The sequence below is a fragment of the Chryseobacterium artocarpi genome, assembly GCF_001684975.1.
In the GTDB taxonomy this organism is placed as follows: Bacteria; Bacteroidota; Bacteroidia; order Flavobacteriales; family Weeksellaceae; genus Chryseobacterium; species Chryseobacterium artocarpi.
The window spans coordinates 57672-173014 of sequence record NZ_MAYH01000045.1; the positions used below are offsets into that span (position 1 = coordinate 57672).

The 115343-nt window shown below is 34.4% G+C and carries 103 protein-coding genes and 5 tRNA genes (2 of these 108 cut by a window edge); 35 read left to right on the forward strand and 73 right to left on the reverse strand.

Going from position 1 to position 115343, the window contains the following annotated elements; genetic code table 11:
- Both BBI01_RS15030 and BBI01_RS15035 read right to left on the reverse strand, forming a co-directional pair.
- Positions 1–918: the 5' portion of a sensor histidine kinase gene (locus BBI01_RS15030; RefSeq protein WP_065395476.1), read on the reverse strand. Its footprint begins 486 nt before the window's first position; only the first 918 of its 1404 coding nucleotides appear in the window; its start codon is at positions 916–918; the stop codon falls past the left edge of the window.
- A 3-nt stretch (positions 919–921) separates the two neighbouring features.
- Positions 922–1629 carry a response regulator transcription factor gene (locus BBI01_RS15035; RefSeq protein WP_065395477.1) on the reverse strand — a complete coding sequence of 236 codons (708 nt, stop codon included), beginning with the start codon at positions 1627–1629 and terminating at the stop codon, positions 922–924.
- A gap of 395 nt (positions 1630–2024) precedes the next feature.
- Between BBI01_RS15035 and BBI01_RS15040 the strand changes: the two genes are divergently transcribed.
- From BBI01_RS15040 to BBI01_RS15065, 6 genes are all read left to right on the forward strand, one after another.
- Positions 2025–2594, forward strand: a complete 570-nt coding sequence (locus tag BBI01_RS15040; RefSeq protein ID WP_065395478.1) for a helix-turn-helix domain-containing protein — start codon at positions 2025–2027, stop codon at positions 2592–2594.
- A gap of 481 nt (positions 2595–3075) precedes the next feature.
- Positions 3076–5901, forward strand: coding sequence for a TonB-dependent receptor (locus tag BBI01_RS15045; RefSeq protein ID WP_065395479.1), 2826 nt, complete (start codon positions 3076–3078; stop codon positions 5899–5901).
- A gap of 9 nt (positions 5902–5910) precedes the next feature.
- Positions 5911–7209 (forward strand): DUF5690 family protein, encoded by a 1299-nt coding sequence (locus tag BBI01_RS15050; protein ID WP_065395480.1) that lies wholly within the window; start codon positions 5911–5913, stop codon positions 7207–7209.
- Positions 7210–7220: 11 nt separating this feature from the next.
- A complete protein-coding gene (locus BBI01_RS15055; protein ID WP_065395481.1) occupies positions 7221–8375 on the forward strand; it encodes a TIGR03364 family FAD-dependent oxidoreductase in 1155 nt (384 codons plus the stop codon).
- Positions 8376–8382: 7 nt separating this feature from the next.
- Positions 8383–9051, forward strand: a complete 669-nt coding sequence (locus BBI01_RS15060; RefSeq protein WP_065395482.1) for an HAD-IA family hydrolase — start codon at positions 8383–8385, stop codon at positions 9049–9051.
- Between the two features lie 467 nt (positions 9052–9518).
- A complete protein-coding gene (locus BBI01_RS15065) occupies positions 9519–11372 on the forward strand; it encodes an alkaline phosphatase family protein (protein ID WP_065395483.1) in 1854 nt (617 codons plus the stop codon).
- 74 nt (positions 11373–11446) lie between these two features.
- Here BBI01_RS15065 and BBI01_RS15070 read toward each other — a convergent pair whose 3' ends face one another.
- From BBI01_RS15070 to BBI01_RS15105, 8 genes are all read right to left on the reverse strand, one after another.
- The gene (locus tag BBI01_RS15070) at positions 11447–11932 is read right to left on the reverse strand and encodes a GNAT family N-acetyltransferase (RefSeq protein ID WP_065395484.1); all 486 of its coding nucleotides are present in this window, start codon (positions 11930–11932) and stop codon (positions 11447–11449) included.
- Positions 11933–11943: 11 nt separating this feature from the next.
- Positions 11944–13359 carry an aminotransferase-like domain-containing protein gene (locus BBI01_RS15075; RefSeq protein WP_065395485.1) on the reverse strand — a complete coding sequence of 472 codons (1416 nt, stop codon included), beginning with the start codon at positions 13357–13359 and terminating at the stop codon, positions 11944–11946.
- A gap of 43 nt (positions 13360–13402) precedes the next feature.
- Complete coding sequence (locus BBI01_RS15080) at positions 13403–13768, reverse strand: hypothetical protein (RefSeq protein ID WP_065395486.1); 366 nt, start codon at positions 13766–13768, stop codon at positions 13403–13405.
- Positions 13769–13917: 149 nt separating this feature from the next.
- Positions 13918–18720 carry a DNA repair ATPase gene (locus BBI01_RS15085; RefSeq protein WP_065395487.1) on the reverse strand — a complete coding sequence of 1601 codons (4803 nt, stop codon included), beginning with the start codon at positions 18718–18720 and terminating at the stop codon, positions 13918–13920.
- Positions 18721–18852: 132 nt separating this feature from the next.
- Positions 18853–20874 (reverse strand): flotillin family protein, encoded by a 2022-nt coding sequence (locus tag BBI01_RS15090; RefSeq protein WP_065395488.1) that lies wholly within the window; start codon positions 20872–20874, stop codon positions 18853–18855.
- A gap of 120 nt (positions 20875–20994) precedes the next feature.
- Positions 20995–21651 (reverse strand): hypothetical protein, encoded by a 657-nt coding sequence (locus tag BBI01_RS15095; RefSeq protein ID WP_065395489.1) that lies wholly within the window; start codon positions 21649–21651, stop codon positions 20995–20997.
- Between the two features lie 2 nt (positions 21652–21653).
- On the reverse strand, positions 21654–22355 hold the full coding sequence (locus tag BBI01_RS15100; RefSeq protein WP_065395490.1) for a PspA/IM30 family protein: 702 nt from the start codon (positions 22353–22355) through the stop codon (positions 21654–21656).
- 19 nt (positions 22356–22374) lie between these two features.
- Positions 22375–22770: a YbjN domain-containing protein gene (locus BBI01_RS15105; RefSeq protein WP_065395491.1), complete on the reverse strand. Its 396-nt coding sequence runs from the start codon at positions 22768–22770 to the stop codon at positions 22375–22377.
- A gap of 126 nt (positions 22771–22896) precedes the next feature.
- Here BBI01_RS15105 and BBI01_RS15110 point away from each other — a divergent pair, with 126 nt between their 5' ends.
- The gene (locus tag BBI01_RS15110; RefSeq protein WP_065395492.1) at positions 22897–23511 is read left to right on the forward strand and encodes a helix-turn-helix domain-containing protein; all 615 of its coding nucleotides are present in this window, start codon (positions 22897–22899) and stop codon (positions 23509–23511) included.
- Position 23512: 1 nt separating this feature from the next.
- Here the strand turns inward: BBI01_RS15110 and BBI01_RS15115 are convergent, their stop codons facing one another.
- Positions 23513–24682, reverse strand: coding sequence for a PepSY-associated TM helix domain-containing protein (locus BBI01_RS15115; RefSeq protein ID WP_065395493.1), 1170 nt, complete (start codon positions 24680–24682; stop codon positions 23513–23515).
- Complete coding sequence (locus BBI01_RS15120; RefSeq protein ID WP_065395494.1) at positions 24683–27067, reverse strand: TonB-dependent receptor; 2385 nt, start codon at positions 27065–27067, stop codon at positions 24683–24685.
- 98 nt (positions 27068–27165) lie between these two features.
- Between BBI01_RS15120 and BBI01_RS15125 the strand changes: the two genes are divergently transcribed.
- Positions 27166–28152 (forward strand): helix-turn-helix domain-containing protein, encoded by a 987-nt coding sequence (locus BBI01_RS15125; RefSeq protein WP_065395495.1) that lies wholly within the window; start codon positions 27166–27168, stop codon positions 28150–28152.
- Between the two features lie 92 nt (positions 28153–28244).
- Here the strand turns inward: BBI01_RS15125 and BBI01_RS15130 are convergent.
- The 5 genes from BBI01_RS15130 to BBI01_RS15150 all read right to left on the reverse strand — a co-directional run bounded on the left by BBI01_RS15130 (position 28245) and on the right by BBI01_RS15150 (position 28853).
- Positions 28245–28328 (reverse strand) — tRNA-Leu (locus BBI01_RS15130).
- A gap of 68 nt (positions 28329–28396) precedes the next feature.
- Positions 28397–28478: transfer RNA gene (locus BBI01_RS15135), tRNA-Leu, on the reverse strand.
- Between the two features lie 123 nt (positions 28479–28601).
- Positions 28602–28685: transfer RNA gene (locus BBI01_RS15140), tRNA-Leu, on the reverse strand.
- Positions 28686–28691: 6 nt separating this feature from the next.
- Positions 28692–28767: transfer RNA gene (locus BBI01_RS15145), tRNA-Gly, on the reverse strand.
- 4 nt (positions 28768–28771) lie between these two features.
- Positions 28772–28853: transfer RNA gene (locus BBI01_RS15150), tRNA-Leu, on the reverse strand.
- A 179-nt stretch (positions 28854–29032) separates the two neighbouring features.
- Between BBI01_RS15150 and BBI01_RS15155 the strand changes: the two genes are divergently transcribed.
- The 4 genes from BBI01_RS15155 to BBI01_RS15170 all read left to right on the forward strand — a co-directional run bounded on the left by BBI01_RS15155 (position 29033) and on the right by BBI01_RS15170 (position 31904).
- The gene (locus BBI01_RS15155; protein ID WP_065395975.1) at positions 29033–29410 is read left to right on the forward strand and encodes a DUF3127 domain-containing protein; all 378 of its coding nucleotides are present in this window, start codon (positions 29033–29035) and stop codon (positions 29408–29410) included.
- A gap of 61 nt (positions 29411–29471) precedes the next feature.
- Complete coding sequence (aat, locus tag BBI01_RS15160; protein WP_065395496.1) at positions 29472–30125, forward strand: leucyl/phenylalanyl-tRNA--protein transferase; 654 nt, start codon at positions 29472–29474, stop codon at positions 30123–30125.
- The gene (locus BBI01_RS15165) at positions 30112–30990 is read left to right on the forward strand and encodes a DMT family transporter (RefSeq protein WP_065395497.1); all 879 of its coding nucleotides are present in this window, start codon (positions 30112–30114) and stop codon (positions 30988–30990) included. The genes aat and BBI01_RS15165 overlap by 14 nt, the downstream gene beginning before the upstream one ends.
- Before the next feature lie 47 nt (positions 30991–31037).
- Entirely contained in the window at positions 31038–31904 is an 867-nt protein-coding gene (locus BBI01_RS15170) for a hypothetical protein (protein WP_065395498.1), read from the forward strand.
- 50 nt (positions 31905–31954) lie between these two features.
- Here the strand turns inward: BBI01_RS15170 and BBI01_RS15175 are convergent, their stop codons facing one another.
- From BBI01_RS15175 to BBI01_RS15210, 8 genes are all read right to left on the reverse strand, one after another.
- Positions 31955–33337, reverse strand: coding sequence for a tetratricopeptide repeat protein (locus BBI01_RS15175; protein ID WP_065395499.1), 1383 nt, complete (start codon positions 33335–33337; stop codon positions 31955–31957).
- Between the two features lie 208 nt (positions 33338–33545).
- Positions 33546–34517 carry a quinone oxidoreductase family protein gene (locus BBI01_RS15180; RefSeq protein ID WP_065395500.1) on the reverse strand — a complete coding sequence of 324 codons (972 nt, stop codon included), beginning with the start codon at positions 34515–34517 and terminating at the stop codon, positions 33546–33548.
- Between the two features lie 279 nt (positions 34518–34796).
- Positions 34797–35378 carry a Crp/Fnr family transcriptional regulator gene (locus BBI01_RS15185; protein WP_065395501.1) on the reverse strand — a complete coding sequence of 194 codons (582 nt, stop codon included), beginning with the start codon at positions 35376–35378 and terminating at the stop codon, positions 34797–34799.
- 46 nt (positions 35379–35424) lie between these two features.
- Entirely contained in the window at positions 35425–36807 is a 1383-nt protein-coding gene (gene glmM / locus BBI01_RS15190) for a phosphoglucosamine mutase (protein WP_065395502.1), read from the reverse strand.
- 67 nt (positions 36808–36874) lie between these two features.
- Entirely contained in the window at positions 36875–37891 is a 1017-nt protein-coding gene (locus BBI01_RS15195) for a DUF4421 family protein (RefSeq protein ID WP_065395503.1), read from the reverse strand.
- Between the two features lie 218 nt (positions 37892–38109).
- On the reverse strand, positions 38110–40143 hold the full coding sequence (gene feoB / locus BBI01_RS15200) for a ferrous iron transport protein B (protein WP_065395504.1): 2034 nt from the start codon (positions 40141–40143) through the stop codon (positions 38110–38112).
- The gene (locus BBI01_RS15205) at positions 40143–40397 is read right to left on the reverse strand and encodes a FeoA family protein (protein WP_083190124.1); all 255 of its coding nucleotides are present in this window, start codon (positions 40395–40397) and stop codon (positions 40143–40145) included. The genes feoB and BBI01_RS15205 overlap by 1 nt, the downstream gene beginning before the upstream one ends.
- A 137-nt stretch (positions 40398–40534) precedes the next feature.
- Positions 40535–41434 (reverse strand): GLPGLI family protein, encoded by a 900-nt coding sequence (locus BBI01_RS15210; protein WP_065395505.1) that lies wholly within the window; start codon positions 41432–41434, stop codon positions 40535–40537.
- A gap of 226 nt (positions 41435–41660) precedes the next feature.
- On the opposite strand from BBI01_RS15210, the gene BBI01_RS15215 reads away from it, so the two are divergent.
- Positions 41661–42158, forward strand: a complete 498-nt coding sequence (locus BBI01_RS15215; RefSeq protein WP_065395506.1) for a DinB family protein — start codon at positions 41661–41663, stop codon at positions 42156–42158.
- 50 nt (positions 42159–42208) lie between these two features.
- Here BBI01_RS15215 and BBI01_RS15220 read toward each other — a convergent pair whose 3' ends face one another.
- Complete coding sequence (locus BBI01_RS15220) at positions 42209–44908, reverse strand: carboxypeptidase regulatory-like domain-containing protein (protein ID WP_065395507.1); 2700 nt, start codon at positions 44906–44908, stop codon at positions 42209–42211.
- 628 nt (positions 44909–45536) lie between these two features.
- Here BBI01_RS15220 and BBI01_RS15225 point away from each other — a divergent pair.
- Positions 45537–46418, forward strand: a complete 882-nt coding sequence (locus tag BBI01_RS15225) for a cupin-like domain-containing protein (protein WP_065395508.1) — start codon at positions 45537–45539, stop codon at positions 46416–46418.
- A 58-nt stretch (positions 46419–46476) separates the two neighbouring features.
- On the opposite strand, the gene BBI01_RS15230 is transcribed toward BBI01_RS15225, so the two are convergent.
- The 16 genes from BBI01_RS15230 to BBI01_RS15305 all read right to left on the reverse strand — a co-directional run bounded on the left by BBI01_RS15230 (position 46477) and on the right by BBI01_RS15305 (position 58592).
- Positions 46477–48201, reverse strand: coding sequence for a M14 family metallopeptidase (locus tag BBI01_RS15230; RefSeq protein WP_065395509.1), 1725 nt, complete (start codon positions 48199–48201; stop codon positions 46477–46479).
- Positions 48202–48368: 167 nt separating this feature from the next.
- Complete coding sequence (locus BBI01_RS15235; protein ID WP_065395510.1) at positions 48369–49100, reverse strand: metallophosphoesterase; 732 nt, start codon at positions 49098–49100, stop codon at positions 48369–48371.
- On the reverse strand, positions 49100–49309 hold the full coding sequence (locus BBI01_RS15240) for a hypothetical protein (RefSeq protein ID WP_065395511.1): 210 nt from the start codon (positions 49307–49309) through the stop codon (positions 49100–49102). Before BBI01_RS15240 ends, BBI01_RS15235 begins: the two co-directional genes overlap by 1 nt.
- Entirely contained in the window at positions 49306–49848 is a 543-nt protein-coding gene (locus BBI01_RS15245; RefSeq protein WP_065395512.1) for an RNA 2'-phosphotransferase, read from the reverse strand. The genes BBI01_RS15240 and BBI01_RS15245 overlap by 4 nt, the downstream gene beginning before the upstream one ends.
- An 11-nt stretch (positions 49849–49859) precedes the next feature.
- Positions 49860–50342: an ATP-grasp domain-containing protein gene (locus tag BBI01_RS15250; protein WP_065395513.1), complete on the reverse strand. Its 483-nt coding sequence runs from the start codon at positions 50340–50342 to the stop codon at positions 49860–49862.
- Positions 50326–51285 (reverse strand): ADP-ribosylglycohydrolase family protein, encoded by a 960-nt coding sequence (locus BBI01_RS15255; protein WP_065395514.1) that lies wholly within the window; start codon positions 51283–51285, stop codon positions 50326–50328. The genes BBI01_RS15250 and BBI01_RS15255 overlap by 17 nt, the downstream gene beginning before the upstream one ends.
- Positions 51285–51971: an SIR2 family NAD-dependent protein deacylase gene (locus tag BBI01_RS15260; protein ID WP_065395515.1), complete on the reverse strand. Its 687-nt coding sequence runs from the start codon at positions 51969–51971 to the stop codon at positions 51285–51287. Before BBI01_RS15260 ends, BBI01_RS15255 begins: the two co-directional genes overlap by 1 nt.
- Positions 51972–52026: 55 nt before the next feature.
- Complete coding sequence (locus BBI01_RS15265; RefSeq protein ID WP_065395516.1) at positions 52027–52551, reverse strand: O-acetyl-ADP-ribose deacetylase; 525 nt, start codon at positions 52549–52551, stop codon at positions 52027–52029.
- Positions 52548–53363 (reverse strand): TIGR02452 family protein, encoded by an 816-nt coding sequence (locus tag BBI01_RS15270; protein ID WP_065395517.1) that lies wholly within the window; start codon positions 53361–53363, stop codon positions 52548–52550. The genes BBI01_RS15265 and BBI01_RS15270 overlap by 4 nt, the downstream gene beginning before the upstream one ends.
- A gap of 128 nt (positions 53364–53491) precedes the next feature.
- Positions 53492–53917 (reverse strand): ADP-ribosylation/crystallin J1, encoded by a 426-nt coding sequence (locus BBI01_RS15275; RefSeq protein ID WP_065395518.1) that lies wholly within the window; start codon positions 53915–53917, stop codon positions 53492–53494.
- Positions 53918–53993: 76 nt separating this feature from the next.
- Positions 53994–54470 carry a macro domain-containing protein gene (locus tag BBI01_RS15280; RefSeq protein ID WP_065395519.1) on the reverse strand — a complete coding sequence of 159 codons (477 nt, stop codon included), beginning with the start codon at positions 54468–54470 and terminating at the stop codon, positions 53994–53996.
- 57 nt (positions 54471–54527) lie between these two features.
- Positions 54528–55598: an adenylosuccinate synthetase gene (locus BBI01_RS15285; RefSeq protein WP_065395520.1), complete on the reverse strand. Its 1071-nt coding sequence runs from the start codon at positions 55596–55598 to the stop codon at positions 54528–54530.
- A 5-nt stretch (positions 55599–55603) separates the two neighbouring features.
- Positions 55604–56458 (reverse strand): hypothetical protein, encoded by an 855-nt coding sequence (locus tag BBI01_RS15290; protein WP_065395521.1) that lies wholly within the window; start codon positions 56456–56458, stop codon positions 55604–55606.
- 2 nt (positions 56459–56460) lie between these two features.
- Positions 56461–56796, reverse strand: coding sequence for a hypothetical protein (locus BBI01_RS15295; RefSeq protein ID WP_065395522.1), 336 nt, complete (start codon positions 56794–56796; stop codon positions 56461–56463).
- A 229-nt stretch (positions 56797–57025) separates the two neighbouring features.
- Positions 57026–57568: a riboflavin biosynthesis intermediates N-glycosidase gene (gene ybiA, locus BBI01_RS15300; RefSeq protein ID WP_065395523.1), complete on the reverse strand. Its 543-nt coding sequence runs from the start codon at positions 57566–57568 to the stop codon at positions 57026–57028.
- A 328-nt stretch (positions 57569–57896) separates the two neighbouring features.
- Positions 57897–58592, reverse strand: a complete 696-nt coding sequence (locus tag BBI01_RS15305) for an NUDIX hydrolase (RefSeq protein ID WP_065395524.1) — start codon at positions 58590–58592, stop codon at positions 57897–57899.
- Positions 58593–58714: 122 nt separating this feature from the next.
- Here BBI01_RS15305 and BBI01_RS15310 point away from each other — a divergent pair, with 122 nt between their 5' ends.
- A complete protein-coding gene (locus BBI01_RS15310) occupies positions 58715–59353 on the forward strand; it encodes a DUF1579 domain-containing protein (protein ID WP_065395525.1) in 639 nt (212 codons plus the stop codon).
- 46 nt (positions 59354–59399) lie between these two features.
- Here the strand turns inward: BBI01_RS15310 and lepA are convergent, their stop codons facing one another.
- The 6 genes from lepA to BBI01_RS15340 all read right to left on the reverse strand — a co-directional run bounded on the left by lepA (position 59400) and on the right by BBI01_RS15340 (position 65229).
- Positions 59400–61196 (reverse strand): translation elongation factor 4, encoded by a 1797-nt coding sequence (gene lepA / locus BBI01_RS15315; RefSeq protein ID WP_065395526.1) that lies wholly within the window; start codon positions 61194–61196, stop codon positions 59400–59402.
- 126 nt (positions 61197–61322) lie between these two features.
- Positions 61323–62345, reverse strand: a complete 1023-nt coding sequence (locus tag BBI01_RS15320) for a glycine zipper 2TM domain-containing protein (RefSeq protein ID WP_065395527.1) — start codon at positions 62343–62345, stop codon at positions 61323–61325.
- 127 nt (positions 62346–62472) lie between these two features.
- Complete coding sequence (locus BBI01_RS15325; RefSeq protein WP_065395528.1) at positions 62473–63498, reverse strand: hypothetical protein; 1026 nt, start codon at positions 63496–63498, stop codon at positions 62473–62475.
- 95 nt (positions 63499–63593) lie between these two features.
- Positions 63594–64103, reverse strand: a complete 510-nt coding sequence (locus BBI01_RS15330) for a hypothetical protein (RefSeq protein ID WP_065395529.1) — start codon at positions 64101–64103, stop codon at positions 63594–63596.
- A 9-nt stretch (positions 64104–64112) separates the two neighbouring features.
- Positions 64113–64661, reverse strand: coding sequence for a hypothetical protein (locus BBI01_RS15335; protein ID WP_065395530.1), 549 nt, complete (start codon positions 64659–64661; stop codon positions 64113–64115).
- A 16-nt stretch (positions 64662–64677) separates the two neighbouring features.
- Entirely contained in the window at positions 64678–65229 is a 552-nt protein-coding gene (locus BBI01_RS15340) for an RNA polymerase sigma factor (protein WP_065395531.1), read from the reverse strand.
- A 182-nt stretch (positions 65230–65411) separates the two neighbouring features.
- Here BBI01_RS15340 and BBI01_RS15345 point away from each other — a divergent pair, with 182 nt between their 5' ends.
- From BBI01_RS15345 to porW, 4 genes are all read left to right on the forward strand, one after another.
- Entirely contained in the window at positions 65412–66164 is a 753-nt protein-coding gene (locus tag BBI01_RS15345) for a Rossmann-like and DUF2520 domain-containing protein (RefSeq protein ID WP_065395532.1), read from the forward strand.
- A complete protein-coding gene (locus BBI01_RS15350) occupies positions 66154–66672 on the forward strand; it encodes a KdsC family phosphatase (RefSeq protein WP_065395533.1) in 519 nt (172 codons plus the stop codon). Before BBI01_RS15345 ends, BBI01_RS15350 begins: the two co-directional genes overlap by 11 nt.
- A 10-nt stretch (positions 66673–66682) precedes the next feature.
- Positions 66683–67246, forward strand: coding sequence for a Maf family protein (locus tag BBI01_RS15355; RefSeq protein WP_065395534.1), 564 nt, complete (start codon positions 66683–66685; stop codon positions 67244–67246).
- Positions 67247–67395: 149 nt separating this feature from the next.
- A complete protein-coding gene (gene porW, locus BBI01_RS15360; RefSeq protein ID WP_123862155.1) occupies positions 67396–69987 on the forward strand; it encodes a type IX secretion system periplasmic lipoprotein PorW/SprE in 2592 nt (863 codons plus the stop codon).
- A gap of 59 nt (positions 69988–70046) precedes the next feature.
- Here the strand turns inward: porW and tsaB are convergent, their stop codons facing one another.
- The 9 genes from tsaB to rpiB form a co-directional block, all read right to left on the reverse strand.
- Positions 70047–70721, reverse strand: a complete 675-nt coding sequence (gene tsaB / locus BBI01_RS15365) for a tRNA (adenosine(37)-N6)-threonylcarbamoyltransferase complex dimerization subunit type 1 TsaB (RefSeq protein WP_065395535.1) — start codon at positions 70719–70721, stop codon at positions 70047–70049.
- Positions 70722–70804: 83 nt separating this feature from the next.
- Positions 70805–71554: an SDR family NAD(P)-dependent oxidoreductase gene (locus tag BBI01_RS15370; protein WP_065395536.1), complete on the reverse strand. Its 750-nt coding sequence runs from the start codon at positions 71552–71554 to the stop codon at positions 70805–70807.
- 120 nt (positions 71555–71674) lie between these two features.
- The gene (locus BBI01_RS15375) at positions 71675–72046 is read right to left on the reverse strand and encodes a YraN family protein (protein WP_065395537.1); all 372 of its coding nucleotides are present in this window, start codon (positions 72044–72046) and stop codon (positions 71675–71677) included.
- Positions 72047–72086: 40 nt separating this feature from the next.
- Positions 72087–73016, reverse strand: coding sequence for a S66 peptidase family protein (locus tag BBI01_RS15380; RefSeq protein WP_065395538.1), 930 nt, complete (start codon positions 73014–73016; stop codon positions 72087–72089).
- The gene (locus tag BBI01_RS15385; RefSeq protein WP_065395539.1) at positions 73013–73699 is read right to left on the reverse strand and encodes a LysE family translocator; all 687 of its coding nucleotides are present in this window, start codon (positions 73697–73699) and stop codon (positions 73013–73015) included. Before BBI01_RS15385 ends, BBI01_RS15380 begins: the two co-directional genes overlap by 4 nt.
- A gap of 207 nt (positions 73700–73906) precedes the next feature.
- The gene (locus BBI01_RS15390) at positions 73907–74278 is read right to left on the reverse strand and encodes a hypothetical protein (RefSeq protein WP_065395540.1); all 372 of its coding nucleotides are present in this window, start codon (positions 74276–74278) and stop codon (positions 73907–73909) included.
- A gap of 167 nt (positions 74279–74445) precedes the next feature.
- Positions 74446–74745: a hypothetical protein gene (locus BBI01_RS15395; RefSeq protein WP_065395541.1), complete on the reverse strand. Its 300-nt coding sequence runs from the start codon at positions 74743–74745 to the stop codon at positions 74446–74448.
- Positions 74746–74782: 37 nt separating this feature from the next.
- A complete protein-coding gene (gene rnr / locus BBI01_RS15400) occupies positions 74783–76936 on the reverse strand; it encodes a ribonuclease R (protein WP_065395542.1) in 2154 nt (717 codons plus the stop codon).
- Positions 76937–77621: 685 nt separating this feature from the next.
- Complete coding sequence (rpiB, locus tag BBI01_RS15405) at positions 77622–78056, reverse strand: ribose 5-phosphate isomerase B (RefSeq protein WP_065395543.1); 435 nt, start codon at positions 78054–78056, stop codon at positions 77622–77624.
- A 648-nt stretch (positions 78057–78704) separates the two neighbouring features.
- Here rpiB and BBI01_RS15410 point away from each other — a divergent pair.
- Positions 78705–79895 (forward strand): phosphoglycerate kinase, encoded by a 1191-nt coding sequence (locus tag BBI01_RS15410; protein WP_065395977.1) that lies wholly within the window; start codon positions 78705–78707, stop codon positions 79893–79895.
- 1487 nt (positions 79896–81382) lie between these two features.
- Here the strand turns inward: BBI01_RS15410 and BBI01_RS15420 are convergent.
- From BBI01_RS15420 to BBI01_RS15445, 6 genes are all read right to left on the reverse strand, one after another.
- Entirely contained in the window at positions 81383–82204 is an 822-nt protein-coding gene (locus tag BBI01_RS15420) for a class I SAM-dependent methyltransferase (RefSeq protein ID WP_065395545.1), read from the reverse strand.
- 119 nt (positions 82205–82323) lie between these two features.
- Positions 82324–84186, reverse strand: a complete 1863-nt coding sequence (gene mnmG / locus BBI01_RS15425; RefSeq protein WP_065395546.1) for a tRNA uridine-5-carboxymethylaminomethyl(34) synthesis enzyme MnmG — start codon at positions 84184–84186, stop codon at positions 82324–82326.
- 146 nt (positions 84187–84332) lie between these two features.
- Positions 84333–84752, reverse strand: a complete 420-nt coding sequence (gene ybeY, locus BBI01_RS15430) for an rRNA maturation RNase YbeY (RefSeq protein ID WP_065395547.1) — start codon at positions 84750–84752, stop codon at positions 84333–84335.
- 4 nt (positions 84753–84756) lie between these two features.
- Positions 84757–86913 (reverse strand): patatin-like phospholipase family protein, encoded by a 2157-nt coding sequence (locus tag BBI01_RS15435; protein WP_065395548.1) that lies wholly within the window; start codon positions 86911–86913, stop codon positions 84757–84759.
- A gap of 2 nt (positions 86914–86915) precedes the next feature.
- A complete protein-coding gene (locus BBI01_RS15440) occupies positions 86916–89360 on the reverse strand; it encodes a bifunctional UDP-N-acetylmuramoyl-tripeptide:D-alanyl-D-alanine ligase/alanine racemase (RefSeq protein WP_065395549.1) in 2445 nt (814 codons plus the stop codon).
- A gap of 211 nt (positions 89361–89571) precedes the next feature.
- Positions 89572–90159, reverse strand: a complete 588-nt coding sequence (locus BBI01_RS15445; RefSeq protein WP_065395550.1) for a thymidine kinase — start codon at positions 90157–90159, stop codon at positions 89572–89574.
- A 61-nt stretch (positions 90160–90220) separates the two neighbouring features.
- Between BBI01_RS15445 and BBI01_RS15450 the strand changes: the two genes are divergently transcribed.
- The 4 genes from BBI01_RS15450 (at position 90221) to fabG (ending at position 94813) form a co-directional block, all read left to right on the forward strand.
- On the forward strand, positions 90221–91702 hold the full coding sequence (locus BBI01_RS15450) for a DUF8457 domain-containing protein (protein ID WP_065395551.1): 1482 nt from the start codon (positions 90221–90223) through the stop codon (positions 91700–91702).
- Between the two features lie 2 nt (positions 91703–91704).
- Positions 91705–92379: a 16S rRNA (cytidine(1402)-2'-O)-methyltransferase gene (gene rsmI, locus BBI01_RS15455; protein ID WP_065395552.1), complete on the forward strand. Its 675-nt coding sequence runs from the start codon at positions 91705–91707 to the stop codon at positions 92377–92379.
- Positions 92380–92386: 7 nt separating this feature from the next.
- Positions 92387–93898, forward strand: a complete 1512-nt coding sequence (locus BBI01_RS15460; RefSeq protein ID WP_165602260.1) for a WG repeat-containing protein — start codon at positions 92387–92389, stop codon at positions 93896–93898.
- A 171-nt stretch (positions 93899–94069) separates the two neighbouring features.
- On the forward strand, positions 94070–94813 hold the full coding sequence (fabG, locus tag BBI01_RS15465) for a 3-oxoacyl-[acyl-carrier-protein] reductase (protein WP_065395554.1): 744 nt from the start codon (positions 94070–94072) through the stop codon (positions 94811–94813).
- Between the two features lie 62 nt (positions 94814–94875).
- Here the strand turns inward: fabG and BBI01_RS15470 are convergent, their stop codons facing one another.
- From BBI01_RS15470 to BBI01_RS22570, 3 genes are all read right to left on the reverse strand, one after another.
- A complete protein-coding gene (locus tag BBI01_RS15470) occupies positions 94876–95913 on the reverse strand; it encodes a GMP reductase (protein WP_065395555.1) in 1038 nt (345 codons plus the stop codon).
- Positions 95914–96215: 302 nt separating this feature from the next.
- Complete coding sequence (gene surE, locus BBI01_RS15475; RefSeq protein WP_065395556.1) at positions 96216–97004, reverse strand: 5'/3'-nucleotidase SurE; 789 nt, start codon at positions 97002–97004, stop codon at positions 96216–96218.
- A gap of 156 nt (positions 97005–97160) precedes the next feature.
- Entirely contained in the window at positions 97161–97331 is a 171-nt protein-coding gene (locus BBI01_RS22570; RefSeq protein WP_123862156.1) for a lmo0937 family membrane protein, read from the reverse strand.
- Positions 97332–97667: 336 nt separating this feature from the next.
- Between BBI01_RS22570 and BBI01_RS15480 the strand changes: the two genes are divergently transcribed.
- Positions 97668–99797, forward strand: a complete 2130-nt coding sequence (locus BBI01_RS15480; RefSeq protein WP_065395557.1) for a carboxy terminal-processing peptidase — start codon at positions 97668–97670, stop codon at positions 99795–99797.
- 52 nt (positions 99798–99849) lie between these two features.
- On the opposite strand, the gene BBI01_RS15485 is transcribed toward BBI01_RS15480, so the two are convergent.
- Positions 99850–100353, reverse strand: coding sequence for a superoxide dismutase family protein (locus BBI01_RS15485; RefSeq protein ID WP_065395558.1), 504 nt, complete (start codon positions 100351–100353; stop codon positions 99850–99852).
- Between the two features lie 322 nt (positions 100354–100675).
- Between BBI01_RS15485 and BBI01_RS15490 the strand changes: the two genes are divergently transcribed.
- Together BBI01_RS15490 and BBI01_RS15495 are read left to right on the forward strand one after the other, a co-directional pair.
- On the forward strand, positions 100676–102925 hold the full coding sequence (locus tag BBI01_RS15490) for a TonB-dependent receptor (RefSeq protein ID WP_065395559.1): 2250 nt from the start codon (positions 100676–100678) through the stop codon (positions 102923–102925).
- 51 nt (positions 102926–102976) lie between these two features.
- Positions 102977–103636: a hypothetical protein gene (locus BBI01_RS15495; RefSeq protein WP_065395560.1), complete on the forward strand. Its 660-nt coding sequence runs from the start codon at positions 102977–102979 to the stop codon at positions 103634–103636.
- 104 nt (positions 103637–103740) lie between these two features.
- On the opposite strand, the gene BBI01_RS22855 is transcribed toward BBI01_RS15495, so the two are convergent.
- Entirely contained in the window at positions 103741–103914 is a 174-nt protein-coding gene (locus BBI01_RS22855; RefSeq protein WP_165602261.1) for a hypothetical protein, read from the reverse strand.
- A 297-nt stretch (positions 103915–104211) separates the two neighbouring features.
- Here BBI01_RS22855 and BBI01_RS15500 point away from each other — a divergent pair, with 297 nt between their 5' ends.
- From BBI01_RS15500 to BBI01_RS15525, 6 genes are all read left to right on the forward strand, one after another.
- Positions 104212–105543: a 2TM domain-containing protein gene (locus BBI01_RS15500; protein ID WP_065395561.1), complete on the forward strand. Its 1332-nt coding sequence runs from the start codon at positions 104212–104214 to the stop codon at positions 105541–105543.
- Positions 105527–105841, forward strand: coding sequence for a 2TM domain-containing protein (locus tag BBI01_RS15505; RefSeq protein ID WP_228394017.1), 315 nt, complete (start codon positions 105527–105529; stop codon positions 105839–105841). The genes BBI01_RS15500 and BBI01_RS15505 overlap by 17 nt, the downstream gene beginning before the upstream one ends.
- A gap of 38 nt (positions 105842–105879) precedes the next feature.
- The gene (locus tag BBI01_RS15510) at positions 105880–106449 is read left to right on the forward strand and encodes a methyltransferase family protein (RefSeq protein WP_065395562.1); all 570 of its coding nucleotides are present in this window, start codon (positions 105880–105882) and stop codon (positions 106447–106449) included.
- A gap of 310 nt (positions 106450–106759) precedes the next feature.
- On the forward strand, positions 106760–107050 hold the full coding sequence (locus BBI01_RS15515; protein WP_065395563.1) for a 2TM domain-containing protein: 291 nt from the start codon (positions 106760–106762) through the stop codon (positions 107048–107050).
- Between the two features lie 29 nt (positions 107051–107079).
- On the forward strand, positions 107080–107352 hold the full coding sequence (locus BBI01_RS15520) for a 2TM domain-containing protein (RefSeq protein ID WP_065395564.1): 273 nt from the start codon (positions 107080–107082) through the stop codon (positions 107350–107352).
- Between the two features lie 63 nt (positions 107353–107415).
- Positions 107416–108159 carry a LytR/AlgR family response regulator transcription factor gene (locus BBI01_RS15525; RefSeq protein ID WP_083190125.1) on the forward strand — a complete coding sequence of 248 codons (744 nt, stop codon included), beginning with the start codon at positions 107416–107418 and terminating at the stop codon, positions 108157–108159.
- A gap of 85 nt (positions 108160–108244) precedes the next feature.
- Here the strand turns inward: BBI01_RS15525 and BBI01_RS15530 are convergent, their stop codons facing one another.
- The 4 genes from BBI01_RS15530 to mnmA form a co-directional block, all read right to left on the reverse strand.
- Entirely contained in the window at positions 108245–109471 is a 1227-nt protein-coding gene (locus tag BBI01_RS15530; protein ID WP_065395565.1) for a DUF6051 family protein, read from the reverse strand.
- Positions 109472–109634: 163 nt separating this feature from the next.
- Positions 109635–109841 carry a hypothetical protein gene (locus tag BBI01_RS15535; protein WP_065395566.1) on the reverse strand — a complete coding sequence of 69 codons (207 nt, stop codon included), beginning with the start codon at positions 109839–109841 and terminating at the stop codon, positions 109635–109637.
- 174 nt (positions 109842–110015) lie between these two features.
- Positions 110016–110225: a hypothetical protein gene (locus BBI01_RS15540; protein WP_065395567.1), complete on the reverse strand. Its 210-nt coding sequence runs from the start codon at positions 110223–110225 to the stop codon at positions 110016–110018.
- A gap of 238 nt (positions 110226–110463) precedes the next feature.
- Positions 110464–111651 carry a tRNA 2-thiouridine(34) synthase MnmA gene (gene mnmA, locus BBI01_RS15545; RefSeq protein WP_065395568.1) on the reverse strand — a complete coding sequence of 396 codons (1188 nt, stop codon included), beginning with the start codon at positions 111649–111651 and terminating at the stop codon, positions 110464–110466.
- A 169-nt stretch (positions 111652–111820) separates the two neighbouring features.
- Here mnmA and BBI01_RS15550 point away from each other — a divergent pair, with 169 nt between their 5' ends.
- Positions 111821–112348 carry a hypothetical protein gene (locus tag BBI01_RS15550; protein ID WP_083190126.1) on the forward strand — a complete coding sequence of 176 codons (528 nt, stop codon included), beginning with the start codon at positions 111821–111823 and terminating at the stop codon, positions 112346–112348.
- Between the two features lie 271 nt (positions 112349–112619).
- Here the strand turns inward: BBI01_RS15550 and BBI01_RS15555 are convergent, their stop codons facing one another.
- Positions 112620–115154, reverse strand: a complete 2535-nt coding sequence (locus BBI01_RS15555; RefSeq protein ID WP_065395980.1) for an ATP-dependent Clp protease ATP-binding subunit — start codon at positions 115152–115154, stop codon at positions 112620–112622.
- A gap of 151 nt (positions 115155–115305) precedes the next feature.
- On the opposite strand from BBI01_RS15555, the gene BBI01_RS15560 reads away from it, so the two are divergent.
- Positions 115306–115343, forward strand: the 5' end (the start) of a protein-coding gene (locus BBI01_RS15560) for a uroporphyrinogen decarboxylase (RefSeq protein ID WP_065395570.1). Its footprint extends 187 nt past the window's final position; the window shows 38 of its 225 coding nt (coding positions 1–38); it begins with the start codon at positions 115306–115308; its stop codon lies beyond the right edge, outside the window.

Below are 115343 nucleotides of genomic sequence, written 5' to 3' on the forward strand. Positions count from 1 at the left end.
CTGGATTTTCCCATCGAATCCGGTTTGCGCAATCATGAGAAGAGCCTTGATTTTTTTATCAAGTTTTTCTGCTTCATCCAGAATAATTTCCAGCGTTTCTTTATACTCGTCGGGTGTCCTGCTGATAGAAAGGGCAACATCAGCTTCTCCCATGATAGACGTCAAAGGGGTTCTCAGTTCGTGAGAAACATTTCCGATCAGGTGATTTTGGGTTTCAAAAGAGGTTTCAATCCTGTTGAGCATATCATTGAAGGTGTCTACCAGCTCATTCAGTTCTTTGTTATCAGGTTGAGATTCCAGTCGAAGGTGAAGATTTTCAGAACTGATTTCTTTTACCTTTCCTGTAATTTTAAGAATAGGTCTGAAAAGTGTTTTCGACAGATAAAATGAAAATATCATACTGAAGAACAACGACAATACAATACAGGTAAGCAAGGTTCTTTTCAGGAATCCAAGATAATAGATTACATAATGGTTTTTGGCAGAAGCAATGGCAATATAATCTTTATCGTCATATTTGAAACTCTGACCAATATAATAGAATTCTTTATCGTTGAAGTTATCTTCTCCTTTTTTGAGAATATTTTTAAAAAAATAATCCGGAATATGAACTTCTTTTGAAATTTTTTTGAAATTAGAATCTGAAGGAACGGCAAAAACATAGTCTTTTTCCATTGGAAGTTCCTCATCATTCAGGCTGCTGAGAATATAATTTTCTGGGAGATCCAGATGATCTTTACTTTTTTCGATCTGAACAATGGTTGCTGTACGGATCTTTAGAAGTTCATAGAACCTCTGATGGGAAAAATTAACGATTGAAAAGTAAACCAAACCACTGAACAACAGAATAATGGCAGTAAAAACCAACATTAAAAGCACCATCGTTTTGGTCTGATTTGTAATGACTTTATTAAACATTCATTAATTTTTTTTCAAAACGTAACCCATACCTATCACCGTATGAATCAGTTTATTATCATCCTGACTATCTAGTTTTTTCCTTAAATAGTTTACATAAACGTCCACTACGTTAGTTCCCAGTTCATAGTTTACCCCCCATACAGCATCTAATATTTCAGCTCTGGAGATTACCTTTTCAGGGTTATTGAGGAAATAAAGCAAGAGTTTATACTCTGTTGAAGTAAGGGTTATTTCTTCTCCCCCGCGGGTTACCTTTTTTGTGTAATCATTTACAACAAGATCAGAAAACTGAAATACGTGTTCATTATCCGGTTCAGGTTCTACAGTTTCTTGTGGTCCGTTATTGTTACTCCTTCTCAAAAGAGATTTTACACGTGCTACCAGTTCGATAAACTTGAAAGGCTTTACCAGATAATCGTCTCCTCCGCTTTCCAGACCAAGTACAATATTTTCAGAAGTTCCCAGGGCTGTCAAGAACAAAATCGGAACACTTTGATTCGTTTTTCTAATCTCCTTACAGACATCCAAACCGTTCATTTCCGGAAGCATAATATCTAAAATCACCAAATCAAAGTCGTTTGCATGTACCAGCTGTACACCCGTACGTCCGTCAAAAGCTACAGAAATTTCGTATCCGTTTTCCTGAAGTCCTTTTTTAATAAAAGATACGACGCTTGTTTCGTCTTCGATAAGAATAATTTTTTTCATAAATGAAATAAGGAGTTTTACAAAAATAGGGAAATTTTATTGGGATAGGCAAACCTGAAATATATTGAAAGGAAAAAGGGAGATTTAAAGATTAGAACCTCTTGCAGACGAGCTATGACCTTAGTTTAAATGGATTAGATTTTAACGCAAAACGCGCAAAGGATTTTCAATATATAGATATAAATGAGCGCAATGGCGTTTCACTCAGCGATGATCGCATTCTTAGATGAACGAAGTGCTTCTGAGATCAAAAAATAAAGCAGTATACTTAATAAACTTGCGAACCTCGCGCTTTTACTTTTTACACTTCTTATCATTTTACCTTTTTGTGAATTCCTCGTTCTACCATACAACCTATATAGAATAATATTACCTTTGTCTTTCATTGAATACACATGAATGATTTTTTAATAGGCATCGGAAAGAGATTAAAGGATATCAGAAAGAAGAACAATCTTACCATTAATGAATTGGCTTTCAGAGCTAATGTCAGTAATGGTCTTGTTTCCCGCATTGAAAATGGAAGAACAATTCCTTCTCTTCCTGTTTTATTAGATCTGATTCAGTCTTTGGATATTGATGCCAGCTATTTCTTTGAAGGCGTAGAGAAAAAATCCAATGCAAAATTCATTTATGTTCCTAAGGAAAGCCAGCAGGCTATAGAGAAAGAAGTTGAGGCTGAAGGCTTTAAATATATGCATATCTTCAGTAAAAGTCTTCATTCCTTAGGTTTTGAAGCCGTATTGCTTACTCTTGAGCCTAATTCTAAAAGAGAAAAAGTAATTACCGATGCCTGGGAGTTCAAATATATTCTGAAAGGCGAAGTAAAATACATCATTGATAATGAAGAGGTTATTATGAAAGAAGGTGACTCTTTATATTTTAATGGAAAATTTCCGCACGTTCCCGTAAGCATCAGTAACGAAAGCTGTGTGATGCTTGTTCTTTATTTTTATACTGCGTAGAATCAAGTTTTGCCACGAATACACGAATTTATTTAAAAACTTTTTATATTCTATGTTCCTATGTGGTTAAATCATTATAGATACATAGCTTAAAAGTTTTGTATCTATTATTACATTGGTGCATTCGTGGCAAAAAAAATATTACATCAGTAACTGAGCAACTATACCTAACAAAAAAGTTTACTATTTGTAAACTTTTACTTTTCTCATTTTTGATTAAAATGAACGGTATGTTAATCAAAAATTCCTTTTTAATAGAAAACTCAGATTCCAAAAAGCAGAACACAAATCATCTATAAGCATTTATAAATAAGCAATTTATTAAATAAAACAAATAATTATCTCTTCTTTTCACAAAGGTTGAGAAAGTAAACTTTGGGTAATAAACCGCCTTGATTTGTTAAACAATACTTAATACGAAATATTTATATATATTAAAATTATTAGCGTGATTTGCATAAAAAATTTAATATATGTAAAAATGAAAACAAAATTAGAGAAATTACTTACCCTTGTTTTTGTCTGTTTCATCGTTTTTGTTTCAGCACAAAAGCAGTTAATTATAGGAACTGTTTTGGACGACAGCCAGCCACTTCCCGGCGCAACAGTCAAAATAAAAGGTATATCCAGAAATATAACTACCGATATCGACGGAAAATTTACCATCAATGATATTAAAGAAGGAGAATACACTTTACAAATCAGCTATATCGGTTATACAGCGTCTGATATTACGGTTAATTTAAAATCTGACGAAACTATAGATCTTGGAACGATAAACCTTTCTCAACCTAGAAAGAATATTGATGAAGTTGTAGTAAAGGGAACATTAAGAAACTCTGAGGCAAAAGCCTTAAACCTCCAAAAAAATGCAATAAACATCACGAATGTCATTGCTTCTGACGGAATCGGAAAACTACCGGACCGAAATGCCGCAGAAACCGTACAGCGTGTACAAGGTGTTTCTATTGAAAGAGACCAAGGTGAAGGAAGATTTGTTTCTTTAAGAGGGCTTCCACCGTTCTGGGCATCCACAACTATCAATGGAAACAGATTGCCAACTGCGGAAGAGGAAACTACTTCCAGAGCTACAGCCTTCGACTTTTTCCCAACGGAATTGATCTCTTACGTTCATGTCAACAAATCCTTTACGCCCGATCTGGAAGCAGACGGAATTGGTGGCGGGGTCAACTTTATTACTAAAACTCCCCCGATGAAAACCGAGTTTAAAGCCACATTAGGAAGCGGTTACAATGCTAAGGCTGATAAAGGCGTGTACAACTTGGGGTTATTGTATGGTGGAAGAACAAAGGATAAAAAATTTGGGTATTTATTCAATTTCGCACATTTCATCAGAAACTGGTCGACGGATAATTTTGAGGCGAGAAGAAGCGGTGATGAAGGCGTTTTCAGGATGGAACTTCGTGATTATAACGGGGTAAGAAAAACTACCGGAATCAATGCCGCATTTGAATATGTGCTTTCTCCCAAAAACACCTTGTACCTAAAAGCAATGTACGGAACGTTATCCGATGATGAAACGCATTATAAACACAGAGTAAGGTTTGATAAATTCAGTTCGGCTAATAATACGGCGAGAGTAGAACTTCAGAATATTCATAATTTATTGATTACAGAACTTACTTCGGTTTCATTGGGCGGAGTTCACAATTTAAATAAAGGGAAAATCGACTGGGATTTATCGTATTACGACAATCAGTTTAAGTACGGAAACATCCCTGATAAACAGAACAATTCTTATTATGTCATCAAATATACTCAATCGGGAGTAGGCATTAATCCGGATTATATGTCTGATCGTGGAAATGGTCCGAGAGCTTACTGGAAAGCAGATGGCGGAAAGTTAGATTATAAAAATCCAGACGCTTTATTTGGCTTTTACAGCAATCCCGATTTTAAAATGGATGCTTCCCAAATGAGATTTACCGATCTTGAATTTTACAAAGTTTTTGTACAGGAAAAGGATAAAATTGTAGCGGGTTTCAACCACGAAATCAATGCTTCGGAAAAGCTTACTTTAAAATATGGTTTCAAGTATAGAGATAAAGAGCGTAATGCCAAGTTCTCTGATATTTTCTACAATTGGAGCAACGGAACGGCACCTCTTCTTTCAAATTATTCTCAATTTATTACCACGCAACCTAATGGAAGCAAGTATTTAAGCGAAATGAGCGCTCGTATCGGAAATACATTCGGACCTGTGCTTTCTACCGGAGGAATGAATCAGTTTTGGTATGACAATCAAGGAAATTTAAAAATAAATACTGCTGATTCTGAAGCATTAGAGTACAATAAAGCATTAGGAAGAAATTTTGACGTTTTTGAAAAACATGCAGACGCCTACGGAATGGGAACTTATAAACTGAATGATAAGATCACTATTTTAGGAGGAATCAGATTATCAAATACCAATACAAAAGTAAAAGGATATAATGTAATTGATGATGTTTTAACTCCTGTTGAACATACCAAAAATTACCTTGCTGTTCTTCCAATGCTTCATGTGAAGTATACTTTAAATGATAAAACTAATCTTCGTTTCGCTGCAACAAGAACTTTTTCAAGACCTAATTTCGGAGATCTGACACCTGGTGGAACTTATATTGAAGCGGATAATGAATTCAAAGGCGGAAACCCTGATCTTAATCCAACTTATTCATTGAATTTTGACCTGATGGGTGAATATTATTTCTCCAATGTCGGAATCCTAAGTGGTGGTATTTTCTACAAATCCATTACCGATCCCATTTTCCAGGATTCTTTTATCGGGAATTATAACGGAATGAACGGCGTACAGTTCTCTGCTCCTAATAACGGAAGCGCAGCATGGCTTGGAGGGATTGAATTGGGAATTACCAAGAGATTTGACTTCTTACCAGGTTTCTTACAATATTTCGGGGCTCAGGTGAATGCAACTTTCATGACCTCTGAAATGGAAAAACCAAGCGGAAGAAAAGTAGCCCTTCCCTATCAGGCTAAAGAATTGTACAACGCGCAGCTATTCTTCGAGAAAAAAGGCTTCAATGCCAGAATTGCTTACAACCACAAAGGAAAATATGCTGTAGAATACGCGGAAACCGATATTAACGATTCTTATTACGGAAAATATAGCAGCTTAGATTTCGGAGGTTCTTATCAGTTTACCAAAAATTTGGGACTATATATGGATATCAACAACATTCTGAACAAGCCTCTAATCTACCACTTCGGGAAAAACGAAGACCGTCCTGAGCAGGTAGAATATTACGGAGTAAGATTTAATCTGGGAATAAAACTGAATTTCTAAACCATCATAATGGACAGAACCATCAATAAAAAAACATTAGTAACACTAAAGGCTGCCTTTGCTGCCTTTGGTGTCTATTTCTGCATGTACGGCTTCAGAAAACCCTTTACCGTTGCTTCTTTTGAAGGGCTTTCTTATTTCGGGGTCGATTATAAAATACTGATTATAATTGCACAGGCTATAGGATATTTTATTTCAAAGTTTATCGGAATTAAATTTATTTCTGAACTAAAACCAGCAAAAAGACTGACTTATCTTTTCTCATTCATTGCAATTGCAGAACTTTCTCTATTAGGATTTGCATTGGTTCCGGCTCCTTACAACATTCTCTTTATGTTTCTGAATGGAATTCCGTTGGGAATGATCTGGGGAATTGTCTTTTCCTACATTGAAGGAAGAAAAACAACAGAAATCATCGGGCTTTTTCTTTGCTCAAGCTTTGTAGTTTCTTCAGGATTCACCAAGTCTGTAGGAAAATTTTTGATGGATAATTTTGCTGTTTCAGAATTCTGGATGCCTTTTTCTGCGGGATTAATTTTTATTATTCCATTACTTCTATTCGGACTTCTTTTGGAAAGAATTCCCAAGCCTAGTGAAGAAGATGTGATGCTTAAAAATAAAAGGCAACCGTTGAATGGTAAAGAAAGAAAAGCACTTGTTCAGCAGTTCTTTGTCCCTATTGTCTGCATTATTTTTCTGTATATCTGCTTGACAGTTTTAAGGGATTTCAGGGATAATTTCAATCGTGAAATCTGGGACGGACTTCATTTTAATTTTGACAGTTCTGTTTTTACCCTTACTGAAATTCCAATTGCCATTATGGTGCTTCTGATTCTAAGCTTTATGGTGAAAGTAAAAAATAATAAAAAGGCATTTGCTTACTATCACTATATTCTTTTTGCAGGAATCCTGACCGTAGGATTTTCTACTTATTTATTTCAGCAGAATGCATTATCTCCTTTTTTATGGATGACCATTTCCGGTTTTGGGATGTACATCTGCTATATTCCGTTTAATGGAATTTACTTTGACAGGATGATTGCTGCCTTTGATATTAAAGGAAATGTAGGTTTTCTGATTTATATTGTAGATTCATTCGGATATCTGGGAAGTGTTTTAATTCTGCTTTATAAAAACTTCGGTTCGGCTCAGACTTCATGGCTTAATTTTTATATCAGTCTGAATTATATTATTACCATCAGTGTTTTAATCCTTTCTATCATTGCTTTTTTAGCCTTCAGAAAGAAGGCAAAACCAAATTCAAATTCTAATCAATACATCAATTTCGATACGTCGAAAATTTTATAAATTATAGTACAATGACAACAAAATTTGATTTACTCGTAGTAGGCGGCGGAATTTTAGGAACATTCCATGCATATCACGCGCTGAAGAAAAATCTGAAGGTAGCTTTACTGGAAAGAAACTCTATTCCTCAGGGCGCTACTGTAAGAAATTTCGGGCAGGTAGTTCCTTCCGGGATGGATCTTAAATGGCAGAATTTCGGTAGAGAAAGTCTCGCAATATATAATGAACTACACGCTCAGGCAGATCTTACTATCAGGCAAAACGGCTCTGTTTACATCGCGTCCAATGATGAGGAACTTCAGTTGATTGAAGAATTGTATGAAATCAACAGAAATAATGATTATGAATCTGTTTTATTATCCAAAAACGACTGCATCAAGAAATATGATGGTCTTCGCTCCGATTATTGTAAAGGCGGATTATTCTTTCCTCAGGAGCTTTCTGTAGATTCTGCGGATATGATTGTAAAACTTCACAAGCTTTTGCAGGAAAAAATGGGCTTACAGATCATTTATAATACCACCGTTGTGGAAACCAATGAAGATGATCAGAAATGTACGGCAATCACTGCAGACGGAGAAGAATATACTGCTTCAAAGATTATTATCTGTGGCGGACATGAGTTCAAAACTTTATACCCTAACGTATTCAATGAAAGTGACTTGGATGTGAGCAAACTTCAGATGTTACAAACCAAACCTCAGGGAATCTATTCTCTTCAGGGAAACATTCTGACAGGGCTTTCTATCAGAAGATATGAATCATTCAGTGAATGTCCTTCCTTCCAGAAAATCAAATCGTTAGAAGATCCTAATTCGTTTGAGAAGAAATTTGGCGTTCATATATTGTTCAAACAGGCATTGGACGGTTCCATTATTCTTGGAGACTCCCATGAATATTCAGATGCTAAAAATGCGGATGATCTTGGTTTTGATTTAAATATGGAAATTGATGAATTTATGATTCATGAAGCGAAGAAAATCATTGATCTTCCAACTTATGAAATCCAGAGAAGATGGTTCGGGGTATACTCACAGTGCAAAACGAAAGATATTTTTGAACATAACCCATCACCGAATATTCACATTGTAACGGGTATCGGTGGAAAAGGAATGACAGGAAGCGGGGGCTTCTCAAAGTTTAATATAGACAAAATTTACGCATAAATTTCAAATGAAAAATATAGAATTATTGGTTCTGGATATGGCTGGAACTACAGTGGATGAAGATAATGTGGTGTATAAAACGGTAACCGAAGCAGTGAATGAACATGGCTATCAGGTCGGTCTTGAACAGGTTCTTATCACTTGTGCCGGGATGGAAAAGCTGGAGGCAATTACCAGTTTATTAAAGGAAATTGGTGGAAATGAAGAAGATGCTCTGCCTATTTTTGAAAAATTTTCTGTCAAATTAAAAGATGCATATCAGAATCTTGAGGTAAAACCAATAAACGGAACTGAAGATTTTCTTCTTAAAATGAAGGCTCAGGATAAAAAAGTGGTGCTTAATACCGGGTATACTTCTGAAATTGCCCAACAACTTTTGGATAAGCTGCAATGGAAGGAAAATATACATTTTGATGCATTGATTACCGCGGATGATGTTTCAGAGAGCAGACCAAGCCCGGAAATGATTCTTTTAGCCATGAAAAAATTCAACATCAATAATCCTGAATTAGTTTTAAAAGCTGGAGATTCTGTAATTGATATTGAAGAGGGCAAAAATGCAGGCTGCGGATTGACGATTGCCGTACTTTCAGGTGCCCAAAACAGATCAGAACTGGAAAAAGCTGAACCTGATTATATTCTTAATACTATTTCTGAGGCTGAAAATATTCTTTAAATACTTGCTTTTATACTTTGACACAAATGTTTTTACTTGGCATTTGTGTCTTTTTTTACCCCCCCTAACCACCCCGTCAAATCTTCGATTTGCCTCCCAATTATCACTCTCTCGACTGGATCTTTGCCTTCGTTGAAAACTTTGCTCACTGTCATTCTGAATGGAGTGAAACGTAATGAAGAATCTCAGAATCAAAAATGTCATTTTTTTAATATTAGTTAACTTTTAAATTTTCAGCAATCCCTAGTGGCACTGTAACACAGACTGTTTTCAAAATTAATTAAAACATTAATATTATTATAGTTACGAAACTAATCATGTTTCTAACACTTCATTCTCAAAGCACTTTTTAATTATCAATTAATTAATTTTCAGTTTACATATGTTTACAAATAGTAAATTAATTTTACAATAGTTAAAAAATAAATTACTATTTGTAAACTTTTACCTTTAAAACCCTTTATCCCATGAAAACAAAACTATTCTCAATGGCTGTTGTAATGAGCTGTTTCCTTGGAGCTCAGACCAAAAAAGTACTTTTTATTGGAATCGACGGTTGTCGTGCAGATGTGATGATGTCTACGAATACCCCTAATATTCAAAACCTCATCAACCAATCTATCTATTCTCTTGACGGATTATGTGCTGCTACCACCTGGAGCGGAAATGGCTGGAGCACCATGCTTACAGGTGTATGGCATACCAAACACAATGTTCAGGACAATAATTTTACCAATCCGAATTATGTTAATTATCCTGATTTTTTAACTAGAGCAGAAAGCTATAATCCTAATCTGAGAACGATTTCTCTAGCTCACTGGGCTCCGGTGAATGATAAAATTATACAGAATGCGGATGTAAAAACCAATCTTTCAACCGATCTTGCCGTGAAAAATGCAGCTGTAAACGCTTTACAGAATGATAATCCGGATATTCTGTTTGTAGATTTTGATGATGTGGATCATGCAGGACATTCGTATGGATTTTCGTCAGCGGTTCCTCAATATGTTTCTTCTATTCAGACTGCGGATACTTATATTGGCGAAATCGTGAATGCCATGAAAAACAGAGCCACTTACAATAATGAGGATTGGATGGTAGTCTTAACAACCGATCATGGAGCTGTAGACAGTTCTCATGGTGGTGGAAATCTTTCTGAACGAAATATTTTTACAATCTATTCCAATCCAGGGTTTACTCTACAGCAGATCAGTAAAACGGTTCTTGAATCCAATAAAACATTTAACCAATTGAGTCTTCCTGCAACAGCTTTTGCAAAGCCTGTGAACCAAAACTCTTTCAATTTTGGAGCAAGTCAGGATTTTACGATAGAATTTTGGGTAAAACCAAATGCCGCATATTCAAGCGATCCTGTATTTATAGGAAATAAAAACTGGGCGAACGGAAAAAATAAAGGAATTATATTCTCAGGATACTCAGGACAAACCTTTAAAATGAATATTGCAGATGGCACCAACCGAATTGATCTTGTAGGCGGAAAGCTGGAAACAAACAAGTGGAAGCATATTGCGGCAAGCTTTGACAGAGACGGTCTTGTAACTTTATATGAGGACGGAGTTCCGGTTACTTTTGCAAAAATGAATACCATCGGAAATATTGACTCTGTACTGCCTTTAACATTGAATCAGGATGGAACGAATACCTATAACGTTACGCTTGCTGCTTCTTATAAAGATGTCAGAATCTGGAAATCAGCTCTTCCAAATAATGTTATTGTCAACTGGGCAAACCAAGACATTACCGCTTCACACCCATATTATTCTCAGTTATTGGCAAACTGGAAATGCAATGAAACGGCTGGAAATACTTTATCTGATTCAAGCCCTAATGCGAATCATATGAATATTACAGGTTCTCCAACCTATACTGCAAACACATCAAGTATCTTCAAAATCTATGATTATAGCTCAACGACAAGAGAAACAGATCATTTCCCGACTGTATTGAACTGGCTTTGTATTCCCGTACAGTCTTCATGGGGTATTGATGGTGTCAACAGAATTCCGGTTTGTTCAAATGGCGTATTGGCAACCAAAGAGATGAAAACAATTAATGAAGATTTTAAGGTATATCCCAATCCTGCTTCCACACAGATTGGTTTCAGTTTTCAATCAGGAGATAAAGAGATAAAGGCTGAAATTATAGATAGTAAAGGATCATTTGTCTTTTCAAAAAATTTAAGATCATCCAATGGTCAATATGAAGAGAAGATCAATATTGAAAATCTTCCGGCTGGAATGTATTTTATTAAGCTGAACGGAAGTAAAAAGTCTCAGACAAAGGCTTTTATAAAGAAATAAAACAGTAAAACAATTAGATTTAAATTTGATATTGGAACAAGGATATGATCATCCGAGTTCCAATATTTTTTTTATTAAGAGGTAAGATCCAGCTCCATTTGTACATCTACACGGTCATAACCCGGATTGGTAATCGGAGTGTGTTTAAATCCTAGTTTTTCATATAACTTTATCGCAGGAACTAATATAGAATTCGTTTCCAGAAATACTTTCTCTGCCTTCAATTCTCTGGCTTTTTCAATAAGAGCATTACCGAGCAGGTATCCTATTTTCTTTCCTTGTGCTTTAGGGCTTACAGCCATTTTTGACAATTCAAAGGCAAGAGGATCTTCATTAGCTTTTACTAATGCACATGTTCCTACGGGCTCACCATTCAATAATGCAAAGGCAATATGACCCCCTTTATTCAAAATGTGCTCTTCGGGATTATCCAATAGTTTATAATCACTGGCTTCCATCACAAAGAACGTTTTGATCCATTCTTCGTTTAAAGTCTTGAAAGCTTCTTTATATTGTGGTTCGTAGGCTATAATTTTTACTTCATTATTAATATCACTCATCGCTTTAGATTTTATATTCTGTTTTTTATCATTTTCCCTAGTTTCTCGAGATCGCTTTCTACACGGTCTGTCCATTCTAAGGCATAGTTTAATCGCATACAGTTTTGATACTGATTGTATTGTGAAAACATTCTTCCCGGCGCAAAGTTTACTTTCTGGCTGACAGCTTCGTCATATAAATCTTCGGTACATATTCTTTTATCAAGTTCCAGCCAAAGCATAAATCCTCCTTTAGGTTCTGAAATTTTAGTGTTATCAGGGAAATACTCTGTCACCGACTTCTGAATCTGAAGATAATTGGCGTAAAGTTTCTTTCTGAACATTCTCAAATGATGATCATAACGCCCATGTTCAAGGAAATCTGCAATTACATCTGAAAATAAAGACGGGCTGGAAACGGTCTGCACCAACTTTTGCCTGATAATTTTCTCTTTAAATTTCCCTGGAGCTACCCAACCCACACGATAACCAGGAGCTAAAGTCTTGGATACTGAGCCTACCCACATCACGATTCCTGCTTCATCATAGAACTTACAAGGTTTTGGTCTTCCTGCTCCAAAATAAATGTTTCCATAAACGTCATCTTCCACCAAAGGAACATTATGTTCAGTAAGCATTTTTACGAGTTCTTTTTTATTCTCATCCGGCATCTGAAAGCCCAACGGATTGTTATAATTCACAACAAAACAACATGCGGAAAGCTTGGGAAGTACTTTTTTCAAAGCATCCAGATCAACTCCCGTAATTGGATGTGTCGGGATTTCTACCGCTTTTAATCCTAATAATTGAATCGCCTGAAGAATTCCGAAGTAAACAGGACTTTCTACCGCTACACAGTCACCAGGTTTAGTGACAGCCATAAGGCAATTGTAGACTCCGTTCATAGCACCAGAAGTAATCACCAGATCATCTTCTGTAATTTTTCCTTCCATTACTATAGACCATTTGGCTATTTCACGACGGAGTTTTTCACTTCCCTGTACAGGTTCATAATTGGTTCCGCTGTCATGTTTGGCTTTTATTACATTAATCATGCACTTCTTCATCTGAGCAACGGGAAGAAGGCTTTTTCCGGGAATTCCCAATGCAAATTGAGTAACATCTGTTCCTGCAATGGTTCCAAACACTTTACCTATGAGGTCTTCAGGGGTATTTTCTCCTTCCGAAACCTTCATTTTTGCCACGGAAGGTAAGGCAAGCTTTCGTTGAGAGGTCTGGCTTACATAGTACCCGTATTTAGGACGTGATTCTACAAGCGAGCGGCTCTCAAGCTCCATATACGCTTGCTTTACAGTATTTAAGCTCACATTATACAGCTTTTGTGCACTCCTTAGAGAAGGCAGCCTGTCTCCAAATTGTAATGTTTCACTTTTGATCTGCTCCGTGACAGCATTGGCTATTTTAAGGTAAAGTACATCTTTCGACATGGATCACTGTTTTAAGTAAAAGTACAATTTTATCCCTGGTTTATTATTGATTAAGCCAATTAACCATCTTTTGAACACTACTTTTCAGCTGCTCAGAATTTCGGAAATTGGGAGATGTATTTTTTTTAAAATAACTTTCCACCCGAGACATAAAATTTTTCTTTTCTACTTCAGACATTCCAGGCTTTTCGTAAATTTTAAAAGCAATCTTATCTCTTTCCTGAATAATAAGGCTTGCAAATCCTGACACTTCATTTTTCTTTTTTACTAAAAGGAAAGGAACTCCAAACTCCAAATTAACCTTTTTGACATTCTTTGTCTGTAAAAATATATTTTTGAGTGCTGACATATCTGAAATATAGACTTCTGCATACTGAAGCTGTTCCTGATGTTGAATGTTGGTTTCCATAGTATTCTGCTTAACAAAACAAAATTATGGAGTCTCTAAGCTTGGATACAGATACAGAAGTACAGAATATTACGGGTACAGATTTTTGTAATGAAAGAAACGACTGCTTCAAAGAAACAATCGTTTTATTTTTAATATGATCAGCAGCGTTACTCTACTTTTCTCAAAGCTTCTTTTATCCCTTCCAATCCGTCTCCGAACTGGGCAAGTAATGCTACAATCTGAGACATTCTATCATTTTCACCCAATCCTTTGAGTGTTTTATTCTTGACAAAAGTCTTCTTGATTTCATCCCAACGTTCGGTTTCTTCTATTGAGATTGTTTCAATCAGTTCTTTTAGCTTCAGCATATTGGCTTCAGCACCTGTTGTCAATGTTTGAGATTCGTTCTGATAATGATCCAAAACAATCTGTACAACTTCATTTTCCTTTAAAATAGGCTGAATCTGTGTAATAAGCTTATTCATATTACGATAAGATCCCTGAAGTTTGAATGGTGGTTCATTTCTGTAATCATCAGACATTGCAGCAGAAGCGATATATTCTTTATTGACTTTTAGAATCATATTTCTGACCATAATTGTATTTTTCAAAACAGATCTGAAGTCTGATATTTCATTGGAACTGAAGTTTCCTTTCAGGTTATCTGCAGGATTATCGGTTACTACACAATCATACAATTCGTAGAGGTTTTCCATTCCCGGTTGAGTCAGTCTGGTCAGATATTCATTGGACATCAGAGCGTTTTCGATAAGACTCAGATCAAAAAGGTCTGTTTTTGATCCTGATATTTCTCCAAGGTTATACGTATCTGAACGATTGGCAAGCATATCCGGAATTTTGAATTTCTCACCGCTTTCCGTGTATGGATTTCCAGCCATTACCAGGCAGAATCTTTTTGAACGAAGGTCATAGGTTTTACTTTCTTCATTATAAATTCCTTCAATCTTTCTCTGTCCATCAGCAAGGGAAATGAATTTCTGTAAGAATTCTGGGTTACAATGCTGAATATCATCAAGGTAAAGCATCACATTATCTCCCATTTCCAAGGCAAGGTTCAGTTTTTCAAGCTCCTGTCTTGCTCCTGCATTTTTAGCTTCATGCGGGTCTGTAGAAACAATATCATACCCCAGAGAAGGTCCGTTGATCTTCATAAATACGAGTCCCATGCGTTCTGCCATATATTCCATCAGAGTTGTTTTTCCGTACCCTGGAGGTGATACCAGAAGAAGCATTCCCATTCTGTCTGTTCTCTTATCTGAACCCACTGTTCCCAACTGTTTGGCAAGGTTGGCTCCTATTAAAGGAAAATAGACATCATTGATTAGCTTGTTTCTTACGAATGAGCTTAATATCTGAGGTTGAAAAGTATCTAGTTTAAGTGATTTTTTCTTCTCGTCTACCCAATTGTATTTCAATTCCTGAAGTCGCTTGTATTTTGGAACGGTAACCGTATTAAAATGACTCAGTCGGGATACAAACTCAAAGTAATTAAGATCGTATTCTGTATCTTTTTCAAGTGATTTCAGTTCTTTTATGGCGATTTCATAGGAAACATGTCTGATATTTTTCGGATCAAACTTTTGAGTAATGATGAATGCGATTACTTCCTGGATAATATCATTCTCAGCGTTTGCATCAAAAGCCTTTAACGCACCCTCCGCAATATAATAACATGCTGAAGGATACTGATACATAGCCTGTAACTGATTTATAAATTCAAGATCTTTACCTTTTTCTTTAAGCTCTTTTAAAAATAAACTGTATAAGGCTCCTCCTTTTTCAGAGATCAAAAAGTTTTCTTTATCCTCCTGTTTCAAATATATGGCAGCATTGATACAGTCTGTTTCTGTAAAGATATTATTTATAGATGCAAAAGATCTCATCTCTTCAGCAAGTTCCCTGCTTAGGTATTCAAATCCTTGTTTTACTGGGAAAGACTGGGAAATGATAGCTGTAGCTTCAAACTGCTTGGTATAATATTCTTTTCTCCCGGAATCTAACAAGAACCAGAAAAGCTGAGCTAATGCTCTTTCCTGAGTTGTAAACCTCATCAGTCCCAGTTCATTATACATTTGCTGAAGTTTACCAACGATGATCTGAGCATCTTTATCATGAATTCCTTTTACCAATCCTTCTCCGAAATGATCTGCCGTAAATTGCTGAACAACCAGTTCATTTTGTTCCTCAGTGGCAATTTCTTTATGGTTTGAAAATACGTTCCAGGCTAAGTATTCAAATCTTTTAACCTTTGTATTTTCTGAAATGAATTCCTGATTCCAAACTTCTTTGAATTCATCAGCTGTATTGAAATTTAAAGGTTCATAAAAGCTTGTTCCGGTAAGGTGATAGTAATATTGTGCATTTTTCAGAACCAGTGTAAGATCAAGTTTCTGCTGATTGACTGCAAATTTATAATCACCAAGCGCTATAACGCTTTCACCATCTACATAGATTTCTTTTTTATCTTTAAGTTTTCTTACTGATTCCTGCTGACATGTCTTTAAAAGGGTTTGAATTTCTTCGGATTTTGCAGAATCCTCCAAATCAGCAAGTTGTCTAGCAAAATCTCTCACCTTTTCCACCATCAGATCGGAAGCAAAGTAACCATTGATTTCATTTTCAGCATCAAAAGATTCGGCTTTGGTCTGAACAGATTTCAGAATTCTTTGTGCTGCATCAAAGAGACTTTGAGTTCTTTTGTTTCTTGATTCTGTAAGCTGTACTCTTTTGTTTTGGAAATGTCCGTAAACTTCTTCTCTTTTGGTTCCTATCTGCTGGATAAATTCGTCAAAATCAATGAATTTTGTTTCCATTTCTTCCAGGTGGATAGAAAGTTTGGTCAGATATTCATCACATTTCTCAGGAGTTTGTGAAAGTTCCAGAAAATTAATCACCGACTGATCAAATAAAGTAATCTGAGCCTGGAAATCTGAAGCGAGTTCTTTTCCTGAAATTTCTCTTTTTCTTTTGCTGAGTTCAAGCCTTTCCTGATTCAATCGGGCAAAGATCAATGATATGTTTTCAATGATCTGGGTAGACTGAGAAGTATCTTCAATCTTCAGATTATTGACAATATCTACAAGAAGCTCCAATTGTCCGGATAAGGTATTTATATTCTCATCGATGGTTTTAGCATCAATTGCTTTTTGTAATGATACAATATCCTCTGAAATTTTCTGAGCTTTTTCTTCATAAGGCAATAAGGCTCCTTCCTGCAGTAAAAATTCAACACAGGCATTAGAAAGTTCGTTATATCTTTCTGAAAGGGCTTTTTCAAGAGAATCCAAAAGGCTGGAGTCTGCATATTTCAGTTCTCTTGCTCCTGTTACTTCTCCTCTTAACGCTCTTATCTGGGAAAGTGCATCAATGTATTCCGTAAGTTGTGAGTAGTGAAGTCTTTTGGTATCGTCAAGGATCCTGTCGCAGGATTGTTTTATTTTTTCTAACGCTTCTTCTGTATTTTTCCTTTGCTCAACTACTTTTTCGTATTCATTAATGGCAGAATGGGCTATTCCCCTGATTTCTTTCAGCGGTTGATCCAGTTTCTGAACTTCTTCTTCTCCCAGGAAGTAGTAAGTATCCAGAATAAAGGTGGAGAGCTTTACAATGTCGTTATAAAGTCCGCTATAAGAGTCTTTTTTATTTAAAAGGGTAATCAATTCCTGGCTTTCTGCCATTACTCTTACGATGTCCTTATTCCCGATCTTGTACAATAGACTGTCTGCTTTTTCAGCATTAGGTAACAATTCTTTGGAAAACGGACTCTGCCAGATCTGAGCAAGGTGATTTTTTGTGGTTTCAATACTTTCTCTCAGATAGATCAGTCTTCCGTCACTTAAGAACGTGAATCCACTGCAACGGATCGGTGTTTCAATCGTTTGGGTGATGATATTATAGGAAATCAGCTGGTAGTTGTTCGTTTTATCATCATAAAAAACGTACAGAAAGTTTTCTCCATTGGGTTCCAGAACCGTTTTCAGATAATAGAGTCTGTTTTGATCCTGAGAAATAACTTTTAATCCCCCTGTTTGCAGCGCATATCCATTGGAAAATAATACTCCTTGATTTTCAGGAAGTAAAAGACCTGAATATTTAAGCGCATCCGCCCTTGAAACAGTCTTTTCTTTATGATTGTAAATAAAATAGCGCTCTGTTTCCTGGTAAGGTTTTATTTTAAACAATACAAGGTTATCCAGATCACAGAAATGAATTTCAGCATCGTCCAGATTCTGATCTTTATGGATAACATCTTCGGAATAAATACCTTTTCCTGTATCTGTATTATCTTCAACTTTAATGGTAATATCACCTCCGATACTTTCTACAAAAACCTTATCAGCAAGTGAAATATGCGGATGTTTTCCTGATCGCTGCATATCTCTTGTTGCCTTGATCCATGCAAAGCCATGCTGTTGCGGATATGCTGTTTCTGAAGCACTTCTTGAGTCTACATAAATAAGCTGATTTTCTTTAATCAACCATTTAAATGCTTTAATATCCGTGGTACTTTCCGAAAGTTGGAAAACCATATAGAGATAATTCTCCGTAAAGGTAAATCTGGCGAAGAATGTATTTCTGTAATATTTGTATAAATTTTTAAATTCATCAATAAAAATTTCATCATTGATCAGGGCATAATCCTGAGGTTCAAATCTGTCATTATTGATGGTATATATTGAGAAAACATCCGAAATATTAATTTCTGTCTGTAATCCTAAATGAGCATTGGAACCGAATATCAAATGATTACCCAAAGAATAAATATCCTTGGCAATACAGCTATGCTCCGTGGAAATTCTCTCATTGGCAATCAGTGAGAAATCTATTCCGCCGAAGATATTTTTGCGCTCATCATTAAGCTGATGAAGTCTTTGGATAAGATCATTCTTCTGCTCGTTCAGACGGTTCTGAATAATTTCGTAGGTTCCGGAATTAAGTTGTTCTGACATAGTATTGGGTTAAGTTGTCCTGACTGCTTTTTATGGCAGGTCTTTGTGTAGAACTTATGATACTTTATTTTCATCTAAACCTTATAGGTTTTTGAAACCTATAAGGTTGGTAAAGGTTGTTAATATCAAATATTATATATGGTTACCGTTCACTGGTTTATTGTCTACCCCCATATGTTTTGCCATGTCAAGGGCTCTTTCCAGAATACCTCTTTCCTGCTGGTTTGCTACTCCGTTCAGTTTAAAGATCAGGGAAGCAATGCTCATGTTTTTGATATCGTCTGAAGAAATATTGTATTTATCTACCATTCCCATTACTTTAGCAATGATATTTTCACCATCTCCTAACAGGTTTTCTCTTACCATTTGGGCATTTTCACTGTGGCTGACAAATTTATCCAGTCCTTTTCCTGCAGACACCTGGCGGATCACATTATCAAAGAATGTATTATCACCTCCAACAATGTCTATTTTTGCAGTTTTGAATGCTTCTGCCAATACTAATGACTGTGCGTCTGCAATATCTTTCTGGATTGCGATTTCAGCTAATTCCACTTCTTTTTCTTTATTCAGCCTCAGACGGAATTCTTCGTGATCTTTTCCTGCTTCATTCAGTTTCTTCATTGCTTCTGCTTTTTCGGTAATACCTGCTGCTTCTGCCAATGCTTTTTCTTTGATCACTTCTGCCTGTGCAATTCCTTCTTTCTTCACGGCATCTGCTTTTTTCTCGATAACTATAGCTTCTACAATACCTTGTCTTTCTGCGGCATCTGCTTTCGCATGCAGCACCTGAGCTTCAGATAACCCTACCGTTGCTTCTTCTTTTGCTTTAGCATCTGCAATAATCTTGCGTGCTTCTGCTTCTTTTTCTGCTGCATCTCTCTTCGCCTGTGCCTCGATTACGTATTTCTGAGCATCTTTTTCTGCCGCCAGCTTACGAGCTTCTGCTGCTCTAGTTTCTTCAATTAACTTTTTCTCAGCTTCCTGAGTCGCTACGGTAATTTCTACCTGCTTGTTTCTTTCTGCTGTTTTGAATGCTTCAAGATCTTTAATTCCCTGTTGCTCTTCTACAACGGTTTTCTCCATAGTCAATCGCTCACGGATGGCATCTTGAATACTTTTCTTCTCAAGTTCTATTGCTTTGTCTTTTTCGATCTGTGCAAGGGAAACAATTCTTTCTCTCTCTGTAGCTTCTAAAGCCTTGTCTTTCATCACTCTTTCTGTTTCTACTAGATCTGCACGTTCTTTATTTTTAGCAGCAATAACTACCTGGCGAAGTTTATTTTCTTCTGCAATCTGTAGTTTTTCTTCTGTTGCAATACGTACCGTTTCATATCTAAGACGTTCTTCTTCTTCTACTTTTAATATTTCAGCATTTTCGCGAGCCTTGATATTTGCTACTTCTCTTTTCTGAGATTCCTCTTTCTCTGCCAGTTGTTTTTCAAGCTCAAGAATTGCTTCTCTCGCTTCTACGTTTTGCTTCGTAATTGTTTTTTCTTCATCACGACGTACTTGGTTTGCTTTAATGTTTTGAGTAGCTGTAAGTTCTGTAATCTTTTTAATTCCCTCAGAATCAAGGATATTATCTTTATCTAACTTATCGATGGAAGTCTGCTCAAGATAATCGATGGCACAGTCATCCAAAACATAACCATTAAGGTCTGTACCGATGATATCAAGGATTTCCTGGCGGAATTCACTTCTGGCTTCATATAGTTCTGTAAAGTCGAACTTCTTTCCTACAGTTTTTAATGCTTCTGAAAATTTTGCTTCGAAAAGCTCTCTTAAAGTCTGCGCATCGGAAGCTCTCTGACATCCAATCGTCTGTCCGACATTCACAATATCGTCTACTGATTTATTGACACGGATAAAGAATGCCACCTGAATATCAGCTCTCATATTGTCTTTACAGATCAATCCGGCTTTTCCTTCTCTTGAGATTTCCAGTTTTTTTACAGAAATATCCATAGATTCCATACGATGGATAATTGGAATTACGATACCTGCGTTAAAGAAGACTTTTGTACCTCCATAACCTGTTCTTAAAATAACGATTCCCTGTACGGTTTTTTTATACATCGATAAAATCCAGAAAATCAATCCGATTGATGCCACTGCAACAATAATAATTCCAGCAATTAAAGGTAAGTTCATAGTTTTATAAGTTTATAGTTTATATATAAATGTGTTTTTTTATTTTAAAAATAATGAGAAAGAATCTCTAAAATATAGTTCAGCATAATTAAAAATAGATTGAACATGGTTATTAGTTTTTTAATATCTCATCGATTTCTGAACATAATAAAGGCGTTTTTCCGGGTCTTCGTCTACAATCATTACGTAGGTTCCGTGTTCCAGTTTTACTCCATCCTGACTTCTCACCATCAGAGTCATAGGGTCACTTCCGATAAATACTTCCATCATTCCTATCTTATCATCCTGAATAGTTGATTTTAATCTTCCTTCTCTTCCAAGAAATGCATAAGATGCTTCTCCTTTATGATTGATTTCCTTAAAAAAGGGATTTAAAGGTTTCAAAATGAATTTAGTAAGCAGCATTCCTATAATCATTAATGGAAACAGGATTAATAAACCAAGCCATGTTGGCATCGGAACGAAATAATTCAGATAAAATGACCCCAACCACGTGATTAGCAATGACAAAGTAAGAAAATACGTTATCGGAACAATGTCGAGATTAAGAAACTTCAGGAAGTGCATCCAAGCAGAAGCGTCGTGATCAGGAGCATGAATATGACCGTCCGGAACATGGGTATCTGTACCTACATCAAGATCGGAATGTATTCCTACATCAATATCCAGTCCGGTAATGATGGTAAATAACCAATACACAACTGACAACCCCAGTAAAACACTCAATATGGTGTTTACCGGCGAAAATGCTATGTTTAAAAATTCCTGAAAGGTCATATTTAGCCTTTTTTAAGTGTTTCTTTTAATCTGTTTAAAGCTTCTTCAGCTTCCCTATCGTTGTTGTTTACAATAGCATCTATTTCCTCATCAATTGTTTTTCCTGATTTCGAAATATCAGAATATGCCTCTGCAAGTGTTTCCTGCTGCACTACTCTGTCTTTCAGCTTTTCAAGCATACTTACCGTACTTCCGGTATCCATCTGAGTCATTTTCTGGTTGATATCTTTTGTTGCTTCACTTACCTGAACTCTTGCTTTAAGGGTTTTCAATTCATTTTCCCATTTAGCAATACTTGATTTCAGATGATTGATCGTTGCCTGCATCTTTTCACAGTCGAAATGAAGTTTTTGATGTTCTTCCTGTAGCTTGTCTGCGTTTTCCTGATAAGATGCCTGTTTTTTTAAAGCTTCTTTGGCAAGGCGGTCTGCTTCTGAGGTTTCTACTTCTCCTTTTTCAGCTTTCTGAATAATTACAATTGCTTTGTTGTAATAATCACTGGCGGTTTGCTCTTCTTTTTCAGCTTCGTTCTTTTTACGGATTGCCAAAGCTTTCAGCTGTGCGAGTGCTTCTATGCTTTTCCCAAGCTGTTCTTTCATATCACGAATTCCCTCTTCTGTCATATTTATAGGGTCTTCAAAATTTTCAATCACAGAATGAATTTCTGCTTTTCCTATTGTCAATAGTCTTTTAAAAATGTTCATTTTAAATATCTTTTGTGAATTACTTACTCATTTCAAGCATCTCATTGGTAAATTCTCCTACCAGAATCCCCAACGAATTGATAGAAGCCATTACTTCATTTTGTGCCATATGATCTGTAGGAAGGGTATCCCTGAAGATGACGCGTTTTCCTGTGCTGTCTAAAACAAAAGCTCCATGTACAATATCTCTGTTTTTTTGGAGAAGTTTTCTAAAGGTTTGCTCGGAAGGGTTTTTAATTTCAAAAAGAAACTGTTCCATGATCAGAATAGAATCTGATATAATAAGGATCATATTTTTTATCCCATTGGATTCTTTTTCTATGATTAAGATTCTTTGCGCTTCGTCTTCCAGGGTAATATTAAACTCATAATCTAACAACCACTCTTTGACTGTTCTAAATATTTGATTTTTCATGATTCCTGGTTTAGTGTTTTCTATTTCGTTACTACACAAATATAGCATATTTTTTTCAAAATGCAAATATTATTAGCAAATATTTATTTGAGATTCTCTATCTTTGCAAAAAAGATTAGACAAACAATGAGCTTCTTTGGAACTAATATTAAGAAAATAAGACAGGTTAAAGGATTGAGCCAAAAGGCTTTTGCCGATTTATTTGACTTAAACAGAGGAGTAATCAGTTCTTATGAAGAAGGACGTGCAGAACCAAAAATAGAGACAATATTAAAGGTTGCTAACCATTTTAACCTTAATATTGATAAATTATTAACTGAAACATTGCAGGTAAATCAATTGGTAAGTGTCTCAGATATAGACCAACTGATGCTTTTTCCAGAACTGGCAATCAGTGAAAGGAACGAAAAAGCCGCTTTAAAGGAATCTGATTCTCAAAACAGCTCCATCCTGCAAAAAATATTAGCATCTGTAGATTTAGTCTATGAGTTTACTTTAGAAAAACCATTGCTTTCTCCTTATCAATATGGTGATATTTTATTCCTGAATAAAGCTGACCTTAAAAAAGATCCCCGCCATCATTTATTAGTGCACACTAATGAAGCTTTAAAGTATGCCGCAACTACTGACAACGAGAATCTTTATAAAATTGTAGGGAATGTTTCCACATCAGAGAAAAACATTTTTACTGATATTTTTGAAAGGCTGGAAAGATTGGAAAATAAAACAGAAAACAGGTAATTTATACACCTTTCTTCTTTTTCTTAAACCACCATACTAAAAAACCTGTGATAGGAAGCGAGCCTCCGATAATTGTAATAAAAAAGTAAAGGACTCTTCCCCAAATCCCTCCCAATGCAGACCCTACATGAAGGTCATAATTCAATTTTTGAACTTTGGTAGCAAAATCAGCCTGTTCAAATGAATTTGCATGAGCAGAATTTACAGATAATCTCACTCCCGTATTTCGATCATAATTAAATCCCCGCAGATTATAAAACTGTCGATGGGAAGGATATAAAAATAAACTTATTGTTTCTGTAGAGTCTTTTGGAACAGACAAGTAGTATCCTTTTGCATCTACCTTATCAATGGCATCTTCCCATGCCATAAGCATTGATTCTGATAGTTTTTCCGGCTGATACGAGGTGATGTTCTTCACTTCCTGGCGTTCTGTTTTAGGTGATTTTCCAAGTGAAGTTGTAAAATACAGAAACTTATTGAACCAAGGCAAACCGTAATACATTCCCGTCATTGCTATCACCAAAAGAATGATCATGCTATAAAAGCCAAAAACATTGTGCAGATCATAATTCAGACGTTTTATTTTAGCATCCCACTTTACAGAAAAACTTTGTTTACGCATGGCTTTGGTCCATTTTTTAGGCCACCAAAGGACTAATCCGGTGAGTAGAGTAATGAAAAATATAAATGTAGAATAATTGATGATAGGACGCCCAATTTCAGAAGGAAGCCATAAGAAACGATGCCCTTTTAAGGTCCAGTCAAAAAAATCAAATTCTTCTTTAAAAGTAGGTTTACGAAGTACTTCACCGGTATAAGGGTCAAGATGCAGAACAAAACCTGAATTTCTTTTTCCAAAACCTATCATTGAAGCTTTGCCCGTAGGTCTCCAGACAAAAGAAACTTCCTGATCCGGATAAAGATCCTTAGCCTTTTCATAAAGGATAACCGGATTAAGCATTTCTTTTCCCGGAATAGATTCTACTCTAAGTTCAGGATTTAGCCAATCTTTGATCTCATCTCTAAAAGACCAGGTAATTCCTGTAATACAAATTATAACAACAATAATACCCGAAACAAGACCCAGCCACAAATGTAGCCAGGCTGAGATTCTATAGAATAAACTTCTGTTATTTTTCTTTTTAGATTTAGGTTTTATGTTATTCATTTAAAAACTATAAGAAAGATTCAGTCGGAAATTGACAGGATTCGTTGCTCTCCATCCATAATGAGTATATGCCCATGCTCCAGGATAAAAACCGACGTAATTGTAACGATCCGTAAGGTTATTGACAAGGAAAGAAAGCTGATAATTATCTCTCTTATAAGAAACTCCCACGTCTAAAGTAAAATAATCATCAGGCAGATACGGATGATCTAAAACCACAGGCCAAGCTGCTCTTTTCGCCTGATATTCATACCCGAAAGAGAATCCCAGACCTTCAAGATCACCTTTAGCAATAGTATATTTAATCCATGCGTTGCTGATATGCTTTGCTGTTCCATATAGCATTCCGCCTATTTTTTTAGGATCATTATCTTCTGTTACCTTAGCATCAGTATAGGCATAGTTAAAAAGAATGCTCCAGTTTTTGCTGATATTTCCGTTTAAATCAAACTCAATTCCTTTGGATACACTTTTCCCAGACTGCTCAAAAAGCCCCGGAAAATCAATACCGGCAGAAGTCAGCATATTTGTTTTAGTAAGATGATAAAAGGTAAGGTTCGTCATCAACTGTCCATTAAACCAAGTTTTCTTTACACCAACTTCTGTATTTTTTCCGAAAGAAGGGTCCGCAGAACTACCATTGATAAGTTTTCCGGTCTGCTCCTGAAAAGTTTCATCATACAGCCCATAAACCGTGAAAGTTGGCGTTAAAAGCCCTGTGATACTTACTCTTGGAGTCACCGCTGTATTTTTAATTTCTGCACCTTTGTCCGCAGCACTTGTTTTTGAAGTAGAAGTATAGCGAAATCCAGCTGCTACTCTTAATTTGTCTTCAAGAAAACGGGCTTCATCCTGTAAATGGAATGATGTATAAGAATAATCGGTAAGGTAATTTGCTCCACGTTCTCTGAGTGATTTGGAACGGTCATATTCAGGAATATCAGATTTTCTCAGATGACCATACACAGGATTATAGATATTAAATACTGGACCAATATTCTGCGGAAGAACGCTCCAGTCTGCAACATACGACTTCTTACCCATATCTATTCCGGCAAGAATATTATGATTGATATTCCCGGTAGAGAATTTACCTCTTGTGAATACCTGCCCAATCATTGAGGTATTTAAAGCATCATTAATACTAATTCCACGATCTACATCACCTCTTTTTCTTCCCGTTACAGGATTGTCAGCGAGTGTAATAGAATTATACTTTGCATACAGTGATTCTCCCTGCATCTGAGAACGAATGTATCCAAACTGACCGGTTATCAACCAATTATCATTAAAATTATGATTAATAGTTCCATAAACATTATGCTCCCATGAACGGGTAGGATCTATAATAGGATCTGAAAAAGTAAAAGATCTTTTTAACTCTTTAAAACCGTCAATACCATAAACATATTTGGCAAAGCCGCCCTGAAAATTATTTTGTGAAAGGATATATTCAAGGGTTACATTGGTATTTTCTGATGCCACATACTTGAAAGACGGGTTAATGACATATTGCTCATGCTCTACATATTGCTGAAAAGATCCTGATTTTGTTCCCATAAGATTCAGTCTTCCCCAGAATTTTCCGTCTTTACTTAGCTTTTTCTCAACATCTGCCGTAGCACGATATAGGTTAAAGCTTCCCAAAGTAAGCTGAACATTTCCTTTCTCTCTGCCTACAGGCTTTTTCGTTACGATATTATAAAAACCTCCCGGCTGTGTATTTCCCATCATAAATCCAGCAGGACCTTTTACAAACTCCACCCGATCTACAAAAGACATATCTTCACGAAGAGGACCGAAACTACCACTTACATCCATCCCATTTCTTAAATTAGAAGCAGAAAACCCCCGTACTGCAATTCCAACGCTTCCTTCTTCCTGGTGGGTAATGGTACGAACACCACTCACATTTCGGCTTAATCCCTCAGCTGTTGTAAGAATCTGCTGATCACTCAACAGACGCTGATCTATTACCTGAATATTTTGAGGTGTTACTAAAAGATTCTCACCCAATCTCAAAGTAGATGAAGGTATTGTTTTCCTGTTTGCAGTTACATTTACCGCTACAATCTGATAAGTATTGCTAATTTGTACGAAATCGTAAGCAATGCTGTCATTTTCTTTCAATGTAAAAGAATAAGTCTTTTTGATATCAGGATCATCAACTTTTAGAATATAATTTCCTGCAGGGACACCTTTAAACTGATAAAACCCATTATCATCAGTATAAACTTCCGCCTCTCCGTTATTCAGAATAACCTTCACCTCAGACAGGGGCTCTTTTTGAGAGTTTACGACTTTCCCAGTAATCTGTGAAGTACTTTGCGCCCACATAATAGTCGGAAAAAGCAAAACAGGAAAAAGAAATCTGTTTTTATTCATACATTGTTATTTAGAATTAGTTTAATTAAATTTACGCTGGCAAAATTAGCGGTTGCCAATAGGAAAAACTTTTGAGCTTGGGATAAATACTTTAGATTTTGGGAGAGACCGTACCGGAACATACAATAACAAAACAGATTTTAGATTTTTTTGGAGAAAATCACCCTAATGGCGTACCTGAAACGTTCTCCAATGAACTGGGAAAATTCGAGACATTAACATTGTATGAAGGTGATGAATTTTTAGTGAAAGAATACCAATCTTACTACGCTGAAGATTATACTATGGGCTTCAAAACAGAAGCTTCAGACTATATTGAACTGGCTTTTTTTCTTGATGGAGCTGATGTTATCAGAGATTCGATTGATGGTAAACCCGGAGAATACAAACTCTTTCATCATTATATTTATTTTACTCCTGAAAATGCGGATATAGAGATCTATTTTCAAAAAAAAATATGCTATAAAAATCTGGACATTTATGTTTCAAAGGATTATTTTCACCAATTAGCAGACAACAACCGTTCGTTACAGGATTTTATTTATAAAATAGACCAGAACCAACCTGCAAGTTTATTTCCGGAAGGGCTCCCGATAACTCCTCAGATGATGGGTATTTTACTGGAAATTAAAAAGTGTACTCTGGAAGGCTTCTACAGAGACTATTTCGTTAAAAGCAAGATTCTTAATCTATTACTTCTCATTTTTGAATTCACAAAAAACATACAAAGCGAAACTGCGACCAAAAACAAGCTGTCCATCACCACTTACGAGGTTCATCAATTGATGGAAGTAAAAAAATTTATAGAAGACAACCTGAAATCATTCTACACTATTGAACAGCTTTCCCTAAAATTTGGCATCAATGAGTTTAAGCTGAAAAATGGCTTTAAAGAATTATTTGGAGACGGTGTATTTCATTACGCATCAAAACTCAGGATGAAAGAGGCTCTTTATCTGATTAAAAATTCTGATTTCTCTATCAAAGAGATTGCTTATCATTTGGGATATGCATCACCATCTTCTTTTAGTGTTGCTTTTAAAAACGAAATGGGAATGGGACCTAGTTATTACAGAAAGAATTAAGCTGGATACAATTATCTTAATTTAAAAACTAATTTTGAAATAGTTGTTTTTAAAACAAAAAACCCTCCGTATTCAAAATACAGAGGGTCTTGTACCCCAGACGGGACTTGAACCCGTACGTCCTTGCGGACACAGGATTTTAAGTCCTGCGTGTCTACCAGTTCCACCACCAGGGCATGGTGTGGATACGAAAATAGATTTATATAAAATCTTAGGCTCTATCAGCTGAGCTATTTTCGTATTGTGCGGATGAAGGGACTCGAACCCCCACGCCTCGCGGCACCAGATCCTAAGTCTGGCGTGGCTACCAATTACACCACATCCGCTGATATATTATTCTGCTTTCGCAGATTTTGTCGATAATTCTTTTACAAATATAAGAATCTTTATTTAATGAACTCTCTCTATAAAAACAAAAAACCCTCCGTAACGAAATACAGAGGGCTTTGTACCCCAGACGGGACTTGAACCCGTACGTCCTTGCGGACACAGGATTTTAAGTCCTGCGTGTCTACCAGTTCCACCACCAGGGCATGGTGTGGAGCGAAAAACGGGATTCGAACCCGCGACCCCAACCTTGGCAAGGTTGTGCTCTACCAGCTGAGCTATTTTCGCATAGTGCGGATGAAGGGACTCGAACCCCCACGCCTCACGGCACCAGATCCTAAGTCTGGCGTGGCTACCAATTACACCACATCCGCTGGTTTTTTTGTATTGTAAGTTTTAAAGAGCTTGCTTCGTTTTTGTGAGTGCAAATATAGGACAATTTCCTTTACCTCCAAACTTTTTCTCGAAAAAAATTAAAATTTCCAGATTTTTTTTCTGTGGCACCTATTATTACATTTCATTTTCTTACTTTTACAACGTTAATAATTACGATATGGAATTACAAGGAACGGTAAAGAAACTTTTTGAAACTCAAACATTTGCAAGTGGATTTCAAAAAAGAGAATTGGTTATTTTAACCCAGGAACAGTATCCACAGCCGATAAACATAGAGTTTTTGTCTGATAAGATTAGTTTATTAGATAATCTTAAAGAAGGAGAAAACGTAAAGATAGGAATCAACATCAGAGGTAGAGAATGGGTTTCTCCACAAGGCGAAACTAAATATTTCAACTCTATTACAGGATGGAGAGTAGAGAAAGTTTTTGACAATGGTTCAGAACCTACTCAGGCTATGCCTCAGCAGTCAGCTTCTCCTGTTTCTAATGAGAATCCGTTTGCCGGAGATGACGACGATGATTTACCTTTTTAATTAAAGAATAAAAGATCAAATATAAATCCTGCTTTCTTAAGTAGGATTTTTTTTCTAAAAAATGGTCCGATTAGACGAAAACGAGATTTCATTTCCCGATCCGGAAGTATATGATGGTCACGATGGGCTTATTGCCTTTGGTGGAGATCTGTCTATAGAAAGGATTTGGTTTGCTTATCAACTGGGTATTTTCCCTTGGTACAATCCGGGAGAGGAGATATTATGGTGGTGCCCAGACCCCAGATTTGTTTTGCTTCCTGAGGAAATAAAAGTATCAAAATCAATGAGAAAGATTTTAAACAGAAATGTTTTTACTTTTTCAGAGAACAGAGATTTCAGAGGGGTTATCAAAAACTGTCAGCAGTCTCACCGAAAAGGGCAATCCGGGACCTGGCTTTCTGATGAACTGATGGATTCTTTCATTCAGCTTCATGAATATGGCTTAGCAAAAAGTATTGAAGTTTGGCAAGAAGGAGAGCTTGTAGGTGGTTTTTATGGTTTACAGATCGGAAATGTTTTCTGTGGTGAAAGTATGTTTGCCAAAGTAAGCAATGCTTCGAAAGCCGGATTTATTCATTTTGTGGAAAGCAATAAAAATAAATTAGAGTTAATTGATTGTCAATCTCATACAGAACACTTGGAAAGTTTAGGAGCTAAGATGATTCCTAAAAAAGAGTTTTTAAAAATCCTACACGAAAACAATGAACGCAGATAGAGAAAAATGGCTTCTTTTGATTATCCTGAGTATTATTTGGGGATCTTCTTTTATTTTGATCAAAAAATCACTGGAACATTTTAATCCGTTTCAGGTGGGTTCATTAAGAGTGCTTATAGCAGGAATTATTTTATTACCTATTGCTATTTCAAACTATAAGCTTTTTCCTAAAAAACATTTAAAGTGGCTCATTTTAGCTGCTTTTACCGGAAATTTCATTCCGATGTTTCTATTTCCGATTGCAGAAACGGAAGTAAGTAGTAGTATTGCCGGAATTATCAACTCAATGATGCCGATTTTTGTCATTATCGTTGGAGCATTAGTGTGGAAATTTGAAACCACGAAGAAACAGATCATAGGAACATTGGTAAGTTTTACCGGGGTTTGTATTCTTGCTTTTGGAGGTGGCGACAGCGGGACATTTAAATTGATTCCCATATTATTGCTTTTACTTGCTACTTTATGTTATGCCCTGAGTACCACAACAGTAAAATCAAAACTTATGGAGGTTTCTTCTACTGTTTTATCTGCTTTTATTTTCTCATTTGTTTTATTCTTCCCATCGCTTATTGCATTAACGAGTACTGGTTTTTTCTCTGAATTCAGCTTTTCAAAAGATAATCTTCTTGGGTTAATGTTTGTGAGTATTTTATCTATTTTCGGAACCGGGCTAGCCATGATGATGAATTATAGATTACTGAAGGTTTCCTCCCCTCTTTTTGCTTCAACAGTAACTTTAGTGATGCCCATTGTTGCTATTATCTGGGGAATCATTGATGGTGAAAAACTCACTTATATTCAATTCATTGGTGCCGGAGTTATTATTGCCGGGTTAATATTTTTACGAACAAATCAAAAAAAATAAGTTTACATTATAAATTAATTTATATTTGACGGAATTAATTTATAACCATGAACAAAATTTTACTATTCGGAGCAATTTCTTTATTAGCTCTCTCCTGTTCTTCATCTAATGATGAAAACACTGTAGATAACAGTGATCCAACGACTCAAAATGTAGTACTTCCAGTAAAGGTAACAAATGATGGTGTCACTATGAAAGTGAATTATAACGGTACAAAAATCATTAATTTAACCAGTACTAATAGCCCAGGATTCAGGATTGAATTTACTTATACAGATGATTATATCACCAATATAAAAAATTATTATAATAATATTCTTGATACATCTATTGACTATAGTTATTCCAGCGGACGTCTGGCAACAGCGGTGAACAAAGAATATTCCGATTCAGGTACTATCCAGGCAACAGTAACGTATACCTATACTTATGTAAGCACAACGCAGATCAATGTAAAGAAACAGGCAATTTTAGGTCCTAATACAAACTATACCATGAACAATGTATATACGTACAATAATAATGGAAATATGGTAAGTTCTACGGGAACCGGAACAGGAATTACCAGTGGAAATTCAGTAAATTATACCCAAACCGGAACCTATGTTCACACGAATCAAAATTATGCCTTTAAAAACGTAAAGGGTCTTGATAAACTCATATTCAACGGAGATACTGATGATAATATATCCATATTATTTTCAAACATTAAAAACAGTTTAGGTATTTTTAAAAGCTCAATTGTTTCTACCACTGCCGGAGGAACGGGAAATGTATTCTTAAATTATAAGTATACCACTACATTTAATTCAAGTGGTTATCCTTCTGTGGAAAACAGACAGGAACTTGATGCAAGTGGAAATCCTACAGCTACTCCTCAGGAGCAATTCATCTACGAATATAATTATCAATAATAAAAAAAGCCTGCAAAAATGCAGGCTTTCTTGTTATTTCAAGTGATATTTTAATTCTTTTTCTTCACTTTACTTACTTTTACTTTTTTTACTTCATCCTTAATAAATGGATATTTTTTTTGCATATCCTTAACTAAAGACGGGTCCAGTTCTAAAGCTTTCTGAAGTGATTCTATTCCTTTTTCCTGATCTTTAAGATTAAAGAAACAATTGCTTAGCTGATAAAACAGTTCGGCTCTGTAATGCTTCTTAACCGCTGCATTCAAAACAGTGATTGCTTCTTCATATTCCCCTACAAGCATCAATACTTCTGAATAGGCATACCAATTGTAAAATCTTGAAGGCTCAGCATCTACCAGCTTTTTCAAACAGGAAAGACTTTCTTCAAATTTTCCTGAATCAATGAATAAGAATGCCAGCCTTTTCTGATAATCGAGATTGTTCTCGTTCAGTTGGGTTGCTTCTTTGGCAAAGTATAATGCTTCAGACATTCCGCCCATTTCTTCATACAGGTATGATTGTTCCATCATAGCAAGATAAAACTGAGGATCTTCTCTCAGTGATTTCTGAAAAGAATTTAATGCTAAGATAGGTTGTTTTAATGCTTTATTGCACAATCCAATTTTATAGAAGGTAAATGCTTTGGTATATTCCAGCTCAAGCATTTCTTCATAGGTATTGATTGCTTTTTGATATTGCCCTAAAGCTTCATAACAAGCTGCTTTATTAGCATATACTCCTACAGAGCTTGAATTGATTGCTAATAAATAATCATATCCTTTTATTGCTTCTTCGTAGTTCTTTCTGTTGAAGTAGAACTGTCCATATTCTGACCATGCAACCTCAGAATAAGGAAATTCATCTAAATATTCATTAAGAAAGGCAATAGCCTCCTCACTCTTATTCAAGTCGCTAAAGCACACCATAGCGTTCTCTAATGAATATTCGTCAGTAGGGTCTTCTTTAAGTGCTTTTTTGTAATGTTTAAGAGCGTTAAAAGGATCTCCGAGATTCACATATTCATCTGCAATAAAGTTGTGAAGGAAATTTTCTTCTTCCTCCAGAGTAAGGGCTTTTTTGCAAATTTCAATGGATTTTCTAGGATTTCCCAGATTCGAATAATACTTGGCGTAGCAAACCAAAAAGTCTGTATTTTCCATGGAGGAACCTTTCAGCTCATTGATAAGATCCTTCGCCGTATTATATTCTTCCCATTCCAAAAGAATTTCAAGTTTTTTAATCTTGATATCTAATGAATTAGGGTGAAGCTTCAGTGCATAATTAACCGCCATATCAGCGTAATTAAAATCACCAAGCTCCAAATAATAAACAATAATATCTTCTAATTCTTCTGTATCGAAGTAGAATTCGTCATTGTTTTCCATCATTTCCTCGAACTTTTTTACAAGTTCATTTCCAAAATACTCTTCCAATAGTCTCCTCTTTGTCAACCTGATGTCTGAATTTGCTTACAGACCTCGGTAAACGTTTAATTAATTAATATATCTGAAACTGATATTCAAATGTTTATGCAAAGTTGCAACTTTTTTTTGAAATATCCATTTCATAAATTTCTATTATAAAAATAGTAAAAAAAGAAAACCGATAAAAGGATTGTGGATAAAAAAACGGAAATTGGGGTTAAATTCTTACTACAAGCCTTTTTCCGGTTTGTATCTCTGCATTCCATGCTGATTCGATATTTTTAATATCAACATCTTCGGTCTCAATTTTAATCTTTCCATCAACGGCAGCCTGAAACATTTCCGGAATAATTTCTGAAAATAAAAGCGTAGATTCTTCTTTTGTCCAGCTTCCTAAACCTGATCCTGAAATCTGAATATCTGTTGCTCTGAGAATTTGTGATGATAATTGGATATTATCTCCACTCATTCCGCCAATAGTGATCAGTTTTGTTTTATGAGAGAATGTTCCGTCCCCTTTAAATGCAGATAAAATCATTTCCACAGAATGCCCCCAAATATAATCCAGTACAATATCTATAGGTGTTTCATTATGAATCTCCTTTATCTTACTTTTAAAATCTTCATCATTGAGATGAAGAGAAACAATCTCATCAGCACCTAATTGAAGAAGTGCATGTAAAGATTTTTCATTTCTTCCTGTGACAATAATTTTCTTAGCGCCATATACTTTTGCGATCTGAACTGCTATTCTTCCGGTAATTCCTGTTGCACCATTGACTAAAACGACATTTCCCGGTTGTATCCCAGCCTTGAATTTTAATGCCATTGCAGATCCCATAACGGCATTGGGTAATGCTGCTGCAGTAGAAAAATCAAGCTGTTCTGGAATGTTTACCATCATTTTTTTATCTGCAACGGCTTTTTCAGCAACAGTTCCTTTTTTGCTGAAGAAGTATACTTTCTTTCCATCTTCTAAAAGCCCTACTCCATCTGATCCGATAATTGTTGGCTGATGAACCTCATTTTCAGCAGAATAATGTTTTCCACTGGCTCTTGCTTTATCCAGGTTTTTAATAGAGGCTGCTTTTACAAAAACTAAGATTTCACTTTCCTGTGTTACTTTAGGTTCCTGGAAGTCTGCATATTGAGGAGCATGTCCTTTTTCAAAAACGACTGCTGCTTTCATTGTTTTATATTTTTAAGCAAAGGTATAAGCTGATAGAATGGTGAAGCGATAACATTTGTTATCAGTTTGTAGGATCAGGAAAATAGAAGCGGGAGGAGTGGAAGCTATTGAACATATTTTATTTTTCGATCGCCAAGACACTTCGTTCAACAAAAAGAGTGATCATAGCTGAGCGAAACGCCTTTGTGAACGTTTTTTTAAGCATTCTTATGAAAATTCTTCGCGCCTGTTACGTTAACATACTTGTATATCGACTGCCATAAACGCTCATCTTTTCGCTTAAGAAAGTTTTTCTTTCAATATTTTGCTTTTGATTCTGCTTAGATGTACAGTTGTAATCCCTAGATAGGATGCAATATAATGCTGGGGAACTCTTTTGATAATTTCTGGTTTTTTTTGTGAGAGCTGGAGATAACGTTGTTGCGGAGTGTCTTTTATAAATGAAAAAAAATGTTTCATATAGTCAAACATTCTTTCAAAAAGAGCATCCATAAACAAAGTTCTTAACTCCGGATTTTCATATGCCTCTTCTAAAAATGCTTCAGCATCAGGCTTTTTAATCTTATATAAAACGCAAGGTTCTATTGTTTCAAAAGAAACCATGCTTGGTAATCCTTTTTTGAAGCTTTCCAGTGAAGAAAACATAGTATTTTCCAAAAAGAACTGAAATGTTACATCTTTTCCGTCATTATTATACCATGCTCTGACGACTCCTTTTTCAAGATAGAAAACATTATTTGATACATCTCCTTCTTTCAAAAGTAGAGTTTTTGCCGGCACCTCTATTTTTTCAAAGCTGCTTATAAACTTTCGCCATTTTTCTTTAGGGAAAGGGAGTCTGCCTTTTATGTGTTCAAACATTTTGAATAAAAAAAGAACGGAGCTTTGTCCGTTCTTTTACTCTATTTTAAATTAAACTTTTAATCTTAGCAATGATATCATCTCCTAATTTATCTGCTTCTTCCTGAGATTTAGCTTCTGTATAAATTCTGATGATAGGCTCTGTATTAGACTTTCTAAGGTGAACCCAGTTGTTTTCAAAGTCTATTTTAACACCATCAACGGTAGAAACTTCTTCGTTTTCATATTCTTTCTCCATTTTGCTTAAGATAGCATCTACATCAATTTCGGGAGTTAATTCTATTTTCTTTTTCCCCATGAAGTAGCTTGGATATCCTGCTCTCAGCTCAGAAACTGTTTTATTCTCTTTCGCTAAGTGAGTCAGGAATAATGCCACTCCTACCAAAGAGTCTCTTCCATAATGAAGATCAGGATAGATGATTCCTCCGTTTCCTTCTCCACCGATCACAGCATTTTTCTCTTTCATTAAAGTAACCACATTCACTTCCCCTACAGCACTTGCAAAGTATTCTGAATTGTGAGTATGTGCTACATCTCTCAAAGCACGGCTAGAAGAAAGGTTAGAAACAGCGACTCCATTTTTATGTTTTAAAAGGTAATCTGCAACTGCCACCAATGTATATTCTTCACCGAACATTTCTCCTTTTTCATCAATTAAGGCTAATCTGTCTACATCCGGATCTACTACAACTCCAAAGTCTGCGTTTTCTTTTTTTACCAGTTCGCAGATGTCTCCCAAATGTTCTTTCAATGGCTCAGGATTATGAGGGAAATGACCTGTTGGTTCGCAATATAATTTGATCGTTTCACAGCCTAATTTGTCTAATAGCATCGGAATAGCGATTCCTCCTGTTGAGTTTACCGCGTCTAGTACTACTTTGAAATTTTTGGCTTTAATTGCTTCAACATCTACCATTGGTAAATCAAGGATCTGCTGGATGTGAATATCAAAAGCATCATCTCTTGTTTCATATTTTCCAAGATCATCTACTTCAGCATAGTTGAAATCTTCACTTTCAGCCAAAGCAAGAACCTCAGCTCCGTTTTCACCACTGATAAATTCTCCTTTGTCATTTAAAAGCTTAAGAGCATTCCATTGTTTTGGGTTGTGAGATGCAGTAAGGATGATTCCTCCATCTGCTTTTAATTCAGGAACCATTATTTCTACGGTAGGAGTTGTAGAAAGTCCTAAATCTACCACATTTATCCCTAATCCCTGTAATGTTGCTGTAACAAGGGAAGACACCATTTGTCCGGAGATTCTTGCATCTCTTCCGATGATAAGGGTTAAATCTTTTTTATTTTTATTGTTCTGAAGCCAGGTTCCGAATGCGGAAGCAAATTTTACGACATCCAGTGGTGTTAAATTATCGTTTACCTTCCCACCAATGGTTCCGCGAATTCCTGAAATAGATTTTATTAACGACATTATGTTTTTATATTTCTTTGTTAGTATAATAAATTGTCGAAACAAAGATACTTAAAAAGACTTTACGTTATAAAACAGGAATCTTTTTTTGAACTTTGTCATAGGTATCCTTTACCACTCTTGGAGGAGCAAAACGGTACCCAATATACAATAAACCATAGAGATTATTATTTTCAATCGTTTGATTTTTTGTCTGTTCATAAGCGTAGGCATTAAAATTCATTCTTCCGCCAAACAGAAAACGATCAGTATTATATCCCACGTGCAGACCTCCTTCCATTCGGATTGTCATATACTGAGCTGTTTCCTTTGAGTTTCCGTTTTCAATATTGCAGTAGCTTGAAAATTTTCCTCCAAGCCCGATAGCTAGATAAGGGGAAATGTTTACATTTTTCCCAATAACCCAATTATAGAAATAGCCAATGTTTCCTCCAATTTTATATTGGAATTCTTTGGTTTTTATATCGTCAATCTTATTTCTGAAAATAGTAAGGTCATAATCAAGAAACGGAACCCAGCTCCCGCTGCTTTTTTTCTGCCATTCTCCCTGTGTGTAAATAGTTCTGGCTGAAAAGTTTTTGTTAAGAATATAAGAAGTGGTTCCTCCAAAACTTTGCACCCTAAGGTCCGGAAATTGGATATGAGGATCTTTGCCTTCCTGCCAGTTTGGAAAATGATCTTTCATGTTTTCAATATAAAACCCTCTTACATTCTTGTAATAAACATTCTGAATAAACCTTTTGGGAAAGAACCTGAAACTAAATTCGGTATAAGAGCTGTTTCCTTTCAATGCATCATCATCATTATCCTTAAAAAATTTAGGTGCAAATGACAATGTAGCACTGATGATCTTGTAATCAATAGAAACAGAAGTTTTCGTCTTGTTATTTATTGAAAGTACAGTCTGTTCTGCATTTTCCTCTTTACCCTGTGTAAAAACATAGCTCTCGATATTGGTATCCAGATTTACACGAACCATTATCTGGTCTGCATAGGATTTGGTATTGGTAGTATCGGATTGAGCCCTACCAAACGTAGCGAATAAAGAAAATAAAAGAACTGTTCCTGCATTAAAATAGTTCAAAACGAATAATTTAAATTTTAAAAATGAAAATACTACATTTTTTTCAATTATTCGTCGAAAGCTATGTTAAGAACAACCGCAGTCTTTATCGCAGCTTGATCTTTTAGAGCTGAACTTACTAGGTGCAAAATTCTTTTTAAGTACTTTGTACAGAGAGTAGCAAGCAAATGCTACAATTAATGCAATAAGTACGTATTGAAAAATTAATGATGAGTCCATTACTTTAAAATTTGATATACTATCATCGACACAAAATATGCCAAACCTGTCATCATAGCAACCTGAAAGCCTGTCCATTTCCAGCTTTTGGTTTCTCTGTAGACTACTGCAAGTGTAGAAATACACTGCATTGCAAATGCATAGAATAAAAGAACTGAGATTCCTGTTGCAAAACTAAAGACTTTTTCTCCGTTTGGTTTTACATCTCTTCTCATTTTATCAATTACTTTTTCTTCAGGAGCATCATCTTCAAGGCTGTAAAGCGTTGACATCGTTCCAACAAACACTTCTCTAGCCACGAAACTGGTAAGGATTCCTACACCCATTTTCCAATCGTAACCTAAAGGAGCAATCATCGGTTCTATTCCTTTACCCATTTTGGCAAGGTAAGAATGATCAAGTTCTACATTGGATGCTACAAATTCATTTGGTTGTTGTTTCGGACCGAAATAACTTAAAACCCAAATAATGATACTTACGATAAAAATGATTTTCCCGGCTCCGGTAATGAAATCCCATACTTTACCTAAAACCATTTTGAAATCATATCCGAAAAGGGGCTTTTTATAGGCTGGAAGATCCATTACCAAATAAGTTTTTCCTTTATCTTTAATAAATCTCTTAAGAATAGCTGCTGAAAATAGAGCCACTAAAAACCCTAGCAGGTACATCCCCATTAATACAAGAGCTTTATATTTTATTCCTAAAAATGATCCTTCTGAAATGATAAGACCGATGATGATACTGTATACCGGAAGCCTTGCTGAGCAGGTCATAAACGGTGTTACTAATATCGTCAGTAATCTTTCTTTAACGTTCTCAATGTTTCTTGTAGAAATAACAGCCGGGATAGCACATGCCGTTCCTGAAACTAGCGGAACAATACTTTTCCCGTTAAGTCCGAATGGACGAAGAAGTCTGTCCATCAAGAAAACAACTCTTGCCATGTATCCTGAATCCTCCAAAAGATAAAGGAAGTATAAAAGAATTCCGATCTGTGGTGCAAAAACTACAATCCCTCCAATTCCCGGAACAATCCCATTTGAAACTAATGAATTGATAGGTCCTTCAGGTAAATGTTCACTGGTAAAAGTAGACAACCATGAGAATAGTTCTTCAATCCAGTTCATTGGATATTCTGCCAGGAAGAAAACGCTCTGGAAGATGATCAGCAAGATCAATAAGAAAACCACATATCCCCAGAATTTATGTACTAAAACTTTATCCAGTTTTTCTGTTAACAATTCTTTGAATTGAGGTTTTTTGGAGATTACATTCTCTAATATCTTATCTACATTCTGATACCTCCTAACGGTTTCCTGAACCTGTAATCTCTTAGGTACTAAACTTTTAGCCTGAGAATCATTGATTTGATCCATTACGTTTTCAAGCTTACCAAGATCTGTACCCATAGAAAGACTCATCCAGGCTTTATACTCATTATCAAAACCTTTTTGAGAGATCAATTTTTGAATAAAATCTTTATGCTCGCCTGGAGTTTCAAATGAGGCTTTATCTGTTTTTACAAATTCACTATTAAAAACAGCTTCTCTCACTTCATTGATCCCAATCTGCTCTTTGGCATTGGTCTGAATAATTTTAATTCCCAGTGCTTCTGAGAATTTTTGAATATCGATAGTAATTCCTCTTCTTTCCGCCTGATCAATCTGATTGACAATCAGAATCATTGGAATACCAAGATCCTGAATCTGCTGAAATAAAAGAAGTCCTCTTTTTAAACTTAATGCTTCAAGAATATAAACAACTCCCGCGTAGTTTTTTTGCTCATCAATAAGGTATTTTGAAAAAATAGCCTCATCTTCCGAACTTGGATACACACTGTATGATCCCGGAAGGTCAATCACTTCAACGTCCTCATTTTTATAAGCATAGTTCCCCGAATGGCTTGCAACGGTAACACCAGCATAGTTTCCGGTTTTCTGCTTTTTGTTACAAAGCGCATTAAAAACCGTTGACTTCCCTACATTAGGATTCCCTACTAAAAGTATTTGTTTTTTCTTGTTTGCCTGCATTAATTCAATTCTTCAACAATGATATAATCTCCTTCTTCCTCACGAAGAGCAATTCGGCTTTTCTCTGCTCCAAATTCCACGTACATTGGTCCCTTGAACGGAGCCTGGTATAAAATCCTGAAAATAGTCTCGGGAAGGAGTCCCATTTCAATGATTTTATTGGGCATTTTCAGATGATCATTATCATATCCCAATATCTTTCCCATTTTGTTTTTAGGAAATCCACTTAATTTATGTAATTCTTTCTCTTTCAAAGCCTAAATTTTTGTGATGCAAATATACGCTATTTAAATTTAATCTAAATAACACTTCCACCATAAAAGAAATCACCCCAAATACATTTCTGTAGCTGGGGTGATTCGGAATATAATTTAGTTGATATGAATGCTTATTATTTTTTCTTCTTATCGGAAGATGGTTGTTCTTTCTCGATAGAATTATCCGTTGCATTAAAGAAATCCTTTGATACTTTTTCCTGTGTTTTAAGTGCTTCTCCAATGGTTACATCTGATCCTGGCATTTTCATGTTCATCATTTCCGGAGTAATTCGTTGACGAATTTCAGCCATTGGATCTTGTTTAAAACTTGCGTATGCTTTTTTAAATTTTTCTTTTGTAGTAGGAGTCACTGTATTTGAAATTCCGTATTTAGCATTAATTTTATCTGAATACGACAATTCATCATAATTCTCTATTTTTTTGTTTCCACTCAACATCCATGAATAGTTTTTCTCATCATCTTCAATTTTGACGATCAAACCTGGAAGCCCATAGAACTTATACGGTCCGTCCTGAAAAGGAATATCTGAACTAAACCATGCAGTCCATTTTCTTCCTCCAAACTCAGTAGTTGCTTTTTGAGTATTGTAAGCTCCTATTTTTTGTTTTTCTGGCAGAATATTCCAGTCAAATTTAACTGCATCATCATAGCCAAATAAATTCATACTTACTCGATCTATATATTGCTCTTTCATCTCCGGATAAGTTTTTACAATCTTATAAGAAAACTTAGGCATTTTAATCATTTTAGAAACGTCTCTCCAAACTTTTTTCTTTTCCATTTCCTCAACTGCCACTTTGATGATAGAGTCCTGAGCCGGAATTGTAAAATCCTGATAAATTGACTTTTTTGGAGTAATGTCCAAAATTGTGATAAGCTTATCCAACCTTGCAGAATCTTTTTTAGGCTTAAAAGTCAGCTCATAAAAGAATCGGTTAGCCGTTTCTTTAGTATCCTGTGCATTAGCAAATGCAAAAAGCATAATAAGAAATATAGAAAATAGCTTTTTCATTTCTCAAGTTTTATTAATTAGTAATTATATGAACAGATTTGTTACAGCTTTTCTTCAATTTATTTTTCAGCAGATTATGCCCACTCAAAAAACAAGGATAAAACAAACTGTTTTTCAAATACTTAAACTCATTCAGTTATTATTGATAATTTAAAAAATTATGATTTTCTTAAAACATTTTCAGGCTTATATTTTTTAACTTTAGTCTTCCCAAAAACAAAATATTATGGACACTTTATCACAATTTAAAAATGAGCTGGAAGCCGAATATCAAACCACCAGAAAGTTTTTCGAAGCTTATCCTGATGGAAAAAATGATTACGCTCCTCATGAAAAAAGCATGAAAATGTTACCTCTTGCCACTCATATTGCTGAAATTTTCGAATGGCCAAATACAATGCTGAAAACCTCTGAACTTGATTTCGCCAATGGAGATTATCAACCTAAGCAATTGTCTACCCGAGAAGACCTTCTTCAGACTCTTGATCAAAATTTTAAATATGGTAAAGAAGCGCTTGAAAATGCTCAGGAAAACGATCTTAATACAAGCTGGGCACTGAAAAATGATGGACAGGAACTGGCAAAATGGTCCAAATATGAATCTATACGCCATGCCCTGAACCAGATCACTCATCACAGAGCACAATTAGGGGTTTATTACAGAATCAATGATATTCCTTTACCGGGAAGTTATGGTCCTTCTGCAGATCATCAAAGCTTTTAAATCGTTATATATCTCAACAAAAAACCAATCCCTCGGGATTGGTTTTGCTTTTATTTAAAGTTGAATTTTACTGTTAACATGACTTGACTAGGACGGAGTTGCATTGTAGTTTGTTCAATCGTTGCATTTTTTACATCAATTTTTTCAAATACTTTTCTATTGGAAATATTCATCCATTTTAATTCAAAGTCTACTTTTTTCTTGGTCCAACTAAACTGATAAGATACGTCAAAGAATCCATTATTAAATTTAGTATCTCCCAGTTTAGAATTGATTTGATCCCAATAAAAACCAATAGTATGGCTTTCTAATGGGTAGAAGAATACATTCAGATTATGATTATAGCTTTCACTTTTCCCTAAATTTCCTGTTGTATAAATATTAGATTGTTTATTCCATGATTTTGTCGCATTGAAATCTACGCTCATCCATGAGAAATAGGTGTTGTTAAATTTGAATCCTAATGTATTTCCATCTGTCTTGGTATCAAATAAATCATCATTTCTCTTCATCTGAGATTTTGATACGGAGTTATTGTAAGAAAACGAAGCGTTGGTTTTAAATTTTGGAAAATATTTTCCGATTTCTGCATAATAGCTATTATTAGTTCTTTTATTTTCAAGCTCAATGTATTGGATAACACTGAATCCTGACGGATTTACAACACTTGTAGCTAACAGGTTGTTTTTAGCATCGCTTAATCTATATCCTACATTGAAGAAAAGGTTATTCAAAGGGTTTCTGTATTCTAATCTTACTCCTCCATTTTTTGTAGTGGTTTCAGGAATTGGATTTTTCGGGTCCATTACGCTGAATCCTCCGGGGCTTGTTAAAATAGATCCGGCATAAGCGGTCTGTATATCTCCAAAGTTATTGCTGATCCCTCCACTTACACTTGCTTTAAAGAAAGAAGCAAAAGAGTATTGTGCAAAAATATTGGGTGTAAATGTAACTTTGTTTAGAGATTTTGAAACATTTCTAAATGCATCTTCAGCTTTCATGCTGTTAAAATTTACAGGAAAACTTGAAAATAAGTTCCATGCTTCTGATTTATAATTAATTCCGACAGATGCAGATGGATTAATTTTCGTGAATTTCAAATCATTTTCGTATGCTGGACTACTGAAATCTGGCTTGTTGTCATCCGTAATTCCGTCAAAATTAGTTATTAATCTATCTGTTGAAAAATCGATTCCCACTTGTGGTGTGAAAGTCCAGCCTTTTGTAGAGAAGCTGATATTAGCAGAATGTGAAGTCTCTAAACTTTTAATTCTTAAACTCTGTAAAGCTGTAGTCCCTGGTGTAAATTTAATGGTAGTAAAGGCTGTATCCGTTGGGCTCTTATAAGGAATCTTTAAATAATTGGCTGGAGAAATTTCCAAAACCTGCTTATCGTTTTGGTAGCTTATATATGATTTAAAATTAACCATTTTTTCTTTCCACGGAATGATCGTACTTAACGAGTTCTGAAATGACGAAGTAGGAGATTCCAAAGCTTCATTCCCGATTGATCCTGCTCTTTCCGCTAATGCTCTGTCTGCATTCCAGAATTGAGAGAATGTGGTTGTATTTTTAAAAAACCCTTTTTTAGCATTTTTAGTAAAAATTAATTCTCCTTTTAGTTTATCTGTATAAAAATTATTCAGAAATCTGGTATTAAACTGGGTTCCCTGCTGGATATCTCTTGTGAGTGTATTGGATTCTCTTTCAACGGCATTATTCGTATAATTGGCGTTGGCTTTTAGTTCCCATTCTTTTTTCTTATCAATATTTGTCAGGTAATTGGCAGACAAATAGTGAACATTATTCAACAGGTATCTCTTTACCGGAAGGTTAGGAACTTCAGCATTCTCAACACTCAGCCAGTTATTTTGGGAAACATTTCCTCTTCTCCCTTCCCATGAACTTCCAAATGCCAGTATATTTCCTTCATTTTCCACCTGCTCTCCCATATTATTGGTTTTATAATTAACCACCCATTGGCTTTTCTGTCCGAAAAACATTGGGGTCAATTTTACATTCCAAAGCCATGGAGCACCAAAACCGGATCCTACTTCACCACGACCTGTCATGGTTACAGCGTTCTTAAGTTTAATATTAATAGCCGCCTGATCCGAAGGAACTTTATCCTGAAGAATCTTTACCGGCTGATGATTTTCCAGTACTTCTACTTTTTGAACTGCATCTTTGGGAAGAGAGTTGTTGATGGTACCATAACCGCCTTCCATAAGGTCTTTACCATTAACGTAGAATTTATTGATTGCGTTTCCCTGATACTTGATGGTTCCGTCTGTACTGACTTCAATTCCTGGAATTTTTTTCATTACATCGGCAAGGGTTCTGTCATTTTTACTGTTAAATGCCTTTAGATCATACGAAATAGTGTCTCCTCTTGCGGTGATCATTTTAGTTTTCAGCTGTACTTCCTTTATTTCTGTAGCTTCAGACTGCATTGTAAAATTCATGTTCTGATCACTGTTGCTGATCTGCTTGGTAAGAGGTTTCTGATTGAATGCTTTTACTTTAAGGTCAACATTAGATTCCTGCGAGGTAAAAGTTACTTTATATTCTCCTTTGGAATTGGTAATTCCATATGCAAGAATAGCATCTTTGCCCGGCTCCTCAATGGTGACACTTGCACTTGGTATTGCTATTCCGTCAGTATCCGTCACTTTTCCGGAAACTGTTTTCTGTGCAAAGGTAAAAACCGTAAAAAATAGCATCAGAAATAAGGAAATATTTTTCTTCATGTTTATTATTTGATTAATTAGTTAATCATTCTATTCTTTCGTTACACTTTTAAAGATATGATTTAAACTTAAAAGTTAAATTTTATCACTATAAAAATCGTTATATCTTTATTATTCAGAAAAAAACACGGCTTTATATTCAATTTTCTTATTAATCATGAGAAAATGATTACATCGATAAAATAATTATGAACATCACATCTGAGCATTCTTATAATATATACAAGAAATACGGACTTTTATTTCTGAATCAAAAAAGTTCTGCAAATATTAATTTTTGTTCAAAATACAAAAAATATCTCTCTTTATTTTGAATTAAATTAACATAAGTATTTTTGTATCTTTAATTTGCAACTTCATGTACTATTTTCTTTATTAATTAAAATAATTATCAGTGATAAAATCGATTTTCTTATTCCTAAGTTGTGTAATTACCCTAAAACAATAGAAGAGTTATTTTTATTTTCATTTTTTAACAGAAAACAGAAAAGCTTTATTAATAATAACAATCACTTATTTTTTTATTTAGTCTAAATAGAAAAATATAATTAAAATCATGGATTAAAAAAAAATTAAAACCTGATACATAAATATTTATTTAATAATTTTGTAACATAAAATTTATAAAATGGGAATTATTTTAAAGCCTATAGATGTTGTAGATGATATTTCTAAAGAAGATTTCTACGAAAAATATCTAAAGCCAAGAAGGCCCGTTGTCATCAAAAATATGGCAAAGAAATGGCCTGCTTACCAAAAATGGACGATGGAATATATGAAGGAGGTTGTAGGAGATGTGGAAGTTCCGCTATATGACAGTTCAAAGGCAGATCCTTCTGCTCCCATCAATGCTTCTGCAGCCAAAATGAAATTCGGTGATTATATAGATCTTATTCAGAAAGAGCCTACTGATCTTAGAATTTTCCTTTTTGATCCCATAAAATATGCCCCGAAACTCCTTGAAGATTATATTTCTCCAAAAGAACTAATGGGTGGATTCCTTGATAAATATCCTAATATGTTCTTTGGCGGAAAAGGATCGGTAACGTTCCTTCACTTTGATATTGATATGGCTCATATTTTCCATACTCATTTTAACGGAAGAAAGCATGTTCTTCTTTTTGACTATAAATGGAGAGAAAGATTATATCAGATTCCTTATGCAACGTATGCGTTGGAAGATTATGATATTGAAAATCCTGATTTTACGAAATTCCCTGCGCTGGATGGTGTAGAAGGTATTGAGTGTTTCCTTGAGCATGGTGATACATTGTTTATGCCTACCGGATGGTGGCACTGGATGAAGTACCTTGACGGTTCGTTCTCTATTTCCTTAAGAGCTTGGGATAAATCATGGGCGGTAAAAGCTCATTCTCTATGGAACCTTACTGTACAACGTAAATTTGATGACATTATGAAGTCTAATTTCAAGAAAAGATATATGGACTGGAAAGAAAAAGTAGCCATCAAACGAGCGGAAATCGCTTTGAAAAGAGGATTACCAAAATAAATAAAAACGCGTTTCAAATGAAACGCGTTTTTTAGTTTAATTATTATTTATCAATATATTACAAGACTCTATATATTGGATACTGTCTAAATGTTTTCTCTTCAAAATAAGGCGAGTGTCTGTAGACCCAATCCAGTTGGGCTTCCCCATCTTCTGAAAGCTTTTTATCTGATTTTTTTGCTGCTTCAAAGGCTTCTTTAAGTTTCCTGTCTGTTTTCAAAAGTTCTGCAGCGGTATCTTCAAAGATATAAGCAGAGTAATATTCTTTTTGTGCCAGAATTCCATCAAAAAAGTTCCAGTTGAAAAAAGAGTCTAATGCTTCAGGTTCAAGGGTTTCAATAATATACTTTACTCCTTGCTGGCTGGTAGAAACAAGATAATCTCCAGCAACAAACGATTGGTTTTTATTTGTTCTGTCTACCGTTGTTTCATAATGCACATAATGTCCTTCGTAAGGATTTTTTACGGTTTTAAAGTCTTTAATTTTATAAGATTCTACTGTGATTGTGCTATCCTTTTGAATTGGTTTCATCTGAATACCATTTCTTTTGAATTCTTCAATCACTCTGTACTGCGACTGTGGAATTACATAATATTTCGGAATGGTGATATATCCGGTCGGAACGGCTGTAGTAAAGAGTTTTATATTTTTTGTAAAAGGTTTATTTCTGTCATAATATAATCTTGGCTTTCCGGAAATTTCACTCGGTTTGTATTGACCTTCATATCCTTTGAAATCCATTGTTGTATACTTTGTGGAATCTATTTTCCATCGAATTCCGTATTGTTTTCCTGCCTGATATTGTTTTAAGTTTTCAATACGAAGCTGTTTTATTTTCTGATAATCTTTATCAAGGTTTTGCAGATTAACCAGCATATATTTATAGGTAGCGTCTACTCTTTTATCATAAGGCTTCAGCATATGGGTTTCAGGAACTGTTCCCAATGAATTGAATAAGGTTGTATACCCTGTAGAATATCTTGGTGAGTCTTCAAAAGAGGCAAATCCCACTTCGGGAATATCTCCGTGAATATTCACATAAGGAGTGCTTTCATAGCCTAGTTTCTTCATATCATCAAGATTTTTAGCCTGATAATCATTGTAAAAATAAGATCCTAAGACATTCCCTAAGCGTTCTTTAAAAGTTGAAATATAAGTAAATGTATATTGATAATCTGCTCCGTTACTGACATGGTTATCAATAAAAACATCCGGTTTCAGCCATTGATAGATTTCCTGGAAGCTTCTGGCATTTTTGGAATCTGCTTTGATGAAATCTCTGTTTAGGTCATAGTTTCTTGCATTTCCTCGGAAACCATACTGCTCAGGACCGTTTTGATTGGCTCTTGAATGGGAACCTCTGTTCAGCATTCCACTTATATTGTAAGCAGAAATGGCAGCTATGATAAAGTTTTGAGGGGTTTTAATTTTTTTAGTTGCCAGATCTCTCATCAGCATCATGGTAGCATCAATTCCGTCGGGTTCTCCGGGATGAATTCCGTTATTAACAAACAGTATTGCTTTATCTTTTCTCAGATTTTCAATATTTTTTTCTGGAAAAGGGTTATAAACAACGACATAAATAGGTTTTCCGTTGTCATCTTCTCCTTTTTTAAGATATTGAACTGTATTAAAGTTCTTTGCAAGATCGTGGTAATAGGCATTCATTTCGTCGTAAGTAACAGTTTGATTACCATTTCCTTTTTCAAAAGGAGTCTGAAATGTGTTTTGAGCCCAAACTAAAGACGAACATAGGGTAAGGAAGAGGTATTTCAATTTCATGGAGGTCATATTTTCGGGTTTAAAATTAGCTAATATGATTGGGGCAGAAAAGCTAAATTTTACTCTTTAGTATATAAAATAAAACCTCATAGGTTTTGAAAACCTGTGAGGTTGTGTGCCTGACAGCAAATATTTGCTCATCATTATTGATTCATTATTATTTACACTTATTTATTTCTTCCTTTTTCATCAGGATATAGAGACGGAAGCGGATCACTTTGCCAGAATTCTTTGGTATCGATATCCATTACAGATAAAGCTCCTGTAAAGGCTGCTCCTGTATCCAGATTCCAGATATTGGCTTTATTTGCAGGGGTAGTCATTCCAATATCCAGGGTTGGAGTGTGCCCGATAAAGATTTCATTGTAAAGAAGCAGTCTTTTAGGGTATAATTCTGAGTTCTTTTGCAGTTTACTATCCATTGCTACAGCAGTTTCCCAGAGGGTTCTGTCCCAACGATAATTGCTGGAATAGACTTCTTTTTCAGGACCATGCATAGACGAATATCCTGCATGAATAAACAGACGATTTTGCTCATCAATGTGATAAGGTTTCATCCTTTGAAAAAACACAAGATGGTTTTCCAACTCTTCCAAAGAATAATCTTTATAGCTTTCTACGGTACTTTTTCCACCATTGAAAAGCCAGATATCAGGTCCTTGTTCAAAGGATAGCCAATCTTCGCACCATACATCATGGTTTCCTTTAATAAAAATACATTCCTGTTTTTCGGAAATTTCTATTAGAAACTCGATGATCTGTGAAGATTCACTCCATCCGTCTACGTAATCTCCAAGGAAAATCAATTTGTCTTTTTCAGTAACCTCGGCACGTTCAAAAGCTTGCTGTAATGCTTTAAACCCACCGTGAATGTCTCCTATTGCTAATGTTCTGCTCATTAATTTTTTTCAAATCTTTTATGATAATCAGGGCAGGTATCTACAATTTCTTTTGCTTCTGTCAACCCGCAACTCTTATGCTCAATTATAAAATACAATACGTGAACTAGACCAGCTCCTTTTGCAAATAAGTCATTTACCTTATCTGTTAAGTTGTCTTTTTCAGGAGTAAAAGTTATTACTTCTTTTTCAAATTCTTCAAATGTCATTTTGAAATGTATTTCGGATCTACAAATTCTGTCAGCCATACTCCATTGGCAGACTGAAAGAAAGCAATTCCATCCTGATACATTTTTCCGGTTCTGATCGTAAGAATCGTTGGTTTCCCGTGTCTCATTCCTACCTTTGTAGCAGTCTCTTTATCAGCACTTAAGTGTACATGCTGACGTGTTCTTTTTTCAATTCCGGTTTCTAAAATAGAATGGATATTGGCTTCTGCTGTTCCATGATAAAGAAAATCAGGAGGCTGCACTGTTTCTAAAGCTAAGTTTATATCAATAGAGTGCCCCTGGCTGGCTCTGATCCTGGTTTTATCTTCATTGAAGGCAAATCTTTTTTTATTATTGGTTTCTACCACCTCATCCAGTTCTTTCATTGTGAAATGTGTTCTTTTTCTGGCTGATTTTGCGATCAGTTCTTCTACATCTGCCCAACCGTTTTCATCTAATTTGAGCCCTATAATTTCGGGCTGGTGCCTTAAAATAAGGCTTAAAAATTTACTTATTCTTTTTGTTTCTATTTCGTTCATGGTGTGTTCTATTAACAATTATAATATTCGGGGAGAAAGGTAACGGGCAAGTTTGTCACTTTTGATATTTCATCTGCATATTCATCAAAGCTATATTCGCCTGCTTCTGCAATTTCGCACGACGTACCATTGGCAAAGCATACTAAAATCCAGGAACCTCCGCCTCCTTTTGCCGGTAACATATTCTGTATTTCAAATCCTGTGACTTCACTTAAGATAAATAGTTTGCTTCTTTGTTCATTTGAGTATCCAAGCAAATCATTTTTTACATCTATCCATAATAAGTTCCTTTTATTTAAAATTTTCAATATTTCATCCGGTGTTTTAAACTGAAAATATTGTGATTTTTCTACTACCATATATTTAAATTCCATATACTTATCGACTTCTATTTTGCCATTGTATACGGGTAAATTTTCTTCAGGAACCTTCTCTTGTTTCTTCTTTTCTTTTGGAGAAAAAAGGGTTGTAATTATTTTAATCAAGCTTTTCATCTTCAGCAGATAATTGATTTTGTAATTTCTCACAAACAGCTATAATGTCGTCCTTTCTCACAAGTACTGAAACCCACTCCTGAGGAATATTTTCAAATCCATAATAAATTCCTGCAAGTCCACCGGTAATAGCTGCTGTAGTATCTGTATCTTCTCCTAAGTTTACTGCTTTCAATACTGATTCTGAATAATTTTCTGAGTTTAAGAAGCACCATAAAGAAGCCTCCAGACTGTGTAGCACATAGCCACTTGCTCTGATTTCATCTTCGGGATAAATTGAAATATCATTTTTTAAAATTCTTTGAAAAATTCCGACTTCACTTGGGTTAAACCCTTGTAGTTCTGCATATTCTAAGGCTAAATTTTGCATGTGTACGTATGCTTCCTTTTTACTTTTACCTTTTATTAACTGAATTGCAAAGATGATATAGATAAAACAGGCAAAAACAGATCTAAAATGACCATGTGTAATTGCTGAAACTTCCTTTACAGTCTGATATAACTTCTGAATATCATCTTCATTTTCAAGATAAAAAGCTAAAGGAATAATTCTCATTAAAGAACCATTCCCGTTATCTTCTTCAAAAATATTTCCTGAAAATCTAGCACTCTCTCCTTTTATCAATCTTGCAATAGAATGTCTTGTTGTTCCACCAATATCGAAAAGTCTTCCATGAGCGGTCCAATGCCCATATTTATTCCACTGCACAAAGCTTTGCCCTATTTTTTCTAAATCATAGCCTTTTGTAAGTACCTCAGCAAGGCACAGCGTTAAAGAACTGTCATCACTCCAGGTACCTTTAGGTTGGTTCCAGGACATATATTCCAACATTCCCATTACCGGAGATTTTTTCAAATCTTCTCTTTTTTTAAACTCTATAGGAACTCCAAGGGCATCACCGATGCATACTCCCATAATTCCTGCTTTTACTTTATTTTCCATCAGGCAAGATTTACCAGTTTATCAAATAAAAGTTTCATTCCCTGCGTTGCTGTCTCTTTCATAACAACAGCTCTCTGTCCGTAACCAAAGCCTGTTTCATTAGGATTAATAACGATTAAAAGACAATCATCTTTAATATCATGAATCAAACCTGCTGCCGGATAAACCTGTAAGGAAGTTCCAATAACCAGAAGTATATCTGCTTCCTGTACCATTTTTCTTGCATCATGCAGTAATGGAACATCTTCTCCAAACCAAACGATAAAAGGTCTTAATTGAGCTCCATCTTCTGCTTTGTCACCAATATTGATGTCTTCTTTTTGTTCGTAAACAAGTTTTTTATTGTTACATGAACAAGACTTGAACAATTCTCCGTGAATGTGAAGGATATTCGTAGAACCTGCTCTTTCGTGAAGATCATCAATATTTTGGGTAATAATCTGAACATCGAAATGTTTTTCCAGTTCTGCTAATAATTGATGTGCTTCATTAGGCTGTACTTCATGAAGCTGACGTCTTCTCTGATTGTAAAATTCCAAAACCAAAGCTCTGTCTTTTCTCCAGCCTTCCGGGCTTGCAACATCTGTTACATTATGATTTTCCCAAAGTCCGTCTCCGTCTCTGAATGTTTGTATTCCGCTTTCGGCACTGATTCCTGCTCCGCTTAATATGGTTAGTTTTTTCATTGGTTTTTAATTTTTTGTACAGTAGGGTTTATTTTCCACTAATGCACGAATATTTTTATTCCTTTTTAAAAGGTTGATCTAATAGTTTTTTATAGATGTTTTCATTTTCATCATCAAAACAGACAAAAATAACTTTCTCTATAATATCTGAGGAAAATTTTCTTACTTCATTAACAGCTATTTTTCCCGCCAGTTCTTTAGGAAATTTATAAATACCTGTGCTGATATTAGGAAATGCTATGGTTTTCACTCCAAGACTTTCCGCCAACAGTAAAGAGTTTTTATAACATTCTGATAAAAGCTGAGAGCTTTTTTCTGGATTATCATTCCAGACTGGTCCTACGGTATGAATGACATGTTTTGCAGGAAGACTTCCTGCTGTTGTCACTACTGCTTCTCCAGTCTTGCATTTACCTTGTCTGTTTCTGATCACTCTACATTCTTCCAGTATTTTTGACCCTCCAGCCCTATGAATAGCTCCATCTACACCACCTCCTCCCAACAAGGAAGAGTTAGCGGCATTAACAATGGCATCTGCATGAATCTTTGTAATATCTCCTTTTATGAGTTCAATTTTCATTGTATTTCTTCAAACGGTTTCAGCATCTCTTCTTTCTTTGTAAGCACGGCAAAAACCACTCTTTTAAATTTATTTTTATATTTTCCCTGGAGATGCTTTTTAAACAAACTTGCAATTTCTTTCGGATCGTTTTTGAAAACTCCACAGCCCCAAGCTCCTAAAATTAAGGTTTCATTTCCTTGATGTAAGGCTAGTGAAAGCATTTTATCTGTCCGGATATCCATAGCTCCCAGAATCTCATTTTCTCTCTGAGGTTCCTGTCGTTTTACTACACCTGCATTTACTGCCGGAGAAGTAATGAAATTACACAGTACCGGTTTTGGCAGTAATTCTCCTTTATCTTTTCTGAAAACAGGAACTTTCGGACTATAAATCATGGTATCTGTGTAAAAACAAGAGGTCATACTACGGTGTAATGTGTAATAATCTTCTGCTATTAACAGGCTTTCATATAATCCCGAAGTTCTGGCAAGGCTTTCTTCCTGTGCTTCTGCTCCATTGATAAATCCTCCACCCGGATTTTTTGCGGATGCAAAGTTCAGACACATTATTTTTCCCTGATCTTCTTGTTCTGCTAATTGTAAAATAGCTTTAAGAGAACTACATCGCCAGGTTTCAAATTGAGTTTCAAAATGAGTTTCCGGCATCGAAGTCGCTATGAGCTCAGAAAGCTGTTCAGGGGTGAAAAGAATCGTTTCTTTTTTACTGGTTTCCAGTTCTTTTTCTATATCTATTCTTTGGTATTCTGTATTTATATAATATTTTTTGGCGAGGATATCTAATGTATCTTTTGCCATTTCTTTATTTGTCATAATTTTTGTGTTTTAGCCACGAATGCACGAATTTTTATAAGGTTTATCCTTAATTCAAATGCGTAATGGTTGTATTTTATTTATGCATATTTGCTTTGCTATGAATGCACGAATGTTTTTTTACAATCTTATGAATTCGTGGTAGTGTTTAAAGTATTTACAAGGCTTTCTATATCTTTATTGGCAGCCTTTTTAAAATCGTTTCCGACAAATACTTTTATAATTTCTATTTTTCCTACAATTGCCTGATTAAATGTTTCAAGCTCTTCTGAAGGTACCCATAGTTCATTATGGTTTCTGGCTCCTACATTCTGAGCTGGATATTGATTGGCTATTTCTTCCAAAACATCAAACTGGGTTACAAAACCAAGATAATTTCCAAACTCATCTCTCGTATTCCACTTTTCTGCAATTTCTGATGCGTAGTCTTCATCCAAAACAGGATAGAATATGGGCTGCCATTCTAATCTTGGAGGAAATTTTTGATATCCACTCTCCATGATCAGAACCATTTCTTTTTCTCCTACAGGTCTGTATAGTTTTGTTGTTTTCATGCTTTTAATTTTTAATCTTATTATTGGCAATTTCAGGATAAAATAATAATCTCGTTTCAGGTGTTTATATTATTTGCTATTCAAAATCATATATAAAAACCTCAACATTTTTGTTCAGTAATGTTCTCTCAATGATAGGTTCTATTTCTGTCCATTTTCCACCTGCCAATCCGCATCCGATTCTTGGCATATGAATGCTTGCATTGAGTGATAAAGCTTCATTTGCTAAAGTTTCGAGACATTTTTCAATGGCTTCGTATCGAACGGGAACGCCGTTACTTCCGGTTTTTATTCCTTTTTGTCCAATCATATTGGCTACATAAATATATTTTTCTACCTGTATGATCTGAATTTCTCCTAAAGCAAAATTATTTTTACTTCTGAAGCGATGCCAGTTCCGGTATTCTTTTTCGGGTGCTTCCCATCTTTTGGAAACGGCAAGTACAAAACCTTTTCCCCAACCACCAATATCATTACAGATATGGGCAATTATTTTTATTCCTTTTGCCTGCGGAACGGTAGCATCACCTTTTATATATTGTATCGTTTTCATTGTTTTTAATTCTTAATCATTATCAATATCATCATTTCCGTCCACAATAAAAGTAAATTAAAAAAGCTTTTTAAAGTCTTTTGAATAAGGAGAAAATGATCCGTAAACAGTTTTAAATGTTATATCCAGCTTATCTAAATTCATTTCTTTATCAATCTGATCCAGACAAGTGATTACCAGATTCTTTTTTGTTGAATGTGTGTAAGCGGCGTCTAATTTTAAAGCATAATTCAGCAGTTTATCGTCTAAATCTCCTACTCTCAGTTCTTTCTGATATTCATTAAAGATACAGGTTTCCTCTTCATTGTTTTTTAAAATAATCTCTTTTTCATTGCTCATCCAGCCATTTCCGTGACGGGTTGCATAGCTTCTTGTCACATAATACATTTCAATATCTTCAATATTAAGCTGTTTGCATATTTCAGATGCGTTCTTTGAAGTGGTGTGGGCATACGTTACATTCGGAAACACTCCATGATCCATATCTAGCAAAATTCCCTGGCTTCCTTCAAAAATAAGGTTATCAAATGATTTAAGGTATTCATAATCATCTATTTTCCAATCTATCTGATCAATCGCTTCTAAAAAAGATTTCAAATGTTCTTTAACCTGATTTTCCTCTAAAAAACCGTAGTAATAAGCAATTCCTTTCAGTTTTTCCAACAGCATTTCTTTGGGTGCAATAAGATCAATTGCAAATAGTTTATAGGGGCTTTCATTTCGCTTCATTGTAGCTCCTACTCCTTTTCCGCAGGTTCCATGTTCCAGATTTTTTGAATTTGTTCTGTTTTCCCAAACATCAAACGGAGTCGTCACCTTTGCCAATGGATGGATATGAAGTTCTATATTACCATTCTGAGACTTTAATTCTTCTCTTTCATTCAGTAAAAATTCCGGATGAATAGTACAATGTTCCGTAAAATAGGATGGTAAACCACGAAGCGCACCGCTTGCAAAGCTGGAATGAACGTGTTTTCTATCATCAATCATTACCGTATGAGCTGCCTGCTGTCCTCCTGAAAATCTTATAACCACAGAATCCGGATTCTGACTGGCAAGAAAGTCTGTTGTGATTCCTTTTCCTTCATCACCAAAACCTAATCCTATAACTATTTGCGCCTTTTTCATAATCTTTAAAGCATTTGTACCTTATCTAATCCTTCTGAGTCTGTATTTGTGTATGTTTTATTTTTAAACTTTTCACAGATAATTTTCTTAATAACATCCGGTATTTCCTTATGATCTTTTATCGATATACAGTTTTCTCCTAACAGTTCAATCCAATCCCTGTTTGCTCTCATTGCCTGATCTGAGTGAAGAACGTTGATATGGTAAATTTCATATCGTTTCTTTGCTTCTTCCAAGAGATCATAATGAGTATAAGTTTGTTGTCCCGAACCCATAATTTCCCTGATTGCGGATGCCGGAAGTACTTTTAAGCAAGGTTCGTCTCCTACGGTGAACAGAATTCCTTTCTGATTTCTTTTTTCAAAGGCATCTGTTCTTGTATGAAAAGCGGCAAAATACCAAGCCAATAAATAGCTTTCTCCGGCATTTCCTCCACCTCCGGATTCTATATACGTACGGGTAAGCCACATATCCAGTTCTTCGTCTCCTGATTCAAATTGCCCTACCTGTAATGGGTAGCTGTCACACTCGTGATCTCCGATTCCCAGGAAAAGTAATGCCGGATCCGGTACTCCGCTTTGAATAATTCCCCCCATCAGTTTAGGAAGACCTTCTCTTATTAATTCATGAGGAATGTGTCCCATGCTTCCTGTCACATCAAGTCCTAAGATAATAGGAACTGTGTTTGGATGTACTTCAGAATCTCTGGATTCCCTAAATGAAATACCATTAGGAATCATTGTTTTATGTGCTTTTCTTTCGGCATTCTGAGTGAAGATTTCACTTGCGGATTTTGTTCCGTAACCTGCTTTGCTTGCTCTGTTATAACGAGCGTCTATATCGTATCTTGTGCTTCCCATGATTAAAATGTTTTTCCAAATAAATATTCAAATCGTTTTTGGGTAACTTCGAGCTGAATATTCAGATTTCTGATTGTTAATGATAATTCCATGTCTTTCTGAACGAATGCTTCGGGATTAAAATCCGCAAAAGTCAAACTGTTTCTATCCAAAGGGCTGATATCAATAAGTCCTTCCTGCTCCCGCTCAAGCCTCTTTATCTTGAGTTCAATATCTTCTACCTTGCGTCTGTAGATCAATTCTGAATCTTCTCCAATTGTTCGCGCCCGGTCTTCTCTGATCTGATCATTATTTCTCTGTAATGATTGGATAAATCTTGGTTTTAATTCATCTTCCATATTTAATTTTTTTGTGTTATTATTACGCTAATTAAAAAAGACATAATTATCCAATAATCCTGCATTCATTTTAACAGGAATCCATTATATCTGTTCTTTAAATTTTTATCTTGTAATAAAGCGATTTATTCTTAGTGTTCAGTCTTTAAAAGAAGAATCCTCAATCAAAAAAATCTGTGGGTAGAGTTTTGTTTTTTCATGATTAATATTTTGTGTTTGGTTTGTGTTTTTACCCTCTCAATTCATCCCTTACTTCCATCAAAGCAAATCCTAAAAGGTTTTCCCCGTTCCATAATAAAGGATTTTCTGCTCTTGAATCTGTTTCCAGCATTCCAATTCCCCAGATCGTGTCATAAGGACTTGCTTCTACCAGAATTTTATCATTTGTAGATAAAAGAAAATCTTTAAACTTTTTATTCTGAGAAAATTTTAAAAAGTTTCCTCGTTTTACAATCTGATACTTATGGTCATTCCAGACAACCGGATCAAAGTTTTTAACTTTTCTTCCTAAACTTTTTACCTGATTCGGGCTGGGTGATTGTAGTATTTTTTCCAGTGTTTCAGGATCATTAAATAATCGGGCTTTCCCAGCCATCATATAATGTTCTGCTGTTTTATATATAATCCCATCTTCTTCAAAATTTCCTGAAAACCATTGACTAAAACATGATTTGGTAATTTCATCTTTTACAGTATGCCCCCAGAAAAACAAAAATTTTATCCTTTGCTTCTTTTGAAATTTGTCTTTAATATTTTGTATGGTGTATTTCATATTGTGTTATTTCTACGCAAATGTAATGCAATATCAATTTATCTTCCAAATTTATTTGTGTCAATTTTACACTAATAAACATAATCAACTGATTATCAACAATAAAATTTAATTATTATAATTACAAATGATAATAACATATTAGGTTTCGGCTAAAGCCAATGGAATTTTTGTCCATAAAAAAACGGGCTAAAGCCCGTTTCTATTGAATGTATTTTCCTTGATATTATTTGTATAATATATTTTAACATGAACTATTCTATTAGCATCTAGCATAGAAATTTGTGATTATTCGTGAAAAAGATTTGTGTCATTTGTGTTTAAAAAACTATTTGATTTCGAAGTAAAACCCTTGTTCTTCCAACTCTTTATATTTTTCCTGATTGAAAGTGAATAGTTTACCTGGTCTTCCGCTTCCTTCTTTTTTAACATTATTGGTTTCATTAAGCAATCCATAGCTCATGATCTTTTTACGGAAATTTCTACGGTCTATTTCCTGTCCTACAATGGTTTTATAAAGATTCTCAAGATCTGAGAAAGGGAATTCTTCATTCAGAAGGTTGAAACCGATAGGCTGGTATTGGATCTTGGTACGAAGTCTTTTTAAAGCAATATCAATAATCCCTTTATGATCAAAAGCTACAGTGGGAAGATTGTTGATACTGAACCACTGTGCATCATCCGCGTCGGAGTCTGCAAACAGTTCGTGATAAGAAGGGTTTACAAGCCCCAAATAAGCTACAGAAACCACTCTATTCCTCGGATCCCTACCTACGTTACCAAATGTATAGAGTTGTTCTAAAAAATCAGGTTTTATGCCCGCCTCTTCATGCAGCTCTCTTTTTACAGCATCATCGAGATTTTCATCATCGAGAACCAGCCCACCCGGAAGAGCCCAACCTCCTTTAAAAGGTTCTATATTTCTTTTGATCAAAAGGATTTGAAGGTCTTTTTTATCGAAATATCCAAAAATAACGGCATCTACCGCTACTTTGATATCCTGTAATTTTTTTGGAGACTCCATAAGTTTATTTGCGTTATGAATACGCAAAGCTACAATTTATTCATAACAATAAAAAGATTTTACATATAATAAAAGTTCATACCTTTATGTTATTAATATAACCAACTTAAAATTAAATATTTATGAAAAATTTACTAGCAATTATCTCAATGGCTTTTATATTTACAGCTTGCGAGAAAAATAAAACAACAGCATCCGGAAATTCGGATAAGAAAGATTCTACAACTTCTGAATGGAAGCCTGTAGACTCTGCAACAGCTACAAAGGCATGGATGGAATACGCAACCCCTGGTGATATGCACAAAATGCTGGCAAAATTTGATGGAAACTGGACCGGTGCAACGAGTATGTGGATGGATGACAGCGGAAAAGCTGCTACCAGTACTTCTGAATGTACTAATAAAATGATCTTTGACGGTCGTTATCAGGTAAGTAATTATAAAGGAAATTTCATGGGAATGCCATTCGAAGGAATGAGCATCATGGGATATGATAATACGAAGAAAAAGTTTGTGAGTACCTGGATTGATAATATGGGAACAGGATTAATGCATGCTGAAGGTGATTGGAATCCCGCCAAAAAGTCAATTGATTTTAAAGGAAAAATGACAGACCCAAGCCAGCCAGGAAAGGAATGTGAAGTAAGGGAAGTTTATACTTTTACTGATGATAACAACCATACTTTAGAAATGTACGGTCCTAATCCTAAAACCGGAAAGGAGATGAAGACCATGGAAATAAAATTCACCCGTAAAAAGTAAAACAAAACCCGCATCATATGATGCGGGTTTTGTTTTTATGATAATATTAATCATTCAGTTTCAATACTGCCATGAACGCAGATTGTGGTACTTCTACTCTACCGATCTGCTTCATTTTCTTCTTACCTTCTTTCTGCTTTTCCAAAAGTTTACGCTTTCTGGAAATATCTCCTCCGTAACATTTTGCGGTAACGTCTTTTCTTAATGCCTTGATGGTTTCTCTGGCAATAACCTTAGTTCCCAATGCTGCCTGAACAGCTATATCAAACTGTTGTCTTGGAATCAGTTCACGAAGCTTTTCACACATTCTCTTACCGATATAGTAAGCATTAGAATCGTGAATCAATGATGAAAGAGCATCTACCATATCTCCGTTGATCAGGATATCCATTTTTACAAGCTTGGAAGCTCTGAATCCGATTGGATGATAATCAAACGAAGCGTAACCTTTAGAGATAGATTTTAGTCTGTCATAGAAGTCGAAAACAACCTCAGCAAGAGGCATATTGAAAATTAACTCTACTCTTTCTGATGTTAAATAACTTTGGTTAACGATCTCTCCTCTTTTTTCGATACATAGAGTCATTACCGCTCCAACGAAGTCAGATTTTGTAATGATAGAAGCTTTAATGAAAGGTTCTTCTACTCTATCCATTGTGGAAGGATCCATCATTTCAGACGGATTGTTGATCAAAATCGGAACTTCAGGTTCTTTTTTAGTATATCCAAAATAAGAAACGTTCGGTACCGTTGTGATAACGTTCATATTAAACTCTCTGTCAAGACGTTCCTGAACAATTTCCATGTGAAGCATTCCTAAGAATCCGCAACGGAAACCAAAACCAAGAGCTGCTGAACTTTCCGGTTCGAAAACTAAAGAAGCATCATTCAGTCTTAATTTTTCAAGAGAGAATCTCAATTCTTCAAAATCTTCAGAATCAATTGGATAAATCCCTGCGAATACCATTGGCTTTACTTCTTCAAAACCATCAATAGGACCATCTGCCGGCTTATCAAAAGAGGTAATGGTATCTCCTACTTTTACTTCACGAGCATCTTTAATCCCTGAAACCAAATATCCTACATCTCCACACTGAATGGTTTTCTTTGGAACCTGCTTCAGTTTTAGAGTACCTACCTCATCTGCTCCATATTCTTTTCCAGTAGCAAAGAATTTGATTTTTTCATTTTTAGTGATGCTTCCGTTTACCACTTTAAAGTAAGCTTCAATTCCTCTGAACGGGTTGTATACAGAGTCAAAGATCAAAGCCTGAAGCGGACCATCAGGATTCCCTACAGGTGCAGGAATTCTTTCTACGATCTGTTCTAATAAATTGTGGACACCTTCTCCAGTCTTTCCAGAAACTCTCAATACATCTTCATATTCGCATCCGATAAGGTTCATGATCTCATCAGTTACTTCTTCAGGATTCGCAGACGGAAGGTCAATTTTATTTAGAATAGGAATAATCGTTAAATCATTTTCCAGGGCTAAATATAAATTACTGATCGTTTGTGCCTGAATACTTTGAGCCGCGTCTACAATAAGAAGCGCTCCTTCACAGGCAGCAATTGAACGGGAAACCTCATAAGAGAAGTCAACGTGTCCCGGTGTATCAATCAGGTTTAAAATATATTTTTCTCCTTTATACTCATAATCCATTTGAATCGCATGAGATTTAATAGTAATCCCACGTTCTTTCTCCAAATCCATATCATCAAGCGTCTGAGACTGTAATTCTCTTTGGGTAACAGTATTCGTATACTCCAAAAGACGGTCTGCCAAGGTACTTTTACCGTGGTCGATATGAGCGATTATGCAAAAATTTCGTATGTTTTTCATTTAAGAATCTTGTAATTTGCAAAGATAAAAAAAAGCGAGAGATTATTGTCTTTCATAATCTTAATGTATGAATTTATTTAAAATAACCTTCAGAATTTAGGGTATATTAAGTATCAGTTTAATTTTTTAATCAAAAATATACTTCCCTGTCAAAGAATCCAGATATACATTCGGCATCTCCGAAGTATCCATATTACTCGGTCTTCTGGCTGTGGAACCGGAATCAATAGCCGCTCCGATAAGAGCTCCTACAATTCCTCCCGCCATAGCACCAATCATAACACCATATCCGCTAGACGTGTTTGCACCATAAAGTTCTCCCATTGTCGCCACTACAAAAAAGCCTTTATCATCTTTTGTCATTTCTAAATAGCCTACAGGAGTAAGCTTGTACGCCTTCCCTCCTTCTACATATCCGAATACATTTTCATTTGAAACGATTTCATCTCTGTATTTTACTCTTAAAACAATTCCTTTTTTATTCTTTTCTGTATAATATCCAAATTCCGGTTTCTGAGCATAAAATGATTTAAAATCTTTATATACTCCTTCTTTTAATTCCGTAGCGTTATAAGCCTGAATTTTTTTGTTCAGGTAATTCTCATAGTTCATTAGCTCACTTTCAGGAATTGCATCTGCAATAGGTAAACTCGTGTAAGATTCTTTAATAAGACCTGAAATTGAACTTGAAATATTATTCGCAATATTTTTGGGTACATTAGGGGTCAGCCTTGGTTCAGAAGTAAAAATATTATTAATTCTATTCAGGAAATAATACTTGTCATTTCTCTTAATAAAACTTGAAAGCTTAATTTTGGTCTTTCCAATAGAATTTTTATTTTCCCTTTCTATATTATCAACTTTCAGTTCTTCCAGTAATATTACAATATCATTATTTCCTTTTGTTTTATTATCATCCTGAAACCAGTTTTCAATATGATTTTTGAGATCCTCATTAGCAAATTTGATGTCAACTATCTCTTTATTATAAATTACCGTCCCTATTTCTTTATCCAGTCTGTTATCTATAAATGTTATTGATTTTGTAGTTCCTTTTTTATCCTTAATGTTTTGCTTAAGCTCTACTAATTCTGTTCTCTGAGCGGATAATAAAGCACTTAGCATCAGAAATAGAAATATTTTTTTCATTGATTATTTTTTCGCAAAAATATACATTTAAGGCTATAATTAAACGGCTTTCACAAAAAGATTTATAAGAGCCGTCCAACATTAAAAAAATAAACTATTATGGGTTTTGTTTAGGTCCCGTAGCATATTACTTTAATCTACCAAAATTTTCTGGTAAAATATATTCCCCAGTGAGAGCATCAATTCCCACTCTATAGTACTTTGCATTTTGCTTACGGGCTTTTGAGGAAGCAGCATCTATTACAGCCCCTATTAAACCGCCTATTAAACCAAAAGCTGCTGCTCCTGTAATGGTCATTGTATTATTCTGTGGAAATAATTCCTCTTCAGATGTCATTATAAAGAAACCATTATTATCTTTTTCAATTTCAATAATACTTGTTGGGATTTTTTTATAGGCAACTCCATTATCAACAACTGCAAAAACTTCTTTGTTTAAATTATCATATTCATCAACTCTTTTCACGCCTTTAATTACCCCATCTTTATTCTTTTTTACGATAAGCTCCTTATCGGGGTTTTGTTCTGCAAATGATTTATAATCTCTATAAACACCATCTTTAAAAGACGATAAACTAAAAATAGGCAACTGTTCAGATATTACCTTTTCATAATTTTCCATTTGCATCTCAGAAATTGGAATATTAAATTCTTTTATATCGTAAGAATCCTTTATAATACTAGATATTTCTGATGATATATTGGCGGCTATTGCCCTTGTAATATAAGCGTGATCTTTCAGATAATAATCTTTTGAAATTCTATTCTTTTTAAGAAAATAGTATTGATTATTTTTTTTAAGAAAAGTTGATGCCCGCATCTCCAAATGCCCTTTAACCGATTTTTCTGTTGGTACATCTTTAACTTTTAAATACTCTAGCATAAAGAAATATTGATTATGTCCACCCTCTTTATTATATTCTATAAACCAGTCTGAAAATAACTTTTCAAGGTCATCTTTTTCAAATTTTACTTCATAAGGGTCTTTTCTATGAGATACAATTCCTATAAACTTATCTTCTCTTCTGTCAAGTAAAGTAAGAGATTTAGCATGATGATTTTTATCTTTTATACTTTTTCTGAGTTCGATAAATTGATATTTTTGGGCAGAAATAAATAGGGGGAATAAAAGAAATAACAGTTTTATTTTCATAGTTGTTTTTTACAAAATTAAAAAATCTTATAAATAATTAAACGGCTCTCACAAAAAGATTTGTAAGAGCCGTCCAACATTAAAAAAATAAACTATTATGGGTTTTGTTTAGGTCCCGTAGCATTATTGTTTCCGTGAGGTTTTCTTTCATTCATTTTATCTCTCATCATACCCTCAGACTGAAACAGCTTCAGAACTTTCTGGCAGGGAATTACCTGCTGCATTTTATCTGCATATTTTTTTCTGTTATCCAAAAGCTTCTGCCCTATTTCAAAACTTTGCTGCAGCTTAGCTTTAGCTTCATCATCTGATAAAGTTTCAGGGTTAAAACTAGGATCAAACTGACTTTTTATCTGTTTCTGACTGTCAAGATATTCATTATAAAGCTGTGTAAATTCAGCTTTATCTCCCGGATCTACATTCAGATTATCCATAATCATATTATTCCTGAATTTCTTAAGCAGTTCTTTCCTTTCTTCAGGAGAAAGATTATTGATGACCTCCTTTCTTTGTTTAGGATCCATCTTTTTCCAGTCATAATCCGTTCTCTGAGCATTTAAGCCAAAGCCATAAATAATAAAAAACGTCAATATTATCTTTTTCATCTTCCTTTTTTAATTATATAAATCCAAATAAACGTCCTGAGTTGAGTTACTTGCCAATTCTGCAATTTCAGAATTAGAAAACGAATCCAGATATTCATTCATTCTGGTTTCTTCTTTTTTCTTCACAGGTTTTACAACATTTTGTGAAGTTGTTTCCTTTTCATTTTCGCTATTACTTACAAAATTCGCTTTTGTGTTATTTTTCTGATTTACAAATGTTTGATTGTTATTTTCAACAGAAGTTAAATCAGCTTTTAATGTTTCATATGCAAGTTCTCCGTCCGTTTGAGGTTCTCCTTTATTGATAGCATATGTTTCTTTAGAATTCAACCTGTTTTGAACAGAATCATTATTAGAATTGAACACAAAAATTACTCCAAAGATCAGAGCCACTGATGCAGCTACAGCATACATCCAGTTTAATTTAAAGACAGGCGCCGGTGCTTTTTCCTCTGTCTTTATGTCATTCATAACCCTCTCCTGAATATTTTCAAACAAATTATCAGGGACTGTGTAAATGTTTTTACGTTCTAGTTTTTCAATATCGAACTCTTTCATCTTTGTTTGGTCAAAATTATCTTTCGTAATTTTCCTTAATATAATCTTCTATTTTCTGCTTGGCATAATGATAATTCGTTTTTAAAGTTCCTACCGACATATCTACAATTTTAGATATCTCTTCATAGGGTAAATCATCATAATACCGCATCATAAATACAAGCTTCTGCTTTTCCGGCAGGCTTTGTATGGCGTTCTGCAATAAAATCTGTATTTCTTCGGCATCTCCTTCCACATTATCAGCAACAAGATTCTGCATATGATACTCCGGATCTTCGTCCGTCTTCTGCATTTTCTTCAGTTTGTTGACCTGCTGTAGTGCTTCGTTGGTAGCGATTCTGTACAACCAGGTATACAACTGGCTATCGTTTTTGAACTGGTGAAAGTTCTGGTAAGCTTTAATAAAAGTTTCCTGCAAAGTATCCTGAGCAAGATCTCCGTCTACAATAATTCTTCTTATGTGCCAGTACAATCTACTTTGATAGGCATCCATCAAGGCACGAACACCTTTATCCTGTGTCCGTGGATTTTGCATCAACGAAATAATTTCCGCGTCCTTAATCTTCATAAGATGCCTTTCATTGTTTTGGATTACAAAAATAACTGAAAGTTAAATTACTTATTCAATTTTCAGTGTAAATATTAAAAATAATATGAGACAGTTACGCAATAAACGTGCCTATATTGAACTTTAAACTTTCTGCATCCTCCTTCCTTTCCTGCTTCAGCTTAAAATCTTATATTTGTTATATGCAAATTGTAATTATCGGTTCCGGAAATGTTGCCTATCACATGGCAAAAGCCTTTATTCAGAATGGAATTTATCCCATTCAGATTTTTGGCAGGAACGAAAAAGAATTAAGTAAAATTTCTGAAGAACTCAATATTCCTTTTTCCACAGATTCTTTGGAAGATGCTACATTATATATCATCTGTGTAAGTGATAATTCTGTAGAAGAAGTTTCGAAAATCATTACCAAAAAGGATTGTCTTGTAGCTCATACTTCAGGCTCTCTTCCAAAAGAAATTCTTGTAGGAGAATACAGAAAGGCAAGTTTTTATCCGTTACAGACATTTTCAAAATCAAAGGAGCTGGACTACGGAAAAATTCCTTTTTTCATTGAAACAGAAAATAAGGAGGATCAAGAAGTTCTTTTTGAACTTGCTTCCAAAGTTTCATCTAATGTAATGGAAAGCAATCATGAAAAAAGAAAGTATATTCATCTTACAGCTGTTTTCGCCTGTAATTTTGTGAATCACCTTTTCTCAAGAGCAAAAGAAATCTCTGATTCCCAGGAAATTCCGTTTAATTATTTTTTACCTCTGATTGATGAAACCGTGCAAAAGATTCATGAAATAGAACCCAAAGAGGCACAGACTGGTCCGGCTGTAAGAAATGATCTTAGAGTTTTACAATTACATGAGCAGTTAATAAAAGACGAAGAAAGTCTTGAAATTTATAAGACAATGAATCACTCAATTCAAAAAATGTATGAGTTATAAAGAGAAATTAAAGGATATAAAGGCATTTGTATTTGATGTAGACGGAGTTTTCACAGATGGAAGCGTGTATCTGATGCCGGGAGGAAATATGAGTAGGGTAATGAATGTCCTGGATGGTTATGCAGTAGTTAAAGCATTAAAAAACAATTATTTAATCGGAGTCATTACCGGTGGTAATGATGAAATGGTAAAACACAGAATCAACTATCTTGGAATTCAGGATTATTATCCGAAATCTCACAACAAAATTGAGGATTTTGAAGATTTCAAAAAGAAGTATAATCTTAAGAATGAGGAAATTTTAACGATGGGTGATGATCTTCCGGATATCCATATCTTAGAAAAATCGGCAATTGCTACATGTCCTGAAAATGCAGTGCCTGAAGTAAAAGGTGTATCGGATTATATTTCACCAAAAAAGGGTGGAAGCGGTGCCGTTCGCGATGTTATTGAACAAGTAATGAAGGTACAGGGCAACTGGCACGATGATAATACTCAATCTATATAATCAGTAAGTGATGAAATTACTTTTAGCTTCACAATCCCCCAGAAGAAAAGAGCTTCTTTCAAGTCTGGGTTTTGAATTTGACGTTGTAAAAATTGACTGCGAAGAAATCCTTCCTGAAAATATTAGGATAGAAGACGCAGCTGCTTATTTGTCTGAATTAAAAGCATCTGCTTTCAGAAATTTAGCTGATGATGAAGTTTTATTGACTGCTGATACTGTGGTTGCCATTGACAATCAAATCCTTGGAAAACCAAAAGATGAAGCCGACGCTCAAAATATGCTTCGAAATCTTTCAGGAAGAACTCATCAGGTTTATACGGGAATCACTATTAAAACATCTAATAAAATTTTTACGGAGACTGATGTTGCAGATGTAACACTGGACGAGATCAGTGATGAAGAAATTCAATATTATATTCAAAATTATAAGCCTTTTGACAAAGCAGGAAGTTACGGTATTCAGGAATGGCTTGGAATGGCGAAAATTACTAAACTAACAGGAAGTTTTTATACCATAATGGGGCTTCCCACTCATATTGTTTATAAAATATTGAAAGAAACGTCTCTAATTTAAATAATTATGGAATTTCCTGATCTTTATTTAAGGATAAATAAAATGTTTCTTCAGGAAATATAAATATTATTCATTATAAAATTTTATTATTTTTACAAAATCATCAAACTGCCGATAATAAAAAGCAGATTAGCGAGTTATATTGAATAATGAAAAAGAATATTTTATTCCTTTTAGTGATCTGTCTCGTTGCTTCCTGTGCTACCAAAACAAAAAAGCCGGAACAGCGATCAAAGCTTCTGAAAGGGTTTTCCACATATTACAACACTCTTTTTAATGCTAAAGATGCATTGAACAGTGAGTTTACATCAAGAGATAAAGGACATAAGGACAATTTTTATGCTCCTTATATTCCTATTCTTACTTTTGAAGACCAGCCTTTAGGAAGTGATCTTGGGCAAACTGCTGCTTTTGCAGAAAATTCCATGAAAATGGCTGAAGTAGCGAACAGACCTTCCTCCAGAAACAATTCCGGTATTCCTAATATGCAGGGACCTCCTGGAAATAATCAGACAAATTCCGATGGCAATTCACTAAGTAAAGGTGCTACAACACTGGAAATTGCTGAAGCAAAGGCTTTAAAAGCGATTAACAAGTATTCAGTTACCAGAAATGGTGAAGAAAAAAATAAACAGATTTTTGACGCATATATGATTCTTGTACAGTCAAGAATCTATCAGAATAAACCTTTGGAAGCTTTAGATGCTCTTAACCCTGTGTTTACCCGCATGAAAGATGACAAAAGAATTCCATTGGCGAGAATTTATCAGGGTGTTGCTTATGATAAAATCAAGGATTATCACAGAGCACATGAAACTTTTGCTAAACTGAGAGGAGAGAAGATTAATAAGACGTATGCTAAACTTTTGAGTATTTATTATGCTGAATCTCTTTTAGATGCTGGAAAAACTGAAGAGGCTGCAAAGGAACTTGATTTGGCTTTTGAGTTGAATTCCAACAGGAAATTAAAGAGTAGAATTGCTTATCTGAGAGGTCAGGTGTATGAAAATTTAGGGCAAAATGATAGAGCGAGAGAGAGTTATGCATCTGCCTATAAGTATTCTAATGATTTTGAATTTGAAGTAAAATCCCAAATTGCGATCGCAAAAACCTTTAATGGAAAAGGAGACTATAACGGAGCAAAAAATTATCTGGAAAGTATCAGTAAAAAAGGAACGTATGGTTCCAGAAAGAATGAATTCTACTATGCTTTAGGCTTAATGGCAAATAAGGCGGGAAAGAAAGATGAAGCACAGCAGTTTTTCAGAAAATCTTTATTTGAAAAGGTGTCTGATCCTCAGGTTCGTGGATTGGCTTACTATGAGATAGGGAAGAGCTACCTTGAAAAAAATGATTACATAGGTGCGGGAAGCTATTATGATTCAGCACTTTCCGTAATGACCTATCAGCCTTCAAAAGTCTTATTACAGGATCAGTCTGCATACATCAAGAAAATCTCTAAGAACTATTATCTGATCAAAAAGAACGACAGTATTCTTTCCTTGGCAAAGATGAATGACGGACAGAGACAGGATTTTTTCTCAAAATATATTGCTAAGCTAAAAATCAAAGAAGAAAAAGAAGAACAGGAGAGAAGAAGAGCTGAAAGGAGCAAAGGATTTGATACCGGAGACTATAATGCCAATTCACTTTTTGCGAAAACCGGTAATGCATTTGAAGACTTTGGAGTAACTACTAAAGGATTTTATTTCAGTAATACAGGTACAATAAGCAAAGGTACAGCATCATTTAAGCAGATCTGGGGAGACAGAGCGCTTTCAGATAACTGGCGTTTTTCCAAGAAAATGGCTTCGCTTGATGATATGAAAAATGAAGCTTTAGGAGTAACTTCTGCGCCTAACCCAAGACGTTTTGAACCGGCTTACTATATTGAACAGATTCCTACAGATCAGGGAAAACTTTCACAGCTTAAAAAAGATAGGGATACAGCATCTCTTGGTCTTGGTATCATGTATCAGAATTACTTTACCAATACACCTTTGGCTACGAAAACGCTGTATGATCTTGTAGATGTAAAACCGGAAGAAAAGGTAATGTTGCAAGCTTTGTATGAGATCTTTGCCATGAACTATGAAAAGAATCCTCAGGCATCGGAACGGGCAAAACAGATCCTTATGACTGATTATCCTTATACTTCTTATGCTGAATTTGCTAGAAACCCTAAAAACACTTCATTTGTAAAATCTTCAGAAGATGTGGAGAGTGAGTACAAGAGGGCATATGCTTTGTATGAATCCGAAAAGTTTGCAGAAAGTAAAGCTGTTATTGATCAGACACTTCAGAAATATCCAAAGGATGCACTAGTTCCGAAATTAAACCTTTTAAATGCTTTTAATACCGGAAAATCGAGTGGGAAAGAGGTAATGATACTTCAGCTTGAACAAATCGCTTTAAGCTATGCAAAAACACCTGAAGGTATCAGAGCAAAAGAAATGCTGAACTACCTGAAAAGTGATCTAAGCTTTCAGGCAACGGATAATAAAGGAAATCCTGTTATGCCTCAACCAGCTTCTCCAATTCAGCAAGGAAATCAAAATAATAATCAGCCAGTGATGAATAATGGGATTCCTAAAAAACCTGGCAGTTTAAATAATAGTCAGAATCTGGATGTGAATCAGCCTCAGAATCCTATTAACAATGCAGGACAACAAATGGGAACAGGAATAGGGCAAAAACCAAAATCAAACGTTCCGGAGGGTGGTCCGGGCGATTCTAAATAAAATAAAAAGCGAAGAATAAATCTTCGCTTTTTTATGTAATTACTTTTTCGATTAAAATTTTATGAGCCTTTTTTCTTTACACCATGGAAATCCTTCAGATAAAAAGGTTCAAAATAAGCCATATCCTCAAAGTCTTTATTTTCTATCTTCTCAAGAGTTTTTTTGATCAGATATTGTGCAGAAGGGTAGATCTCTTCTTTAAAATCCGCGTGGGGAAGGTTTAAAATATCTTTTGCTTTCTTGGCTCCGTCTCCTACAAAAATTACTTTTTTGTCTTTAAATTCTTCAAAAGAAGTTTCATCAAGAATTTTAGCTTCGGTCTGGGATAGCTCTTTTCCTGTAGAACCGTCATAAACGGCTGTATAAACCTCCATTCTCCTTGCATCGATCAATGGAATTATAAGATCATAGTTATTGCCTAAAAAAGGCTCTATCATACTTTCAAGAGAATTTACAGCAATAAAGGGAACTTTCAATCCATAGCAGAAGCCTTTTGCAGAGGCAGCACCAATTCTTAGACCAGTATACGAACCAGGTCCTTTTCCGAGAGAAACTGCTTCAATGTCCTTAAGTGAAATTCCAGCTCCTTCCAATGCCCATTCTACATAGGAGTGAAGACTTTCAGACTGCTTATAGTTTTCGGAAACTTCTTCACACAGGCATAGTAACTTTTCATTATCTGATACGGCTACTGAACAGTTTTTAGAAGAAGTTTCAAGATATAGAATTTTCATTTTCTTATTTTAAGCTAAACTGCAAGATTGCTAAAGGCAAAATCGCTTTTAATATTCTGCAAATTTAATCCTTTATTTTGAGACTATTTTTTATAAATCGTTCTTGGTTCTGCCTGAGCACTTGGATAAATGCACATATCTGCAATAGTAACATGTTTTGGAGCGTTTATACAATACGCAATGGCATCTGCAATATCTTCTGCTTTTAAGGCTTCATAACCCGCGTATACTGTTGCAGCTTTTTCACTATCACCTTTGAATCTCACTAAAGAAAAATCTGTTTCTACTGCTCCCGGCTGGATGTTGGTAACCTTGATCCCGAATTCAGTAAGCTCCAATCTCATTCCTTCAGAAATAACATCTACTGCTTTTTTTGTCGCACAATATACAACCCCATTTGCATAAGTTTGTCTCGCTGCAACGGAACTAATATTTACAATATGACCTGAATTTTTAGTTTTCATAGCAGGAATAATCATTTTAGAGACATATAAAAGTCCCTTTACATTTCCGTCTATCATCGAGTCCCAATCATCAGTCTTACCAGATGAAAGAGGATCAAGCCCATGAGCATTGCCTGCATTATTAATCAGAACATCAATATCTTTCCACCCCTCAGGAAGTGAATTAATAGCTGCCTCTACCTCTTCCAGATTCCTTACATCAAACATTAAACTAAAAACTTCAGTAAATAGAGATAATTCAGCATTTAAAGTTTTCAGTACTTCACTTCTTCTTCCACAAATAATGATTCTGTTTCCTTGTTTTGCCAAAAGCTCTGCTGTAGATTTTCCGATTCCGGAAGTAGCTCCTGTGATTAATATTGTCTTCATAAAATTGATTATTTATTTAATATAACAAAGTATCAGCCTCACAATTTACCAATGCTTGATATGTATTGTTACATCGGTATTTTGCTGAATTGATATATTTCATTGTTATATATTGTATTGTTAATTTGCATCAAATGCCTGAAATGCATCGATGATATGATCAATCATTAAGTTTTTTTGCTCATCAGGGAGAACGGAAATAATGTCAAATCTCACTTCATTCTGACGGTTAAATTCCTCTAAATAATGATTAGCTGCAGAAACAACAGACCTAATCTTTGTTTTGGTCACAGCTTCCTGAGGCAGCATGAATGCATCGGTAGATCTGGCTTTTACTTCAACAATAACTATTAAGTCATCTTTTTCAGTAATAATATCTATTTCAGCCTTTTGAAAGCGAAAGTTTCTGGACAGTATTTTATAGCCATTCTTTTGAAGATAATCAGCTGCGAGATCTTCTGCTATTTTTCCAAAGTCATTATGATTAGCCATATTTTTCGCTTGAGTATATGATAATCCGGTGAGTAATTTTTTAAAAATCGATCTTTACTTTATCTCCGATTTTGACCTTAGCTGTACCACCGATTAATAATGGTCTATTGTCTTTGATGTGTCCATTTGGAAAGCCAAATACTACAGGGAATTTATATTTTGAAATTCTTTCGGCGATCAGTTTATAAGCAAATCCATCAAAGCTTGCTTCGTAATCTTTATTGTCTTTTTCATCACCCATATTGGTCATTCCACCTACAACAAGTCCTTTTATTTTGCTGAAAACCCCGGCAAGTTCCAAACTCATAATCATTCGGTCAAGAGCATAAAAGTTCTCTCCGATATCTTCAATGAATAAAATTTTATCTTTAAACTCAAAAGAGTATTTGGTTCCCAGAAGGGCATAAATAAGCGCTAGATTACCTCCAACAAGTTCTCCTTCAATATTACCCTTTCTATTTAATTTGTGGGATTGTAAGCTATATTTAGGCGTTTTTCCTTTTAAAATATCAAAGATAAGATCATAGCTTTCATCTGTAACTCCAAAACTTGAAGTTTTTATTGTCTGCCCATGAATGGAAGCAAATCCTTTTTTCAACAGATAGCTTTGAATAACGGTATTGTCGGAATATCCTATGTACCATTTCGGATTTTGTATAAAGTTTTTAAGTTTTAAATGCTGGACCAGGTGCTGGCATCCATATCCTCCTCGTGAAGCCCATATTGCTCCTATTTCTTTATCATTTAAAGCCCAGTTGATATCTTTTATTCTTTCCTGTTCTGTTCCGGCATAATTGTAACCATTCGAAAATTTGGTATAAAGGTGTTCTCCTAAAACAGTTTCAAATCCTTTACTTTTAATTAATTGTATTCCCTTTTCAAGTTGAGTGGCATCTACAGCTCCGGCAGGGGAAATAACAGCAATTTTAGCCCCTTTTTTAAGGGCTTTTGGAAAGATAATTTTTTTCATTTTGTTTTTTGATATTTTACTTCTTTTTTCTCGGCTTCTTCCAGTTGTCTCTCAAATTGATTGAACTTTTTAAAACTTTGCAGGAAGATAAAGAAACTGAATATAATAAGAATTACACCAACAACTCTTCTAATCTGGTTGGCTAATTTTTGAGTAAGTTTATCATGAAACTGTTTTGCCAGAAATATTTTGGCTAAATCTATACAAAGATAAGTAGCAATGACAATGCTTATGTATAAAATAAAACTGCTGGTGTCCGGGTATTGATTCCTTACGGAAATTACCGTTACCAGCCAGAAGAGAATGACTCCAACATTCAAAAGATTAAAGAAAAAACCATTAAAAAATGTTTTGATATAATTTTGACTAATGATCTTTTCTTCACCAGGCATATGCATTTTGGTTTTTGTTACTAACATTACAATCCCGTAAATAAAAATCAGGATAGAAGTAATCCTGTAAAAACCCGGATGTTTATCAATTAAAGTAACAATATCTGCACTGGCATAATAAGCTGCTACAATACAAAGTAAATCTGCAGTAATCACCCCAAGATCCAACGATAAAGCATGCTTTGGCCCTCTGGAGAAACTGGTCTCAATTAACAGGAAAAATATAGGTCCTATAAAAACCAGACTCAACATGAATCCTAATATGACGGCAGATAGTACAAGTTCAAGCATTTAATAAATTTAAAAATGAAAAAATTCATTCCGTTTTATACAAAGTTAGACTTTATGATTTAATTATTCAATAAAGATGTGATATATCAACTTTTATTTTAGCAACTATTTGGACTTAATTTTTAAGAAGAGAAGCAATAAAAGGAAATCCTTTAAGCCAGAGAAGACAAATAAAAAATCCCCGTCATAAAGTACGAGGATATAAATTTAATTTTCAATTCGCTTGTTATATTCTTCCCAGTCAAACTCAAAGCCTAAGTTTTTGGTTACATAATCAAATATTTCATCAAAATCAGGTTCGTGCTCTTTCGCAAAATCATACCATCCTTTAGAAAACTCCGAGTATTCATCTCCTAAAACTTCACCTTGCGTTCGCATTCCTTTATGTGTACTTGCCAGCCAATATTTTTTCTTTTCATCAAAACCCATTTTGGGGTATTCTTCTTTCCAAAATTTATTCATTGAATTATCAAATTCTTGAATTTCTTTTAAATGATTTACTTTTTTAGAAGAGCCTAATCCAGAAAGATATTCATTATATTCCTTCTCTATTTTTTTATTTAACTCTTCTAGATTCATGTTAATATTTTTTTTAATTAGCTTTATCTCATAGACATTCCTGTAAGTCTAAAATATCCTTTTTTGAATTTTCTTTTTAATAATAACTTAGCTTTACTGTGGTCTATGATTTTATTACTGTCTTCAAAATTGAAAAAATCCCCGTTACAAAGAACGAGGATATAAATTTAATTTTCAATTCGTTTATTATATTCTTCCCAGTCAAACTCAAAGCCTAAGTTTTTGGTTACATAATCAAATATTTCATCAAAATCAGGTTCGTGCTCTTTCGCAAAATCATACCATCCTTTAGAAAACTCTGAGTATTCATCTCCTAAAGCTTCACCTTGCGTTCGCATTCCTTTATGTGTACTTGCCAGCCAATATTTTTTCTTTTCATCAAAACCCATTTTGGGGTATTTTTCATTCCAAAATTTTTTCTGAGAATTTTCCAAATCTTCTATAAATTTACTGAAATTTGATTTCATAGAATTTATTTTCCTATTAGATTTATTTTATTGGTCATTACTCAACAATCTTGAAATCTAATTGCTTTTGGATAAGATTAGCTTTCACTACTTTGATCTGAACCTGATCTCCCAACTGATATTTATTACCATGTCTTATCCCATAAACAGCGTGTGTTTTTGCATCGTACATATAAGAATCATCCACAAGATCTCTTAGTTTGATAAGACCTTCAGCTCCGTTTTCAGGAACTTCAACCCAGAAACCAAATTCTGCAACTCCTGAAATAACTCCTGTAAATGTTTCTCCAAGATGTTTCTCCATAAATTTCACCTGCATATACTTAATAGAATCTCTTTCTGCATCAGCAGCCAGTCTTTCCATAGCACTGCAATGTTTTGCTTTCTCTTCAAGTTCTGGTCTGCTTGGAGATTTTCCACCATCCAAATAATGCTGAAGAAGACGGTGAGCCAATAAATCCGGATAACGACGGATAGGAGAAGTAAAGTGACTATAATAATCAAATCCAAGCCCGTAGTGACCGATTGGTTCTGTAGAATATACTGCCTTACTCATACTTCTCATCGCAAGAGTTTCAATCATATTTTCTTCCCCTTTACCTTTTACATCATGAAGAAGTTTATTCAGAGATTCTGCAACTTTTTTGGTATTCGCAAGATTCATTTTGTACCCAAAAGTAGAAACAAAGTCTCTTAACGATTCCAGCTTTGCAGGATCCGGATCATCGTGAACTCTATAAATAAATGTATTCTGAGTAATCTCTCCTTTTCTTGTAAGAGATACAAATTCTGATACTTTTTTATTTGCTAAAAGCATAAATTCTTCGATCAGGTGATTTGAATCTTTACTGATTTTAAAATAAACCCCAATTGGCTCATTATTTTCATCCAAATTGAATCTTACCTCACTTCTGTCAAAGGTAATTGCTCCTTTTCTGATACGATCATTACGCATGATCTTAGCCAATCTGTCAAGAACATTGATTTCCTCAGCCAAATCTCCTTCACCTGTTTCGATACGCTCCTGAGCTTCTTCGTAGGTAAATCTTCTGTCTGAATGAATCACAGTTCTTCCAAACCATTGTTTTTGAATTTCTGCCTGATCATTCAGTTCAAAAACAGCAGAGAAAGTATACTTATCTTCATTTGGACGAAGAGAACACACATCATTACTCAATACTTCAGGCAACATGGGCACAACTCTGTCTACCAAATACACTGAAGTGGCTCTCTGATACGCTTCATCATCCAGTATGGTTCCCGGAACTACATAATGAGAAACATCCGCAATGTGAACCCCAATTTCCCAGTTTCCGTTTTCCAGTTTTCTCATGGACAAAGCATCATCAAAGTCTTTCGCGTCTTTAGGGTCAATAGTAAACGTACAAATGTTACGCATATCCCAGCGTTTTGCTACTTCTTCATCAGTGATTCTTCTGTCTATTTTATCCGCATCCAATTCTACTTCCTGTGGAAACTCATAAGGTAGCCCATATTCGGCAAGAATAGCGTGGATTTCCGTTTCATGTTCTCCCGGAGCACCTAATACCTGTATGATTTCTCCTTCAGGATTTTTATCGCCAGGTTTCCATTCTGTCATCTTAACGATTACCTTATCTCCATCCTCTGCATTATTGAATTTTGTTTTCGGAATAAAAATGTCTGTATTGATTGATTTTTTATCCCCAACCACAAATCCAAAATCCTTGTGAGCAACCTTTTGAAAAGTACCTACAAATTCAGTTCTGTTTCTCTCCAAAACTTCCAAAACGGACCCTTCCAGCTTCTTTCCTTTATAATGATAAGTTATAATAAGAACCTTGTCTCCCTGCAAAGCATCCTTTACATTTTTAGCATGAACGAAAACATCTTCTTCCAATCCTTCTACATTTACATAAGCATTCCCGCTTTGGTTGAAATCAATAATTCCTGTTAATGTTCCTGCAATTTTCAGGTTTACGATATACTTTCCTCTTTCTACTTCTTTGATCTTTTCAGATCCCTGAAGCTTATGCAGTGCCTGAATCACAAGTTCTCTTTGTCTTGGATTCTTGTATTCTATACCATCAGCTATCTGCTTATAATTATAAATTTTTGATGAATTTGCATTCATGAAGCGAAGGATCAATCTTCCGATTTCCATCAGCTTCAAATCATTTTTATGACTTATATATTTTCTTTTTTTTGGCATTTTAACTTTCTTTTAATTAAAAATAATCTTTCTTTTGAAGATTACCGTATTAGTTTTTTTAATCAATTATTATCTAAATATTAATAGATAATGTTTGTCTTTTTCCGGATGATATCCTTATATATTATATGAAGTGTTCAGTTTCTATATTAAAAATACTTCCTATTAATTGGTAAATCTACGCATTAACATTCCATACTCATTACTTATTTATATTTCAAAACTGAAATTTTTATCCTAAATAATTTAGCTTAATTATTATCTCAATTTTTATCTGACTTCATTATATGGAGTGACGATTTCAATACAACAAAATCCTATCCAAATCCTTATCCGGCAAATAAGTTTTTATCGAAATTTTTCTGTGTATTATTCCTAAACATCTTCTTTAATCTTGAAATAAAAATAATACAAGAATTTAATAAAACCAACAGTTTTTATTACTATCAAACCTTTGTTTTTACATTAAACTATACATTTAGTTTAAAAACATAAAACGTAACATATAGTTTAATCAATTCAATAAAAATATGGAGAAGAAAAGAAGGATACCTTTTTGCTAATATTACTTAATAATATCTAAAGGCTATGGAGTAGAATAGATTGGTAACTTCTATTGGACACTGCAAATGTACGAATAAAAAATAAATAAGGTCTGCAATTCAAATTACAGACCTTAGTATATTTAGCAAACAGCAATTTTATCAACTCTGTTCTGGTGTCTTCCACCTTCAAATTCTGTCGAAAGAAATTTATCTACAATTTCAATTGCCAATTCTTTTGATATAAATCTTGCTGGCATTGAAATCATGTTTGCATCATTATGCAGTCTTGCCAGTGTTGCAATCTCCGGCATCCAGCAAAGTGCACATCTGATCTTTTGATGTTTGTTCGCAGTAATCTGAACCCCATTTCCGCTTCCGCAGATCAAAATTCCAAGCTCATTTTCTCCGTTTTCCACAGAGGTTGCAGCAGGGTGGACAAAGTCTGGATAATCCACACTGTTTGTGGAAAACGTTCCAAAATCCTGAACCTCAAACTTTTCTGAAAGGTAGTTTTTAACAATCTCCTTATATTCATAGCCTGCATGGTCCGCTGCGATAGCAATTTTTCTTTTCATAATACTCTTATTAAGCTTTTTTAGATTTTATTTCCTTACAAAGGTAAGAATAATAACAATTCATGTTAGTAAACCGTGAGTTAATTGTGAAAAGGTATGTTAATAACTGTGGAAAACTTTTTTCAACTTTCTATTTTCAAAGATGAAATTATTTCGTAATAGAAAATCTATTCTAAACTTTTCCCCACAACTTTCCAGATCTTTTCTTCAGCTATCCCCAGGCTTTTCCATAATAAAATAACTAATAATGTTTTATTGGTAAAGTTATCAACAATTGTGAATAAGTGTGTGAATATACATGTTTACAGTAATTTACATTGTGAGTTATTTATGAATTGAGTACTAGTTGAGTATTATAAACTTTAAGCCAAAAACTTATCCCCGTTACTAACAATACATAACAACAACTACATTATTCTTTTTTTTAAATAGAGAAAAAATGTTGATTAATGGGTGATTGGGTTCGGGGAAAGTTTTTGAAAACTTTTATTTTAATCAATCTGTTGAAAAAGTTTAAAACCTTACATTTGTGAAACGAAAAATCAAAGAAATTTATGAAATTACTTCTGCCGGAATTTGATGAAAAGCAAACCCAGGTGCTTGGGGAGTTTCATAAAAATGTCGAAAAAAATAAATCTAAATATGAAAATGAAAACAATCAACGACTTCAATTTTAAAGATAAGAAAGCTCTTGTAAGAGTTGACTTCAATGTTCCACTTGACGACGAGTTTAATGTAACTGACAATACTAGAATTGTTGCGGTGAAACCAACCGTTGATAAAATTCTTAATGATGGTGGATCTGTTATTTTAATGACACATCTTGGAAGACCAAAAGGTGAGTTTAAGGATGAATTTTCCCTAAAACATATTGTTGAAGAAATTTCAAATGTTTTTGGACAGGAGGTGAAGCTTGTTGAGGATTGTATTGGTGAAAAGGCTGAGCAGGCTGCTAAAGAACTTAAGCCAGGTGAAATTTTATTATTAGCCAATGTACGGTTTCATAATGAGGAAGAAAATGGAGATGAAACTTTCGCTGAGAAATTATCTAAATTGGGAGATGCTTATGTGAATGATGCTTTTGGAACTGCACATAGAGCCCATGCATCTACAGCCGTAATTGCAAAGTTTTTTCCAGAAACTAAATTTTTCGGTTTATTGATGGCTAAAGAGCTTCAGGCAATCGATAAAGTTTTAAAAAGTGGTGAGAAGCCTATCACTGCAATTCTTGGTGGATCTAAAGTTTCAACTAAGATAACTATTATAGAAAACATTCTTCCTGCAGTAGATAATCTGATCATTGGAGGTGGTATGGCATTTACATTTATTAAAGCTCTTGGAGGCAAAATTGGAAATTCATTGGTAGAAGAAGATAAGATTCCTTTAGCTCTTGAGATTTTAGGTAAAGCTAAAGAACACAAAGTAAAAGTTTATCTTCCTTCTGATGCTATTATCGCTGAAAGTTTCAGTAACGATGTTGAAAGTAAAGAAGCAGATATTTATGCTATTCCTGAAGGATGGATGGGACTTGATGCTGGTCATAAATCAAGAGATTTGTTTAATGATGTATTGTTAAACTCAAGAACGATTCTTTGGAATGGTCCTATCGGAGTTTTTGAAATGTCAAATTTTGCTGGTGGTACCGTAGCACTGGGTGATAGTATTGCTGAAGCGACAAGATTAGGTGCTTTCTCTTTAGTAGGAGGAGGAGATAGTGTTGCATTCGTTAAGCAGTTTGGATATGCTGACAAGGTAAGTTATGTTTCTACAGGTGGTGGAGCAATGCTTGAAAGTTTAGAAGGACTTGAGCTTCCTGGTGTAGCAGCTATCAATAATTAATAAAAATAAAAAATCAATATTTTCAAGCCTGCTAATATTATTAGCAGGCTTTTTTTTGCTGTATTTTCCATTGAGAAATCCTGAATTTGGTGTTTGTTTTTTTATTTATTGATATAACTTAAGGTTATATTAATGTGGGACTTTTTGATAGTGTGGAAGTTATGTTGCTACACCGATTAATAGGAAGTATTTTAATATGAAGTCGTGATAATATTGATTAGATTCTATTACTTTTTTATATGATTCAAGCTATGATTTTTTATTTATTTTGTTTGAATTTTATAATTATATGTTGGCTTTTAGAAGGTGCTTTATTTCTATTATTTTGGATACTGTACAAAATTTTTTTAGTAAATTCAATATTTATATCTAGGAGGGAAAGAAACAAATTATTTTGTTCAGAATAATATTTAAAGCTATTGTTTGAATCAATTTTAATTTTATTCGAAGAGGTATATTTGTTTTGTTCTGGTTTATTAAAAGATCTTGCCATTACTATTTTATATCATTTTGTGATTAGAATGATTTTTTATGATCTCATGATAAAAGTAAGGTAGTTCATTTATATTTTTTTTGGAATGAACGATGACACAAAATATTGTGATCATTAATTATATGATTATAATTAATGTTAATGTGTTTATTATCATATTGTTATGTAAATGTTTTTATGCTATGTGTATTCTTATCTCTTTTTTTACTCGTGTTGTTATATTGTGTTTGTAATTAATTGATTTACAGATTTTAATCTTATTTTTTTATGAGTGAATTTTTACTAAACTATTATGCTTTTAGAATAGTTTTTGTATTATATTAACTTCTAAAAAATGCAATTAGATTGATTTCACTATTTTTTTATTTTCTTTAAGTACGAGTTTTAATGTTTTTGAAATTCATTTTATTTTTAGTAACCTTTGAGTGTTATTTTTTCACTTTTTATTTATCTCATCTGTTTTTAAATTTTTGTCAGACATTCTTCTTATATATATGTATGCTAATTTTCCGGCTAGCTTAAATTGAATAGGTTTAAAAATAATTTAATACTTCGGCTAACTTTTTCAAAAGCTAAAAAAACAGACTCTTTAAATAGCTTAAAAATCGAATAACTATAATTTTTAATATACTTATATCGTTTGAATATTTGAGATGTTATTTAATGTGTTTTTGAAGGAATTTCTGTTGTTATGTTCTAATTTTCCTTCTTGAGAATGGCATGTGTATTCTTTTTCCTGTAGGGCTTATTTTTAAAGATTTGTCATAGCTTATATGGAATTTTTTTTGAAAATAAACTTGGCAATAGAGAAGTGGAGTAGGGGGAGTTGTAAAAGTATGTTACTATTTAAATGATTTTTAAATGAGTTTACTCATCAATAATTTTACATTGTTGTAGGAAATAAAAAAACTCAGAAAGAAATTTCCTGAGTTTTTATTTTTTTAGCTCAAAATCCTGAAAATTGGCATTCAGAAATAGCTTAAAAATCGATGATCTATCTTTTTTCGATAATATATATCAAACTTGAAAATTCGTTCGAAAATGAGGCTTTTATGTTTGAAATTGTTCCGAAGATGCTTCCTTTTAGCCAAAATAGAGGTGATTTTTTATATTTTTCGCTCAACATGGAGATATAGTATGAATCTAGGATCAAAGGTTTGATCTTTCTCATTTTCCAATCTGGTTTTTTAGAAATTAAATTTTCCATTCCGTTTTTAGAAAAGTGATAGATGTGTCTCGGTACATCATAGGCTGCCCAATATTCTTTATAATGTTTGGCATCATAAGAAGTAGGGTTGGGCACAGCAATAATAAGAAGTCCTTTGTCTTTTAATTTTGCGTGAAAAATACTGAGCATTTCATCCTGGTTCTCTATATGTTCAAATACATGCCACAATGTAATTGCATCTAAACTTTTGTCTTCGATTTTTTGAATGTCGTCGAGGATCTTTGCTTTTGTAATTTTTCCCTGTGCTGCTTTTCTTGCATCAGCATCCGGTTCAAATCCTAAGGCTTCAAAATCATTTTCTATATACTTTACAAATTCTCCGGCACCACATCCATAGTCTAATACTTTTGATCCTTGTTGAATTCTTTCAACAAGAATATTTTTTTTGTATTTCAGATTAAAAGACTGAAGAAATTTATATAATTTTTCTTTGAGGCTTCCGGAATCCTGGTGATGAGAAATATAATCTTCACTTTCATAATATCTGGAAATATTGGATGGAATAGGGGAGGTCTTGTAGACTCCTTTGGTTTCGGTTTCTTTAATCTCAAATATTTCCTGTGAAAGAAAATGATCTTTTATTTTCATTGAATTTACTATCTGTTATATTTAAAAAATTAAGATATTCATCAACTTTTTTTGAGTTTAATAAATACCTTAATTTTCATTTTTATTGTAAGAAATGTTTCACGTGAAACATTTTTATTTTAACGTCCTAAATAGACTAGTAAAACGTTAATGTCGGCTGGAGAAACACCGCTTATCCTTCCTGCCTGTGCGATAGTCTTAGGACGAACGTTAGACATCTTCTGTTTTGCTTCTGCTGAAAGACTTGAAAGCTTCATATAATCAAAATCTTCAGGGATTTTAATGTTTTCAAGACGGTTTAGTTTAGCTACATTTTCCTTTTCTTTTTCAATATATCCTTTATACTTGATGTTGATTTCAGCTTGTTCTCTTACTTCTTCATTGTATTGGGATGAAGTTTCTTTAATGAAATCAATTTCATCAAGTTTTTCTAAAGTGATATTAGGTCTTGTAAGAATTTGTGCAGCTCTATAGGCTTGATCTACAGGACTGCTTTCTACAGATGCCAGAACTGGGTTTATTATTCCTGGTTTTAAAGAAGTTTCGCGTAAAAACTCTTCAAGTTGTTGACTTTCAGTTATTTTGGTTTCTACTTTTCTTAATCTTTCTTCTTTTGCTAATCCTAGATGGTATGCTTTCTCAGTTAATCTGATATCTGCATTATCTTGTCTTAATAAAAGTCTGTATTCGGCACGTGAAGTAAACATTCTATATGGCTCTTCTGTTCCTTTTGTGATAAGATCATCAATCAATACACCAATGTAAGCTTCATCTCTGTTAAGAATGAAATCTCCTTTTTCATGTACTTTATTGTGAGCATTGATTCCGGCAATCAAACCTTGTCCGGCTGCTTCTTCATATCCTGTAGTACCATTGATCTGCCCAGCGAAATATAAATTATCAATTAATTTTGTTTCTAGGGTATGCTTCAATTGGGTAGGAGGGAAGTAGTCGTATTCGATTGCGTATCCCGGACGGAAAACTTTTACATTCTCAAATCCTGGAATATGTTTCATTGCTTTGATCTGTACATCTTCCGGAAGAGAAGAACTGAATCCGTTTACATAAATTTCTACAGTTTTCCATCCTTCAGGTTCTACGAAAAGCTGGTGTCTGTTTCTTTCAGCAAAACGATTAATTTTATCTTCAATACTTGGGCAGTATCTTGGACCTAAACTTTGAATCGTTCCATTGAACATTGGACTCCTATCGAAACCTTCGCGAAGAATATCATGAACAGTTTCGTTCGTATATACAATATGACAACTTAATTGTTTTGTTAATTTCGGAGTATCAAGGTAGCTGAACTTTTGAGGATTTTCGTCTCCTTTTTGTTCTTCCATTTTTGAATAATCCAAACTTCTTCCATCAACTCTTGGTGGGGTACCAGTTTTCATTCTTCCGGCTTCGAAACCTAAAGTTACTAATTGTTCGGTGATTCCAAATGCTCTTGGTTCACCCATTCTTCCACCGCCTAATTGTTTATCTCCAACGTGAATTAATCCATTTAAAAAAGTTCCGTTTGTTAAAACTACAGATCTTCCCTTTATCTCAATTCCTAAAGAAGTAATTACTCCGGTTACTTTATTATTTTCAATAACCAGTTGTTTCACCATATCCTGAAAGAAATCAAGATTAGGAGTATTCTCTAATGCAAGTCGCCATTCTTCGGCAAAAAGCATTCTATCATTTTGGGTTCTTGGGGACCACATTGCAGGACCTTTTGAAAGATTCAGCATTTTAAATTGGATGGCAGATTTGTCTGCTACGATTCCGGAGTATCCACCCATCGCGTCAATCTCTCTTACGATTTGTCCTTTTGCGATTCCACCCATTGCGGGGTTGCAACTCATCTGTCCGATGGTCTGCATATTCATTGTAATCAATAGAGTTTTTGAACCCAGGTTGGCTGCCGCTGCTGCTGCTTCACATCCTGCGTGTCCTGCACCTACTACGATCACGTCATATATTTCTGAAATCATTTTTATCTCGCTTATTTAAGCCTTAAACCTTAACTTTAACCTTAATGTTTCACGTGAAACATTTTTGAAGAATGCACTCTAGGTAAACATATATTGTTGCTAGAATTGAGTACTTTAGATATCGGACTTTAAGTGATTATTTAATTCTAATTCTTTAAATCTCTATATTTAGATAAGTACAGATCTTCCATTCTTCGCATCTCTTTTTCCTCTTCTTCCGTCTTGTCTTTATACCCTATAAGGTGTAAAATACCATGGGCTAAAACTCTTCTTAATTCATCTTCATAATCTCGGGAAAGGGTAGAGGCGTTGTCTGAAATGCGTTGCAAAGATACAAAAATCTCAGCGCTTATTGTCTTACCTTTTACATAATCAAAAGTGATGATATCGGTATAATAATCATGCTGTAAATAATCCTGATTGATCTTTAAAAGATATTCATCATCACAGAAAATGTAATTGATTTCTCCTAGTTTTTTTCCTTCTGAAAGAATAAGATCTTCCAGCCATTTTTTGTAATCTGTATCTACCGATTCTGGTAAATTTTCGTAAAAGAATTGTATCATTGTATTAAAACCAGTGTCCTAAAATAACACTGAATATGCCTTTTTGATTGTTTTTTAGTGAATGGCTAAAGTTTACCTTTATCTGCCCGAAAGGAGATTTGTAACCAGCCGTAAGTCCAAGCGAGCTGAAATTTACTTTAACTGCATCTTCAAATTTAATGTCATTTGAAAGGTTTGCAAAGCTAAAGTTTCCGCTGATAAAATAATTTTTATTAAACCTAAACTGAAGATCATTGGATGCTAAGATCACGTTATTGGTATGAAGTTGGGCAAAATAAAATCCTGCAAAACTTTTAAAATTAATAATGTTTTGTTCAAATAATCCACCTAATCTGAACTGATAGTAAGAAGGAAGGTTATCTCCAAGAGTTACGCCTCCAAATAGATTTAAACGGTAAGTGAATTGTTTTCCAAGAGGAATATTAATCTTTAAATCTGCCTTTATCTGAACGATTCGTTTTTCAACTTCGGATTTTAAAAGATCTACAACCTTTCCTTCTGCTGCAAAATAAACCCCTTTAGTCGGGAATTCCTTATCGTCTTGCGTATCTGTTTTAAGAAATACATATGGATTTAAAAAGCGGCTGTAACGTCTATTATCGCCGTTAATTTCCGCTTTAAAGTAATCATGACTAATACCACCACCGATGGCGTATTTATCCTTCCATACAGACTGTATATAAGCCTCATTTCGCATCCATTCCCATTTATCAATAACATTATTATCTACATTTTTAAGATCAAAGCTCATTCCTGAAGAATAAATACCAAATCCCGGAATATATCCGTTATCAATAAAGTAGTTTAGATAATATCGAAGCTTGTCACCAACGATGACATCCACAGAAAGGTTGGAGTTTTTAAATAAAAGTCTCTTTGCAGAGTAATTTAAAAGAAGCCCGGTTTTGAAAACTTCGTCATAATGAAGTCCGAATTTTAAGAAATGACGGGCATCATCTTCGGTCACATAAAGCTTTAAATAATTAGCATCATTCTCCTGAACGATATCGTAATTGATAAATTTATAGTTGTTGGTAGCAACGAGTTTATCAATCATTTTATTAATGCTTCCATAAGTCTGCAGAGAGGGAAGACGTAGTCCCATTTTACCTAAAGTATAGTTTTTACCATAAATTTTACTTCCTTCTATGGAAATACTGTCTATCTTATATACGTTAGAATATATGGGGTTTACACGTTGTCTGAGACGGTCAAAAGGACGTTTTGGCAATTGATCGAGAACCTGAGTATATTTTAAGCCTTCTACATAGCCGCTGTCAAGAATTTTCTTCTTGTCATCATAGCTTGTAGCTGACATTCCTTTAAGATTAGGCTTAATATTGATGTCTGTATATTTATATTGTTTTCTGGTGTCTCTTTTAATCCCAAAATCAATAACCTGATTAAGGATGGAAATAATGTTATTTAAGTCCTCTCTTTTGGAAAGATCCTGGTTAAGATCCACACCGATGACAATATCAATTCCTTTATCCTTTAAAGGCTTTGATGGATAATTTACAGTCATTGCTCCATCTATATAAATACTATCTCCAATTTTAACGGGATCCATTAAAGAAGGAAACGCTGAACTTGCCATAATAGATTGTACAAGATCACCTTTTTCGAAAATCTGCATATTTCCACTTTCAAGATTGGTGGCAACACATAAAAAAGGAATAGGCATCTTAGAAAAGTCCTCGATATTGGAAACATTTTTAAAAAGTTCTTTTAAAAGATAAACGTTTCTCTGTCCTGTACTGATGGAAGAGGGAAGTGTAATTTTCCCATTTTTTAAAGGAATAGATAAAAGATATTTGTCAACAGATTTATTGAAAAAACTTGCTTCCTGTCTGGATTTTGGATCCATAATCAAAGAATAGAAATCGGTGTCCATGACAATTTTTTCTATTTCTTTACCAGAATATCCGGAAGCGTACAGTCCGCCCACAATGGCTCCCATACTCGTTCCGGAAATATAATCTACTTTTACTCCCAAAGAATCTAATACTTTAAGTACTCCGACATGTGAAAAACCTTTAGCACCACCACCGGCGAGCGATAGTCCTATTTTGGGGTTCTTGGGAATCACTAAATCTTTTTTTACCTGTGATTGAAACCACAGTAGCTGGAATACGAAAAGAAGAATCAGGAGTTTTCTCATAGTTAATCTTTTATATATATCCGTTTCACCCGAGGTGAAATGGATGTTAATACTTCATAGGTTATAGTTTTGCAGTAATCTGCAAATTCTTTTAAACTTGGTTTTGCATTAAAGACGGTTACCATATCACCTTCCTTTACATTGGGAACGTGATCTACGTTAAGCATCATCATATCCATACAGATGTTTCCTACAATTGGAGCCAATGTTTTGTTGACGCCAAGGCTTCCAACCTGGTTGCCTATTAATCTTGGAATACCATCTGCATATCCTACAGGAATGGTAGCAATCTTTGTAAGATGGTCTGTTTTAAATCTTCTGCTGTATCCCACAGATTCACCGTCTTCCACCATTGATATCTGTGAAATTACGGTTTTAAAACTTACCACAGACTGTAATTGTTTTTGTATTTGAGGATTGGGTGATTCTCCAAGCATTCCTATACCGATTCTTACCATGTCATATTGGTGATCTGTGTAGCTTGTAATACCGGAAGAATTTAAAATATGTCGGATAGGAGAATATCCTAATTTTTCAATCAGATAGCTTGAATTTTTATCAAATGTCTTTAATTGATCCAATGTAAAAGCCTTTTCTTCAGGAACATCGGATGATGACAAATGACTGAACATACTTTGAACTTTAAGATTTTTACTACTTAAAGTTTCACTTAACTGATCCAATTCAAAACCTTTAAATCCAAGACGGTGCATTCCTGTCTCTAATTTAATATGGATAGGGTATTTCTTATCATATCCGGATTTTTGTACAGCCTCATAGAATAATTCCAAAACCCTGAAGCTATAAATTTCAGGCTCAAGATTGTATTCTATAATAGTCTGGTAACTGTGTTGTTCAGGATTCATTACCACAATAGGAGTGGTGATTCCTTTTTTACGAAGTTCAACACCTTCATCTGCAAAAGCTACTCCAAGATAATCGATATGGTGATGTTGTAAAAATTCTGAAATTTCATAGCTGCCCAAACCATAAGCATTCGCTTTTACCATAGCCATCATTTTTGTTTGCGGCTTTAAAAGAGATTTATGGTAATTGATATTATGAAGAATGGCATTCAGATTAATTTCTAAAACGGTATCATGTTTTCTAAGCTCAAGAATATCTTTTAATTTTTCAATTTCAAATTTTCTTGCGCCTTTCAAAAGAATGATTTGATTTTCTATTTCAGATAAATGTTTACTTTCAATAAGTTCTTTGGTATCTATGAAAGTATATGTTTTAGATTTGAATAATTCACTATATTTTGAAATTTTATCACCAATCAGAAATACAGAATCGAAATGTTGTTCATTCACAAGCTCAGAAACTTCTTCATACAATTCCTGAGAATTGGTACTCACCCCTACGATGTCTGTTAAGACCAAAGATTTTTTCGGTTTATTATATTCATTCAAAAATTGAAGTGCAGTTTTCAAAGAATCAAGATCAAGATTGAAAGAATCGTTGATGACAATATTGTCTTTAATTCCTTCAATCGCTTCAAGCCTCATTTCGACGGCTTTTAAAAGGTTGATTTTTTCGACGATCTTTTTATTTTCGACCTGTAACACCTTTAGGACTGTAATAAGCGCCGTAGCATTGGTCAATGTCGATTCGTCTCTTTGATGAGCCGGAAAACTGATTTCTTCGCCAAAATAGTCAACAATGATATTTTCATCTTTTATATTTTTTTTGATGAAGACCTGATTTTCATTTTTGAACCCGTAAGAGATTAATTTTTTATCAGCGTATAATTTTTTAATTTTTTCATCTACTAAAGAATGATCACCATTATAAATGATTACTTCAGAATCTTTGAAAAGTTTAATTTTTTCATCGATCAGTTCTTCCTCAGAAGAAAAGTTGGCAGCATGAGCTGTTCCTATATGCGTTAACAATCCAATTTGAGGATGGAAAATATTTTCAAGCTTTTCCATTTCATCCGGGTGAGAAATTCCTACTTCAAAAATTCCCAATTCATGAGAATCGTTGATCTGAAGAAGGGAAAGAGGAAGTCCTATCTGAGAATTAAAGCTTTTTGGGCTTTTTACTGTTGGAAATTCATTCCACAGACATTGATATAACCATTCCTTTAAAATAGTTTTTCCATTACTTCCAGTGATTCCGATGGATCGTAAATGAGAATTTTCGAAGTGATGCTTTGATAATTGTTGTAGAAAATCCACAGAATTTTTAACAATAATCCACGTTATATTTTCAAACTGTGGATGTTCATGTTCAGAAATAATAATATTAATTCCTCTGTCAATGGCAGCTTCAATGAACTTTTCACCAGAATTTTTATGTGTATTAATAGCTATAAATGCAGTATTCTTAATTGAATAAATAATTCTGCTGTCATACGCTATATTTTTAACCACTAGACTTTTGTCTCCAATAACCTGTGCATTGGTGATTTCTGCAATTTGTTGTACTGTATAGTTCATTGGTGCCCTTTCTGCTTTATTTTAAGGCGAAAAAGCAATAGGGAAAAATTGCCAAAAGAATAATAGCTCTTATTGGTTAGCTAATTTTTTCATTTTGAAATTTTAGAATATTGCTTTCACGTTTTTCATTTATATTAAGTGAATATATTTTATGTTTGATGCATTCAGCTTATGTTTGATGCATTCAGCATTTACTGTGCGTCGTATATTATTATTTCCTTTTTGAAAGCACTTCATCAATAAATACACGCCGGCTTACAGCTTCATAGCTTTCAGTTTCTCCCAGCTCTACCAGATCGTTTCCTTGGGAAGTTCTCATGGAGTAGTTGGCAAGATTACCTGTTCTCTTGCAAATAGCATGCACTTTTGTAACATATTCTGCGGTAGCCATCAAATTGGGCATTGGTCCGAAAGGGCGACCCAGAAAATCCATGTCTAATCCTGCAATTACAACTCGTATTCCGCTATTGGCTAATTGGTTGGCAACATCTACAATGCTTTCATCAAAGAATTGTGCTTCATCTATTGCAACTACATCACAATTGGAAGCAAGCAGAAGAATCTCATTCGGATTTTCTACTGCAGTACTACGAATTTTATTCTGATTATGAGAAACAACATCCTCCTCAGAATACCGGATATCCAGTTTCGGTTTAAAAATTTCTACATTCTGTCCTGCCATTTCTGCTCTACGCAATCTTCGGATCAACTCCTCGGTTTTACCCGAAAACATAGAGCCACAAATCACTTCCATCCAACCACTTTGTTTGGAATGATTAATTGTATTTTCTAAAAACATTTGTTAAATTAGCCGTATATTTTCAACATCAAAAGTAAGCAATTTTAATAAGAATCTTATTATGCAAAATATCCAAGATTTAAAGGAAAAGATTTTTTTTGAATCCATGAATATCATCGATAATCTGGACAAAATAAATAATGTGGACGAATTACTTTCCAAGCAAGATCTTGTAGATGAGCTTGCTAACAGGATTTCTTTTTTGAAATTACTGGAAAAAAATATTGAATACTTTGTTGCAGAATCACCATTACAGCACTCGGAAATGAACTCTGCTTCTTTTGTTTCAGGAGAACTTGATCATCATGATTCCGGAAATGAAGTGACTGAAGAGGAAGCTATTTTTAATAATGAACTGAACGAAATAGATGAGCATGAAAATGACACCTTTATCATAGGCTCTGAAGAAGAGGAAGCGGTTTTCAATAATCAGTTAAATGAAATTGTTGAAAATGAATTCCATGAAAATATTGTCAGTTTTGTAGAGGAAAACAACGAAGATCAAATAGCTGAAAAAACTCATGAACATTCATCATATGAGGATGTTACAGAAGAAGAAGCAATCTTTAATAATCAACTGAACGGAATAGATGAAAATGAGCTGTCACTTTCTGATGAAGCTGTTTTGAACTTTGTAGATGAAGAAAAAATACTTGCTGATGCTCAGCCGGATTCGGACGAAGATATCAATGAAGATATGTTTGTAAATGAGGAGACAGAAGAGGAAGCTATTTTTAACAATCAGCTGAATGAAATTGATACTGATGATGAATCTGAAAAGAATGAAGTAGATTATGCTGCGGTAAGTGATACAAGAGAAAATAAAGTAACAGAAATTATTCCAAGTATTTTTGATACGGAAATGCTTGATGATGAAATATTAATGGAAGAAACCGAAGAACAGTTTGTTACTTCCAATATTTCTTTAGAACAGGGAGAATTAGTTTCTGAAACTTCCAATGTTGATAATATTCTGAATGAGATCAAAAATGACCATTTCGAAGAAGAAAAACAAGAAGAACAAGTTCTTGCGGAAGTTTATGACCGAAGAAAAATTGTTGAAATAGACAAACCTGTTCCTGAAGAAACAGAAAAACATCCTTCTGATGAAAGTTTTGAAAACTTAGATAAATATAATCAGGAGAAAAAAATAAAATTAGCCAATATTAAAGGGTTGAAAGCTGTTCAAACTCTCTTTGATGATGATCCTCTGGAAAGAGAATTTCCAAAAGAAAATCAATCAGCACCAATAAAGGAGGATACAGGAAGTATTCTTAAATCTAATATTCCTACCAACCTTATGGAGGTAGAAAAGTCAAAACCTGAGTTTAAACTTGATTTGAATGATAGAATTGCCTTTTCCAAAATGTTGTTTGAAGGAAGCCAGGCAGATCTGAATGATACCGTAGCCCAGCTGAACCATTTCAAAACACTGGAGGAAGCCAAAGAATACCTGAGCGACCTTTATTATGACAGAAAATGGAGTAATGTGGATGAATATGCACAGCGACTTTGGATATTGGTGGAAAATAAATTCTTATAATTTTGAGCGGAATCTTATATTTTGTTCCTACACCCGTTGGGAACCTTGAAGATATGACCTTCAGAGCAGTAAATGTTCTTAAGGAAGTTGATTATATTTTATGTGAAGACACCAGAACTTCTGGAATACTTTTAAAACATTTTGAAATCTCCAAACCTCTGAAATCTTATCATTTACACAATGAGCATCAGGCTACGGAGAAAGTTATTACAGACCTTAAAAATGGTCAGAATATAGCAATCATTACCGATGCGGGAACTCCGGGAATTTCAGACCCAGGTTATTTATTGGCAAAAGCAGGAGCAGACAATAATATAGAAATGATCTGTCTTCCAGGAGCCACAGCTTTGATTCCGGCATTGGTAGTTTCCGGACTTCCAAATAATGAGTTTCTGTTTGCAGGATTTTTACCACAAAAAAAAGGAAGACAAACGAAGCTAAAGCAGCTTGCAGAAGAAAAGAAAACTATAGTACTTTACGAAAGCCCACATAAGATCAATACCACTCTTGAACAGATCAAGGAATTCTTTGGTGAAAATACCAAGGCAAGTTTAAGCCGTGAAATTTCCAAAAAATTTGAAGAAACTAAACGCGGAACAATCAGTGAGTTAATTGAATTTTCCAAGAGTAAAACTTTAAAGGGAGAGATCGTTCTTATTGTCAATAATTCTATTTAATTTTTAATTGAAAAAATTAGTTCTTGTATTGTGTTCTACTGTTTGTATGGCGCAAACTAACCAATACACCAAGGTACTTCTTTCCAAAAAAGCAGGGAAGGAGGTAAGCTCGTATTCTGATGGTTTTGGAATAGCTTATGATCCTGTTTCCAAAAAACAAGGAGTTATAGATGCGAAAGGAAATATTACTTTTGAATCTCAATATAAAGGAGGAATTTCTCATATTTTCAAAAACAGGTTTATTCTTTATTCTGAAGAAGGAAACAAGAGAAAAGCTACTATTATCGACGAAAAAGGAAATGAATTAGTTCCGTTTGAAGATCAGGATTTTAATACGCCATGGTGGAGTAAAGAACGTATTATAGCTTCTAAACAGGGTAAAGAAATCCTTTACGACTATAACGGTAAACTAATTATTCCGGAGTCGGATAGAATAAGGTTTGTGGGAAAGGATGCTTTTTTTGTTCTAAGAGATAAAAAATGGTTTTTGTATGATATCAATGGTAAGCAAATTAATGATAGAGCGTTCAAAGACGACTATAATTTCGAAAATGATAAGGCACTTATTCTTAATGAAGAGAACCAGCCTGAAATCATTGGTAAAAATGGACAAACTCTGCATAAATTTTCAAAGAATGTAGTAGATATCAATGCTTATCCTTATTTGATTACCCAAAACAAAGCTACTGGAAAGTATGGATTGATTGATGCAAATGAAAATATATTAGCGGATGAAATTTACAATGATATCACACCTGAATACTTCGGCAAAAAAGACTACATTTATCTGAGAAAAAATGGTAAAGCAACCGTTTTTAATAAGAAAGACCAGAAGCTCTATCCAAATACTTTTAAATATCTAACTCCTTTATTCAACGACCTTTTCAGTGTTTATAGTGATAAAACTGATAAAGCTGGTATTGTAGATTTACAGGGAAATATAATTATTCCGCAGGAATATGATTATATCAAAAACTTTACAATTGCAGGAAAAGATTTGATTTACCTTAAAAAAGGAACAGAAGAAAAGCTTTTTGACAAGACCCTTAGAAATATTCTGAATGATGGAGATCAGATTGTAGGTTTTTATCCTGACAATATTTTGATTAAAAGAAAAGATCTGTATTACAGGTTTTTAGTTGCCAATCAGTCTGTTATTGAGCTTAAAGGAATCAAAATTGTTAAGAATCAAAATGTTGAATACTTTAATATTCTTAATGAGTATTCTAAACCTCTGGTATGTATGAATACTGATAATCTTTATGGTATTCTTGACGGAAAAGGTACGGAAATTGTACCGTTCGTATTCGAAGATATTATTGCGTTTGACAATTTTGAAAATGAGATTGTTGTAAAGAAAGAAGGAAAATATGGAGTTTCAAATTTCCAAAATGAGCCTTTGACAGACATTATTTACGATAAATTTTTCTGGATGAAAGAAGTTTTGAAAGTAACTAAAGATAAAAAAGCAGACTTTATTTATTTCACTAGGTTTAGAAATGATCTGTCAGGAATTTAAAAAAATGGCAGAAAATCAATAAAAAAACTAAGTATTTTAACGATTTCAATGTGTTGAATAACAATTTATAATATCTTTGCAAACCGTTTAATTCCGGAAAGGAATTATAAAGATTGAATGAGTCAGCGAACACAAGCTGAATGAGTTATAAAGAAAATAATTGTCATAGATATGAAAATATTAGAAGGAAAAGTAGCACTAATTACCGGAGCTACAAGAGGAATCGGTAAGGGGATTGCTGAAATGTTTGCTCAGCAAGGGGCAAAAGTAGCATTTACCTATGCCGGCTCTGTAGACAAAGCTAAAGAATTAGAGGCAGCTTTAAGTTCTGTAACCCAAATTAAGGGATATCAGTCTGACGCATCAGATTATGATGCAGCTCAAAAACTAGTGGAAGATGTAATGGCGGAGTTTGGGCAGATTGACATTTTGGTAAATAACGCAGGAATTACAAAAGATAACCTGTTGTTGAGAATGTCCAAAGAAGATTGGGATAAAGTAATCAAAGTAAACTTAGATTCAGTATTCAACCTTACAAAAGCGGTGATTAAGCCAATGATGAAGGCAAAATCAGGATCTATTATCAATATGACTTCAGTAGTTGGAGTAAAAGGTAATGCAGGACAGGCAAACTATGCTGCTTCTAAAGCTGGTGTAATCGGATTTACAAAATCTGTTGCTGCTGAACTAGGTTCAAGAAATATCAGATGTAATGCTATTGCTCCGGGATTCATTGAAACTGAAATGACTGCTGTTTTGGATGAAAAAACAGTTCAGGGATGGAGAGACGGTGTTCCTTTGAAGAGAGGAGGACAGCCGGAAGATATTGCTAATGCTTGTGTATTCTTCGGAAGTGATATGTCATCGTACATTACAGGTCAAACGTTAAACGTAGACGGTGGAATGTTAATGTAAAAAATACAAATAGGCTACTCATTTTGTGTAGCCTATTTTTTTATGCAAATTTTTAAAATTTATCAGTTAAAAACTTGATTTTCCTGTTCCTGAACTCTGATAAAAGTTGTTCTTTTTGAAAGCTCTTTAAGTTTAGAAGCACCTACATACGTGCAGGTAGAACGTACACCTCCTAGAATATCTTTCACCGTTTCGGCTACAGGACCTTTATAAGCAACTTTCACTGTTTTTCCCTCAGAAGCACGATATTCTGCAACTCCTCCGGAATGTTTATCCATGGCAGTTTTTGAACTCATTCCATAGAACAAACGATATTTTTTACCGTTTTCTTCAATCATTTCACCGCCACTTTCATCATGTCCGGCAAACATTCCGCCAAGCATAACGAAATCAGCACCGCCACCAAAGGCTTTTGCAACATCTCCGGGAACTTTGCAGCCTCCATCTGCAATGATATGACCTCCTAATCCATGAGCTGCATCGGCACACTCAATAATAGCTGATAATTGTGGGTAGCCAACACCGGTTTTTACACGCGTTGTACATACCGAACCAGGACCGATTCCTACCTTTATGATATCAGCTCCTACCAGAAGAAGCTCTTCTACCATCTCTCCGGTTACAACATTCCCTGCAATAATAATTTTATCAGGAAAATTAGTTCTTGCCGTCTTCACAAAGTCAACGAAATGCTCGGAATAACCATTGGCAACATCAATACACAGAAATTCGATTTTTGGATGCTTTTCTAAGATCAGTCTGATTTTTTCTTCATCCGCTTTTCCTGTTCCGGTACTTAAAGCAATATACTGATGAATACTCTCAGGCTGGCTCTGCAAAAACTGATCCCATTCTTCAGGAGTATAATGTTTGTGAACTGCAGTGATAATTTTTTCTTTGGCTAGCTCTACAGCCATCTCAAAAGTTCCCACCGTATCCATATTTGCCGCAATTACGGGAACGCCACTCCATTTTTTCTTAGTATGTTTAAAAATAAATTCCCTTTCCAGATCTACTTCTGAACGGGATTTCAATGTTGAACGCTTTGGGCGGAACATTACATCCTTAAACCCTAATTTTATGTCATATTCTATACGCATTTTGTAATTATTTGTCAGAATAAAGGTAGTAAATTATCTCAAATGACTTACTTTTGAAACAAAGGATTTTCCCGTAACCTTTCCTATATTTGGTGAAAATTCTTGCGAATCCTCTTTTTGAAGCCGTTGGAATTTTCCTAAGCATGAGATTATTTTAATATTGGTAAAACAGATTTCCAATGATCGTTCTTTGATGAGATCTTGAATAATAAAAAATCTGCATGATCTGCAAAATCAACGATAGTAAAAAATAAAAAAGCGTGAAATCAAATTTCACGCTTTTTCTATCTTGAATAACAGTATTATTTAGATTCCTTCACAGCATCAAAAGCCATTATTTCTTCCAAGGTTTTCATGTATTCATAAGCTGTTAGATCAAACTTTACAGGGACAATCGAAATATATCCGTTAGCTAAAGCTGTTTCATCAGCATCTTCAGAATCATCCATATTGTTGAAATAACCTGTTAGCCAATAATACTTTTTACCATGCGGGTTTATTCTTTCGTCAAAGCTTTCTTCCCACTTAGCATTAGCTTGCTTGCATACTTTTACTCCTTTTATTTCTTCTGCAGGTAACTTTGGAATGTTTACATTAAGAACAATTCCTTTAGGCATCGGGTTCTCAAGAGTTCTTCTTACGATATTCTGAATATATTCTTTTGCCTGAGTAAAATCTGCTTCCCAACTGAAATCCAATAAAGAGAATCCAATAGCAGGAATACCTTCTACACCAGCTTCTACCGCTGCAGACATGGTCCCAGAATAGATTACATTGATAGAAGAATTGGCCCCATGATTGATCCCTGAAACTACAATATCAGGTCTTCTCGTAAGGATTTTATCCAATGCCATCTTTACACAGTCTACAGGAGTTCCACTACAAGAATAATCTTTTTGAGGTCCATCAAGAGTTACTTCTTCATAGCTTAAGGTAGAGTTGATTGTGATAGCGTGACCTTTACCACTTTGAGGAGAGTTCGGTGCTACAACAATTACTTCCCCGATTTCGTTCATAAAACTGATAAGATTTCTGATACCAGGAGCTGTAATTCCATCATCATTAGTAACCAGAATAAGCGGTCTTTCCATATATTATCTTAATTTTTTATACAAATGCAGTACAGTCTGTTCCTTTGAGAATAGAACAAAGTGAATTTTCAACACATCAAATGTAGTCAAAAATAAGACGTAATAAAATAACAGACTTGTTATTCACTGATTTAACTTCGAAAAATAGGCAATAAATTATTCAAGGGGTTTTCTTCCGGTAATGATGTTATAAAGAATAACTATAATAGCTATTACCAATAAAATATGAATTAAATAACCTGTACTGATTCCTGGTACAATTCCTAACATTCCTAGTAGCCATACAACAATGCAAATGGCTGCAACTAACCATAATAAGCTTTTCATAATAATAAATTTTAGTGATTTGATTAAATATTAGCATATTTTATGCCTTTATAATGTTAAGTCATGTTTTATAATGTCTATTTATGATTTTTTATGAAAACATTTTGTTTTATAAAATATTTTTAACAATTTAGAAATAACTCCCTTTTTTGCTGTAGATTTTTATATTTGAAAATGTAAAAAACGAATTGTATCCTATCGCTTTGAATAAAAATACTTAAAACTGTGCGATATTTGTAAATAAGGTATTAAATTTGATCGTTTGTAACAGTCTGCAAATTATTGCTACTTATTACAATACTTATTTTTCAAAAAATTAATAAATAAAGACAGTTTATGTGGAAAAATTTCAAACTGAATAAATTTTTACTCCTGATTCCATTAACCAGTCTAATGTTTTGCTTCAACTCGCCAAAGAACGATGATGAAAAAATGCAGACGATAATGGTGAGCGTAAAAAACACACTTTCTTACCTGCATTATAGTCCGAAGTCTATCAATGATGCTTATTCTAAGGATGTTTATAAGCATTATTTCGAGTTGGTAGATCCTGCTAAAAGATATTTCCTGCAATCTGATATGGATGAATTTAGTAAGCATGAAACAAAACTTGATGATTATATCAACCAGGGTGACCTTACATTCTATAAATTAACGATCGACAGACTTTACCAAAGAGTAGACGAGATTGATAAGATTACTCAGGACATTTTCAGTAAGCCAATCAACCTTCAGGAAGATGAAACGCTTACCTTGGAACCAAAACTAAAAAAAGTACCTGCGAACAAGCAGGAACAGTATAACGAATGGAAAAAATTCATCAAATACAATATCCTTCAGGAAATTGAGTCGATGAACAGCAAAGAAGAATTTCAAAAAGAGAAGAAAGATTCTGTTCAGAAATACAAATTAAAAGATACCATCAAGCTAAAAGTTCTTACTCAGGATGAGAAGATCAAAAAGGCTACTGATGAAGTAAAAGACCTTGTAAAAGATACCTTTACCAGATTCAAAAAGAGAAAGAAAATGGATTGGTTTACCGTGTATATGAATGCTTATACAGAAGTATTTGATCCACATACCAACTATTATTCTCCTAAAGATAAAGAAGACTTTGATACTCAGTTTACAGGAAAAGTAATCGGAATCGGAGCAATCATTCAGGAGAAAAAAGGAAATCTTTACCTTGGAGCATTGACTATTGGAGCACCGGCATGGAAATCCAAGCAGCTTTCAGAAGGAGATAAGATCTTAAAAGTAAGATCAAAGCCGAAAGATGATGCGGTAAACGTTGTAGGAATGCTTTCTGATGAAGCCGTAAGATTGATCAGAGGTGAAAAAGGAACTCCTGTTACCCTAACCGTTCAGAAAAAAGATGGTAGTATTAAAGATGTAACAATGGTTCGTGAAGAGGTAGCAATCGAAGATACTTTTGCAAGAAGTATTGTAGTAAACGCACCGAACGGGAAAAAATATGGATTTATCAACCTTCCAAGCTTTAACGCAGATTTTGAAAATTCAAAAGGAAGAAATGCTTCTGATGATATTAAAAACGAAATCATTAAGCTTAAATCTCAGAATATTGAAGGAATCGTTCTTGACCTGAGAAATAACGGAGGAGGTTCTCTAACGGAAGTAGGTGATATTATGGGGCTTTTCATGGATGCCGGACCTTATGTACAGGTGAAAGACGGAAATGGAAAAATACAGACTCTAAAGAACAAATACGAGGCTCCGATCTGGACTGGTCCGCTAGTGATTATGCAAAACGAACTTTCTGCTTCTGCATCTGAGATCTTGGCAGGGGTAATGCAGGATTACGGAAGAGCAATGATCATCGGGTCTCCACAGTCATTCGGAAAGGGTACGGTACAGACTTTTGTTGATCTGAACAGATTCCTGAATACAGAAGATGATTTTGGATCTTTAAAACTAACGATTCAGAAGTTCTACAGAATTACAGGAGAATCTACACAGAGAAAAGGAATTGTTTCCGATATTCAGATGAAAGACTTCTTTACTTACGCGGAAGTAGGAGAGCGTTATGATGATTTTGCTTTAGCTTGGGATAAAATTCCATCTACAAAATTTGAAAAACTGAATTATTTCAACATTCAGGCTCTTGAAAAAGCAAGCGCAGACAGAATGGCTAAAAACAGCAATTACCAGCTTTTACTGGAATCTGCTCAATGGAGAGAGAAACTGGATAAAGAAGAAAATATTACTTTGAATATTAATAAGTTTAATGAGCTGATGAAGCACAGAAAATCTCAGATCGAAAAATTCAAAGTACTTACGAAATTTGAAAACGGACTTCAGTTTATCATGTATCCAGCGGAAGTAGAAAGAGAGAAAAAAGATGAAGCTTTCAAAAAGAAATCTGAAATGTGGATCAAGAATCTGAAAAAAGATCTTTACCTGCAGGAAGCAATGAATATTGTATCAGATATGGGAGTAAAATCATAAACATAAAAAAACCGATAATGAAAATTATCGGTTTTTTTATTGAATAAATGGATTACTTAATTTCTACACATCCCACTCTTCCACCTGCATTTCCTGTAGGCTGAGTATGGAAATCATCGGCTGCGGCATGTATAATAAGCCCTTTACCGATAATGTTTTTAGATTCGTCTGTACATCCAAGACACCATTTATCCGTCTTGAATGTAAGAGTTGCAACTCCGTTCTGATCGGCTACTAAATTTCCTATATCTCCCATATGGAAATGCTCAGCTCCCCATTTTCCATGGTCGTTCTTAGATGGGTTCCAGTGTCCGCCTGTAGATGTTCCGTCTGCTGCAGAGCAGTCTCCTTTTTCATGAATGTGTACTGCATGGATTCCAGGAGTAAGGTTAGTTACATTTAGTTTCATGATGACATCATTCCCTTGTTGGGTAAACTTTGCTGTTCCTCCTGTTTGAGTTCCGCTTTTGGCGTTTACAGAGTACGTTTTTGTTGTTCCGCATGAAGCAGCTAAAAATGCACATCCTGCCAATAATGCTAGTGTTTGTACTTTCATTTTTAAATGATTTATAGTAATATTTAGGATAAATTTAAAAAAGTTTTTCCAAAGCGCTTTATGATTCCAGTCTTTTTTTAGAACGGATTTTAAATAGTAAACTATTATTTCTGCTCTTTTTCACTCAAAACCTGTGAGTTTAATATCCATAATAGAAGTACGTTAAAATTGCTAATTTTTGGAAAATGTTAAAGATGTATAATTGGATTTCTGCATTCCTATTCATTAATTTCCCATTCAGTAACAAAACAATGCCCTTCAGTAATTATTTTTTTACAGAAGGGTATTGGACGTGTTACTTTTGATCCATAAAATAACAATCATGAAAGCTCAGGTCTATAAAATATTCTTTCTCATTGCATTTACAGCCTTTATGATGGGGAATGCTCAAATAAAATTCTCCGGAAGGGTAATGTTTAAGAATAAAGGAATAAGTGAAGTAAATGTCACTCTAAAGGATTCTTATGATGGGGCAACTACAGATTCGCAAGGAAATTTTTCCTTTGAAACTTCAGAAAAGGGAAACCGTATTGTCACTTTTACTCATCAGAAATACGAAGAAATTCAAAAATCGATTACCATTGAAAATCAGGATATTTTATTAGGTAATATAGATCTTAAAGAACAGATCAGTGAGATTGATGCTGTTGTAGTTTCTGCAGGTTCTATTGAGGCTAGTGATAAGAAAAGAGCAACGGCTTTGCTTACTCCCATTGATATTTATACAACGGCGGGTGCAGACGGACAGATTTCTTCAGCATTGACCTATCTTCCCGGAGTACAGAAAGTAGGAGGTACGGAAGGTCTTTTTATCCGTGGAGGTACCGGTACAGAATCTAAGATCTTTATGGACGGAAGTCTTATCAATAATTATTTTTCCAACTCTGTTCCAGGGATTGCAGGGAGAGATCAGTTCAATACATCTCTTTTTAAAGGAAATATATTTTCCAGTGGTGGTTATTCTGCGTTGTATGGGCAGGCTCTTTCTGGAGCATTAATGCTGGAAAGTGTTGACCTTCCGGATGAAACATCCTATAATTTCGGAATTTCACCTATTTTCCTTAGTGCCGGATTTCAAAAGCTGGGAGACAATAAAAATTACTCATATGGTGCTACAGCAGGTTATTCTCTTTTAAGCCTGATGCAGAAAATTTTTAATTTTAATACAGATTTTACAGAAGCCCCGCAAGGACTTAACGGGGATCTGAACTTCAGATTTAAAACAAAATCAGGTGGTATTTTCAAATATTACGGAATGTTCAACTCCAATAAAATGGGAGTAAAATCAGAAAGCCTTGAGCCCGGATATGATTTCAGTCTGGTAAAACTTAATGGTAAAAATACTTTTCACAATCTATCTTTTAAGCAGAAATTTGGAAAATATCTCCTGAATGTAGGCGGTTCTTACTCTTACAACAGATCAGATCTTCATTTTTCTACGGAAACTAATGATCTTGAATCCAATCAAACTCAGCTTTTGACAGATGGGAATTATCTGAATTTTAAAGCCGTAATTGAAAGAAAAATAAACAGAATAAGTGCCGTCAGAGGAGGAATTGAATTGAATAATACCGATGAAAACCTGAATTTTGAAGCAGTTCAGAAACATTATAAAGACTTAATCTCTTCCGCTTTTGTGGAAACCGATCTTGGCTTCAGTAATGCTTTATCTGCGAAAATAGGAGTGAGAGCAGAACATTCTTCTTTTTTAGATAAAAACAATATTGCCCCTCGTTTTGCTATTGCTTACCGACTTGCAAAAGACTGGACAACTTCGTTAGCTTATGGTCTTTTTTATCAGAATCCGGAAAGCAAATACATCAACAGTCCTGCAAATCTGGGATTCCAGAAATCCCAACATTATATTTTTCAGGTTCAGAGGGCTTCAGAGGGCAGAACTTTACGTTTTGAGGCTTTTTATAAAAAGTATGACCGTTTGATTAAAACATTTAATGTAACACCGGATAAAGAACAGAATCAGCAGATTCAAACTGCTTTAAATAATGAGGGATACGGATATGCTAAAGGAGTGGAGTTTTTCTGGAGAGATAATAAAAAGACATTTAAAAATATCGATTATTGGATCAGTTACTCTTACCTGAATTCAAAAAGAGATTTCCTGAATTACCCTGTGAGTCTGCAACCAAGTTTTGCGGCTGAACATACTCTTTCAGCAGTAGCAAAAAGATTTATTCCGGAATGGAAACTTGGGGTAAACTTATCTTATACCTATGCAAAAGGGCGTCCTTATTATGATATTGCTTCTACATTTGAGAATGGAAATGCAATTAATTATACCAGAAATGAAGGCAGGATGAAAGATTACAATGCATTGAATTTCAGTATCAATTATCTTCCGAATATCGGTAAAAAAGATGCTAAGGCATTTCCTGTATTTGTATTGAGTATCAGTAATATTTTAGGATCAAAGAATGTATATGGGTACAATTTTTCTGCGGACGGCTCCAGAAGTTCTGCAATTGTCCCACCAGTTAATACTTTTGTCTTTATAGGAGCATTTATAAGTTTCGGGGTAGACAAAACGGATGATGCCATTAATAATAATTTATAAAAAACATACCTTCGGGAAACGATAAAAACTAATTTTTAAAAATCAATTATTATGAAAAAATATCTTTTAAGCTTTGCTTTAGTTCTGATGAGCTTAACTTCTTTTGCACAGTCAGATTATGAAAAAATTATGTCCGAAAAAATTGCTAAAATTGAAACCTGTAAAACAGCAGAAGATTTCCAGACTTTAGCAAATGATTTTCAAAGAATAGGGAGTAAGGAAAGCTCACAGTGGCTTCCGGCTTACTATGCTGCCTTCTCTTACATTCAGAAAGGAAGAGTAATGATGAGAGATGGTAAAATGCAGGATCTGGATGGGGTGGCATCTCAGGCAGAAAAGCATTTAAGTATGGCTCAGAATCTTGCAGGAGCTGATAATGCTGAGATTCGTTTATTGAAAAAAATGGCTTACTCTTTAAGAATGATGGTAAATCCGCAGCAAAGGTATATGACAGATGGAATGAGAGCTAATGAAGAGCTTAATATTGCACAGAAACTAGATCCTGCTAACCCAAGAATTGCTTTGATTAAAGCAGAAGATATTTACTTTACTCCTGAACAGTTTGGTGGAAGTAAAACAAAGGGATTGGAAATGTTCAAGGAAGCGATAACAAAATTTAATGCTTACAAACCTAAAACAACATTAGATCCGAACTGGGGAAGAGGAGAAGCAGAATATTTTCTAAGTCTGCCAACAGAAACATCAAAATAATACAAAAACCTTCAGATAATGAAGGTTTTTTTATGTGATTTTAATAATAAAAAGAAAAAGTACCATTACTGATACTTTTTCAATTTTTTATATAAAAGAAGGGGTTATACACATTGCTCAATGAATGCTGTACATCTTCCAAACTGGTTTCTGCACATAGTCCATCCGCATCCATCATCATTCCAAGGGTCTTTTACAGGTAATTTACCACCTCCGATTTTCTTTTGGTCTTCTCTGGATAAGCTTTTTAAGCCAATCATTTTTTTTGATGTTTTCATTTTAGTTTGTTTTTTGATAGTTCCTACTCTTTAAGCTTTTCGGATAACGCTGATTTGTATTTCACTAATCTACGATTAATCTTGATTTTATACAAATTATGTTCATCTAATTGTTTATTTTGTAGTTTATTATTTATTTAAAATAACTGTTTTTAATGAATTTGTTAATTTTTAAAATTGATTTAAATCAAAACAAATTCATCTATGATACCATTCAGAGATAAAAAGCAACCGCTCGGTAAGAAATAATTTTTGATACCTTTAATAAAAGCTAATTTTGACTCAAGAAAACGAATCATGAAACGTAAGGATATTATAACGCTGTTTGTCATCTCATTCATAGTCTCTATGTTTTTCTTTTTTGCATTTACATCAGAAAAGAGCCTTGAAAATTTTATTTATACAATACTTATTTCTCTGATCTATACCATAGTATTAGGAGGCGGAAATGGATTAATTAACAGCTTTCTCAATAAAAGATTTCCCTGGTCAGAAGAAACCTCTAAAAGAGCTGTTATCAGTATAGTTTCTATTGTTATCGCGAATATTATACTGGTATACTTTTGTAATTATATCAATTTCGTCCTGATTCAGAAAGCAAGTACTACAGAAGAGTTTCTGGCGGGAAAATATAATATTACCAATTGGTTTACCATTAACATTGCTTTGCTCATTTCAGCATTCTTACATGCGAAAGGATTTATGCAAGAATTAAAGAAGGCATCCAAAAAAGAAGTAGTGGAGCAGAAGCTTATTGCCAAATCTGCCAATGCTCAGTTTGAAAGTTTAAAAAACCAGCTGGATCCACATTTTCTTTTTAACTCTCTCAATGTTTTAAGCTCATTGATTGATGAAAATCCAAATCAGGCACAGAAGTTTACCGCTTCAATGTCAAAGATTTACCGTTATGTACTTGAACAGAAAGATAAAGAGCTAGTAACCGTGGAAGATGAAATGGAATTTGCCAAAACCTATTGCGATCTTTTAAAAACTAGGTTCGAAGACAGTGTAGATTTTATTTTTGATGTTAATAAAGAAGACTATAGGAAATATGTAGTTCCATTATCATTACAGCTTCTTTTGGAAAACTGCATCAAGCATAATTTTGCGACTTCTTCAAAGCCTTTGGTCATCAGAATATTTTCAGAACATGATGTGCTTTGTATTGAAAATAATCTGCAGGTAAGAGAGCAGATTAAAGAAAGCTCAGGAATTGGTCTTGCCAATATTGTACAACGATATTCACTGCTTACAAAGAAGAATGTCTTTATTGAAAAATCTGAAGATTATTTTAAAGTAAAGCTTCCGATGCTGCTTAATAAACCTAATATTGTCAGTGCAGAACCAGATGAAAATCATAAGAGCTACAAAAAGGCACAAAAGCGAGTGAAAGAGCTTAAAGATTTCTATATGAATCTGATTTCTTATTGTATAGTAATTCCTTTTTTGATCTTTATTAACCTTTTTACAAGAAGCTCTTTTCATTGGTTTTGGTTCCCGGTATTTGGCTGGGGAATAGGATTGGCTTCACATGCCTTTCAGGTTTTTGGAGTCGGAGAATCATGGCAGGAAAAGAAGATTCGTGAAATTATGAACAAACAAAAAAATAGAAATGATGGAAACATTTGATGAAAACGATATTGAATATCAGAAAGCAAAAAGACAGGTAGAAAGATTAAGAAGTTTCTATGCTCATCTATTTGTGTATGTTATAGTAAATCTGATGATTGTCTATTACAATTATACTCATCTAAAGCCTGGTGAAAGCTATTTTCAGTTCAAAAACTTTTTCACGGCTACATTCTGGGGAATTGGGCTTCTTGCACATGCAGCTGTAGTTCTTTTATCCAAAAATGGTTATTTACAAAGATGGGAAGAGAAGAAGATTCGTGAACTGATGGAAAAAGATCATTCAGAGAAGTTGTAAAAAGTTTCATCATTCGTCTAACACTAAATATCAATCCAATGAATGCTTTACACACGCTGTTTTTAATCTCTATGGTGGCATGGTTTCTTAGTGAATTTCTTTATAAAAACATGCTCAAATCCGGCAAAGAAGATAAAAGAGACAAAGATAAATCTACATTGAATATTCTTTGGCTGGCAATTCCTTTCTCCATTGCAGCAGCAGTTACCGTCTCCAATATTTCTTCACTGCCGATAATCCTTCATATCTGGATTTATTATGTAGGAGAAGCACTCATTCTTATAGGCATTATTTTCAGGTTTATCATTATCAGATCGCTTGGAAAATACTTTACGGTAGATGTTACCATTAAGCAGGATCATAAGATTAAAAAAGAAGGTTTTTACAAATATTTGAGACATCCATCCTATGCGTTTTCTTTACTTACTTCATTGGGGCTTGGGCTATATCTCAATAACTGGTTGTCACTAATTTTTGCTTTTGTGCCACCATTTTTAGCCTTTGCTTACAGGATTAAAATCGAAGAGCAGGCTTTAATAGAGCAATTTGGTGACGAATACATCAAATACAGAAAAACAACGAAAAAGCTCATTCCGTTTATTTACTAAATTTCCTCACACATATAATCAGTTTTAAATAGCCACTAATGCACGAATAATTTTATTTGTGCATTAGTCGTAAAAATTGTGGTTAATTAACTGAAAATCTCTGGTTTTATCACATCTTAAAATAGGATGTTATTATACTGCTTTATGTACTCTAACAATAAGAATCTCCATCCATAAAATCTATTATTCCGGAATTTTTACCATTCAGTTAGCATTATCTACCACTCAGTAATATAAAGTTGATTTGAGGCTTGTTGCTGCCATACCTTTGACTCAAGAAAAAACAAATTAACTCTTTAAAATAAAAATTATGGAAACTTATACTAAAGAAACGACAGCTTACGAAAGAGCTTCAAAAAGAGTAAAAGAACTCAAAGAATTTTACGGAAACCTTACTTCTTTCTGTATCGTTATTCCTTTTTTAGCAATATTGAATCTGATGACAGCACCCGGATACTTATGGTTTTTATGGCCGATGCTTGGATGGGGAATAGGAATCGCTTTTCATGCAGTGAATATTTTCGGAATTGGGAAAAGATGGGAAGAAAACAAGATCAAAGAACTAATGGAGGAAGAAAAAAGAAAAATTAAAACACTTTAATAATTATAAACTACTAAAAACAAAATATCATGAATTATAACAACACAAACAACAGAGTTCAACAATTAAAGAAATTCTATAAAAACCTTATGTGGTTTGGGATCATTACAGGAATCGTTATCGGAAATGATTTGATAAGAGAAGGGTTTCACTATAATGTATTGAGCGGACACTTTATATTGACTGTCTGGGCATTGATTCTTGTTGTAAAAGCAATATCCCTGTTTGTATTTAATGATGAGTGGGAAAGAAAAATCATAGAAAAAGAGGAGGATAAAAATAAAAAAATGATTGATTTATAAAATCTGCCTGTTTTTATCTAATTTTATTTTCTGAATTTAAACACTATAAAACGATAACCAAAGATGATTAAAACAGTCATTATCGAAGACGAAAAACCTGCTTCAAGGAAATTGGAGAGAATGTTAAGTAACTTTCCTGATATAGAATTGATTGCAAAAATAGAATCAGTGGAAGAGGGCATTGCCTGGTTTTCTGAAAACGAACATCCACAGCTTATCTTTTCGGATATTGTTCTGGGTGACGGACTGTCATTTGATATCTTTGAAAAAGTACCTACCAAGGGTTTTATCATTTACACAACAGCGTTTGATCAGTATACCCTAAAAGCCTTTAAATTAAATAGTATTGATTATCTTCTGAAACCAATACTTGAAGAAGATCTTTCTGGAGCTGTAGAAAAATTTAAATCCTTTATTCCTTCAGGAGATACTATAGGTTCACAGGATATCAAGCAGCTTATCAGAAAAGAGAAATCTATTCTGTCCAGAGTTTTGGTAAAAATCGGGTATAATCTGAAGATCGTCCAAACCCATGAAATAAGCTGTTTTTTCAGTGAAAATAAGATCGTTTATCTTCAGACTGAAGACAGGATTTATCCGTCGGATTTTACATTAGATGAACTTGTGGAGACTTTGGATGAAAAAAAATTCTTCAGGGTAAACAGACAGTTTATTATCAATTCGGATTATATCAAAAACATCCACACTTCACCGTATTACAAAGTAGAACTCAACTTCCAACCGGAAGAAGAAATTACAGTTAGCAGAGATCGTGTCAAAGATTTCAAAGACTGGCTGGTAAGTTAAATTAAACTATTTAAAACTAAAAATCACAACCATGGACCTTGTATTATTTCTTTTTAAACTCTTTCTCACCATTTTTTCCTGAGCATTATTGAGTATAAAAATCACTGGCAGACTTCACAAAATGTTGGAAAGCCTCTGTCACTTCTTTTTTATGCTTATGGGTAAGAGGAAACGGAACCATATGCGAATAATCGAATGGAAAATCCTTTATTTCCACTTCTACATTGATGTTCCTGTAACCGCCTTGAAGAGTATTTAAAGCTTCCATTGGAGGAGCCACAGAATCTTTTTCCAAAACATAAGCTTTTATCTGAGAATGGATCTCTTTGATCCTTTTTTCTCTTTCGTTTTGAAAATAATTGTAGCGGAGCATTTTTTTGAACCAACTTTCCTGTGGATGCAGATCATCATCCTGATAATGCTTTAATCTGTTGTCAAATTTAAAATCTGAACTCAATAACTCTGTGAAAACTGATTGCATTTTAATGGTAGCCTGAGAATCCATAATGTATTTGGAGATAGGAAACATACGATCAATAGTCATTCCTCCGCAGAAGCAAAAAACTTTAGACTGGGTGAAAAAACCATGCGGATCCGCCATTTTAATGATCATAGACAAAAATGAGCCAATGGAATAGCCAAAAAGATCCAAACGTGCCTCTGAAGAAATACTTTTGATCTTACCCTCTCTGATTTCTTTTACTATTTCAATAATGTCAGAATACGTCTGTAATCCGGACCAAAACATTCTTTGAGGGTGAGCTTCCAGTCTCGAGCTTATAGCGGCATTTACATAAGAAAAATGAGTGTTTTCAGGATACTTGCCCTTTCTGAACTTTACGATTTCCATCATATGATGACGATCACTCCAGATTGATTCTGCCCGATCCATATGAAAGGCAATAGGAAAGAGAATAATAGCTTTGTGGGTTTTCTGAGTCAATTCATATGCCCAAGGAAGATATTTGTCCCATTTCTTTTCATTCAACCCATGAAAAAAGATAATGCAATCTTTTGTTGTTTCCACATCAGCTCTTTTCAGTATATGATATTCAAAATTTTTATTACACTCAATATCAGAATCTTTAATGTCTACGGATGGCTGATGGTATACTAAATAGGCGCTTTCATTAATTTCCAATGACTGATGATGTTTCGGACAATCCAGATTTTTGGAACCATGAAGAAGATCTGAAACTTTAGACTCAAAAGGAATAGATTCAATGGTTAAATTTAGGCTTTCGATCTCCACAATATTTTTTCCGGAATCAAAATGATCTTTCAAAACTTCATACAATTCATAATATTCCATAGCAAGATAATTGAGGGTTCACATTTAGAACAATCAAGTTATGTAATTATTGCTGTAAAGAGTTGAATTTAAGAGCCTAAATATATTCCAGGCATAAGATTAATTAAAATAAAAACCCAAAACAAATTTGTTTCAGGTTCATATGATGATTAGATATTGATGTTTATTTTTCGTTTTTCTGATCAGTTTTAGTTCCGTATTTCTTTACCATAACAGAAGTAAGAGCCAGCAAAACGACACATAAAAGGAAGTCTGATTTTTCAGGATGATAAATTTCCTGATAAATATTATAGCCCAAAAGCATAGAAACTAAAAAGATCAATACATTATTGGCTGATGCATACTGATTACTAGAAGTTGAAGTTTTCATAATGATATTTTTTTGTTGTTTATACAGTAAGTATGATAATTCAGAATACGTTACAGAAAAAACTTTAAATTTTTAATCATGTAAAACGATTATTTATTGTGATGAACTATACAGTAGAAGCTCAATAAAAAACCCGAAACAAAATGCTTCGGGGCTTTATATAAGATAATATAATTAATTGTTTTCTTTATCTTTTACTTGCTTATAGCCGTATTTTCTGACCATAATGGAGGTAAGAACCACCAGGATAAGGCTCAGACCAATATTGGATTCTGCCGGATGTACAATTGCCTGATAGAGATTGTAACCAAAAACGGCAGATACTATAGCGATCAGAATATTGTTGGCATATGCATATTGATTGTTTGAAGATGAAGTTTTCATAATGATATTTTTTATTGTTATTTACCCAGTAAGTATGACAATTTAGAATACGTTACAAAATATTTTCAAAAAAGTTTTATTTCAAAAAACAAACCCGAAACAAAAGTTGTTTCGGGCTTTATAATATCAAAGTATGATTTTTAATTTTTGTCTGACTTCTGGTGTAGTGAATAACCATTTCTAAATTTTGTCATCAGTATCACGTATCTCGAAACACGTACCCAATAACAAGGATCTCCTACGAAATTACACCACTTCCGATAAGTTCCTCATCTATATACCATGATGCAAACTGTCCTTCAGCAATCGCAGACTGAGCTTCTTCGAATTCAACATAAAAAGCATTTTCAAACTGATGAAGTGTTGCTTTCTGCAAAGGCTGTCTGTATCTGAATCTAGCCATTACCTCCATAGATTCTCCATTCTGAAGTTTAAGATCCTCACGAACCCAATGAAGTTCAGAATTATCAATCTTTAAAGCTTTCTTGTAAAGCCCTGGGAAATGACTTCCTTCTCCTACAAAAAGAATATTGTTTTCCATATCTCTGGAGACAATAAAACAGCTTTCTTTGTGCCCGCCTATTCCTAAGCCTTTACTTTGTCCGATAGTGAAAAACTGAGCACCTTGATGCTTTCCTATTACTTTTCCATCGGCTTTTTTATAGTTGATTTTTCTTGAAAGGAATTCAAGTTCTTCTTCTTTAGATGAAAAAGCAGGTTGTTCTTCAGCAAATAATGGAGAATCTTTGAAAATTTCTACAATTTCTCCTTCATTTGGCTTTAATTGTTGCTGTAAAAACTGTGGAAGACTTACTTTCCCGATAAAACATAATCCCTGAGAATCTTTTTTATCAGCCGTTACCAATCCGATTTCTTTTGCAATTTCTCTTACCTGAGGTTTTGTTAATTCTCCGATAGGAAATAAAGCTTTTGAAAGCTGATCCTGGCTCAATTGGCAAAGGAAATAAGACTGGTCTTTATTGTTATCTTTTCCTGCAAGCAAATGGAATATTTCCTTACCATTCTCATCAAAAGTTGAGTTTACCCTTGCATAATGTCCTGTAGCTGCCTTATCGGCTCCTAAAGACATTGCTGTTTTCATGAAAACATCGAATTTTACTTCTCTGTTACACAAAACATCAGGATTGGGTGTTCTTCCTTTTTCATACTCGGCAAACATATAATCTACAATACGTTCCTTGTAAAGTTCGCTCATATCGATGACCTGGAAAGGAATTCCTAGTTTTTGAGCTACCATCAGGGCATCATTACTGTCCTCAATCCACGGACATTCATCTTCTAATGTTACGGAAGCGTCGTTCCAGTTTCTCATGAACAAAGCCACTACTTCATGACCTTGCTGTTGTAGCAAATATGCTGTGACACTGGAGTCTACACCTCCAGAAAGACCAACTACTATTTTCATTATATTTCAATTTTACGAAACTCTTAACGGGAGTTCTTAGTTTGACCCGGCAAAAATACAACTAAATATATTCGTAAAAAAACCATAATTTTAAACATCGATAAAAACGATATTAACTATAATCATCATATTGATGACATAAAATATTACCAAAATAAAGTATTTACATATGAAAAAGTTTATTATTTCCATGATGCTGATGATCTCAGGATCAGTTTTTTCCCAGGTTTCAATAGGTGCTCCCGTACAGGAAAATAACAAATGGACTTTCGGTGGAGGAATCGGATTAGGATTTGGAAGTAACAGTTCCTTTTATTTACAGGCATCACCAAGAGTAGGATACAGAATTACCGAAGATCTTGAAGGTGGGGCAGTGGGAAGTGTTTCATGGCAGACTTCAGACTATTACAGGTCTACCATGTTTGGAATAGGACCATTTGTCAATTATTATATTGGACGTTCCTTTTATTTAAGTGGTAATTTTCAACATTATTTTATCAATTATAATGATAAATACTATGATTATAAATATAATAGAGAAGAAAATGCATTATACCTTGGAGGAGGATATATGCAAAGAATCGGGAATAATTCCTTTATGCAGATTGGTCTGATGTATAACGTACTTTGGAAAGAGAATTCTAGTGTATTCTCAAACGGTCTGGTCCCGAATATAGGATTTGTGGTGGGACTTTAATAGTTATATCTGTTGAATAGCTCAGCAGCATTAAATTGTATTGCAGGCAAAATCTTTGAATATTATTATTTATTTAAATATAATCTCGCAGATTTTTCGGATTGACGCAGATAATTTTAGACACAATAATATTAATATTCAATAGGGATGGGCTTTAGCCCATCTTACAAAAAGATAACATCAAATTGGCTTTAGCCAAAACTTATTAAAGCAAAAAGCACCAGGAAAATTCCCGGTGCTTTTCTATTGAAATTAAATTATTTATTTAAAATTAAGAAGACTTTTCTGCAGCTGAAGACTTCTTAGGTTTTGAAGCTTTTCCAACCAATGCGTCTTTTGCTTCATTAAGATCAAGAACTACAGTTTCTCCTTCGTTCAGTTGTTTATTGACAAGCATTTCTGCTAATAAATCCTCAATATACTTCTGAATGGCTCTCTTCAATGGTCTTGCACCGAAGTCTTTATCCCATCCTTTTTCAGAAATAAAGTTTTTCGCTTCTTCAGTTAATTCCACTTTATATCCTAATTTTTCAAGTCTGCCATAAAGCTTGTTCAGCTCAATATCAATGATTTTCTTGATATCATCCTGTACAAGAGAGTTGAAGATCACAATATCGTCAATTCTGTTTAAGAATTCAGGAGCAAATGCTTTTTTAAGTGCATTTTCAATGGTACTTCTTGCTCTTGAGTCTGAAGTTGTTTTCTTCGCTGACGTACCAAATCCTACACCGTCTCCAAAATCTTTAAGATCTCTTGTTCCAATGTTTGAAGTAAGAATAATGATTGTATTTCTAAAGTCAATTTTTCTACCTAAACTATCTGTTACGTGACCTTCATCAAGGATCTGTAATAAGATATTGAATACATCCGGGTGAGCTTTTTCAATCTCATCCAAAAGAACCACAGCATAAGGCTTTCTTCTTACCGCTTCAGTCAATTGACCACCTTCTTCGTAACCAACGTATCCCGGAGGCGCACCTACCAATCTTGAAACAGCGAATTTCTCCATGTATTCACTCATGTCAATTCGGATAAGAGACTCATCTGATTCAAAAAGCTCTCTCGCCATTACTTTTGCAAGTTCGGTTTTACCAACACCTGTTGTTCCAAGGAAAATAAATGTACCAATAGGACGGTTAGGATCTTTAAGACCAGCTCTGTTTCTTTGAATTGCCTTAACAACTTTTTTCACAGCATCTTCCTGTCCGATCACTTTTCCGTTCAGTTTTTCATCCATCTGAGCTAGTTTATCAAGCTCATTTTTGCCTACTTTCGTTACAGGAACTCCACTCATCATAGAAACCACTTCTGCTACATTTTCCTCAGTTACGGTTTCTTTTTTCTCTTTTACATCTTTATCCCATTTTTCCTGAGCAGCATTAAGTTCCATCTGAAGGCGTTCTTCTTCATCCTTAAGCTTTCTTGCTTCAAGATAATCCTGTGCTTTTACAGCCTTTTGTTTCAGTTCCTTGATCTCTTCTATTTTCTTCTCAAAATCAATGATCTCAGTAGGAACTTTCATGTTCTTGATGTAAACTCTTGACCCTGCTTCGTCCATTGCATCAATCGCTTTGTCCGGTAAGAAACGGTCTGTAATATATCTCGATGTCAAATTGACACACGCTGCAATCGCTTCAGGAGTATAAATTACATTGTGGTGCTCTTCATACTTATCCTTAATCTGGTTCAAAATCTGAATGGTTTCATCAATAGAAGTAGGCTCCACCATTACTTTCTGGAATCTTCTTTCTAAAGCTCCGTCTTTTTCAATATACTGACGGTATTCATCCAGAGTAGTAGCCCCGATGCATTGAATTTCACCTCTAGCCAAAGCTGGTTTAAACATATTAGAGGCATCCAAACTTCCTGTAGAGCTTCCTGCACCTACAATAGTGTGAAGCTCATCTATGAATAGAATGACATCTCTGTTTTTCTCCAGTTCGGTCATGATCGCTTTCATTCTTTCTTCAAACTGACCACGATATTTAGTTCCGGCTACTAAACTAGCCAGATCCAAAGTGATCACACGTTTTCCGTAAAGAACTCTTGATACTTTTTTCTGTTGAATTCTTAAAGCAAGACCTTCCGCAATCGCAGATTTACCAACTCCAGGTTCTCCGATAAGAAGCGGGTTGTTTTTCTTTCTACGGGATAAGATCTGAGAAACTCTCTCAATTTCTTTTTCACGTCCGATTACAGGGTCTAATTTTCCATCTCTAGCCAAAGAAGTTAAGTCTCTACCAAAATTATCCAAAGTTGGAGTTTTACTTTTTGCAGAGCCTAAATTTCCTGTAGGCTTTCTCATTTGCTCAAAATCTTCTCTTTCATCATCATCATCATAGGCACTCATCTGTGGAGACTGCCCGGAATTTTTAAGCATAGTCTGATACTCTCTTGAAACTCCTTCATAATCGATGTCATAAGCTCCCAAAATATTCGAAGTAGGGTCTTCATATTTATATAGAATACCTAAAAGCAGGTGAACGGTATTAATTTCATTGCTTTTATATTGACGACATTCTAACTCTGCACGTTTAATGGCGTGATCTGCCATCTTAGTGAAAGAAATATTGGTAACCTCTTCAGAAATAGGATTAAGACTTGCTGTATTTAAAGTTTCAATTTTTCTTCTGATTTGTGTTAAATCCGCATTAAGGTTTTGAAGGATTTCTTTTGCAGAGTTTTCCGTTTTTATAATACCTAAAAGTAGATGTTCTGTATTGAGAAATTCACTTTTCAGCCTTTTAGCTTCGCTTTTGCTTTGTTTGAACACCTGGCTCAAACCTTGTGAAAACTTATAATCCATAATATATCTCATTAGAATAAAGGCAACGTTACCATTTATTCATTATCTAAATTACAAATATTTTACCAAAAATCAATTAATGACTTTATGTCACAAAAAATTTTATTATCTTATTGAAAATGATTAAGTTTGTTCTTCATAAAAATTTCTCATGAATCCTGAAATTACTACTTACATCGGATACTCAGC

What these genes read in the sequence shown, in the direction of transcription:
- BBI01_RS15035 (WP_065395477.1), bottom strand. Translation starts at nt 1,629, where the DNA reads ATGAAAAAAATTATTCTTATCGAAGACGAAACAAGCGTCGTATCTTTT.
- BBI01_RS15040 (WP_065395478.1), top strand. Translation starts at nt 2,025, where the DNA reads ATGAATGATTTTTTAATAGGCATCGGAAAGAGATTAAAGGATATCAGA.
- BBI01_RS15045 (WP_065395479.1), top strand. Translation starts at nt 3,076, where the DNA reads ATGAAAACAAAATTAGAGAAATTACTTACCCTTGTTTTTGTCTGTTTC.
- BBI01_RS15050 (WP_065395480.1), top strand. Translation starts at nt 5,911, where the DNA reads ATGGACAGAACCATCAATAAAAAAACATTAGTAACACTAAAGGCTGCC.
- BBI01_RS15055 (WP_065395481.1), top strand. Translation starts at nt 7,221, where the DNA reads ATGACAACAAAATTTGATTTACTCGTAGTAGGCGGCGGAATTTTAGGA.
- BBI01_RS15060 (WP_065395482.1), top strand. Translation starts at nt 8,383, where the DNA reads ATGAAAAATATAGAATTATTGGTTCTGGATATGGCTGGAACTACAGTG.
- BBI01_RS15065 (WP_065395483.1), top strand. Translation starts at nt 9,519, where the DNA reads ATGAAAACAAAACTATTCTCAATGGCTGTTGTAATGAGCTGTTTCCTT.
- BBI01_RS15070 (WP_065395484.1), bottom strand. Translation starts at nt 11,932, where the DNA reads ATGAGTGATATTAATAATGAAGTAAAAATTATAGCCTACGAACCACAA.
- BBI01_RS15075 (WP_065395485.1), bottom strand. Translation starts at nt 13,359, where the DNA reads ATGTCGAAAGATGTACTTTACCTTAAAATAGCCAATGCTGTCACGGAG.
- BBI01_RS15080 (WP_065395486.1), bottom strand. Translation starts at nt 13,768, where the DNA reads ATGGAAACCAACATTCAACATCAGGAACAGCTTCAGTATGCAGAAGTC.
- BBI01_RS15085 (WP_065395487.1), bottom strand. Translation starts at nt 18,720, where the DNA reads ATGTCAGAACAACTTAATTCCGGAACCTACGAAATTATTCAGAACCGT.
- BBI01_RS15090 (WP_065395488.1), bottom strand. Translation starts at nt 20,874, where the DNA reads ATGAACTTACCTTTAATTGCTGGAATTATTATTGTTGCAGTGGCATCA.
- BBI01_RS15095 (WP_065395489.1), bottom strand. Translation starts at nt 21,651, where the DNA reads ATGACCTTTCAGGAATTTTTAAACATAGCATTTTCGCCGGTAAACACC.
- BBI01_RS15100 (WP_065395490.1), bottom strand. Translation starts at nt 22,355, where the DNA reads ATGAACATTTTTAAAAGACTATTGACAATAGGAAAAGCAGAAATTCAT.
- BBI01_RS15105 (WP_065395491.1), bottom strand. Translation starts at nt 22,770, where the DNA reads ATGAAAAATCAAATATTTAGAACAGTCAAAGAGTGGTTGTTAGATTAT.
- BBI01_RS15110 (WP_065395492.1), top strand. Translation starts at nt 22,897, where the DNA reads ATGAGCTTCTTTGGAACTAATATTAAGAAAATAAGACAGGTTAAAGGA.
- BBI01_RS15115 (WP_065395493.1), bottom strand. Translation starts at nt 24,682, where the DNA reads ATGAATAACATAAAACCTAAATCTAAAAAGAAAAATAACAGAAGTTTA.
- BBI01_RS15120 (WP_065395494.1), bottom strand. Translation starts at nt 27,067, where the DNA reads ATGAATAAAAACAGATTTCTTTTTCCTGTTTTGCTTTTTCCGACTATT.
- BBI01_RS15155 (WP_065395975.1), top strand. Translation starts at nt 29,033, where the DNA reads ATGGAATTACAAGGAACGGTAAAGAAACTTTTTGAAACTCAAACATTT.
- aat (WP_065395496.1), top strand. Translation starts at nt 29,472, where the DNA reads ATGGTCCGATTAGACGAAAACGAGATTTCATTTCCCGATCCGGAAGTA.
- BBI01_RS15165 (WP_065395497.1), top strand. Translation starts at nt 30,112, where the DNA reads ATGAACGCAGATAGAGAAAAATGGCTTCTTTTGATTATCCTGAGTATT.
- BBI01_RS15170 (WP_065395498.1), top strand. Translation starts at nt 31,038, where the DNA reads ATGAACAAAATTTTACTATTCGGAGCAATTTCTTTATTAGCTCTCTCC.
- BBI01_RS15180 (WP_065395500.1), bottom strand. Translation starts at nt 34,517, where the DNA reads ATGAAAGCAGCAGTCGTTTTTGAAAAAGGACATGCTCCTCAATATGCA.
- BBI01_RS15185 (WP_065395501.1), bottom strand. Translation starts at nt 35,378, where the DNA reads ATGTTTGAACACATAAAAGGCAGACTCCCTTTCCCTAAAGAAAAATGG.
- glmM (WP_065395502.1), bottom strand. Translation starts at nt 36,807, where the DNA reads ATGTCGTTAATAAAATCTATTTCAGGAATTCGCGGAACCATTGGTGGG.
- feoB (WP_065395504.1), bottom strand. Translation starts at nt 40,143, where the DNA reads ATGCAGGCAAACAAGAAAAAACAAATACTTTTAGTAGGGAATCCTAAT.
- BBI01_RS15210 (WP_065395505.1), bottom strand. Translation starts at nt 41,434, where the DNA reads ATGAAAAAGCTATTTTCTATATTTCTTATTATGCTTTTTGCATTTGCT.
- BBI01_RS15215 (WP_065395506.1), top strand. Translation starts at nt 41,661, where the DNA reads ATGGACACTTTATCACAATTTAAAAATGAGCTGGAAGCCGAATATCAA.
- BBI01_RS15220 (WP_065395507.1), bottom strand. Translation starts at nt 44,908, where the DNA reads ATGAAGAAAAATATTTCCTTATTTCTGATGCTATTTTTTACGGTTTTT.
- BBI01_RS15225 (WP_065395508.1), top strand. Translation starts at nt 45,537, where the DNA reads ATGGGAATTATTTTAAAGCCTATAGATGTTGTAGATGATATTTCTAAA.
- BBI01_RS15230 (WP_065395509.1), bottom strand. Translation starts at nt 48,201, where the DNA reads ATGAAATTGAAATACCTCTTCCTTACCCTATGTTCGTCTTTAGTTTGG.
- BBI01_RS15235 (WP_065395510.1), bottom strand. Translation starts at nt 49,100, where the DNA reads ATGAGCAGAACATTAGCAATAGGAGACATTCACGGTGGGTTTAAAGCA.
- BBI01_RS15240 (WP_065395511.1), bottom strand. Translation starts at nt 49,309, where the DNA reads ATGACATTTGAAGAATTTGAAAAAGAAGTAATAACTTTTACTCCTGAA.
- BBI01_RS15245 (WP_065395512.1), bottom strand. Translation starts at nt 49,848, where the DNA reads ATGAACGAAATAGAAACAAAAAGAATAAGTAAATTTTTAAGCCTTATT.
- BBI01_RS15250 (WP_065395513.1), bottom strand. Translation starts at nt 50,342, where the DNA reads ATGAAAAGCTTGATTAAAATAATTACAACCCTTTTTTCTCCAAAAGAA.
- BBI01_RS15255 (WP_065395514.1), bottom strand. Translation starts at nt 51,285, where the DNA reads ATGGAAAATAAAGTAAAAGCAGGAATTATGGGAGTATGCATCGGTGAT.
- BBI01_RS15260 (WP_065395515.1), bottom strand. Translation starts at nt 51,971, where the DNA reads ATGAAAAAACTAACCATATTAAGCGGAGCAGGAATCAGTGCCGAAAGC.
- BBI01_RS15265 (WP_065395516.1), bottom strand. Translation starts at nt 52,551, where the DNA reads ATGAAAATTGAACTCATAAAAGGAGATATTACAAAGATTCATGCAGAT.
- BBI01_RS15270 (WP_065395517.1), bottom strand. Translation starts at nt 53,363, where the DNA reads ATGACAAATAAAGAAATGGCAAAAGATACATTAGATATCCTCGCCAAA.
- BBI01_RS15275 (WP_065395518.1), bottom strand. Translation starts at nt 53,917, where the DNA reads ATGAAAACAACAAAACTATACAGACCTGTAGGAGAAAAAGAAATGGTT.
- BBI01_RS15280 (WP_065395519.1), bottom strand. Translation starts at nt 54,470, where the DNA reads ATGAAAACGATACAATATATAAAAGGTGATGCTACCGTTCCGCAGGCA.
- BBI01_RS15285 (WP_065395520.1), bottom strand. Translation starts at nt 55,598, where the DNA reads ATGAAAAAGGCGCAAATAGTTATAGGATTAGGTTTTGGTGATGAAGGA.
- BBI01_RS15290 (WP_065395521.1), bottom strand. Translation starts at nt 56,458, where the DNA reads ATGGGAAGCACAAGATACGATATAGACGCTCGTTATAACAGAGCAAGC.
- BBI01_RS15295 (WP_065395522.1), bottom strand. Translation starts at nt 56,796, where the DNA reads ATGGAAGATGAATTAAAACCAAGATTTATCCAATCATTACAGAGAAAT.
- ybiA (WP_065395523.1), bottom strand. Translation starts at nt 57,568, where the DNA reads ATGAAATACACCATACAAAATATTAAAGACAAATTTCAAAAGAAGCAA.
- BBI01_RS15305 (WP_065395524.1), bottom strand. Translation starts at nt 58,592, where the DNA reads ATGGAGTCTCCAAAAAAATTACAGGATATCAAAGTAGCGGTAGATGCC.
- BBI01_RS15310 (WP_065395525.1), top strand. Translation starts at nt 58,715, where the DNA reads ATGAAAAATTTACTAGCAATTATCTCAATGGCTTTTATATTTACAGCT.
- lepA (WP_065395526.1), bottom strand. Translation starts at nt 61,196, where the DNA reads ATGAAAAACATACGAAATTTTTGCATAATCGCTCATATCGACCACGGT.
- BBI01_RS15320 (WP_065395527.1), bottom strand. Translation starts at nt 62,345, where the DNA reads ATGAAAAAAATATTTCTATTTCTGATGCTAAGTGCTTTATTATCCGCT.
- BBI01_RS15325 (WP_065395528.1), bottom strand. Translation starts at nt 63,498, where the DNA reads ATGAAAATAAAACTGTTATTTCTTTTATTCCCCCTATTTATTTCTGCC.
- BBI01_RS15330 (WP_065395529.1), bottom strand. Translation starts at nt 64,103, where the DNA reads ATGAAAAAGATAATATTGACGTTTTTTATTATTTATGGCTTTGGCTTA.
- BBI01_RS15335 (WP_065395530.1), bottom strand. Translation starts at nt 64,661, where the DNA reads ATGAAAGAGTTCGATATTGAAAAACTAGAACGTAAAAACATTTACACA.
- BBI01_RS15340 (WP_065395531.1), bottom strand. Translation starts at nt 65,229, where the DNA reads ATGAAGATTAAGGACGCGGAAATTATTTCGTTGATGCAAAATCCACGG.
- BBI01_RS15345 (WP_065395532.1), top strand. Translation starts at nt 65,412, where the DNA reads ATGCAAATTGTAATTATCGGTTCCGGAAATGTTGCCTATCACATGGCA.
- BBI01_RS15350 (WP_065395533.1), top strand. Translation starts at nt 66,154, where the DNA reads ATGAGTTATAAAGAGAAATTAAAGGATATAAAGGCATTTGTATTTGAT.
- BBI01_RS15355 (WP_065395534.1), top strand. Translation starts at nt 66,683, where the DNA reads ATGAAATTACTTTTAGCTTCACAATCCCCCAGAAGAAAAGAGCTTCTT.
- porW (WP_123862155.1), top strand. Translation starts at nt 67,396, where the DNA reads ATGAAAAAGAATATTTTATTCCTTTTAGTGATCTGTCTCGTTGCTTCC.
- tsaB (WP_065395535.1), bottom strand. Translation starts at nt 70,721, where the DNA reads ATGAAAATTCTATATCTTGAAACTTCTTCTAAAAACTGTTCAGTAGCC.
- BBI01_RS15370 (WP_065395536.1), bottom strand. Translation starts at nt 71,554, where the DNA reads ATGAAGACAATATTAATCACAGGAGCTACTTCCGGAATCGGAAAATCT.
- BBI01_RS15375 (WP_065395537.1), bottom strand. Translation starts at nt 72,046, where the DNA reads ATGGCTAATCATAATGACTTTGGAAAAATAGCAGAAGATCTCGCAGCT.
- BBI01_RS15380 (WP_065395538.1), bottom strand. Translation starts at nt 73,016, where the DNA reads ATGAAAAAAATTATCTTTCCAAAAGCCCTTAAAAAAGGGGCTAAAATT.
- BBI01_RS15385 (WP_065395539.1), bottom strand. Translation starts at nt 73,699, where the DNA reads ATGCTTGAACTTGTACTATCTGCCGTCATATTAGGATTCATGTTGAGT.
- BBI01_RS15390 (WP_065395540.1), bottom strand. Translation starts at nt 74,278, where the DNA reads ATGAATCTAGAAGAGTTAAATAAAAAAATAGAGAAGGAATATAATGAA.
- BBI01_RS15395 (WP_065395541.1), bottom strand. Translation starts at nt 74,745, where the DNA reads ATGAAATCAAATTTCAGTAAATTTATAGAAGATTTGGAAAATTCTCAG.
- rnr (WP_065395542.1), bottom strand. Translation starts at nt 76,936, where the DNA reads ATGCCAAAAAAAAGAAAATATATAAGTCATAAAAATGATTTGAAGCTG.
- rpiB (WP_065395543.1), bottom strand. Translation starts at nt 78,056, where the DNA reads ATGAAAAGAAAAATTGCTATCGCAGCGGACCATGCAGGCTATGAATAT.
- BBI01_RS15410 (WP_065395977.1), top strand. Translation starts at nt 78,705, where the DNA reads ATGAAAACAATCAACGACTTCAATTTTAAAGATAAGAAAGCTCTTGTA.
- BBI01_RS15420 (WP_065395545.1), bottom strand. Translation starts at nt 82,204, where the DNA reads ATGAAAATAAAAGATCATTTTCTTTCACAGGAAATATTTGAGATTAAA.
- mnmG (WP_065395546.1), bottom strand. Translation starts at nt 84,186, where the DNA reads ATGATTTCAGAAATATATGACGTGATCGTAGTAGGTGCAGGACACGCA.
- ybeY (WP_065395547.1), bottom strand. Translation starts at nt 84,752, where the DNA reads ATGATACAATTCTTTTACGAAAATTTACCAGAATCGGTAGATACAGAT.
- BBI01_RS15435 (WP_065395548.1), bottom strand. Translation starts at nt 86,913, where the DNA reads ATGAGAAAACTCCTGATTCTTCTTTTCGTATTCCAGCTACTGTGGTTT.
- BBI01_RS15440 (WP_065395549.1), bottom strand. Translation starts at nt 89,360, where the DNA reads ATGAACTATACAGTACAACAAATTGCAGAAATCACCAATGCACAGGTT.
- BBI01_RS15445 (WP_065395550.1), bottom strand. Translation starts at nt 90,159, where the DNA reads ATGTTTTTAGAAAATACAATTAATCATTCCAAACAAAGTGGTTGGATG.
- BBI01_RS15450 (WP_065395551.1), top strand. Translation starts at nt 90,221, where the DNA reads ATGCAAAATATCCAAGATTTAAAGGAAAAGATTTTTTTTGAATCCATG.
- fabG (WP_065395554.1), top strand. Translation starts at nt 94,070, where the DNA reads ATGAAAATATTAGAAGGAAAAGTAGCACTAATTACCGGAGCTACAAGA.
- BBI01_RS15470 (WP_065395555.1), bottom strand. Translation starts at nt 95,913, where the DNA reads ATGCGTATAGAATATGACATAAAATTAGGGTTTAAGGATGTAATGTTC.
- surE (WP_065395556.1), bottom strand. Translation starts at nt 97,004, where the DNA reads ATGGAAAGACCGCTTATTCTGGTTACTAATGATGATGGAATTACAGCT.
- BBI01_RS22570 (WP_123862156.1), bottom strand. Translation starts at nt 97,331, where the DNA reads ATGAAAAGCTTATTATGGTTAGTTGCAGCCATTTGCATTGTTGTATGG.
- BBI01_RS15480 (WP_065395557.1), top strand. Translation starts at nt 97,668, where the DNA reads ATGTGGAAAAATTTCAAACTGAATAAATTTTTACTCCTGATTCCATTA.
- BBI01_RS15485 (WP_065395558.1), bottom strand. Translation starts at nt 100,353, where the DNA reads ATGAAAGTACAAACACTAGCATTATTGGCAGGATGTGCATTTTTAGCT.
- BBI01_RS15490 (WP_065395559.1), top strand. Translation starts at nt 100,676, where the DNA reads ATGAAAGCTCAGGTCTATAAAATATTCTTTCTCATTGCATTTACAGCC.
- BBI01_RS15495 (WP_065395560.1), top strand. Translation starts at nt 102,977, where the DNA reads ATGAAAAAATATCTTTTAAGCTTTGCTTTAGTTCTGATGAGCTTAACT.
- BBI01_RS22855 (WP_165602261.1), bottom strand. Translation starts at nt 103,914, where the DNA reads ATGAAAACATCAAAAAAAATGATTGGCTTAAAAAGCTTATCCAGAGAA.
- BBI01_RS15500 (WP_065395561.1), top strand. Translation starts at nt 104,212, where the DNA reads ATGAAACGTAAGGATATTATAACGCTGTTTGTCATCTCATTCATAGTC.
- BBI01_RS15505 (WP_228394017.1), top strand. Translation starts at nt 105,527, where the DNA reads ATGATGGAAACATTTGATGAAAACGATATTGAATATCAGAAAGCAAAA.
- BBI01_RS15510 (WP_065395562.1), top strand. Translation starts at nt 105,880, where the DNA reads ATGAATGCTTTACACACGCTGTTTTTAATCTCTATGGTGGCATGGTTT.
- BBI01_RS15515 (WP_065395563.1), top strand. Translation starts at nt 106,760, where the DNA reads ATGGAAACTTATACTAAAGAAACGACAGCTTACGAAAGAGCTTCAAAA.
- BBI01_RS15520 (WP_065395564.1), top strand. Translation starts at nt 107,080, where the DNA reads ATGAATTATAACAACACAAACAACAGAGTTCAACAATTAAAGAAATTC.
- BBI01_RS15525 (WP_083190125.1), top strand. Translation starts at nt 107,416, where the DNA reads ATGATTAAAACAGTCATTATCGAAGACGAAAAACCTGCTTCAAGGAAA.
- BBI01_RS15530 (WP_065395565.1), bottom strand. Translation starts at nt 109,471, where the DNA reads ATGGAATATTATGAATTGTATGAAGTTTTGAAAGATCATTTTGATTCC.
- BBI01_RS15535 (WP_065395566.1), bottom strand. Translation starts at nt 109,841, where the DNA reads ATGAAAACTTCAACTTCTAGTAATCAGTATGCATCAGCCAATAATGTA.
- BBI01_RS15540 (WP_065395567.1), bottom strand. Translation starts at nt 110,225, where the DNA reads ATGAAAACTTCATCTTCAAACAATCAATATGCATATGCCAACAATATT.
- mnmA (WP_065395568.1), bottom strand. Translation starts at nt 111,651, where the DNA reads ATGAAAATAGTAGTTGGTCTTTCTGGAGGTGTAGACTCCAGTGTCACA.
- BBI01_RS15550 (WP_083190126.1), top strand. Translation starts at nt 111,821, where the DNA reads ATGAAAAAGTTTATTATTTCCATGATGCTGATGATCTCAGGATCAGTT.
- BBI01_RS15555 (WP_065395980.1), bottom strand. Translation starts at nt 115,154, where the DNA reads ATGGATTATAAGTTTTCACAAGGTTTGAGCCAGGTGTTCAAACAAAGC.